Consider the following 86,157-nt stretch of genomic DNA (forward strand, 5'->3'; position numbering starts at 1 on the left):
CTCCTCGAATTCGATCTCCATGGCCGCCTCCTTAAGAAAGATCGCGTAGTCTCCATCCGCGGCCTGAAGCGGAACGTACCTGACCTCCTTCTTGCCCGTGGTCCAGGACTCGACAGGCGAAGAGTCCGGGATCGCATACCCCGGCCCGGTCTTGACAACATGCCCGCCCATGATTTTCTCCTTTTCCTTGACCGTGGGCGGCAGATACAACCCCGAGGGTGTCTTGTCCATGCCCTCGTCAGGGTCGATCAGCACGCGGTCTCCGACGATAATCAGGTTCTTTTTTGTTTTCATAGACAGGCAGTATACAGAGATTGCACATTATTTCAAGAGCAACTCTCTCTGTGGCCAAGAGACTCACGTGCGCGTGGAGAGATGCGGCTGACGCTGACTGTGTTCCCAGGGAGTGTGTCACGGGCCGGATTACCAAGAGGAGGGAGCAGCAAAAAAGGGCCTGGGATATCCAAGCCCCGTGCGACAGCATGTCCTGCGGCTGCCTGAGCTATGCGGCATCCTTCATCATCTCTTTCACATCTTTCTCCGAGATGGTCATGTTGTGTGATTTCTTTGCATGCTGAGTTGCGATCTGGACGATCTCCTTTTCGTCGTGGCTCTGGATCATGAAGCCACATTTTGGATCACATTCAACCTTCTTCAGCTTCGTTTCCATGCAGGTCACCTCCTTTCCCGAAAGATCGAACTTTAACTACCCATCTAGCTAGTATGAACTAAACGGTCAACGGTCAGACGTATTGCACGTCTATCACTCCTCAAGAAGGGAGTTGACCTTTCTTGACCAAAATAAAGATCGCGGTAATGTCTACCCTCTATAGAATTATAAATAGCAGATGGGAAAGAGATAGTAAATAAGCCAAAGGTGGTATTTTGCAGTAAGTGTACGCCCTCGCAGAGAGAAACAACAGGAGGAGGATGGCCAGGCCGAACTTCATGAAGTCAAGGCCGCATGCTGCCAGACGGTCATTGTACCCTGATGGGGACGCTCAACCCGTAGCTCGTTCACGTCCCGGCATCATGGTCACCCTTTCACCCGATGACAGATCAAGCACTGTTCCTTGGGAGGGTGGGAAGGCTTGAGCGGCGCCGCCTTCCCCGGCGCATGACATTCCGTACAAGCGGCATCCGTCGTGACGACCCTGTGCAGCACGTCGGCCGGAATGCCCGGAGCCTTTCTGCCCGAAGAGAGGAAAAAAAGCAGAAGCAGGAGGACTGCGGCGAATGCAATGAATCCCATTGTGCTTTTCATTAGGAAGATCCGGACCAACTCTTTTTCTGCCAGCAGCCTGCAGCGGAAAGATCGGCGGCCAGGGCTCCTGAGCGAATCAAATCCACGTTACCTTCGGCTCCTTCTTGGCCGGCCGTTTGGGCGCTTCTCCCTTCCGGTAGCCGAGCAGGATGGGGCCGAAGATTGTCTCGTCGTCCTTCAGGTCGAGCAGCTTCCGCGCCTCGGCGTCTTCTGTGACCATCGAGCCGAAGCCGACCCAGCAGCTGCCCAGTCCGAGCGCGTGTGCGGCAAGCATCATGTTCTCGCAGGCGAGCGGGCAGGAATGGGCGGCATACCTGCCGATGCCGATGACGAACACGACCGCAGGCGCCGAATAATAGACCGGGTCGGGCAGCTCGGCATAGCGTTTCTTCATCATCTCGTACCGCTCGGGGTCGACCTCTTTCACTCCCTCGGTGATCTTTTTTGCCTGGGGCAGGGCCGCGTTGAGCAGCTTCCGCTTCGCGTCCCCGTCCTCGATCACGACGAACCTCCATGGCTGGCTGTTCATGGCCGACGGCGCCTCGTTTCCGGCCGCGAGAACGGCGTCCAGGGTTTTCCGGGGCACGGGTTTGGCCTCGTAGGACCTGATGGAACGGCGCTGGTTGATGGCTTCGATTACCGTGTTCATGGCATTCTCCTTTTCATGAAGCAGTCCATACGATAATGATGATTTTTTAGAGATTACCCCGCAACCGCTCCGCTTGCAGGATCCGTTTGACCGCGAGTTCGTAGGCCGCCTTGCGCATCCGGCATTTGATCTCCTTGCACAGGGCATGAACGTCATTGAAGGCCGTCGTCATGCACTGCTCCAGCCCGCGGAGCACCTTGACTTCGGGCCAGGCATCGTTGCTCAGGTTCTGGCTCCATTCGAAGGAGCTGACGACCACGCCTCCCGCATTGGCAAGGATGTCGGGGATGACCATGATCTCGCGGCTGAACAGGATTTCGTCGGCCTGGGCAGTGAGCGGAGCATTCGCGAGCTCGAGGACGATCTGCGCCTGCACGTCGTGGGCGCCGTCCGCGTCCAGCTGGTTGGAGAGCGCCGCGGGCACCAGGACATCGCATTCAACGCTGAGCAGGTCCGCGTTCGTGATTTGCTTTGCCTCCGGATAGCGGGAGACGCTGCCGGTGCTTTCCCGGTGCCTCGCCACGGCGGGGATGTCGAGACCGCTGAAATTCAGGATCCCGCCATTCACATCGCTCACGGCGATCACCTTATAACCCCTCTCATGGAACAGGCGGGCAGCGTGCTCGCCCACGTTGCCGAAGCCCTGGATGGCAACGCGAAGCCCCCGGGCCGCTCCGCCCCGCGCCTTCAACGCCTGTTCCAGCACATGGATCCCGCCGAGCGCGGTCGAATATCTGCGGACCGCGATCCCGCCCAGTTCCGGCGGCTTGCCCGTGACCACGGCCGGCACGTGCTCGCGCTTGATCCGTTCGTACTCATCGAGGATCCATGCCATGATCTGCTCGTCCGTGTACACGTCCGGCGCGGGGATGTCCTTGAACGGGCCGATGTAGTCCGCGATGGCCCTGATATACCCGCGCGTCACGTTTTCGAGATCGAGCCGCGAAAGCTCCAGTGGGTTGACGGCGACGCCGCCCTTGGCGCCGCCGAAGGGGATGTTCACGACCGCGCACTTGAGCGCCATGAGCAGGGCGAGCTCGCGGGCGTGCTCCTCGTCCAGCTCGGGATGGAACCGGATGCCGCCCTTCGCCGGACCACGCGCGTCATTGTACTGCACCCGGTAGCCCGTGTACATCCGTGTCTTGCCCGAGGTCAGCTTGACAGGAAAGCCGACCGTGAAGGAGCGGCGCGGCGTGGACAGGAGGTCGAGCTCGTCCCGGGACAATCCCAGCTCGGCGTAGATCGCCTGCAACTCGGTCATGGCCAGGCTGCGAAGGTCTTTCTCGTCGAGGTGGAGCCGTTCATGGTCGCGGTTCATGGACACCTAATGTAGGACGGTCAGGAGCAGGCATGTATCGCTTCCCCCGGACTGCGAACCCTTGATTTTACTCCGGCGCGAGGCCGGTCTTTTTCGCCGCAGTTGCAACGGCATCAGCCACGGCATGGACCACGTTCCGGTCGAAGATGCTCGGGACGATGTAGTCCTCATGCAGTTCCCGGTCCTCGATCATGTGGGCGATCGCGCGGGCGGCCGCCAGTTTGACCTCTTCGTTGACGCCCGTGGCGCGGACGTTCAGGAGCCCCCGGAACACGCCGGGGAAGCAGAGCATATTGTTGATCTGGTTCGGATAGTCCGAGCGGCCCGTCGCCATGACCCGCACCAGCGGCAGCGCCTCCTCGGGCGCGATCTCCGAGTTCGGGTTCGCAAGCGCGAAGACCACAGGGTCTTTCGCCATCTTCCGGACGTCGTCCGGGGTGATCACGTTCGGCCCTGACACGCCAACGAACACGTCAGCACTCCTCATCGCGTCGGAGATGCTCCCCTTGACCCTGCGCGGGTTGGTCAATCTCGCAAGGTTCCGCTTGTTCGCATTTTCGCTCCCTTTCAGGCCGGCCGCGAGAATCCCCTGTCGGTCACAGACGATGATATCCTTAACGCCCGAAGACAGAAGCATCCGGGTAATGGCGGAACCCGCCGCGCCTGCACCGACCACGACAACCCTGAATTTCTTCAAATCCCGTTTGAGCAGCCGGGAGACGTTCATCAGCGCGGCGAGGACAACAACGGCCGTTCCATGCTGGTCATCATGGAACACCGGGATATCGAGCTGACTGCGGAGCCGCGACTCCACCTCGAAACAGCGCGGAGCCGAAATGTCCTCCAAGTTGACGCCCCCGAACCCCGGAGCGATTGCTTTCACGGCTGCCACGATCTCATCTACTTTTTTTGTTGCCAGCACGATAGGAATGGCATCGATGCCCGCGAACTCCTTGAAGATCATCGCCTTGCCTTCCATCACCGGCAGAGCTGCCTCGGGCCCGATGTCCCCCAGGCCGAGCACGGCAGTACCGTCGGATACCACGGCCACCGCATTCCCCTTGATGGTGTAGCGGTAGGCGTGCTGCTTGTTCTGGTGAATGTCCATGCAGACCCGCGCCACGCCGGGCGTGTACACCTTGGACAGGTCGGCGCTGTCGCGCACAGGAAGCTTCGCCCGAATCTCGATCTTCCCGCCTTCATGGGCCGTGAAGGTCCGGTCCATCACCCGGAGCACCTTTACGCCCGATACCGTCCGAATCGCGCGGACAATGGCCTTTTCATGGTCTTCATCGCGCGCGTTCGCCGTGATGTCCCTGATGATCTTGCCCTTTTCGACGCGCACGATGTCCACCGCCCCCATGTCCCCGCCCGCGCTGCTGATCGCCGTGGCGATCTTGGCGAACATGCCGATCCGGTTCTCGATCTCTGCCCGGATCGTGATGCTGTAGCTCGGGCTGGGATTGCACACGTATCTCTTCACGGTATCCATGATGATCTCCTTATCCTCATTTATGATTATAGGGTCAATTTACGCTTTGGTCAATGGGCGACCGGGAAAAAGCCGCCTTCTTCCGTTGACAACCGCAGCTTGAGATGATTTCCGCTTAAAAAAATACGATGCAAAACCGGGGGAGAGTGTGTATAATTAGGACTAATCTTTTGTCATCCGAAGGCAGACAGGACGAAACCGCTATCGTTCTCTTATGACTGACTTCCGTATCGAAAAGGACTCCCTCGGAGAAGTGAAGGTCCCTGCCGACGCCTTGTACGGCGCACAGACGCAGCGCGCCGCCCTGAACTTTCCCGTGAGCGGCATCCGCTTCCCCCGCGTTTTCATCAGCGCCCTCGGGCTGATCAAGGCGATAGCGTCCGAGGTGAACGCCGGCCTCGGCCTGCTCGACGCGGCCATTGCCCAGGCCATCCATCAGGCCGCCCTCGAGGTGGCCGAGGGCAGATGGGACGGCCAGTTTCTCCTCGACATCTTCCAGACCGGCTCCGGCACCTCGACGAACATGAACGCCAACGAGGTGATCGCGGCCCGCGCGAACCAGCTCCTCGGCACGAAGGACGCTGCGATCCATCCGAACAATCACGTCAACATGGGCCAGTCTTCGAACGATGTGATCCCCGCCGCGATCCACGTCGGCGCGTATATCGAAGTATCCGAACTGCTGCTGCCCGCATTCAGGCACCTGCACGCGACGCTCAAGAAACGCGAATCCGACCTTTCCGACGTCGTGAAAACGGGGCGCACCCACCTGATGGATGCCATGCCCGTGAAGCTCAGCCAGGAGATCAGCGGCTGGGCATACCAGGTGGAGCAGAGCATCGAACGGATCGAGTCCGCGCTTCCGCGCCTCGCAAAGCTCGCCATCGGCGGCACGGCGGTCGGCACGGGAATCAACGCCCCGGGAGAGTTCGGCAGGATCGTCGCAAGCCGGCTCGCGGGCAGGACAAAACTTCCCTTTGTCGAGGCAGACAACCACTTCGCTGCGCAGGCAACCATGGACACCGCGGTCGAGCTCTCGGGGCATTTGAAGGCTTCGGCATCGTCGTTCATGAAGATGGCGAACGACCTCCGCTGGATGAACAGCGGCCCCCTTGCCGGGCTCGGCGAGATCTCCCTGCCGGCGCTCCAGCCGGGCTCGAGCATCATGCCGGGCAAGGTGAACCCTGTGATGTGCGAGATGATGATGATGGTATGCGCCCAGGTCACCGGGAACGACGCGGCGATCACCATCGCCAACCAGCAGGGAAATTTCGAGCTGAACGTCATGCTGCCCGTGATCGCGCTCAATCTCCTCCAGTCCATCACGCTGCTCGGAAATGCCGCCCGCCTCCTTGCGGACAAGGCGATAGCGGGCTTTACCGTGAACAGGGAACGCATCGAGGGCCTGCTGGACCGGAACCCCATCCTGGTCACGGCCCTGAACCCCGTCATCGGCTACGACAAGGCCGCCCAGATCGCCAAGAAGGCCTACGCGGAGTGCCGGCCGCTCAAGGACGTCGCGGCGGAGATGACCGATCTGCCGAAGAATGAACTGGACCGGATCCTCGACCCGCGGAACATGACCAAGGGCGGGGTCTAAAGAACGATGCCCGAGGGGCTGCCCCTGAAAACCGCCCTGACCGGGCATTCGCGCAGGGTTGCCCCTGCAGGAAAACCATGACGCTACTGCCAACAACCACCGTCGGACGAAAACTCGCAATGGCCGCGACCGGCCAGTTCATGGTCTTCTACGTGACCGCGCATGTGCTCGGGAACACCACGATCTTCGCAGGTGGCATCAATGCCTACGCCGACGGCCTCCGCCACGGGCCCTTTATCCTCGTGCTCTGGTCGTCGCGTACCCTGCTGCTCCTGTCCGCCGCCCTTCATATCTATTACGGCATTGTGTTGAAGCTGGAAAACTGGGGTGCGAAGCCGGAAGCCTATGCCGTGACGCACTACCGGAGCGCTTCCGTCGCGGGGAGGACCATGATCTGGAGCGGCATCGTTATCGCGGCATTCCTCCTCTTTCACCTCTTTCACTTCACGCTCCAGGCGATCGTTCCCGGCCTCGCCGCCAAAACGCATCCCGACGCGCTCGGCAGGCCCGATGTGCTCTCCATGGTCGTCGGGAACTTCCATCATGCCGGCATCGCCGCAATCTATGTGATCGGCGTATTCGCACTCGGGCTGCACCTGTATCACGGCATCCAGAGCTCGGTCCAGACCGAGGGGCTGAACAATGAGCGCACGCTTCCCCTCTTCACGAAAGCCGGCATCATCGCGTCAGTTCTCCTGTTCCTGGGATATGCGGCGATCCCGGTTACCATTTTGATAGGACTGTTGAACTGAGATAGCAAAATTTACCGCGAGGACGCAAAGGAAGACCACATCTTCTCGAATTAAAAAATCCCGCGCTCTTCGTTTATGCCCGCGCCTTGGCAACAGGGTAAGCCTGAGCGGCTCCAGCTTTTGAATTGGTGAGATCTCATGATCCTTGACGGAAAAATACCTGCAGGACCGTTCCCTGAGAAATGGGACAACCGCCGGGCCGAGCTGAAGCTGGTCAACCCGGCGAACAAGCGCAAGTACCGCGTGATCGTTGTCGGCACCGGCCTTGCCGGCGCGTCGGCGGCCGCGTCCCTGGGTGAACTCGGCTACAACGTGGACATCTTCTGCGTCCAGGACTCCCCGCGCCGGGCCCACAGCATAGCGGCCCAGGGCGGCATCAACGCGGCCAAGAACTATCCCAACGACGGCGACAGCGTTGAGCGCCTGTTCTACGACACGATCAAGGGCGGGGACTTCCGGTCGCGCGAGGCGAACGTGTACCGGCTCGCCCAGCTTTCCGTGAACATCATCGACCAGTGCGTGGCCCAGGGCGTGCCCTTTGCGCGCGACTATGCCGGCTACCTTGCGACCCGCTCCTTCGGCGGCGCCCAGGTCTCGCGGACCTTCTACGCGCGCGGCCAGACAGGCCAGCAGCTCCTGCTCGGCGCCTACGGCGCGCTCTCGCGCCAGGTGAGGGCGGGTTCGGTCACGCTCCATCCCCGCTCGGAAATGCTCGACCTCGTGGTCGTGAACGGCGAGGCCAAGGGCATCACGGTGCGCGATCTGGTGACCGGAAGGATCGAGTCCTTTGCCGCCGATGCGGTCTGCCTGTGCTCCGGCGGCTATTCGAATGTCTACTTTCTGACGACGAATTCGGTCATGTCGAGCGTCAATGCCACGTACCGGGCGTACAAGCGCGGCGCGTTTTTCGCGAACCCCTGCTACACCCAGATCCATCCCACCTGCATTCCCGTGACCGGCGACCACCAGGCCAAGCTCACGCTCATGTCCGAGTCGCTCCGGAACGACGGCAGGGTCTGGGTGCCGAAGAAAACGGGAGACGACCGTCCGCCGGCCAGCATCCCTGAAGCCGAACGGGATTACTATCTTGAGCGCAAATACCCGTCCTTCGGGAATCTTGCTGCGCGCGATGTCACGTCCCGCGCCGCCAAGGAGGTATGCGACGAAGGAAGAGGGGTCGGTCCCGGCGGCAGGGGCGTGTACCTCGATTTCAGCGACGCCATCAACCGGCTGGGGGAGGATGTCATCCGGGAGCGCTACGGCAACCTCTTCGAGATGTACGAACGCATCACGGCGGAGAACGCCTACGAACAACCGATGAGGATCTATCCGGCCCTGCACTACGCCATGGGCGGTCTCTGGGTGGACTATAACCTGGAGAGCAACCTGCGCGGACTCTTCGTTCTCGGCGAGGCCAACTTCTCGGACCACGGCGCGAACCGCCTCGGCGCCAGCGCCCTCATGCAGGGCCTGGCCGACGGGTACTTCATCATCCCTTACACCATTGCAAATTATCTGGCCGGCGTGAAGCCAGCTGCGGTCACGACGGACGATCCGGCATTCAGCCGGTCGCGCGACGAGGTCCTGGCGTTTACGAAAAAACTCCTCTCCATCAACGGCAGGAAGACCGCCCATGAGTTCCACCGCGAGCTTGGCCGGATCATGTGGAACAACGTCGGCATGGCGCGGAGCGAAGCGAGCCTGAAGGAGGCCTTGCGGGCGATCCCGGCCTTGAGGGCCGAGTTCTGGGAGAACATCAAGGTCCCGGGGAGCGGCTCGGACCTGAACCAGGAGCTCGAAAAAGCCGGCCGCGTCGCCGATTTCCTGGAGTTCGCCGAGCTCCTGGCCCTCGACGCCCTGGAACGCGACGAATCCTGCGGCGCCCACTTCCGTATCGAGCACCAGACACCCGACGGCGAGGCAACGCGGGACGACGATCATTTCAGTTTTGTTTCCGCCTGGGAGTACACGGGTCCCGGCAGACGGCCGGAGCTGCACAAGGAACCACTCGTGTTCGAGCACGCGCACATGGCGGTGAGAAGCTATAAGTAGGATCGATTTGCTCGGAACAGACATGATGCAGCCGGGGAGTGGAGCCCCCACCGGCAGGAGCCGGTGGCTCCCTTTATGAACACGACCTCCCGCGGACTACGACGCATTACCCCCGGCAGGAGCCGGGGGATTGCAAGTCGCGGGATTCACGCAGAATCGGTCATCTCTTCTCCGCGTTGATCCGTGTCTGATTTTTCATGGTGGGGATGCTATGAATCTCACTCTATACGTCTGGCGGCAGAAGAAACGCGGCGACCAAGGGCGCCTCGTCGAGTACCGGGCTCAGGACATCTCGCAGGACATGTCCTTCCTCGAAATGCTCGACGTCGTGAACGAAGAGCTGGTAAAGACAGGCGAGGACCCCATTGCCTTCGACAGCGACTGCCGGGAGGGTATCTGCGGCATGTGCGGCCAGGCCGTGAACGGCGTCCCGCACGGCCCGCGGAAGAAGACGACCCTCTGCCAGCTCCATATGCGCCACTTCAAGGACGGCGATACGATCTACATCGAGCCGTTCCGCGCCCGCGCTTTCCCGGTCATCAAGGACCTGATCGTGGACCGCGGCGCCTTTGAGCGGATCATCCAGGCGGGCGGCTACGTCTCGGTCAATACGGGCGGCGTACCCGACGGCAACGCGGTCTTGATCGCGAAGCACGATGCGGACACGGCGATGGACGCCGCCGAGTGCATCGGCTGCGGCGCCTGCGTGGCGGCCTGCCCGAACGGGTCCGCCATGCTCTTCACCGCCGCCAAGGTTTCGCACCTGGCCGCGCTTCCTCAGGGACGGGTCGAAGCAGGCCAGCGCGTCTGCGTCATGACCGCGGAGATGCTCAAACAGGGATTCGGCAACTGCGGCAACCATTATGAATGCGAGGCCGTCTGCCCCAAGGGGATCCAGGTGAAATTCATCGCGAAGCTGGAGCGGGAGTTCATCAAGTCACAGATGCCGTAAAGGGACCACACATTCAACGTTCGTTGCAGAGCGTTGTGAGAGAATTTGGATAGGCCAGATGAACGTGCTTTGGCGTTTGGATTCTTAACGATTGAGGGTTCTCAAGCGCGTGTCGCGGGCTGTTGTGATACAATATCAGTGCTCGTCCTGAAGATTCCAACGAACTAGTTCTGAAAAGGGAGGATACCATGAAACGACTGCTTATCTGGATTCTGACTGTGATCGTTGCCGTTCCGGCCGCTGCCATCGGCGCACCACTGAAACTCGGGTTCATCAATTCCATCACCGGCCCCGAGGCCCCCATCGGCGAGAACCTCACGAACGGCGTCACCCTGGCGATCGAGGACCTGAAGAAGAAGGGCATCGACGTCGACCTTGTCAAGGAAGACGACACGGGAAAGCCTGACAAGTCCCTCGCTGCATTCGAGAAGCTTGCCACGCGGGATAACGTCGTCGGCATCGTCGGTCCCTATACGTCGGCCACGGCCAACGCGGACGCCAAGCTGGCGGAGCGCTACAAGGTCCCCCTCATCGTACCCGCGGCCTCGAAGGAGGAGATCACGCGGCAGGGCCTGAAATGGACATTCCGCGTCTCGGGCACCACCAGCGATTACGCCGGCGTTCTGATCGATCTCGCCACGACGCTCGGCAAGCCGAAAACCATCGCCATCCTGAACGAGAACACCGACTTCGGCGTTTCAGGCGCGAAGAGCGCCAAAGCTATCGCCGAGCAGAAGGGCATCAAGGTGGTCTTCGAGGAGGCCTATTCCAAGGGCTCGCCGGATTACCGCTCCACGCTCGCCAAGGTCAAGGCAACGAACCCCGACCTCGTGTTCATGGTCTCCTATGTGGCCGATGCCATTCTGCTGATGCGTCAATCGCGCGAGATCGGGCTCACTCCCATGGCCTTCCTCGGCGCGGGCGCGGGGTTCTCGGTGGCTCAGTTCGCTCAGGAGAAGGAGATCAGTAACGGCGTCTTCTCCTCGACGCAATGGACGGAGGACGCGCCGTGGGGAAATTCCAAGGCATGGTTTAAGCGCTACGAGAAGCAGTTCGGCAAACCGCCCACCTACCATGCGGCCTGCGCCTACGAGTCCATGATGATCATGGGACAGGCTGCGGCGGCCGCAGGCGGCGACCGGGAAAAGACCCGGGAAGCGCTCGACACGGGAAAGTGGAACGGCATCCTCGGCGAGGTGCGCTTCCAGGATTACGAAGGCTACCAGAACCAGCGCAAGGCCGTTATGCTGGTCGAGCAGGTGCAGAACGGACAGCACGAGACCGTGTGGCCGCTCAAGGAAGCGGTCAAGAAACCCATCTGGCCCTTCCCGGGCTGGAAGAAGTAGCGCTGCATGCGCAGGGGCGGGTTTCACACCCGCCCCTTTTTTATAGATACCTGCGAACGAAATGCCTCGCGATCATGCAGTAAAAAAGTTCCCTTGACACAGATAAGATCCGAAGAGTCCCCTGCGGATCACGATCTATCATCTCTCTTTATCGGCTCTCATCAGTGTCAAGGTACTTTTCGGGTGAATTTCATTTCCGCCCTGTCCCAAGCATCGGGGCTTGTCCGGGTTAGGATATCCATGGCGGTCTTTTTCCAATCTCTGATCAGCGGCATCCTGATCGGCGGCGTCTACGCGCTGATCGGCATCGGACTGACGATCATTTTCGGCGTGATGCGGGTCATCAACTTCGCCCACGGCGACCTCCTCATGCTCGGCATGTACGTCACCTATTTTCTGTTCACGCTGTTCCACATCGATCCCTTTGTCTCCATCGTAATAACCGCCCCGCTGATGTTCCTGTACGGCGCCCTGCTGCAGAAGGTCTTCATCAACCGCGCCCTCAACGCCCTGCCCCAGAACCAGATCCTGCTGACCATCGGCATGGGGCTAGTCATGAGCAACTCGGTCATGCTGGCCTTCACGTCGGACTACAAGATCCTGTCGACCTCCTATTCATCCGGCAGCGTCACCATCGCCGGGATCTCCCTCTCGGAGCCGCTCATGGTATCCTTTGGCATCACCGTTGCCATTACCGCGGCCCTGTACTGGTTCCTGTACCGGACCGACAGCGGCCAGGCGATCCGGGCGACGGCCCAGGACCGCGAAGCGGCGCAATTGATGGGGATCAATGTCAAGCGCATGTCCATCATCGCCTTCGGGATCGGGACTGCCCTGGCGGCCACGGCCGGGGCGCTGATCTCGCCCACCTACTACATCTTCCCGCAGGTGGGAAGCGTCTTCACGCTGAAGGCCTTCGTGATCACCGTGCTCGGCGGCATGGGCAGCATCGTCGGCGCGACCCTCGGCGGCGTGCTCATCGGCGTGGCCGAGTCCGTGGGCGGCGTTTATTTGGGATCGGGCTGGAAGGATGTCATCGTGTTCATCCTGTTTCTGCTGGTGCTCCTGTTCAAGCCCTCGGGCCTCCTGGGAACCTCGAAGGATTGATCGCATCAGGGAAGTGGAAAACGTTACCGCGACATGCGCGAGGGGGCAACGAAGACGGGCGTTCATGATAAATCCCGCGCCGCGCGTTTCTTCGTGATCTTCGTGGTTCAGCAATACTATTCGGCCATCTTAACATGAAGAGATTTTTGAACAACATACGGGGCATCAGCACTCTTCCGCTCGTGCTTGGCATCGCCGCGATCGCGGCGCTCTTCCTGGTACCGAAGTTCGTGACGAGCACCTACGCGCTCCATATCATGATCCTGATCTTCATCAGCGTCATCACGGGGCTGGGCTGGAACATTCTGGGCGGATACACCGGCCAGTACTCCGTGGGCCACGCGGCCTACTTCGGCGTGGGGGCCTACACCACCATGGCCCTGCTGCAGTACCGTCACATCGCGCCGTGGTACGGCGCCTGGGCGGGCGTTGCCGTCGCCGTGGCAACCGGCCTTATCATCGGCTCGATCTGCTTCCGTCTGCGCGGCCCCTATTTCGTCTTGGCCTCTATCGCCGTTGCCGAGATCTTCCGGGTCTCGGCCCTGAACCTGAAGGACCTGACGAACGGCGCGGAAGGCATCCTGATCACCGAGATCCCGCCGCTCAACGTCGGCGGTACGGTCGTCACCGATTTCCTGTCCAAGGTTCCCTTCTACTACACCGGGCTCGTCATTGTCCTCATGGCCATCCTCGTGACCTTCCTGGTGCAGAACTCGAAGCTGGGATACTACTTCCAGGCGATCCGCGAGGATCAGGACGCGGCCCACTCGCTCGGCATCAGCCTGACCTTGTACAAGAACGCGGCCCTGGCCCTTTCCGCGGTATTCACCTCGCTGGCCGGCAGCCTGTACGGGCTGTACGTCGGGTTCATCGATCCCGGCACGGTCCTGGCCCTCGACCTGTCGGTCCAGATCGTGATGATCTGCATCATCGGCGGCATAGGGACCGTGTTCGGGCCGGTGATCGGCGCCGTGGTGCTCGTGCCGTTCTCCGAAGCCCTGCGCAGCAACGCCATCGCCCAGGCGCTGATCGACTCCGGCCTGGTCAGGGAGGATTCCGCGTTCGGCTCTTTCCTGAAGGAGCAGCTGTCGCACGCCCACGTCCTGATCTACGGCATCCTTCTGGTCGTCGTGATCCTGTTCATGCCCGACGGAATTCTCGGCTTTCTCAGAAAGTTCGCTGCACGGAAACGAAGCGAGGCGTCGTGCAAATGAAGGGAGACACCGTGACGGTCATCCTCGAAATCAATCGCGTCAGCAAGTTCTTCGGCGGCCTGGCCGCGAATGCCAACGTCTCCTTCTCGGTGGACCAGGGCATGATACTGGGTCTGATCGGCCCGAACGGCGCGGGCAAGACTACGCTGTTCAACTGCATCACGGGTTATTATCCTCCATCCCGGGGGGAGATCGTCTTCGACGGCAGGCGCATGAACGGCTTGCACCCGGATGCCGTGTGCAAGCTCGGCATGGCGCGCACCTGGCAGAAGGTGCGGCCGCTCGCCAAGATGACCGTCGTGGACAACGTCATGGTCGGCGCCCTGTGCCGCACCAATTCCCTCACGAAGGCCCGCGCGATGGCCATGGAGCAGGTCAGGACCGTCGGGCTCGACCACCGGGCCGGCGACCTCGCGGGCTGCCTGCCCATCGGCGAGCGCAAGAAACTGGAAGTGGCCCGTGTCCTTTCCACCCGGCCCAAGCTGCTGCTGCTGGACGAGGTCATGGGCGGGCTCAACCCGGCCGAAAGCGAGGAGATCATCGGACTGATCCTCAACATCAAAAAGCTCGGCATCACCCAAATCGTCATCGAACACAATATGCGGGCGATCATGCGCATCTCCGACCGGATCGTGGTCCTGAACTCGGGCGAGAAGCTCGTCGAGGGAAATCCCCAGGAGGTCGTTTCGAACGACGCCGTGATCCAGGCCTATCTCGGAGCCGGCAATGCTTAAAGTGGAGAACCTGAGCTTCAGCTACGGCGACCTCCCGGTCCTGTGGGACGTGAGCCTCGAGGTGCACGAAGGGGAGATCGTCACGGTCGTGGGGACGAACGGTTCGGGCAAATCCACGCTCCTCAAGAACATCTCGCGCCTGGTGCCGCGCGGCGCTGGCCGCATCACCTTCGAGGGAGTCGACCTGGCCGGGCTGGAGGCCCACGAGGTGGTCGAACTCGGGATCGTCCAGGTGCCTGAAGGCAGGAGGATCTTCCCGCAGATGTCGGTCATCGAGAATCTCAGGATGGGCTCCTACGGCGGCAGGGCGCGAAAAAAGCGCAGCGAGAACATAAGCAGGGCGTTCGCGCTGTTCCCGCGGCTGAAGGAGCGGGAAAAGCAGCTGGGCGGGACCATGTCCGGCGGCGAGCAGCAGATGCTGGCCATCGCGCGGGGACTCATGGGCGATCCGACGCTGCTCTTGCTCGACGAACCGTCGCTCGGACTCTCCCCTCTCTTGGTGAAGTCGATTTTCGAGATCATCGACCGGATCCGGGAGCAGGGCGTGACGGTCATGCTGGTGGAGCAGAATGTGTTTCAGTCGCTCAAGATCGCGGGACGCGGCTACGTGCTCGAAACGGGCAGGGTGGTGCTCGAGGACCGGGGCGAGGTCCTGCTGGACAACGAGCACGTGAGAAAAGCCTATCTGGGAATGTGACGGACGCCGTGATCGAAGTTCGCACGTCGAAATCCCGAGCAAACCCGCATGAACGCTTTTTTACATTCCATTTCGAGCGCGGTTTGGATTTTGAGATTTTGAATTTGCCATTTCCGCCGGAGGTGACCCATGTTCGTATCAGACTGGATGACCGAGAAGGTCATCATCCTTGACCACGACGATTACCTTTCCGATGCGATCTCGATGATGAAGGAGCATAAGATCAGGCACCTGCCGGTCATGAAGAACAACAGGCTCAAGGGGCTCCTGTCCGACCGGGACATCAAGGAATTCAGCCCTTCCAAGGCCACGGCCCTCGACATTTACGAGCTCCACTACCTGCTGGCAAAAACGAAGGTCCGGGACATCATGAAGACGAAGGTGACCACGACGGGCCCCGACGCTCCCGTGGAGGAGGCCGCCATGATCATGCTGGACCGGAACATCGGCTGCCTGCCCGTGCTGGAAGAGGAGCGGCTTGTCGGCATCATCACCGACAAGGACATCTTCCGGGCCCTCGTGGACATCACCGGCGTGCGCCACGGCGGCCACCGCGTATGCGTCATGATCGGGGACCGGGCGGGCACGATCAAGGACGTGGCGGATGTCATCAGGAAACACGGCTTCCGGCTCCAGGGAATCCTCACCTCCTACGAGGGGGTAAAGGAAGGCTACCGGCGGGTGGTGATCAGGGCCAAGGGCAAGGGAGATTTCAAGAAGCTCGAGGCGGAACTCGAGGAACGCTACCGGCCCTGCGATATCAGGTAGGGATGACGATCGTCACGACGGAGCACGCGCCGGTTCCTGCCTTCTCGGGCGGAGAGGCCGGATTGCCGGCTTCCGGCCTCTTCCCGTTCGCGTGTCGCCGGCGCACGGGGAAGAAGGCCGATCGGGTTTTCATGCCCTGTTCTTTCTCTTTTCTTTCCGGGCTGTCGGCGGCGTCTGCGCCAGGCCGCTGACCCCCTCTGCACGGGCCGACTTCTTCTCCCGCATGGCCCAGAGTCGTTCCCTGAGCTCATCATAAGGCAGAGAGTTCAGCACGTCTTTCTTCCCGACCCATCCTCTTCTCGCAGTCGCCACGCCGTAGACCATGTTGTCGAACTGGCTCGCGATGTGCGCGTCCGTGCTGATCACCAACGGCACGCCGTACCCTGTCGCCATCCTGGCATGCAGATCGTTCAGATCGAGCCTGAGCGGATAGGCATTGATCTCCATGGCAACGCCGTACTTCGCGGCCTCCCGGAGCACCGCCTCCATGTCCACGGCATAAGCGTCGCGCTCTCCGATCAGCCTGCCGGTCGGATGGGCGATCACGCTCACCTGCGGGTTCCTGATCGCTGAAAGGATCCGCTTCGTGATCTGGTCCTGCGTCTGGCCGAGCCCGGAATGGACCGAGGCCACGACGATGTCCAGCCGTTCCAGCACGTCATCGGGAAGGTCAAGCCTGCCGTCGGAGCGGATGTCGATCTCGGTGCCCTTCAGGATTTTGAATCCGGAAAGACGCCTGTTCGCGTCATCGATCAGACTGATCTCGTCGGTGAGCCTCTTTTCATCGAGGCCGTGAGCAACGCCGAGACCCTTTGTGTGGTCCGTGACGGCGATGTACTCGTATCCCTTTTTCCTGGCGGCCTCGGTGACGGTGTCGAGGTCGTGGCTCCCGTCGGACCAGTTCGTATGCACGTGAAGATCGCCCCTGATATCCGCAAGCGCCACTAGGTCAGGAAGACGGCCGGCGAGCGCCGCCTCGATCTCGCCCGTGTCCTCCCGGAGTTCCGGCGTCATCATGAGCAGACCGAGCGCCTTGTAGATATCCTCTTCTTTTTTCCCGCCCACCCTCGTCTCGCCCGGCTCCCTGAACACGCCATACTCGTTGATCTTGAGGCCTTTGCGCACGGCCATCTCTCGGAGCCTGATATTATGCTGCCTGCCGCCCGTGAAATACTGGAGCGCGGCGCCGAACGAATCCTCGCCGACCACCCGGAGGTCCACCTGGATGCCGTCATCGGTGATGACCGATGATTTCGTCTCGCCCTGGGCCAGCACGCGGCTGACGTGCGGAAGCTTCACGAATGCGTCCATCACGGCCTCGGGTCTCTTCGACGTGGTAAGGATGTCGATGTCCTTCACCGTCTCTTTCCATCGCCTGATGCTCCCGGCAATCTCGATCCGGTCAACGGGCGAGCCCTCCTTCATGCGTGCGACAATGTCCCGGGCAAGCGGCAGCGCGCGGCCCAGCGGCGTGCGTTCCGTGCCCCGCCTGATCAGGTCGATCCCCTTCAGAATGTTCTCTACCGTCTTCTTCTGGATGCCCGGCAGGCCCGCCAGCCTGCCCTGGTCGATCGCCGCTGCGAGTTCTTCGACGCTCGTGACCTTGAGCCTGTCGAACAGCATCTTCGCCTTCTTCGGTCCGAGCCCGGGCACGCTCAAGAGCTGCAGCACGCCCCCGGGGATCTCTTGTTTCAGTTCCTCATGCTTTGCGATCTTCCCCGTGTCCAGATACTCATGGATCTTGCCGGCGAGGTCCTTGCCTATGCCAGGAATGGATTCCAGCTCCTCCCGGGACAGGGCGGCGACGTCCCGTGACAGTCCGTCCATGTTCTGCGCGGCCCTCCGGTAGGCGCGGATGCGGAACACATTCTCGCCCTTCAGCTCGAGGAGTTCGGCGATCTCGGTGAATATATTCGCGATCTGCTGGTTTTTCATGGCTGCCTTCTTGTTAGCCGCTGATGATCCGGTAAAACTCATCTCCTGACTCTATTGTATCACCGTAAAAGAGCCGGAGAAGTATTCCCCGGCCTCTTCGCAGGCTCGCGAACGCCCCCCAATGTCGGGCGGGAGTTCGAGGCCGGGCGTGCTACTCTTTGCGTCCGCAAGGACGTGACGGAGCGGTACATTATTCGCCGGGGAGCGTCTATCTGGCAAGGGGAGGGAGTCTTGTACTGGAAGGGGCATTCGCTATCGGGCAGGCAGGCTGCAGGTCCCGTGGACCATTCAGGCCTTTACCTGATCACCGGCGTATGAAAAGGTACGATCTGGACCTCTTTTTCCTTGATGAGCAGGAACAAATGATCTTTATTCGCCAGCTTGTTCAGGACCACGTTCCACGGTGCTCTCACCGCCAGTGTGGTTTTCTGATTCAGGGCTGGATCATATTTGATCGTGTAGCCGTCCTGGGCGGCGGCATCGGCGATGCGCTTCAGCACATCACGCATTGCCCTCCTTTTTACATTGATCGCAACAACGCTCCCCTTCAGGGCCCGGTACGGCTCAGGAACATATCCAGAGCCGGGGTCCGCCCCCTTCTCCAAAAGCAGTTTTACGATCTCCCCGTTGCCGGCCAGAGAGGCTTCGGTCAAGGCCGTCGATCCCTGCGCGGCCTTTGCGTTGATGTCCGCTCCCCTGGCGATGAGCGCTGTAACGCTGTCAACATGGCCCTCATGGGCGGCGCACATGAGCGGGGTCTGACCGTCGGCGGTCGCGGTCTTCACGTCAGCCCCCTGGTCTATGAGGAACGTGATGAAATCCGTGTATCCGCTGCAGGCGGCCACCCGCAAGGCTGTCTCCCCCCTGAGATCGGCATCATTCACGTCCGCCCCTTTTTCCCTGAGCTCCATCGCGGCCTCAAGGCGGTCATGAGCAGCGGCAAACTGCAGGGGGAAACGGCCCGCAGCGTTCCGCCCCTTCACATCGGCTCCTTTTTGCAGGAGATATTGCATGATCCGCAAATGCTCTTCCTGAAAATCGGGGGCGTCCAGCACAGCCTGCAGTGCAGAGGCCGCGCCCTCCTGACCCTGGACGATATGGTTGACATCCGCGCCGGACTCCACGAGTGACTGGACGAATTCTTCATGGCCGTTGTACGCAGCCGTCATCAGGGGCGTCATTCCGCTCGCATCCGGCTGATCGAGCAGGGCAGGGGTCAGCCTGACGAGTTGGTGGAGGTGTTCCGCATGTCCCTGTTCGGCGGCAATGATGAGCCCTGTCTGCCCCTTATCGTTCGTCGCGTCGCCCGCGATACCGGCCTTGATGAACAGTTCCAGCGCCTCCCCGTCATTCTTCGACACCGCATCCAGGAACGCCCGCCCGGTAAGGGGAATGCCCCTGTGCTGCAGCTTTTTCGTGAAATACCACTTCGCGAGGGATTCCTTTTTCACCGCGGCAAAGGCAAGGAGGGCGATAAGGACGATCGCGAGCCCCGCGAACACGACGTTCTTCAGGTCTACTTTCCTGAAAAACCCGGATGGCGCCCGAAGTTCCGCATCTTCAACAGATGCGGTCAATACACCTGTTTCGGACGGGGATGAGCCCTCCGACAGATCCGGTGATGCCGGCAACAGTTCATCGGCGGCCTCCGGTATCCTGCGCGCTCCCGGGGCCATGATCGGCTCCCCGGTCCTCCTCTTCTGGCGCAGCAGGTGGATATCCAGCTCAGGCAGGGGCCCGACCTTTTCGAGATACTTCCGGAGCATCGTCATCCGCAGATAGTAGCCGGCGACAACCAGAAGGCCTGCTATCGCTCCAACGACGACTGACCTCACCATGCCGAGAAAAAAACCGGCGACAAGTCCGGCGCCGCCCAGAGCTGCAAGGGGCAGCCACCACAGAGGCGTGTAGGAGGTTAACGTATCGAGTCGCCCCTTCAGCCGAAAGGGTTTTCCCTCGGCCGTGTGCAGGAATGCCGTCCACTCCTTGGCGTCGGTCTGCAACTGTCCCTGGTGTTTCTTGATCTCGCGTACGATGTCACCGTGCTTCCGCTCCTCGGCCAGCATGAGCGCGGTCTTGCCGGAGCGGTCCTTTGCTTCGCTGTCGATGCCTGATTCCAGCAGGAGCTCGACGATCCCGGTGCCCGGCTGGTCATGAGCCGCCTTGTGCAGTGCGTTCCATCCGTCATCATTCTTCTCGTTGATGTTCACGCCGGCCTCGATGATGACCCGGGCGATCTCTTCCTGGCCTTTCGAAGCGGCGACCATCAGCGGCGTGACGCCGGAGCGCGCCAGGTTCACATTGAGGCCCTCTTCAATCAGCTTTTGGACGGCCCCGGCATCGCCCTTCTCGATCGCTTCAATGAGGGCGGGCCACTTCTTCGCCAGCGGAGAAGAGTAATCGGGCGTGACGTTCTTCTTCGGCTTCGGCTGCGCCACTTCCTTCTTGACCTGTTTCTGGTATCCCTTGTTCGAACCAGCTGTTTTTTCTTCCATGGGTCCAGCTCCGGATTGCGCGCTGAAATTGGATGGCTACCCGCCGAGGAACGGCGGCCACTGGCTTCATACGTAAGTCAACCGAAGTTTAACAGAAGAAAGGCTTCTGCGCAAATCGAAATAGCAGTTGCTCAAGGCAGCCGAAAGGGCATGCTGGAGAGGGCGAAAAAAACAAGGCCGCGAGGTGATCCCGGCCATGTTTGTTGATCTTGCGGACTATCCCGGAACTCGGTTGCCGGGATCTCCCTTCTTGCATGCGGGGCATGCCGGATGGAATGGTATGAAATCGCGCTTTGCGGCGGGATCACTTTCCCGCCTTTTTCAGCGCATCCAGGAGCGTTCTTGAATGCTCATTGCTTACGGTCCGTTCCAGGATGATCTGGATCGGTCGCAGTTCTTTTCCGTAGTAGGCTCTGTTCAGGTCATCCCGGACCATGATACCCGAGCCCTCCAGGTCCAGCCCTGCGTACAGGCCCCGCGCCTTGGCAAAGGAGATGAAGTCCGCCGTCAGCACTTTTTTCGCGCCCAGGCCGCGCGGCCCTGCGGCAACAGACGTTTCCGCTCCGAACTTGAAGGAAGAAGCATAGAGCGAATCGATCGCCTTCCTGCTCATGGCGAACATGATCACCTCGGCATCCTCAGCGCCGATCTGGAGACCGAAGCTGACCGACCCGATCGAGTAAAACACAGGCTGGCTCCATTCTCCGGTCCGCTCGTCCCGGACGACCAGCACACCGTTCCCGCCCGAGCCTGCCCAGAAGAATCCCGCCTTGATGATCTTCGGGAAGATCAGCAGCGCCTTTGCCTTGCTCAGGTTTTCATGGAACCAGGTGAATTCCCTGTCCGTCATGAAACTGCCGAACGTGGCGGCTGAGCTTTGAACAAGGTCCTGTGACTCGTCTTTGAGCTGCCCGGTGTCCTTCCGCGCACGTTACTGGTCATCGCCCGTCTATGTTCCCGTCATACTGCCCTGTCTCCTGCCGCTTCACCCCCATTGCTCCCTGCTGCAAAACCAATGATCTCCCGCCACCAGACAAGATCAACAGCATCCAGCCAGTCGTTATGTCCGGCTCCTTTGATCGTCCACATCCGTTTGCGTCCCGGCAGCGCGTCATAGAGTGCTCTCGCATGGTGTATCGGGATCACCCTGTCGTTCTCGGCTCCGACAACCGCGATGCGCCCCTGGTAGGCCTTAAGGTTCCCGACGCTGTCATAGGCGTCACTCACGATGAGCCGGACGGGAAGCCAGGGGAATTTTTCCTGAGCAACGGACAGGAGTGTGTCCCAGGGCGTGATGAGCAGGATGCCGTCGATGAGAGAAGGCTTATTCCCGGCGACCGCAGCCGCGACACCGCAACCTAGGGATTCGCCCAGCAGGTAGACAGGTTTCCCGTAGCGTTCATAGGCCAGGCGCACCGTCTCAAGCGCGTCACTCACAAATGACGCTTCGCCCGGTTTTCCCGCACGCGCTCCGTATCCCGGATATTCAGCGAGGACCACCCGGTACCCGAGTACGGAAAGGGGATTCACGTAGTACGCCCTGTCGGCCGCGTTCCCGGCATTGCCATGAAAGACGACGATCGTACCCTTGACAGCCGCGATCGGGGCTGTTCCGATGAAGCCCCGATAGCCGCTCCCGCCGGACGGCCAGAACTGGATGCGGTCGGCAGCGAGCGCCGCCGGGGAAGGCATATGGGAGCTGGGATGATAGAGCATGGTTCTTTGGGCGTTGCAGCCGCAGAGCAGCAGGACGGCCAGGAGCGGCAGGATTTTTTTCATGATCGACCTTCTCATGCGTGAGCACCGCCGGGAGAGCCGCGCACCGGAGAGCCCCTCCCCCTGGGAGACGGAGCGCGCCAGGCATCTTCTTCTATCGCTGCCGTTCCCGACCCGGCTAGGCCGTCTTCCAAAGGATCTCGAAATTGCAGATAATGACGTCCGGCTGTCCATCCTTCTCTCTCACGACCTGCCCCCGCGAGTCGAGGGCGAGCAGGAGGTCGTTCTCCTTCAGGAGCGACCCGTCATAGCCGACCGCCCGCAGCCGCTCCTTGACCTTTTCGAGATTGCCGGCGCTTTCCGCTTCTGTGATGATGTTCCTGCGGACGGCGCGCTGCAGGTCGATCGGCGTGAGCAGCGACGTCTCCTCGTGCTCTGACACCCATTCGTCGGGGCCGTTGTAATAGCCGCGGATCGTGATGTAGTTGTGCTGCGCATCCAAGGCGGGATTGCCATCGCTGTCGACGATCTCCGCATGGGACCGGTACTTCCGCGGATCGCTCGACAGTTCGACCTTGAGGCTTCCCGTCATGTAGACCGCGCGCACATAGACCGCATGGACCCCCAGCGCGTTCAGAGCCTGCGAGAGGGCGAACTCCTCGAAGGGGCTGTTGATCCCGAAGCGCCTGATCTTCTCTACCTCCTCCCTGCTGTATTTGGCATCTGCCGGGAACTCGCCCACGCGGGAGGTCTTCCAGACGAGGTGGATGTTGTCCTTCGTGACCGTGTAGAAGACCTCGTTCGTGTCGGACAGGCTGAGGGACGGCGTCTTGCGCCAGCGCTCGGGGAGGAAGTAGTCGAAGAGCCTCGCGTTCCTCCCCACGACCCACATGCGGCCGCCGGTGCTTTCCGCGTGGCCGGCGATGTAGGGAACGCCGAAGATCTCGGTGCGCGAGAGGTGCTGCGGGAGGGGCGTCGGCTTGAGCCGGTCGCGGACGTCATCCAGGTAGGAGTGGCGCCGCGACGCCTTGACCCGGTCCTCGTGTTCGGGCGTGCGGAACAGCAGCTCGTAGTCGATCACGGAATAGTTCCCGCCGTTCAGCAGCCGGTAAAGGGCGTCCACCTGCTGCTGTGCCGCGTCGGGGCCCCTGTGCCTGCCTGCCTCTTCGATGCGCTCGCAGTCGTCCTCATGGATAATGACGTGCTCCGGCTTCATGTCGGCCATGTGGTAGCCTTTTTTGCTCAGGTCGTCGAAGGCCTTCTTCTGCATAGCCTGCAGGTGGTGCACGATGTCGGGGAGCTCGAGCTTGATGTGTTCGAAGATCTCGATGAGGTTCTTGCCGCGGATCCATTCGTACACGAGCTTGTACTGTTTCAGAATGTCGAGATCGACGCCGGGATGGCGCGCGCGGATGCGGTTGATCTTCGCCCGGGACCGTCCGCTCTGCCAGAGCTGCATCCGCTGGGGCGGCACGTAGATGGCCAGGGGCCGCTGCGCCCTGATCCACTCGAGCCGCTGGCCGACCTGCTTGTCCGCCATCTCCATGACCAGGGCGAACTCCTCCCAGGGGCTGTTGAATTCTGCGCTCACAAAGTCCTCAAGCGTGTGCGTGTTGATCGGGACGTCCTCGCCCACGCGGCAGTTCTTGACCACGAGGTCGAGACTCGTCCCCGCCACGGGACGCGTCGGGACGCGGTACACCGAGCTGGTGCCCAGGAGCCTGACGCGGTTCTGCGTGAACCAGTCTTCTTCGTACCAGTTCTGGATGTCGAGGTGCTCCTGGTGGGGTTCGGCGTACCGGGTGAGGTAGAGGTCGCCGCCGTCCTCGGTCTTCATATGGAGGTACACCACGCCCAGTACGTTCACGAGCGCTTTCTGCCGGGCGGGTGTTTCGGTGCGCAGAGATGATGCAATCCGTTCCGATGAAGGATCCATAGATACCTTCCGACGTGCTGACCCGAAGAGAAGAAATAGCTGCTGCTAACAATTTAGCACAGGTGGACGCGGGGACAAACCCCTGTAAAAAATTCGTGGCCCTGCCCCTTCGGTCCCGTGAAAATCGGTGACTCGGCGCCCTCCGGTCAACAGGCGCCCGGGTGATCATGCCGGACTAACGAAGCCGTTTCCTCATCTCCTCGAGCTGCTTCTTGAGCCGATCCGGCAGCCGGTTCCCGAACACCGCAAAGTGCTGCTCGATGTCCGGGATCTCGGCCTTCCATGCTGAGAGGTCCACGTCCATCAGGGCCTTCATGCTTCCCGCAGGGATCGAGAGACCGCTGAGATCGAGGTCTCCCTCCTTCGGCATGAGACCGATCGGCGTTTCCCTGGCCCCTGCCGTGCCGTCCACGCGCTCGCACATCCACTTGAGCACGCGGCTGTTGTCGCTGAACCCAGGCCAGAGGAACTTGCCCTCGCCGCTCTTGCGGAACCAGTTGACATAGAAGATCCGCGGGGCCTTGGACCCCAACCGGTCGCCCATGCTGAGCCAGTGATGGAAATAGTCACCCATGTGATAGCCGCAGAAGGGCTTCATGGCAAAGGGATCGCGCCGCAGGTTGCCGACCGCACCGATGTTCGCCGAAGTCGTCTCCGAGGCGGCCGTGGCGCCCAGGAACACGCCGTGGTCCCAGGACACGGCCTCGTACACGAGAGGAACCACGCTGCTCCTCCTGCCGCCGAAGATGAAGATGTCGATGGGCACGCCCTCGGGGTCTTCCCAGTCCGGGCAGATGACCGGGCACTGCCGCGCCGGCGCGGTGAAGCGGGCGTTCGGGTGCGCCGCGTCCTCCGTGCTCGCGGGCGTCCAGTCGCGTCCCTTCCAGTCGATCGTATGGAAAGGCGAACTCTCGGTCATGCCTTCCCACCAAACGTCGCCGTCGTCCGTGAGCGCGCAGTTCGTGAAGATGACGTCCCGCTTGAGCGTGTCCATGGCCATGGGGTTCGTGTCGTAGGAGGTGCCGGGAGCCACGCCGAAGAAGCCGCTCTCGGGATTGATGGCATGGAGCCTCCCGTCGCCGCGGATCTTCATCCAGGCGATATCGTCGCCGATGCACTCGCATTTCCAGCCCTTGAGCGAAGGCTGCATCATGGCCAGGTTCGTCTTGCCGCAGGCCGAGGGGAACGCCGCCGCGATGTGATAGCGCCTGCCCGCGGGGCTGGTGAGCCTCAGGATCAGCATGTGCTCGGCCATCCAGCCTTCCTTCCTCGCGATGTTCGAGGCGATCCGGAGGGCGAGGCACTTCTTCCCGAGCAGGGCATTGCCGCCGTAGCCCGAGCCGTAGGACCAGATCAGATTCTCCTCGGGAAAATGGCTGATGTACTTCTGTTCGATGGGCGCGCAGGGCCACAGGGAGTCCTTCTGTCCCTTCTCGAGCGGCGCGCCGATGGAGTGGAGGCAGGGGATGAACTCGCCCTGTTCGCCGAGGACCTCGAGCACCTTCGCGCCGACCCTGGTCATGATGTGCATGTTGCAGACCACGTAGGGGCTGTCCGTGATCTCCACGCCGATCTTGGAGATGGGCGAACCGACGGGCCCCATGGAGAACGGAATGACGTACAGGGTTCGGCCCCTCATGCAGCCGCGGTACAGGCCGAGCATGGTCTTCTTGAGGTCGTCGCTCCTGACCCAGTTATTCGTCGGGCCTGCCTCGTCCTGCGAGCGCGTGCTGATATAGGTGCGGTCTTCGACGCGTGCGACATCGCTGGGGTCGGTGCGGAAGAGATGGCTGTTCGGCCTCTTCGGGAGCGGGATCGCCATGCCTCGCTCCTGCATGAGCGTCATCATCCGGTCGTACTCCGCCTTCGACCCGTCGCACCAGTAGAGCGCGTCGGGCTTGCACAGGTCCGCCACCTCGTTCACCCAGGCGTTCAATTTTGCATTCTTCGTTCCACTCTTCATCTCGATCTCCTTCGTGATGCCCGCTGATGGCGAACCGTGAACCGCCTGATGCCCGCAATGGGTCCGCTGGTTGATGATGCCCCCGCATCCCGTCCCCGACGGTGCGATCATTATGCCCGATTCAACGGCAAAAGTAAACTCCGACGGCGGGCGTCGGCCCGTCGCCCATCCCCTGCCGTCCGATAAAAAAAGCCCCGTGCCGGGCACGGGGCTTCTGAAAGTGCTCTGTGCTTCTGTCCGGCATCACTTCTGGATACTGGTCTTCTCCATGATCACGGTGTACTTGTATCCGGCACCGAAGTCCTTGTCCTTAGCAACCGTTCCCTTCGCCGTGACCACGACCCCCACTTCAGGCCGGTCATCGGATGTGGCAACGAGATCGTTGGTTCCCTTGGACGCGTCGCCGGTGCCGTCCTGCAGATGGATCCAGTTTTTCCCCATGATGTTCGCCGAGACCTTCACCACCTTGGCCCTGACCACCACGGTCTTCTGGTCCAGCTTCGCCTTCTGTGCGAAGATCTCTGCCACCGTGTACGCGTTTGCGCCCTCGGCTTTTTCGACCTTGATCTTCTCCGTTGTCTTGACGACGGCTGCCTTGCTTCCGCCGTGGTTCGTGTCGACCGTTTTACCCTGGTCGCCGGCCGATGCTTCGTTCGCAATGCCGCCCGAAAAAATGATGGAGTCGAAGGACCTTCCGAGCGATTTGCTCGTAAAACCCTTCATCTCCTGTCCGGGCTGGAACGTCACATTCTCGCCGACCTTCACCTGCGTCTCCGGTACGGCGACCCAGGTCTTTTTCCCGCTCTTCTGGACGCAGACATAGGTGTATCCGCCCGCGTTCATGGTCTCAACAACCTTGCCGGAAAGCGCACCTTCACCGGACCGCTCCGACGGGGACGGCATCGCTGTGCCGGGGGAGGGCGCCGCTGCGTCCACGGGCTTGGCCGGTGCGGCGGCGGATGCCAGGGTAACAATGATTGCGAAAGCAACAGCAGGAATGGTTCTCATGATCAACTCCCTTGTACCGGGACCCGTTCGGGCCGCGGGGATTATGTCAAAATGATGCAGCGAACGAAGTGTACTGCTTTTCAGGCAAATATGCAAGAGCCATTTGGCAGGGGGCGGGCAGGGGAGAAAAAACAGAAGGCAGACCGGGGTCTGCCTTCTGGACAATTCGATTGATGCGGAGCCTGCTCCGGCTATTTTTGGCCGTGCTGTTCGGCGACCTGTATCCTGATCATGGCCCGGAGCAGGTCGACGCGGGCCTTCTCGTAGTCCTTCTGCTCAAGCTTCTCGCTCAGGGCCTTTTCGGCCCGTTCCTTCGCGATCCGCTCCTCGGCGAGATCGATATCAGAGGCGCGGTCGGCGCCCTCGGCCAGGATCACGACGCGGTCCGCTCCGACCTCCGCGTATCCCCAATCGACGGCCAGATGATGCCAGTTCGCGCCCTCCCGGTAGGAAAGCATGCCGATCTTGAGCGTGGTCAGGAAGGGCGTGTGGCCCGGCAGAACCCCGAACTCGCCCTCGCTGCCCGGCGCTATGACTTCATCGACACGCTCCGACCTGACTACCTGGCGGCTCGGCGCAACGATCTCGAGGAGCATCTTTCCTTTTTCAGCGACCATTTTCTTTTTCCCGTCCTCGGTACTCAATGAGCAAACCCTGCTGGGGAGCTCCTTCCGGAGCGCTTACCGCTTATATCCGAGCTTCTCGGCTTTCTCGAAAACTTCCTCGATGGGGCCGACCATGTAGAAGGCCTGCTCGGGGATGTCATCCATCTTGCCGTCCACCACTTCCTTGAAGCCCTTGATCGTCTCCTTCAGTGGCACATACTTGCCCGGCGTGCCGGTGAAGGCCTCGGCAACCTGGAAGGGCTGTGACAGGAAGCGCTGGATCTTTCTGGCGCGGGACACGGCGAGCTTGTCCTCGTCGGAAAGTTCATCCATACCCAGGATCGCGATGATGTCCTGGAGCTCTTTGTACCGCTGGAGCACGAGCTGCACCCTTTGCGCAACGGCGTAATGCTCTTCACCGACCACATGGGGGTCCATGATGCGGGACGTCGAATCGAGCGGGTCCACGGCGGGGTAGATGCCGAGCTCTGCGATCTGACGGGAAAGCACCGTTGTGGCGTCCAGGTGCGCGAACGCCGTTGCCGGCGCCGGGTCGGTCAAATCGTCGGCAGGAACGTAGATGGCCTGCACCGAGGTGATGGACCCTTTTTTCGTGGAGGTGATGCGCTCCTGGAGTGCGCCCATTTCAGTACCGAGGGTCGGCTGATAACCCACGGCCGACGGCATGCGGCCGAGGAGCGCCGACACTTCGGAACCCGCCTGGGTGAACCGGAATATGTTGTCAACGAACAGGAGCACGTCCTGTCCCATGGTATCGCGGAAATACTCGGCGACGGTCAGGGCCGAGAGACCGACGCGGAGCCTCGCTCCCGGCGGCTCGTTCATCTGGCCGTAGACCAGAGCCGTTCTGTTGATAACGCCCGACTCCTTCATTTCGGCCCAAAGATCGTTTCCCTCACGGGTACGCTCGCCCACGCCTGCGAACACGGAGTAGCCGCCATGCTGCTTGGCCACGTTGTTGATGAGTTCCATGATCAAAACGGTCTTGCCCACGCCCGCGCCGCCGAAGAGTCCTGTTTTGCCGCCTTTGGTGTACGGAGCGAGAAGGTCAACAACCTTGATGCCCGTTTCGAAAAGCACCTTCGAGGGGTCCAGTTCCTCGAGCATCGGTGCGGACCGGTGGATGGGCAGTGTGTCCTTGGTGGTGATCGGCCCCAGTTCATCCACGGGCTCTCCGATCACGTTCATGATGCGGCCCAGCACTTCCTTGCCCACAGGCATGGAAATGGCCTTGCCGGTGTCGTTGACCTTCATGCCGCGCATGAGACCGTCGGTGGACGACATGGCCACCGTACGTACCCGGTTCTCGCCGAGGTGCAGCGCAACCTCGAGCGTGAGATGGGTCTCGGGCGTCCCGAGGTCCTTGTCCGCGGCCTGGTCTATCCTGAGCGCGTTCATGAGTTGGGGAAGGCTTCCGACGGGGAACTCGCAGTCCACCACCGCGCCCATGACCTGTACGATTTTTCCAGTGCTCATTTCATAACCCCCTGTTGAGAAACAATTACGAATGAATAATTCGCAATGAATGATTGACTTATTTCAACGCTTCCGCGCCGCCCACGATCTCCGAGATCTCCTTGGTGATCGCCGCCTGCCGCTGCTTGTTGAACTTGAGCGTCAGCCGTTCGATCATATCCTTGGCGTTCCGCGTGGCCGAGTCCATGGCCGTCATGCGGGCGCCCATCTCGCTCGCCTGGCTTTCGAGCATGGCACGGTACACCTGCACCTCGATGTGCTTGGGCAGGATCGAACTCAGGATCGCCTCCGGGTTCGGCTCGTACAGATAATCGACTGCAGCCATGAAGGGGTCCGATTCCGCGGGCGGCTCGACGGGCAGGAGCTTCTCGAGCGTCACCTTCTGCTGGATCACGCTCTTGAACTCGTTGTAGAGGAGATAGACTTCATCGGTATCCGCGGCGGAGAACCGCTCGACGATGTTCCTGCCCACGTCGGCGGCCTTGTCATAATCGATCGTGCCGAGGTCTGACCACACCTTCCCGAGCGTGTACGCCGAACGTTTGCGGAAAAAGTCTCTTCCCTTCCTCCCCACGACATTGATCGACACTTCCTTGCCCTCGGCCTTGAACTGTTTGGTCGCCTCGACGGCTTTACGCAGGATATTGGTGTTGTATGCCCCGCACAACCCGCGGTCCGAAGTGAGCACCACGAGTTTGACCTTTTTCGGTTCCCGCTTGGCCAGGAGCGGATGCTGCGCCCGCTCGACGCGTCCGGCCAAGTTGGCGATCACGGCGAGCATCTTGCGGGAGTACGGCCTGGCCGCGATCACCCGGTCCTGGGCGCGTCGCAACTTCGCCGCAGCCACCATCTTCATGGCCTTGGTGATCTGCTGCGTCTTTTTGACGCTCGTGATCTTTCTTTTGATGTCTCGTAAGCTGGGCATTGATACCCCTCAATCGCAAAATGCAAACGGAAAAATGTGGATTGCACCCTGCGCTGCTTCTATGCCGTAAACGTCTTCTTGAACTCTTCGATGGCGCTCTTGATGCGCGTCTTGAGGTCGTCATCGATCTGTTTTTTGCTCTTGATGTCGGAAAGCAGCGCCTGGTGCTTGCTTACCGCAAACCTCAGGAGTTCAGCCTCGAACTTTTTCACGGCATTCACCGGCACTTCATCCACATAACCGTTGGTCCCCGCGAAGATCACGAGGATCTGCTGCTCGACCGGAAGTGGCGAGTACTGGTCCTGCTTCAGGAGTTCGACCATGCGCTGACCGCGGTTCAACTGGGCGAGCGTGGCCTTGTCGAGGTCGCTTCCGAACTGGGCAAATGCCGCGAGTTCGCGGTACTGCGCGAGGTCAAGGCGGAGCGTGCCGGCCACCTGCTTCATGGCCTTGATCTGGGCGCTGCCGCCCACGCGCGACACGGAAATACCGACGTTGATGGCCGGCCGCACGCCCGAGTAGAACAGGTCGGATTCGAGGAATATCTGTCCGTCGGTGATGGATATCACGTTCGTCGGGATGTAAGCGGACACGTCGCCCGCCTGGGTCTCGATGATCGGGAGCGCGGTGAGCGATCCGCCGCCCAGTTTGTCGGACAATTTCGCCGCGCGCTCAAGCAAGCGGGAATGGAGATAGAACACATCGCCGGGGTACGCCTCGCGTCCCGGGGGCCTGCGGAGGAGCAGCGAAAGCTGGCGATAGGCCGTTGCCTGCTTCGACAAGTCGTCATACACGATCAGGGCGTGGCCGCCTTTGTCGCGGAAGTATTCGCCGATGGTGGCGCCCGTGTAGGGAGCGATGAACTGGAGAGGCGCGGGGTCGGACGCCGTGGCCGACACGATGATGGTGTAGTCCATGGCGCCGTGTTCAGAGAGGGTTTTCACGACCTGCGCGACCGTGGAGCGCTTCTGCCCGATGGCCACGTAGATGCAGATGACGTTCTGGCCCTTCTGGTTGATGATGGTGTCGATGGCAACGGCGGTCTTCCCGGTCTGGCGGTCGCCGATGATGAGCTCGCGCTGGCCGCGGCCGATCGGGATCATGGCGTCCACGGCCTTGAGCCCCGTCTGGAGCGACTCGCGTACCGACTGGCGCTTGACGATGCCCGGCGCGATGACTTCGATATGGCGAAACTCCTTGGAAACGATGGGGCCCTTGCCGTCGATGGGCTGACCGATGCCGTCCACCACGCGGCCCACGATGGCGTCGCCCACGGGGACCTCGGCGATCCTCTTCGTGCGCTTCACGATGTCGCCTTCGCGGATCCGGGAATCGTCGCCCATGAGCACCGCGCCCACGTTCTCCTCCTCGAGGTTGAGCGCCATGCCCATGACGCCGCCCGGGAATTCCAGGAGCTCGCCTGACATGACGTTATCGAGGCCGAAGACCTTGGCGATACCGTCACCGACGGTGATCACGGTCCCGACCTCGGCGACCTCGACGCTCTTCTCGAAGCTGGAGATCTTCTTTTTGATGATCTCGCTGATTTCCTGTGCTTTGATCTGCATCGGTTAACTCCTTTGATCGGATAACAAACAGCATATGGGCAGGAACAGCCCTCGTCAGTGTTCTGACAGGCTGTTTTCTGTCTTGATTTACTTCGCCAGCTGCTCGCGCATCTTGTTCAATTGGTTGCTGATGGTGCCGTCGTAGATCATGCTCCCGATCCGGGCCTTTGCCCCGCCGATCAGAGATCCGTCGACCCTGGCCTGGATGTCCACCTGCTTGCCGGTCATGGCCTCGAGCTTCTTCTTGATGTCCGCCAGCTCCGCCGGGCTGACGGCGGCCGCCGTGGTCAGCTCCACGCTGGCCCGGTTCTGACGGTCGGAGAGCAGCGCCAGGAACGCGTCGTGCACGTCCTTGACGTACCGGATGCGGCCGGTCTCTGCCAGGTGCTCCACGAACCGCTGGGTCGTCTGCTGCATACCCAGCTTCCCGGCGAGTTCCCTGATGACCGCCTTCTTGTCCTCGGGCGTGAAGACCGGACTTGAAAAGAGCTTCTGGATCGAAGGCGCGGATTCCACCGCCGCGATGAACGAGCTTAGATCATCCCTGGTCTTGTCGACGGATTTTTTCTCCTCGCTCAGTTCCACCAGGGCCTTGGCATACCGCTTCGCGATGGTCCTGATCATCCCCTGCCTCCCACCTTGGTGATATACTCCTTCACGATGCGCTCATGGTCCTGGGGACCGATCTTTTCCTTGATGCTCTTTTCCGAGAGGTCGACGGCCAGCATCGACGCCTCGGCCTGCAACGCGGTCTTCGCCTTCTGGACTTCCAGGTCGACGCCCTGCTTCACCTGGGCATCGATGTCGGAAACCATTTTCCTGCCCTCGTCGATCAGCGCCTGTTTGTCCTTCTCGGCGCGGGACCTGGCATCCTCGAGCAGCCGGCTCGTCTCTGCCTCAAGGTCCTTGACCTTTCGCTCCATCTCGGCCAGCGCCGCCGTTGAGCGCTCGCGGGCCTCCTTGGATTCCTGGATGGCCTTGGCGATCTCGAGGGAGCGGTTCTTGAAGAAGTCCCGGACCGGCTTCCGCATGAAATAGACGACCACGCCAGCGATGATGCCAAAATTGACCAGACGAGGAAGCCAGTCGCCAAGAAAGGTGATCTGTTCATGGCCGCCTTCAGCGGCCTCTTCGGCGAACGCAAACGCCGCGGTCAGGGTTATTGTCAGGCAGAAAAGAAGCTGTTTGAGTTTGTTGGGTATCATCATGGTTTAGCGATCCAGTTTGACCTCTGGTGTCGGTCCTCCGGACTATACCGCCCTTCCGAGCAGCTTGGAGGTAATTTCCTGCGACAGTCGCTCTGCTTCCCTCTTGAGCTCGCCCCGGGCGCTCTCGGCCGCCGCCGCGACATCGGCGCGCGCCTTGTCCAGCATCTCACCGGCCTTCGTGCGCTCGGCGGCGATCATATCACGCTGGGCGTCGAGCCCCTGCTGGTAGATGGCGTTGAAGGTAGCTGCCGCCTTCTGCTTGGCTTCGGCGAGGGAGGCGTTGTACTGTTCGAGGAGGTTCTGCATGCGGTCCTGCGCCGACTTGGCTTCGCCGAGCGCGGAACTGATACCCTGCTCGCGGTCCAGCATGACTTGCCGGATCGGCCTGAACAGTATGTAGTTGAGCACGATGAGCAGGACGATGAAGTTGGCGAGCTGGTACAGGACCGAGACGTTGATATCAATCATGGTGAAGCGCCTCTCCTCCGCTGCAGAGAAACATCTGGTGGCACGATAAATCCAAAAAAAACTATCATAATGAAAAACCCTTGTCAATAATTTTAGCTATAAATAATATAAATGGAGGGAATGATTTTGATTATAGAATGAAAAGGGGATGCATTGCCGCGGAAGAGAGGCGCAAAACAGCGCCTGCGCGGGAGAATTCCTACCGGCGCATGAAGGGAAAAGGGCGGCCGCTACCGCCGGGAATGTTTCTGCATCAGATAGGCGTGCATGGCCTTTGCCGCCCTTCGTCCGGCGCCCATCGCGGAGATGACCGTGGCCGATCCGGTCACGATGTCGCCTCCGGCGTAGACACCCTCCCTGCTGGTCCGGCCGGTCTCCTCATCGGCCACGATGTACTTTCTTTTCGTGACCGAGAGGTCCCTGGTGCTTTGGGCGATGAGCGGGTTCGCGCCGGTCCCGACGGCGATGATCACGACATCCACGGGGATGCGGAACTCGGAACCGGGAACCGGCTTCGGGGTCCGCCTCCCGGACTCATCGAGCTCGCAGAGGTCCATCCGGACGCACTCGATGGCCGTCACGTCGCCCTGCTCGCCGATGATCCGGACCGGGTTCGTGCAGAGCTCGAAGCGGATGCCTTCCTCCTGGGCGTGGTGCACTTCCTCCTGCCGGGCGGGAAGTTCGGCCAGCGAGCGGCGGTAGATCATCACGACCTCTCTCGCGCCCAGGCGAAGGGCGGTACGCGCGGCATCCATGGCCACGTTCCCGCCTCCCGCGACAGCCACGCGGTCGCCCCGCCGGACCGGGGTGTCGTATTCCGGAAAGCGGTAGGCGCGCATGAGGTTGATCCGGGTGAGAAACTCGTTGGCCGAGTAGACGCCGTTCAGGTTCTCGCCTTCGATCCCCATGAACCGGGGCAGGCCTGCGCCCGTGCCGATATAACAGGCATCGAACTCCTGCAGCAGTTCGTCGATGCTGATCAGCTTGCCGATCACGGCATTGGTCTGGATCGTCACCCCCACGCGTTTCAGGGAGTCGATCTCGCGGGCAACGATCTTCTTGGGAAGGCGGAACTCGGGAATGCCGTAGACGAGAACGCCTCCCGCCTCATGGAACGCCTCGAAAATAGTGACCGCATGGCCGAGCCGGGCGAGGTCATAGGCGCACGCAAGGCCCGACGGGCCGCTCCCGACAATAGCGACCTTCCTGCCCGTGGGAGGAACCGGGGCAAGAGGCTTCGAGCCGTTGTTCCGCATTTCGCGGTCCGCCACGAACCGCTCGAGCCTGCCGATGCCCACGGGGTCCATTTTCTTTGCCAACGTGCAGTTCTTTTCGCACTGGCTCTCCTGCGGACAGACCCGTCCGCAGACCGCCGGCAGCAGGTTGGACTCCCGGATGATGGCGCTGGCTCCGTCCAGATCACCCTCTCTCACGGCCTTGATGAACCGCGGGATCGGAACATGGACGGGACAGCCGGCCACGCACTTCGGGTCCCGGCACTGAATGCACCGCTCCGCCTCCTGCAGCGCCAGCTCGTCCGTGTAACCCAGGCAGACCTCCTCAAAGTTCGTCTTCCTGACCAAAGGGTCCTGCTCGGGAATGGGGGTTTTCCGCGGGGAGATCTTCTTGGGTTTTTTGACTTCAGAATTCATAACGGCAGTTAAACCTTCCTCCATGAAGAAAATAAGGGCCGCCGTTGCTAAGCAACAAGCGGCTCGGGAACGGTCTCTGGTCCTTCCTTCGCCCGAACCCGGCGCTTACGAGTGGCGACGCGAGGCGGGTGTGATCTTGGCACATTTGGTGGTTAACGGACCCTTATTCGCACAGTGCGCCCGCGTGGCGCTGGCGCCACGATTCAAAGGACTCCTTCTGCTCGGCCGTGTACTTCTTCAGCCGGTTCATCAGGCTGTCCCAGTCCACGAGGTGCCCGTCGAACTCCGGACCGTCCGTGCAGGCGAAGAGCGTCTCATTGCCCACGGTCACCCGGCAGCCGCCGCACATGCCGGTCCCGTCGACCATGATCGGATTCAGGCTGACCACGGTCTTGACGCCGAAGGGCCTCGTCGTTTCCGCGACGCTTTTCATCATGATCGCCGGGCCCACGGCCACCACCAGACCCGTGTCCCGCTTCTCCAGTTCCTGCTTCAGGGCCATGGTCACCAGCCCCTTGAGCCCCCTGCTTCCGTCATCGGTCGTCACGATCACGCGGTCGTTCACCCGCGACATCTCCTGCTCGTAGATCAGCAGATCGGCCGACCGGGCGCCCATAATGCAGACGACCTCGTTGCCGGCGGCTTTGAAGGCACGCGCGATGGGATAGAGGGGGGCAGTTCCGAAACCGCCTCCCACGAGTATGACCTTGCCGAACCGTTCGATATGCGTGGGATTGCCGAGCGGCCCGCAGAGATCGAGCACATCGTCTCCGGCCTGGAGCTTCGACATCTCGGCCGTGGTCTTTCCGACCGCCATCACGATCAGGCTGATCGTCCCTTCGTGCGGATCGATGTCGGCAAGTGAAAGCGGGATGCGCTCACCGCTCTCGTGGAGCCTGATGATCACGAACTGGCCCGGCTGCGCCTTCTTCGAAATGAGCGGAGCGGCGATCTTGTAGTAGAACACGTCAGGAGTGCGGAGCAGTTTTTTTTCGATTATCTTAGCCAAGATCGTGTCATTCCTTTGAAAGGAGTTAAAGGAGCCGGATCAGAAGCAGACATGCAAGCCCGGACGTAAACAGCGTCAAGGACTAGCCATTGAAACAAGGCGGACTTCCGCTAACTTCGCGTGACACCTTACCACTTTTTTAAAATCAATGGAATAAAAAAATCTCTAGAGTTATGAAGGCAAGTAACTGTGCACAAGGCGGGTATCCGGGGGACGCTTGCCAAGGTGACGCTGCGGACGGCCCGTCTCCCGCACCATGATAACATATGGTTTGATTCCTCATGGGATCAGACGGTCGTGGTCTCCGGGTCCCCTCAGATCATGCCGCCCGCCTGATCGCAGCCGATCGGCCGTGAGAAGAGATAGCCCTGGCCGAACCCGCAGTGAAGAGCCTTGACCTGTGCCACCTGGTCTTCTGTCTCCAGCCCTTCCGCGATAACGCCGATATGCATGTCCCGGGCAAGGAGCATGATCATTTTGACGATCTGCTGGTTCTCCCCGTTTGCGCCCATTCCCTGGATGAAGGAGCGGTCGATCTTGAGCCCGTCGATCGGCAGGCGATGGAGGTAGCTGAGCGGCGAATAGCCGGTCCCGAAGTCATCGATGTACAGCTGGACCCCCAGCGACTTCAGCTGGGCAAGGATGGCGATCGTCTCTTCGGGAGTTTCTATGATGACGTTTTCCGTGATCTCGTGTCGGGCGTCCTCGCCGACACGGGCATACGGCCCGCGAGCCTGAAGCTCGAATCCCACCAGGTCCGGCTGGACCATCTGCTTGTTCGACAGGTTGATGCTGACGAACAGGCGATGGCCTCGCGGGAACCGGGCCTGCCACTCCTGCATCTGCCGGCACGACTCCCGGAGCACCAGGCGGTCGATGGACACGATCATCCCCGTCTCTTCGGCCATGGGGATGAAATCGCCGGGAGCAATCAGGCCGCGCTCCGGGTGCTGCCAGCGGACCAGTGCCTCGAACCCGGCGAGACTGTTCGTCACGAGCGAGAGGATGGGCTGATAGAACACCACGAATTCCCCGCGCTCCACCGCCCTCCGGAGATCGGTCTCCAGATACAGCCGCTTGAGTGCATGCGCATGCATGCCCGGCTCGAATACCACATAGCTGGTGAACCGCGCCTCTCCAATGACCTTGTCGGGAATCAGGACCTTCATTTCTTTATCGGATAAACAGCCTGAAAACCCTGATTGTCTTCGGGAAAAAGCATGGCCTACGTTCACCGAAGAGTGCGGGCGACGGTGCTGTGATCCGAGAGGAACGACAAAAAAATTGCGCAATATTGCACAGGCGGGCGACCTGTCCATACCCCAAAAATACCTTGGCGGCATAGGCTTGAAACGTGACCCGCTGTCATACAAAGGCCTTTACTCCCGCTCGATGTGGTGGTAATATGTCGTTTTCTCACCGCTATGGACAAGATCATCCTTAAAGGCTGCCGCCAGCACAACCTCAAGAACATCGACCTCGAGATCCCGAGGGACCGGCTCGTCGTGATCACCGGCCTGTCCGGCTCCGGGAAATCGTCGCTCGCCTTCGACACGATCTATGCGGAAGGCCAGCGGAGGTATGTGGAAAGCCTGTCCGCCTACGCCCGCCAGTTCCTGGGCCAGATGGACAAGCCGGACGTGGATTCCATCGACGGACTCTCTCCGGCCATCGCCATCGAACAGAAGACGACGAGCAAGAACCCCCGGTCCACCGTCGGGACCGTGACCGAGGTGTACGACTATCTCCGCCTGCTCTTCGCCCGGATCGGCCGTCCCTACTGCTACAAGTGCGGCAGGGAGATCGCTGCCCAGACCGTGCAGCAGATCACCGACGCGGTCATGGCGCTCCCCAGGGACACGCGCATCCAGGTGCTTGCGCCTATTGTGCGCGGCAGGAAAGGCGAGTACAAGAAGGAGCTCATGGCCGCCGCGGCATCGGGCTATGTACGCGCCCGCGTGGACGGCGCGCTCAGGGACCTGAACGAACCGGTTCCGATGGACAAGAAGAAGAAGCACGACATCGAGATCATCATCGACCGCCTCGTTGTGAAGCCCGGCATTGAAAGGCGGCTGGCCGAGTCCATTGAGACCGCGCTCCGCCAGGCCGAGGGTATCGTGCTCGTCAACCTCGTGGACGAGAAAAGGGACCTGCTCTACAGCGAAAAGCTTGCCTGCATCGTGGACGGCATCAGCTATCCCGAGTTGACGCCCCAGATCTTCTCCTTCAACAGCCCCCAGGGCGCCTGCCCCACCTGCGACGGGCTCGGGGGCCTGCTCGAATTCGACCCCGGCCTCATCGTTCCCAACCCCAACCTCTCGCTCCGCGAAGGCGCGATCAAGCCCTGGGCCAAGCGAACGTCGTTCCAGTATTTCCAGATGCTCGACTCGGTCGCCCGCAACTGCGGCTTCGATGTGAATACACCCTTCAAGGAGCTGAAGCAGGCGCAGCAGAAGATGCTGCTCCATGGCACAACGGAGAACGGGGCAAAAACGCCGGGCCGGGGCGGCAAAGAGGCCACATGCAAACCCTTTGAGGGCATCCTTGCGAACCTCAGGAGCCGCTACGACGAGACCGACTCCTTCGCGACCCAGTGGGAGCTCGAGCAGTACATGAGCTACCAGACCTGCCCCGACTGCACGGGCAGCCGCCTGCGCAGGGAATCGCTCGCCATCAAGGTGGCGGACCTGAACATCCATGACGTCACGCGCATGAGCATCAAGCAGGCGCTGGCGTTCTTTTCCGACCTGTCGCTCAACCCCCGGGAGACCGTCATCGCGCAGCGGATCCTGAAGGAGATCCGGGAGCGGCTCGGGTTCATGGTGCACGTGGGACTCGACTACCTCACCCTGGACCGGGGGTCGGCCACGCTCTCCGGAGGCGAGGGACAGCGCATCCGGCTCGCGACCCAGATCGGTTCTTCCCTCGTGGGCGTGCTCTATATCCTGGACGAGCCCTCCATCGGCCTGCACCAGCGGGACAACCGCAGGCTCCTGGACACGCTCTTCCGGCTGCGCGACCTGGGAAACACGGTACTCGTGGTAGAGCACGACGAGGAGACCATCCGGTCGGCCGACCACGTGATCGACATGGGGCCGGGTGCGGGCGTGCACGGCGGCGAGATCGTCGCAAAGGGCACGCCCGAGGAGATCCAGCAGGTGCCCCAGTCGCTCACCGGCCAATACCTCTCGGGCCAGGCCTTCATCACCGTGCCGAAAGCGCGGAGGCGCTCCGAGCGGGCCGTCACCGTCGTGAACGCGAGCGAGAACAACCTGAAGAACATCACGGTGCCGTTTCCACTCGGCCTGTTCACCTGCGTCACCGGCGTGTCCGGGTCCGGAAAGAGCACGCTCGTCGTCGACATCCTCTACCGTGCCCTCGCCCAGCGGCTCTACCGCTCCACGGAGCGGGCGGGCGCACACAAGGACATCCGGGGGCTGGAGCACATCGACAAGGTGATCGACATCGACCAGTCGCCCATCGGCAGGACGCCCCGCTCGAACCCAGCCACCTACACGGGCGTCTTCGGCCCGGTCCGCGACCTCTTCGCGCAGCTCCCGGAGTCGCGCATGCGCGGCTACAAGCCGGGCCGGTACAGCTTCAACGTGAAGGGCGGCCGGTGCGAGGCCTGCGAAGGCGACGGCCTGATCAAGATCGAGATGCATTTCCTGCCCGATGTATACGTGACCTGCGACGTGTGCCACGGCAGCCGCTACAACCGCGAGACCTTGGACGTCCGGTACAAGGGGAAGAACATTGCCGATGTGCTGGCCATGACCGTGGAGCAGGCCCATGATTTCTTCCAGAACGTTCCGGCCGTCAAATCCAAGCTCCAGACGCTCCTCGACGTGGGACTCGGGTACATCACCCTGGGCCAGTCGGCGACCACGCTCTCGGGCGGCGAGTCCCAGCGCGTCAAGCTCTCGAAGGAGCTTTCGCGGCGCGCCACCGGCCGGACGCTCTACATCCTGGACGAACCCACGACGGGCCTGCACTTCGCGGACACCCAGAAGCTGCTCGACATGCTGAACCAGCTCGTGGATACGGGCAACACGGTTGTCGTGATCGAACACAACCTGGATGTGATCAAGACCGCGGACTGGATCATAGACCTCGGCCCCGAAGGGGGCGACCGGGGCGGCACGATCGTGGCCCAGGCGACGCCCGAGGACGTTGCGAAGGTGAAGGAATCCTACACGGGGCAGTTTCTGAAAAGAATATTGAAGAACTGAGCTCGGCAATCGAGCGGTTATTTTCCCCTTTTCATTTTTTAAGCTTCCCTATACAATGAGCCCTGACCAACATTCCCGGTCTGCTTTTTCCTTTTTCAGTTTTATTTCAAACCCGGAGGTCTTATGACCCGCCTATATTCTCTCCTGTTCATCACCGCTCTTCTGTTCACGGCATCAGCTTGCGGGAGCACCAAACCCCCGACGGCCCCCGCGACCCAAGGCAACAAGGTCATCGCCTCCCTCCAGGACCTGAGCAGCATGTACGGAAAGAAGAACCTTTCCGGGTTCATGCGGCTGATCTCCGACGGCTACAAGGACCGGAAGGAGTTCAGCGCAGCTCTTGAGGCGGTCTTCGCGAAATACGACACCGCGCAGTTCACGGTCCAGTACTCCCGCATGTACATCACGGTCGAGGACAAGGGAATGACCAGGGCCACCTTCAACTGGGACGGCAGTTGGGAGACAAAAGGGGGCGCCGTCCTGAAGAACAGCGGCAGGGCCACCTTCGCGTTCGATCCGAAGGACGCGCGCCTCGTCTCGTTCGACGGCAAGAACCCATTCCTGCCGCAGCCCGCGGAAGCGCCGGGAAAGAAGTAGCCAGCCCTCATTTCGAAGCAGATGACCCTGAAGGAGGGAAGCGCGAATCTTCTGGCGTCGCGCCGGCTCATTGTAGGGTGTTCTTGCTAGGAATTGAGAAATCCGGATTACGGATATGAGCGGAATGAACTATACCGAAGAACACATCCAGACCGACTTCCTCATCATCGGCGGCGGCGTTGCCGGCCTGCGGGCCGCTGTCGAGCTGGCAAGCAACGGCGAGGTGCTGGTCGTGACCAAGGATGCGCCGTCGGAGAGCAGCAGCGAGTACGCCCAGGGCGGCGTGGCCGTGGCTCTTTCCGACGAGGACGAGATCTCGATCCACCTCGACGACACGATCAGGGCCGGCGACGGCCTGTGCCTGCGCAAGGCCGTGGGGACCCTCGTCGAAGAGGGCCCGACGCGCATCCGGGAACTCATCCTCTGGGGCGCCGAGTTCGACAAGGAGGGATCGAAGCTCGCCTTCACCCAGGAAGCCGCCCATACCAAGAGGCGGATCCTCCACGCCCAGGGCGACTCTACGGGCCGGGAGATCATGCGCGTGCTGACCGACAAGGTCCGCTCCTCCCGGACCGTCTCCAAGATCGATTTTGCTTTCACGCGCGACCTCATCATCCGGGAGGGGCGTTGCGTGGGCGCCGTCGTCTGCCAGCAGGCGCTCAAAAAGGTCCTGATCATTTCGGCCCGCGCCGTCCTGCTCGCAACGGGGGGGGCAGGCCAGCTCTACAAGCGCACGACGAACCCGGCGGTCTCGACCGGCGACGGCATGGCCATGGCCTTCCGGGCGGGCGCCGAACTGGTGGACATGGAATTCGTGCAGTTCCATCCCACCGCGCTCTTCCGCGAGGGCGCGCCGCAGTTCCTGCTGTCCGAAGCCATGCGCGGAGAGGGCGGCATGCTCAAAAACATCAACGGCGTGCGGTTCATGGACGACTACTCGCCCTCGCGCGAGCTCGCGCCTCGCGACGTGGTCACCCGCGCCATCCACGCGGAAATGGCGGCGACCGGAGCCGACCATGTCTTCCTGGACATGACCCACCTGAACGCCGGCTATGTCATGCAGCGGTTCCCGCGCATCTACCGGACGTGCAAGGGCCTCGGCATCGACATCACCGCAGAGCCGATCCCGGTATCGCCCGCCGCTCATTACATCATGGGCGGCGTCAGGACGGACCTCTGGGGAGCGACGAGCGTACCGGGCCTCTTTGCGGCCGGCGAGACCGCATGTACCGGTGTGCACGGCGCAAACCGACTCGCGAGCAATTCTCTGCTGGAGGGGCTGGTGTATGGCGAGCGGGCGGGCCTCGCGGCGTCGCGCTATGCCAGGAGGCACGTCAACCGGCCTGCGCGCCTGTCGCGGAACCTGCCGATGCGGAAGGACCATGGCCCTGAAAAGGCCGCGGGAGTTTCCGAGATACGGGTGTCGCTCAAGAGACTGATGTGGGAGAAGGTCGGGATCGTGCGCAACAAGCAGGACCTGACCGGGGCGCTCAGACAGCTCCGGGAGTGGGACCGGCTCATGAAAGGACACGGTCCGGACCGCAGCCTTTTCGAACTCAGGAACATGCTCACGTCATCCATGCTCATCACCCGCTCGGCATTATTAAGGGAGGGCAGTGTGGGCGCTCATTTCAGGAGCGATTTCCCGGGGAAGGGGAAGAACTGGAGAAAAAGGACCATAATTACGAAATGACGATGCGTGATCCGGTTCAGCGATCGATGTTCCGGACAGGGACGGATCACAGCGGCTCCGCTGCCGGCAATAACGAAAAAGCCCTTCTGATTTCAGAAGGGCTTTTTCTTCGCCTCACCACCATCCGGGTGGAGGCGGCCACGGCCCCCAGTAGGGATTATACCCGTACGGGCCATAATCATAATAGGAATACGGATAGGGATAGGCGTAATAGAGCGGCTCCTCTTCCCAGAGATAGACCTGCCTGATCTCGAAAAGGGGATAAACATAATCCATCTCGTCGATCTTACCCTCCCTTGTCTCCCGGAACTCACCGGCAAGAGTGACCTCCCTCCCCGCCTTGTACACAACAGGATCGAGCATGCCCTTCTGCTTCGCGTAGACCGCCAGATACCTTCCCTGCATCTCTTCTCCCGTCTTCGGGTACCCGAACGAGTCCACGGGCACGTACAATACCTCAAGCTCCGAGCCCTGCGCGGTCAAGCGGTCATTCACGATGATGCCGCCGAGAATGAACACCTTACCGCGGTATGCATCCGGCGTTTCCCGAAGCCGGGCCAGCGAGACATCCCGCTCCCCCTGCCTCATCAGATCACGGCTCAGAACCGGAGCGCAGGAGGAAAGAAGCGCAACGGCGGCTCCCATTGCCGCCAGGATCAATACCTTTTTCATTACTCTCTCCCTGCAGCCCTCAACCCTGAAGACACCTGAGACGGAAATCCCGATACGGAGCAGTGCATTTCAGCCACCCCTTCCTGCTCCGGACGGCCAGGGCTTGTTCAGCCGATGCGCTATCCGGCGATTGCCCTGCTCCGAGAAGACTGAGACCGGCTCTTCGGGAGGGACCAGTCATCCATCCAGCTACGGCCGCCGATTTTATTACATACAAGAACCGACAGGGAAACACCTCCCTGCTCTGTTTCGCGGTCTTTTCCCGATTCCATATTAAATTCCGCACGCGGCAATGTCAAGGCAGCCTAAAGGCGCAGGGATCAGTTCCTGGTTCCACCGCCCGCATACACAGAGACTTCCGGGATATTTGTTCGGCCGTCTCCACTCGATCCACCGTTTCAATCTCATTGCATCGCATCATGCTCCATGTTATACTGTCGAACGAATCGCAAGGGAGACTGACATGCCGCAAGCCAACCCGAAGATCAAGTTGTTCACGCTCAGCACCTGTTCCCACTGCAACCGCACCAAGCGGTTCTTCCGGGATAAGGGCATCGATGTAGAGTTCATTGATGTGGACCTCCTGAGCAGCGCTGAACGGGAGCGGATCATGGACGAGGTGCGGAAGCTGAACCCCGACTGCAGCTTCCCCACGATCTGCATCGGCGATGCGGTTGTCGTGGGATTCAACGAGGAAAAGCTGAAAAAAGCCCTCGACCTGGAATGAGATGACTCCGGAAGCACTCTACGAGATACTGTCAAAATACGCGGAATCCCAGGGCATCCGCCTGAACAGGGACAGGCCCTTCGTGATGGACATCATGCAGGGCCTGCTGACGAACGAGGCGAGATATGGGTACCGGTCTTGCCCGTGCCGGCTGGCCTGGGGGGTCAGGGAGAAGGATGCCGACGTCATCTGCCCCTGCGTCTACCGCGATCCCGATGTCGAGGAGTTCGGCAGCTGCTTTTGCGGTCTCTACGTATCGATTGCCTGGAACGAGGGAGCGATCGAACAGAAACAGGTGCCGGAGCGGAGGCCGAAGGCAAAGCGGAGGATGTCTTAACCGCGAATGAACTGCACGGGTGCACCCGGTTCTCAACTGAAGACCCGGGAAACCCGATACGATACACAGAGGCGAGGGAATGAAAAAGAAAGACAAAAACAAGAAAAAGGCAGACATGCCCGAGTTCGTTTTCAAGGAGTTCACGCCTGAAGAGGGCAGGATCTACGAGGAGGCGGTGAGCAAGTTCCGCGAAGCCATCACCGCCGGAAAGACCCTGCGCCAGGCCTATGAAACCTATTCTGTTGCCGATAGAGAACTGGAGAGACTGATCCAGGCCGATTTCCTGAAGATCCTGATCGCCGAGCGCCACTTCGCGCAGGGCCGCCCCCTCGAGGAGATCGCCGCGGCTCTCTCGGTTCCCCTGGACCTCGTCAAGGACACCCATAAGCGCATGCTGCAGGAGGTGGGCGTCTCTGCCGCGAACCAGTTCGGCCGGCAGTTCGGGCCTGTGACGGGGGCGAGCGACTGAGGGCACTTACCGCAGAAATACAGGCTGTTTCTCTCCTGACCAAACACATCTCGCACCGGCAGTTCCGCGGCCTTCATCGCAGCCTCTTCATCATGCACGTCATGGCGCCTCACAAACATTTGGATCCTGGTTCGCCGCTGCGCCCTCTGCGCTCATCAATCCGCCTTTCAGAGGTTTTTTCATGAACTTGCTCATCGGTCTTCTCGCGGGCCTTTTCGGCGGCATTACCGGCGGTGGCGGCGGGATCGTCTCGATCCCGCTCATGGTCGCCTTCCTCAAACTGGATCAGCACGCTGCCCATGGCATCAGCCTCGTCGCCCTCGTCTTCACCGGACTGGTCGGCGCGATCACCTATGCCATCCATGGCACGCTGGATGTGACCGCATCGATCCTCATGGCTCTGACCGCCGTGGCCGCGGCGCGTGCCGGCGCCCATTTTGCCCATTCCCTGCCCGAATGGAAGCTCAAGCGGTCCTTTGGAGGCTACCTGATCCTCGTCGCAGGCCTGATGCTTTCGAAGCCTTTCCTTCCCGCGCTGCATACGCCGGCCGCGGTCAGGATCGCGGTCCTGCTGCTCACCGGCGCTCTGGCGGGATTCACGTCGGGGATGATGGGTGTTGGTGGCGGAGCGATCATGATTCCCGCCATGGTCCTGCTCGCCGGCTTCGATCAGCATTACGCGCAGGGCAGTTCCCTCCTCGTCATGGTGCCCACCGGCATGACCGGCGCGTACACGCATTGGAAGCTCGGCAATATGCGGACCGAGGTACTCCCCGGCCTCATCGGAGGCATCCTGATCGGGACGTTTCTCGGCGGCACCGTCGCACATTTCCTTTCTGATGCGGCGCTGCGGTTCATCTTTGCGGCCCTGCTTATCGTGACAGGCGTGCGGTATCTGAAGACCCGTCGCCCGGCCTTGCGTGAAGCCGCTTCCCGCTGACCAATCGCCGGGCAGGTGGGTTTCGCAGCCGGGGAGGCCTATGACGCGGTCGTAAACTCCGGAACGGGGCATACCGACATTCCCCTCTTTTCTTCTTTATCTCGGAAACAAATTCGACTATACTTTTTTTGAGGCCAGCGGCGGAGGTTCCCTGCCGGACATTGCGGCGATATGCCGAACTTGACCGGCTGGTCACCCAGGTATCGTCCGGCACTCGTTACGCTTCTCATCATCTTCCAGGTTGATATTCCGAAATGAACAGAAAACAGACAGAACAGGGAGTGCCCAGCCGGCTCTTCGGCTTTTTAGCGCGGGTCCTGCGCGACTTCAGGCGCAACCAGGGACTGCTGCTGTCCGGAGCAGTTGCCTACTATACCCTGCTATCGATCGTTCCCCTGTCTATTCTCGCCCTCATCGGGCTGTCTCACTTCATAGAAGAGGAGCAGCTGTTCCACACCCTGTCGACGTATCTCGAGATGGTCATCCCCGGCTATGCGGCGACGCTGACCGACCAGGTGCGGGTCTTTCTCGAGCATCGCAACGTGGTCGGCGTCATTGGATTGCTGGTCATGCTGTTTTTCAGCTCCATAGCCTTTACCGTGCTCGAAAATGCCATGTCGGTGATCTTTGTTCACCGGGTGATAATAAGGCGCCGTCACTTTCTCATCTCCGCCATTATCCCGTACGTGTATATTCTCGTCCTGGGCCTTGGCATCCTGATCGTGTCATTCATCACGGGAGCGATAGAGACGGTCGAAAAACGGCATATATTCCTGTTCGGATGGGGCTTGAGCCTGGAAGGCATTTCCGGTGTTGCGCTGTATACCCTGGGCATTGTCGGCGAGGTGTTTCTGCTTACGTCCATCTACCTGGTCATGCCGGTCGAGCGCATCACGTTTCGTCGGGCATTGACCGGAGGGATAGCCGCGTCGATCCTCTGGGAGATCACGCGTCGCGTGCTGGTCTGGTATTACTCGGTCATCTCCATGGTGAATCTGATCTACGGGTCCCTGGCCACGGCCGTCGTGGCGCTTCTGAGCACCGAGGCTGTTGCCCTTATCCTTTTACTCGGCGCCCAGGTCATTGCGGAGCTTGAGCGCAAGACCACCGATATCAGCCGGCAGGATGAGACCGGCTTTAAAACATGATCGATATGCGTGATCGCGGAAGATCAAACGCTGCCTTCAGGAGTCCGGCCATTCTATGGAAAAACCTTCGTACGCGGATGCAGCGCACGTAGTCACGTGCGGTTTGCCGCCGCTTTCCTTCCCCGTCTTTGCATACCGTCTGAGAGAACTTTTGCTCGCCTGCCGCGCTGTCTCAGAGAGCGTATACGCAAACCCTCTGCATCTTTGACCTTGCTGCTTCAAAATGCCTCCATTTATATAATCCTTAAGGCTCCTTGACAGCAGGAATCACGGGCTCTACACTTGAAACAAGTTAGGAATCATTCTGACCCGGAAACGCCTCACAACACCGAACGTAATCACAATCTTGACAGCGGGTTGCAGGGAGTTCTGATCGAAACAGATCCCGCGATAGGCGGGACTTCTGAGCTCACTTTTTGTGTTTTATTCGAGCACGCGGAAGAAGGGCCTTTTGCGCATTGCATCACCCCCGAACTTCATTTGACTTGAAGACATCCAAGGATCAATAAGGAAGACATCATGAAAAAGGTCATCCTGCTCACCACCTTCGGCGGCCCCGAAGCAAAGGCCGAAGTCGCCGAGCCGCCCATGGGCTTCAACGGGAAGGCCGGCCGCATGAAATATGCCCATCCCAATGACGACTATGTACAGGCCGGCGACCTCTACCGCAAGGTCATGACGGACATTGACCGGGATCACGTGAGCGGCAACATCGTGGATTTACCTGCACGGCGCGCAGAAGCGCATCCAACTGCGCCAGGCTGCCGTATTCTACAAGATTCTACAAGACCGGATCCCGATTATGGACGACGGGTTGCTGAAGGACTGAAGTTGGACGCGAAAGAGGTCGAACGCCTGGCGAAGATGTCCCAGGAAGAGAGGGCAATGGCAACCAGATGATCCCCCGCCGTGAAGCCCGCCGCGGAAACGAGCGTTGGGCTTCACCGGCCTGTTTTTCTTACATTACCTGCAGCACGGCTCCCGGGGCGATTGTACTCCAGCGGAACGCCGGTACATCGGAGACGCATTCCATGAATCGAAGGTCCGGCGAAGATCGACGAAAATTCAATGACCCGCAATTCAAAGGTCCCGAACGCAGGAGCGGGAAAGACAGGAGATCCGTGCGGGACCGAAGAAAATCGGGGCAATCATCCTGATAGATTGACAGCCGCATTCCCCCGGCTGTCGGTGCAGCAATAAAAGGCCTTCCGGAGATCCCGGAAGGCCTTGCTCGTTCATATCATTGAGGCATTACCACAGCGGCAGCATAGCGATGTCAGCCGTATCGTTCCCCGTGCGGAGATCGACGATCGTGGGGATCCCTATCGACCGGTACGTGCCGGTCGGAGCGCTTGATAACCAGCCAACCGCATCAATGCCATAGAATGCACCAGGAAGCGGCGTTCCGGTAGAGCCTCCAGCAAGATTCGACAGCGTGTAAGCACTGGAACCTGTTCCTGTCATCTGGCTATCAACGCGGATGGCGTCAACGATCATGCCTCCATTCACGGCAAAGAGCAGGCCGCGGTCCATCTTAGCGTTCATCTTGCCCGGATTACTCATGACAATCGAGCCCGTGACGCTGTTGCCCTTATAGGGAGAAACGACCGTGAGCGGTGTCGGGAATGAAACGGTCGTGGTTGCCGCGCTCACGAGTGTTGACGTGCTGCGGCTATATAATATGGCTCCGGCCACGGCGGTAAAATTCCCCGCGCCCTCAACGGGATCGGTCGTCGTCAGTGCGGATACCAGGCCACTGCTGATGTATGTACCTACATGAACAGGGTCGGCGGATAGTGCAAAGGTCTGTTTGAAACCGCCATACAATGGATTGAAATGCCTGAACCGGATCTCATAAGGATACTCGCCCGCGTTGGGAAGGGTCTGGTAAAATTGCACCCACGCGCCCGTCGGGGATGCGATGGCACCTGCTACCGTGTAGTCCGGGTTGGTAGCCGTCATCATCGTGATCAATCCGAGATCGGTCGCAGTAGACGGCGTTGTGCCCCTCGTAACAGGCACGCCCTTGATGATCACGGTCTGGTGGCCAAGGCCTCGTACGACGATATCGTACGTCTTCGTCGCTGCTGAGATCGGATACAGGACGAAGTTGCCGGAGGCATCAGGCATGGTCCATCTCTGAATCGCGTGATACGTGGAGGTGCCATCAGTGACCAGTTTCTCGGCCTTGATCACAAAGTCAGGCGTGGTGAGCGATCCGGAAGATGAGATCTGCCCCTTTATCGCTCCCGCCTTATCAAGGTCGAAGTAGGCGAGGCGGGGCTTCAGAACATAATCCAACCCCTCATGGAATTCGACGATGTCCTCACCCGCGTCAAAGTCGATGGCAAGCCTGAGGGTGCCCCCGAAAGTAATATTGAACGCGCCGATAAGCGAGATCCCGTGGTCGAAATCCGGGACGAACAGAGGATAGGTATTCCCTCCGACGACAACGTAATTATGATACGTGCCCGCCGGCAGCGTTGAATCGTATGTCGGCTCAAGGAAAATCCTGATCTGCCGGTAAGTCCCTATCGGCAGTTGGATGTTGCTCCAGAGCGCCTGCATGTTGCCGTTCGCGAGGCTGAGCAGGTCAATCGTCACCGGGGTGGTAAGCGGATACCTGAGCCAGTCGCCCGCACGGGGATCGGCGACATCGCTCGCATGGAACCAGATATCCTTCACCGTTATGTAGACATGGTCAAAATCTCCTGGGGCGTCCGTAACGCTGACGGTTGCGGCGCCCGTGGGCATAACGACAGCACCGCCTCCACCTCCACCGCCGCATGCCTGCAATACAAGAACGAAGAGCGTTATTAGAATTAAAGAATAATATTCTCGAGATTTCATCATACCCTCCTGAAAGACTGGTTTCTCGGCGGGGACTGAAAAAATCCCGCCCGGCCCTGAAGAAGCCCTGGTAATATTCACCTCACGTTTGAAACATCTTGCACGGAATCACCTCCTCGCCCGTTGAGAAAAACAATGTTTGGTAGTAAGACACGGTATGGCATACGAAGTTTAATAAGCATATGATTATCCCTCGAGCGGCTCTAGAAAATTGAGACATCGTTGAATTAACAGCGCAATTGGATGCTGGTAAGCACCGACTACGCTCTCCGCCAATAAAAAAGGGACGGCGAGCCTGCCGTCCCTTCGTGAATGTTGTGTCCGTTCAGGCTATTTTCCTCTTTCGCCGGCCTCAATGCCTTTTCGCGTCTGCTCAATGGCTTTATGGACCAGTTCAAGTGCCTTCTCGCGATGCCCGCCTTTGTTGTGTTCAGCCACTTCCAGCTCCACCTTCGCTTTCTTCAATGCTTCCAGGGCAGCGATCATGTGCGGCTGATGAATCGCAGCCCAGCTGCCTGCCGTGCCGCCAATAAGAAATCCGACGATCAAAGCAATTACGATTTTTTTTGCCATACGCCCTCCTTTTCCTGGAAAATTTACCCTCCATTATATCACATGCTATAAGGTTGAACGTTGGGAACCGCCTCCATCCTCTTCACAGAGAATCCCTGCCTGAACACCACTTCATTGCTTCTTCCCGTGACAGCTGGTCTTCGCTCATTGCCGCAATAAAGCTGGCTTTCCGTTCATGCGGCTTATTCACTATTGTTTCATTATCGGTGTAATGCCCAAACGCAATCTGGTTATTTCACCAAAATACCGGATAAGGAAAATCACGACAGCATTCCAACTGACTGATTTCCTGCGGCATTCATTATGGTATTTGAGTTGCATTTAAGTGCATTCAAGTGAACGCAATAGCGCTCAAACTCGTCATGGGGCGAGTGATTAATAAATACTCAATTTTAGTCAACCTGAGGAAAGGTGAATGATGCAAATGAACAATAGACACAGGATCAAGTATGCAGTGCTGATTACCACCCTGATGGCCCTCTGTTTTCTCGCGGCAAACGCTCTTGCCGTGCCGATCGGGGTCAAACTCACGTTCGATGGAAAAGGCGCTGGAGCTGTTGTTTTTGATGGAACCCTTCATGCCAGTAAGGGCCTCACCTGTGCCGACTGCCATGACCGGCAGGGCCTCATCCCTGCGATGTTCGAAATGAAGAGGAATACGAGTTTCATCTCCATGAGAAAAATAGAAATGGGCATGTCCTGCGGCAATTGCCATCACGTTTCCATGTCCGATCCATCGAGCTGTTCGTACTGCCATCGCAAGAGATGAGACTCTGTAAGCGGTGCGGCGCATCTTGCAGCGTACTCATATTCTGTTTTCATTCACCTGCGGGGGGGGGGCGAACCATGTTAAGCAGAGTAAAACTTGGAATCAGACGGCCTTACGACAGCGAGTCGCGCAATTTTCAGATGCCGGCCATATCCGGACCAATGCCGCGTTTGTGGATGGTCCTGCTGGTCATTACTCTTCCTTTGTTCGTCATGGGTGTCGATTTTTTTGAGAAAATGGAAAGATCGGGACCAATGGGCGCAGTCATTGCGGACACCCTTTTGCCGGCGTCCAGCATCGGCTATCTGATGTTAATCTATATTCTGAAAAAGCGAAAAATATAGACCACAAGCTTGCAGGCGGGCAATGCATTTCGTCCGCACGCATCTACTGCTCTTTCGTTCCACCTTGCATACAATTCTTCCTTGGTCAGATGGGGCTCTATCCCAAAGAGCTTCAGGAGCGTAAATTCCGTGCGCTGCCTTCCTTCCTGAGCGGTCGGTTCCCATCTCTGATACAAGGCTTTCTCCATTGAGCATCGCCTGATGTTCCTTCCTTCTCCTCTTCTTTGCCTGTGCCTGAACAGTGCTATATTTGTTCATAAAAAAATCCCCGGTTTTAATAATGCGAAATATTTCAAAAAATATCATTGTTTCTTAGCCTCGAAGGTGGATAATGAAGGTTGGGCGCTTACAAGCCTATGCACATCCTCAGACTTTATTATTAGTGCGGGCCTGGCGTGCAATTCTTATAAAGGAGTGAACATGAAATTACTGCTCGTCTATCCCAAGTACCCCACTACCTTCTGGAGTTTTAAATACGCATTGAAGTTCATCTCCAAGAAGGCGAGCCTGCCGCCGCTCGGGTTGTTGACCGTGGCCGCCATGCTGCCTGCCGAATGGGAGCAGCGTCTTGTCGATCTGAACGTGAAGCATCTGACCGATGCCGATCTCCGCTGGGCCGATTACGTGCTGGTGAGCGCCATGTCCATCCAGAAAGAGTCTGCCCTGTCGGTCATTGCCCGGTGCAAAGCGCTCGGTGTCAGAGTGATCGCCGGCGGACCGTTGTTCACGGCCAACCCCGAAGACTTCGACGGCGTGGACCATCTGGTGCTGAACGAGGCTGAGATCACGCTCCCGCTCTTCCTCGAGGACCTCGGGAATGACAAGGCGAAGCGTATCTACACCTCTCCCCAATGGGCAAATCTCGCTGCCACGCCCGCGCCCCGGGTCGACCTGCTGAACATGCGCAAGTACGCCTCCATGAACATCCAGTATTCCCGGGGCTGTCCCTTTGACTGCGACTTCTGCAACATCACCGTGCTCTACGGCCGCGTGCCGCGAACGAAGAGCGCGGACCAGGTCATCGCCGAGCTCAATGCGCTCTATGCCCGTGGCTGGCGGAGAGGCGTGTTCATCGTGGACGACAATTTCATCGGTAACAAGGGCAAGCTCAAGAAGGAGGTGCTCCCGGCCCTCATCGGATGGATGGAGGAGCGCAAACACCCCTTCACGCTGTATACCGAGGTTTCGATCAACCTTGCAGACGACGAGGAGCTGATGAGGCTCATGGTCAAGGCGGGGTTCGACCAGGTGTTCGTGGGCATCGAGTCACCGAACGACGAAAGCCTCGCGGAATGCAGCAAGCTCCAGAACCGGAACCGCGACCTTATCGCAAGCGTCCGGAAGATCCAGAAGGCCGGCCTCGAGGTCCAGGCCGGGTTTATCGTGGGGTTCGACAAGGACCCAGCGTCGATCTTCGAGCGCCTGATCGGTTTCATCCAGGAAAGCGGGATCGTGACCGCCATGGTGGGGCTCCTGAACGCGCCGCACGGCACCAAGCTCTACAGCCGCATGAAACAGGAAGGACGCCTTACGAGGGCAGCGACCGGCGACAATACGGACTTCTCCATCAACTTCGTCCCGAAGATGAGCAGCGAGGCCCTGCTGAACGGCTACCGCTCGATCCTCAACACGATCTACTCGCCGAAGCACTACTACGCGAGGGTGAAGAAGTTCCTCAAGGAGTATCGCCCCGCAACAAAGGCGCGGAGCTTCCGACCCCAGTTCAGCTACATCATGGCCGGGTTCAAGTCCGTGGTGCGCCTCGGCATTATCGGACGGGAGCGGTACTACTACTGGAAACTGTTCTTCTGGTCCCTGTTCAGAAAACCGAGGCTCTTCCCGCTCGCCATCACCCTGTCTATCTACGGGTTCCATTTCCGCAAGGTATTCGCGAGTCATGAGAAGACGCTGAGGGCGGCCGCGCTGAGGTAAAGAAAACTTCGCCGTGTCATGCCTGCGCCGGCACTCCCCCGCAGGCAGTTTAAACTTTTGCCGAATAAGTTCCGGCGAGCCCGGGAATCGAGGTGATGACGGAAAGACTGATAGAGGAATACTGATTTTTCTGGAGTATGATTTCAGGGAAGAGGAGTGAGAATCTCCCGCTGCCCCGCAGCCGTGAAGGGAACGAAAGCCCAACGATAAGCCACTGTCATGAGTAACATCATGGTGGGAAGGCGGGTGAGTAGGATCGAGCCCGAAGCCGGAAGACCTCAGGAACGACTATTCTCGCGGGAGGAATGACAACCATGAACTACAAGTTTTTCACGCACCAGGACTGCAGTTTTTATCCCTGCCACAACCTTCAGGAATGGAAATCCTGCCTCTTCTGCTGGTGTCCGCTGTATCTGCTCGATTGCGAAGGAGACTTCACCTACCGGAACGGCGTCAAGGACTGCTCGGACTGCGTCATTCCCCACACGGAGGAAGGATACGATTACGTCCTCGGAGTGGTGACCAGCAAGGTCTATGGCCGGTAAAACGTAAAGCAGGCAAGGCGTTTGGTAGAAGACCGATTGTCTGCGAGAAAATCGTCCTTCCCTTGTTTCACCTTACCTCACCTCATTACCAAAAAGCGCACAAACAGAAAAACGGCTCAGTAACGGGCGTCTTCTAAGATCTATACGGTGTCTTCCGCGATCGGGGCGAAGAGCGGACGCTAGCGGACAAAGTAGACGAGGGAGACGATAAGGCCGACAGCGATCACGATGCGCCGCAGCGCGGTGGGTTTGATCCTGCCGGCCATGCGCCCGCCCAGGGCGCCGCCCGCCAGGGCGCCGATGGCCATGATCAGCGCCGCGATCCACAGGACCTGGCCGGAAAAAAGAAAGAAGATCGCCGCGGCGATGTTGATGCTGAACGAGATGGCCTGTTTCAGCGCATTCAGCCGGGTGAGCGAATCATCCAAGACGAGCCCGATCACGGCCAGGACCATGACGCTCACGCCTGCTCCGAAATACCCCCCGTAGACGGCGGCGGGGGCCACGGGCAGTATCGCCATTGCTTCGTGCACGTGCCTGTGTCCTGTTCCGCTCATGCGGCCCGTCACCCAGGCGCGTATCCGGTCCTGGAACGCCAGCAGGACAACAGCGAGCAGGATGAGGTAAGGTATCAGGAGGCGGAACGTCTTGTCGCTCGTGTGCAGCAGCAGGACCCCGCCCGCGATCCCGCCCAGGACGCCCGAGGGAAGGAGATACCAGAGCCGCTTTCCCTGCCCCCTCAGGTCCTTCATCTGCGCGAAGGTCGCTCCGAGATACCCGGGGCAGAGAGCGACGGTGTTCGTCACGTTCGCGGCCACGGGAGGCACGCCGACGGCGGTCAGCATCGGGAACGTGATGAGCGTTCCTCCGCCGGCAAGGGCGTTCACGAGGCCGCCGGCAACGGCGGCCAGTCCTATGAGGAGAAGATCGAATCCCTGCATGAGGGGCCGGTTCCTTCGAGAGCGCTTCGGCCGAGGAGCGGCCGGGTAGATGGCCCGGCGCCGCTGCCGGTTCTCTCGCACTTGCTTGTAAGGAAGTGGACGTGATACGGGCCGGGACAGAAAGGGGAGCGCCCCTCAGAGGAACAGCCCTTCCACGATCGAGGCGTTCACCTGGTGGATCCATTTCATGATGCGGTGCCGGATGTCGTCCTTGAGGTCGTCGAAGCCGAGTCCCACGGCGTACTGACGGTCCTGCTTCCGGGCATGGAGCACCGTAGCGCGCACGGTGATGGTGCCCACCTCGATCAGGTTCAGCGTGACGCTCAGTTTCGACCCGATGCCGATCGGAGTCGGAACGTCCATCAGGCAGCCCGCCGGGCTGATGTTCTTCAGCACTGCCTTGTTCGTTTCATCGGCAAACCCTTCCAGCCAGTAGGTCACGGGGATGTCCACTGTCTTCCTCATGTACCTCCGGGCTCCGCCGGCGACGAGGATCGGTTCCGCGATCCAGACGGGCTGGTTCTTCCCCTTGAGCGTGGCGGGCTCCAGTTCCTTCCAGCTTGCCTGATTGCCGATCGCCTCGGCCACCGCCTTGCTCATCAGCACCTGACCCGGCTTCGCGATGCCGCAGAGGCGGGCCGCGATGTTGATGTTGTCGCCGATGACCGTATAATCCATGTGGTCTTCCGCGCCCATGTTCCCCATGACCACGTCGCCGCTGTTCAGGCCGATGCCGATGCTCACGGTGGTCTCGCCGGCCGCGGCCCGGGCCTCGTTCAGCGAGGCGCAGCAGCGCTGCATCTCGAGGGCGGCGCGGACCGCGTTGATCTCCATGCCCGGACCGTCGAAAATGGCCATAACCTCGTCGCCCACGAACTTGTCGACGATCCCGCCCCACTGGTGCACGACGGCGGTCTGCAGGTTCAGATAAATGTTCATCAGGCTGACCACGTCCTCGGGGCTCATTTTTTCCGAAAGCGACGTGAAGCCTCGGGCGTCGGAGAACAGGGCTGTCACGTACTTCCGCTCCCCGCCCAGTTTCAGCTGCGTCACGTCCCGGTGCTCCTTGATGTTCAGGACCGTAGACTGGGAGAGATACTTCTCCATCAGAAGCTTCTCCCGGAGGCTCAGGATCATCTGGTTGAATACGCCGGTCACCTTGCCGATCTCGTCGCCCGATTGGACCGCAACCAGCTTCCGCAGGTCTCCCCGGGCAACGACCTGGATGCCTTCGGCCAGCGAATCCAGCGGCTTCGTCATGACCCGCGCGAGCGCGAAGGAGCCGAACAGTCCGGCGAGAATGAAGCCCAGCGCGGTCCAGAGGTACGTCCTCTTCTGCGCGGTGATGGCCTCGTTGAGCGCCTTCTGCGACAGGCCGACGCGGGCGATGCCGATCCTCAGGTTCTTGGTTTTCAGGATGATGGGGGCCGCAGCATCAAGGACCGACTCATTGTTGACATGCGTTTCCTGGAAAAGCACGATGTCGGACCTGAGGGCGGCCAGGTCGCCGGGCGCTCCGAGCATGATCCCCTTCTTGGAGTAGTCGCTGTGGGCGAAGACCCTGCCGTCATCGTCCGCGACCATGGCGTAGACCACGTCGTCCCGCTTCAGGATGTCCTCGATCGTGGAGGCGACAGGCAGCTCCTGCTTGGTCAGGAGCCCCTCCTTGCCCACGCTGGCAAGCTGATACGCAAGCGTGGCGGCGCGCCGCTTCATCTCCGTCCGCAGGATCGCGTTCTGGCGGGTAAAGGTCACGACGCCGAGCGTGACGACCGCAAGCGACAGGATGATGATGAGCGTACCCGCGATCTTGTAACGCACGCTGATGGATGACAGGAACCGGATCAACCGCGCCGTGAGGGACGGCGTGTCAGCCGCACTTCTGCCGGCCTGCTGCGAAGGAGAGGCCGGGATCTTTTTCACGGCTGGCTGTTTGGCGGAAGCCTGGCCCTGCGCCTCGGACGAGCCGTTGCCGCCGCTGTCGGGCGTTGGCGTCATTTCTTCTCGATCTCCTTCAGGGTCTTCAGGATCTGGTCGATCTTCCTGATATTCTCCTGCGCCTTCATACCCAGGCTGCTGTTCGGGTTGATCTCCACGACCTGCTCGAAGGCATCCCGGGCCTCATCGTAGTTCTCCTTGGAATAGTTCTGAAGCCCCAGATCGTAATACCGCTGCTGTGCCTTCGGGTCCGCCGCGGGCCGGGCAGCGGGCTTTTGATGGGACGATGGCGGGGGCTGCGACCGGGCTGGTGCGTGTGTCTTCTTTACCGCGCAGCCGGGAAGGAGAATGGCCAACATTGCCAAGAGAAGGATCGTGCGAAGCAGCATTGATTTTCTTCTTTTCATACGTGAACAATGCGAAGTGTACCGCTGATTCGGTATCCCGATATCTGCTCCCTACCGTGGAACTGCAGGCCTCGCGCGGGATGATCGGACCTCATGGGGAACGGGTGCGGCCGTTTGTCGAAGCAAGCTTATCACACGGCAATTGCCGTTGTCAACTTCATTGCCCTTGCCCGCGGTCGGCGACAGGTTTGATCCCGCGGGCCTCGGAAGGGGCCGGAACGTTCAATCGCCGCTGCCGTCAATGACGGCGCGGATCTTCCGCAGCAGCTCGTTCACCGGCACGGGCTTCATGATGAAGTTGAATCCCGGTTCGATCAGGCCCTTCTGGTGCATGATGTCCGCCGTATAGCCGCTCAGGAACAGCGCCTTGATGCCGGGCTGGAAGATACTGATCTTGGTGTAGACCTCCCTGCCGTTCTTCTTGGGCATAAGCACATCGAGCAGCAGCAGTTTGACCCGGTCCTTGTTGTCCATGAACTTCCTGACCGCGTCCTCCCCGTCGACTGCCTCGATGACCTGGTAGCCGAACTCCCGCAGCATGTGGCTCGTCAGCTCCCGGACACTCTGATCATCCTCGGCGATCAGGATCGTCTCGGTCCCTCCCAGGATGGGCGGCAGGTCCACGGGCTGCTCCTCCCGCACCTCCGCGTCGGCCAGCGGCAGGCATATCTTGAACGTCGTACCTTTGCCCGCCTCGCTCGAAACAGCGATCATACCGCTGTGCTGCCTGATAATGCCGTAACTCATGGCAAGACCGAGGCCCGTCCCCTTCCCCAGTTCCTTGGTCGTGAAAAAGGGGTCAAAAATGCGCTCACGGGTCTTGTCATCCATGCCAACGCCCGAATCGGTCACGGTAATGAGGGCGTACCTGCCCGGCTTCCCGCACTCGTGCGCCTTCGCGGTTTCCTCATCGAGAACGAGCCGCTCCGTCTCGATGAACAGACTGCCTCCGCCGGGCATGGCGTCCCGTGCGTTCGTGGCGAGGTTCATGAGCACCTGTTCGAGCTGTCCGGAGTCGGCCATCACGGTGACGTCCTCGTCGCTCAGCATGGTCTTCAGATCGATGTCCTCGCCGATGAGACGCCTCAGGAGCAGTTCCACCTTCAGGATGATCTCGTTCACGCTCACGGGCCGGGTGTTCAGGACCTGCTTCCTGCTGTACGCGAGCAGACCCTGGGTCAGCGTTGACGCCCGGTTCGCCGCGGACATGATCTGCTCGGCGCTGTGCCTCAGCGGATCTCCCGCGTCCATTTTCATCTGGAGGATGCTGCCGTACCCGATGATGGCCGTAAGGATGTTGTTGAAGTCGTGCGCAATGCCGCCCGCCAGCGTGCCGATGGATTCCATCTTCTGCGAATGCCGGAGCTGCTCTTCGAGCCGCTTGCGCTCGGAGATATCGATCCCCACACCCACGATGTACTGCCTGCCGTTCAGGACCATCCGGTATCCCGTCAGGAAGAAATGCAGCACCATGCCGCTCTTTGTCACGAGCCGCGCTTCGAGGGCGGCCCTGCCCGTCGTGAACACCTCCTGCATGGCCTTCGCAACGGCGTCACGGTCCTGCCCGAAGAGTTCGAGCACGTTCTTGTTCGTCAGCTCTTCGACGGAATAGCCAGTCATTTCCTTTTCATGATTGTTCCAGCGGATCAGCCTTCCCTGCTCGTCGCAGACGTAGAAGACGCCCGGCAGGCTGTCGATGACCGCGTCGGAGAACCTCTTTTCCTGCAGCAGGAGATCGTCCGCTTTCCTGCGTTCCGTGATATCGATCCCGGTCGCGATGACATACTCCACGGACCCGTCCTGCGCGAGCAGCGCAGTATTGGACCACGCGACGAGCTTGCGCGTGCCGTCCCTTGCGACCCACTCATTCTCGTACCGGCTCGGGAACATGCCCGCGACCAGTTTCTGAAAGTCACCCTTCACCCCCTCTGCCTGTTCGGGAGGGACGAGCAGGTCCCAGGCAATTTTCCCCACTGCCTCTGCCGCAGGGTACCCGCTGATCTCCTCGCAGGCGCGATTGAAACGGACGATCGTTCCCGTGCGGTCCAGAACGAGCACGAGGGACGCCACCGTGTCAAGCACGGCATTCGTGAAATCCCGCTCCTTCTGCAGGACCGCTTCGGCCCTTTTCCGCTCCGTCACGTCGCGGGTTATTCCGAGGAGGGCGATGACCTCGTCCTTGTCGTTCCGGAGCGGAACCGCGTGGGTCTCCAGCCACAGCCTGCGACCCTGGATGCCGACCATCTCGAAGGCAAGGGTGCCGGACCCGCCCTGGAAAACGCGCTCCGTCAGCTTGATGAAAGCATCGCGGTGATCGGAGGTTATCAGGGGGCATATGGACCGGCCCTTGACCGTATCGAGAGACTCGGCCTGGATCATGTCGAGGCCGGCGCGGTTCATCATGATGAGCGTGCCGTCGGGGTTCAGAAGCTTGACGCACTCGGGCTCGCTGTCGATGATGGTCTGGAAGAGCTTCCGGCTGTCGCGCAGCTCCTGCTCCGCCTGTTCGCGGCCGGAAATATCATGAACCAGGGAAAGAATGCCGCTCATGCCGCCCGAGGCGTCCCGAAGGGTGGTATTGTACCACTCGGAGAGGAATTTCCTTCCTTCCCGGTTGATACCGGGACAGACCGCGGGCAGGGATTCTCCGCCGCGTCCCGCTGCCGCGCGCAGGCACTCGATATGCGAAGGGTCCGCGCTGAACATCAGCTCCCCGGCGTGCTTGCCCCGGGCTTCTCCGCAGGTCCAGCCGAAGATCCTTTCGGCCGCGCTGTTCCATTCGCGCACGCGATACTCGGCGTCCCAGAGTATGTATCCCAAGGGCATGCGGTCGATGCAAAGGTTCAGCAGCTGTTGCGCATCGAGGCACGGCGACTCGGTCCGTGCGGAATTGTGAAGACGATGGCTCATCGGAATATCCCTGCCATTTCAGCAGTTGACCTCGTGCCCGTACATCAGAGAGGTGCTTCGCACCCCGATGCTTCAATGATAGCAAAAAAGCAATTTTCTGTGCAACATAATTTTCCCTGTTTTTTTGCCGGAGAGGGCCGGGATGGCGCGGATTGACGAAAGAGCGGTGTCACAGCGTTCCGGGGTGATATCAAAGCGAGAATATTTCAGAAACCTCGTACCGGTCTGCCGTGTAGAGGGTCACGCCGCCGGAAAGCACGCTTCGGTGCGTCCTGAGCGCCACATCGGGATGGTTGTTCTGCTCGGAGAGATGGGAGAGGCAGGCCCACTTCAGCCTCTTTGCTTCTGAGGCGCGGCGCAGGAGCTCCGCTGCCTCGAGGTTCGAGAGATGGCCCCCGGGACCCTTGATCCTCTGCTTCAGATACGCGGGGTAGGGCCCCGCTGCCAGCATGTCGGGATCATAGTTGCTCTCGAGAAAGACGGCGTCAAGAGAGGCGACCACGGAAATGAGGTCTCTGAACACATGTCCCAGGTCGGTCATGATGCCGAGCCGTTTTCCCTCCGCCTCGACGATGAACGCGCAGCCGTCAGCGCCGTCGTGCGGGGTAGGAACCGACTGCACCAGCACGTCGCCAAACCTGATCTTGTCGCTCGAACGGAAATGCCGCACGTCCTTCAGGCTCCCGAGCGTGCACCGCGACGACGCCGCGGCGAGCGTGGCCGGCGTCACGTAAATGGGAAGGCCAAACTTGCGGTGGAAGACGCCGGCATGGCGGATGTGGTCTCCGTGGTCATGGGAAATGATCACCGCGTCGACGGCGCGGATGTCGCGTCCGTGCACGGCAAGACGGTCGGCGGCCTGCACGCCGCTGATTCCGGCGTCGAAGAGAAGGCGCGCCTCCCGCGTTTCGACATAAATGCAGTTGCCGCTGCTCCCCGACTGTAGCGAAATGGCGATCATGACCGGCTTCACTGTAACAGTGATTCGACTTCTTGTCAACCAGGATAAGGTGAATCGGTCAGACAGCATGGCATCCGGGGCTCGAAGCCTCTGTTATCACCTTTGCAACCCCCGTGGTTTCATGCCTGCCTAGGAACTTTTCGCGGAATTGTGACCCGGCGGATGTGATCGGCCTGCTGAATATTCAAGGGTCATGGATCATGATGCAGCGAGCTGCAAGAAGAATTTCTTTTTCTGAAGGGATATAAAATTTGGGGCATCACATCATATAAATTCAGCATAGATATTGTCCGATATTGACTTGACACCGTCCGATTCCGGACAGAATAGTTGCTGAGTATTTTGCAATCTGCTGTAAATGCACCCATTTTTTTATGGCATTTTATTTGCTCATCATCGTACATGCATTGAGCAGGAAAGGTGGGGTGAAGCCATGAGTGTTTTGATCGAGAGGAAAGTGCCATCCATTACCAACAAGGCCAAGCTGAACTGCTGGGAGTATAAAAAATGCGGACGCCAGCCCGGCGGTCACAAGGCAAGCGAACTGGGCATCTGCCCTGCCACGATCGATCATGGGCTTGATGGCACCCACGGGGGAAAGAACGCGGGACGTGCCTGCTGGGTGGTCGCCGGATCGCTGTGCGGTGGAAAAATCCAGGGTACCTACGCGAGAAAACTGCTGAACTGCTGGCGCTGTGAGTTCATGATCGCGGTGAAGCTGGAGGAGGATGACATGCCGTTCGGTTTTTCCCATACCCGTCTCGGCATGGTGCGGTCTCTCGAGAAGCAGAGAGCGGAAGGTTCGGAGCCGAAGGAGCAGCCCGTACCCGGGGAGATGCCGGGTCTCCGCCATCCGCACCGGGAGGGCGGACCGGCATGATTTTCTCTTGAGGGCGCGCCTGCCGTTGTTTATAATGAACCCATGCAGGCACCTTCAGCCCTCACGAATGTCAGCATTGTGCTGGTGGATACCAAGACCGCGGAGAACATCGGCTCCGTTGCACGATGCATGATGAACATGGGCCTTTCCCGACTGGTGCTCGTGAGGCCGCCCCGCGACCGGGACGGCGCCCGGAAGCTCGCAGCGGGAGCCGGGCAGATACTGGACGCGGCAGCGGAATACTCCTGCCTGCGCGATGCAGTTTCCGGTCTGAACCTGGTAATCGGAGTATCGCGCCACCGGGGCAAACTGCGCCGGAATGTGCACACGCCCCGCGAAGCAGCCGCCGATGTCCTTCCCCTGCTTTCCGCGAATACCGTTGCACTGGTCTTCGGGAACGAAGTGAACGGACTGGACCGTGAGGACCTGGCGAACTGCCACGAATTCATCGCGATTCCGTCGTCGGACGCGTTTCCCTCCCTGAATCTGTCCCACGCCGTCATGGTGGTGGCCTATGAGTTTCTTGTGGCGGCCCAAGGTCCGGTCACCCCGGACAGCGCCGAAGTGGCGGTGCAGGACGAACTCGAGCAGTTCTATGCCCATCTGGAGGCGACCCTCCGGGAGATCGGGTTTCTCGATGGACGGCATCCGGACCGGATCATGTTCGCGATGAGGCAGCTGTTCGGACGAACGCGTCTCGACTCGAGGGAGGTCAGCATGCTCCGCGGCATACTCAGGAATGTTGGCCGTACGAGCAACGGAAGCGGTTGAAATGGACAAGCCTCAAGCCATGATTATCATATGATCTTCATCCAGCATCTCCGATTGACAGCTTTTTTCCGGATCGGTAAAATACTTTAGTTCTATTAAAATAAGCATCCACGCAGAGGTTGAAAAGGATCAAAGCCAGATATATGCAATCATAATCTTACGAACAGGGGGAGTATTGAGAGATGGCCAAGCTGAACGAAGCGGGACACATGGTTCTTGAGAGTGCCGGGAAAATGAACTGCTGGGAACACAAAAAGTGCGGACGCCAGCCGGGCGGCAGTAAATCGGCCGAGCTGGGCATCTGTCCGGTCACGATCTATGCCGAGCTCGACGGCGCCCACGGCGGCAAGAATGCCGGCAGGGCGTGCTGGGCCATTGCGGGGTCGCTCTGCGGCGGCAAGGTCCAGGGGACCTATGCGCAAAAGCTGCACAACTGCTGGCGGTGCGATTTCATGAACAGGGTGAAGCAGGAGGAAGAGCCGAACCCGCATGGTTTCTCGGCGACCCGGCTGGGGATGGACAAAGTGATTGAGAAGCAGAATGCGAAGTCGGCCGTGGCACCTGCCGCCGGCCAGGAGCAAAAGCGTCATTGATCAGGCCGCAGGGCGGGCCTTTCGCTTTGCGTGAACCAGTGGTTATTTTTCGAACGGAACAGAGAACCACAGCATCAGCAGACGGAATCCTGCGGGCTGTGGTTTTCTTTCTAAGCCCTAATCCGCCTGCCTTCTTAAAAACGTGGGCTTGTCCAGGTCCTCGCTGTCGATGCCGAGAGCCTCGTTCTTGAACTCGAAGGCCTCCTGCTGCCGCCGCCTGGGCTTCTCGACGACCTTCATGTACTCCTTCAGGTTGACCGGCCGCTTCACCCGCTCGCGGATGCCCTCCTCGTCGAATCCGGTGGCGATCACCGTCACCATCACCTCTTCGCTCATAACGGGATTGATCACCGCACCGAAGATGATGTTCGCTCCCGGGTCCACCTCTTCCTTGATGATCGCCGAGGCTTCGTTCAGTTCGTAGATGCCCATGTCGTTGCCGCCGGTGATGTTCAGCAGCACGGCGCGGGCGCCCTTGATGGAGCCGTCCTCGAGCAGCGGGCTCGCGATCGCTTTCTGGGCCGCCTCCATCGCCCTGTTCTCGCCGCGCGCGACGCCGGTCCCCATGACCGCCCTCCCGCGGTTCGCCATCACCGTCTTCACGTCGGCGAAGTCGACGTTCACGTAGCCCGGGATCATGACCACGTCGGAGATCCCCTTGACCGCCTGGCCCAGCACGTCATCGGCCAGCCGGAAGGATTCGAGCAGCGTCGTCCGCTTCTCGGCCAGGTTGAGCAGCCGCTCGTTCGGGATCACGATGAGCGCGTCCACGTTCTTCTTGAGCTCGGCAATGCCTTCATCGGCCTTCTGCATCCGGGCCACGCCTTCGAAGGTGAACGGCCTGGTCACGACGGCCACCGCGAGCGCGCCGACCTCGCGGGCGAGCCCCGCGATCACCGGCGCCGCGCCCGTGCCCGTGCCGCCGCCCATGCCCGCCGTGATGAAGACCATGTCCGAGCCGGCGAGGGCCGCCTTGATCTTCTCGGCGTCCTCCAGCGCGGCCGACCGGCCGATCTCGGGATTGGCGCCCGCCCCGCGTCCGTTCGTGATCTTCGAGCCGATCTGCAGCTTCGTGGTTGCCTGCACGCGGTCCAGGGCCTGCATGTCCGTGTTCGTCACGATGAACTGCACACCCAGGATGTCGGATTTGACCATGGTGCTGACGGCGTTGCTCCCGCCCCCTCCGACGCCGATGACCTTGATCACCGCCGGCAATCTTTCCTCCTCGAATTGGAACATCCCGCTTGCCCTCCTCTCCTCCCGCGCGTCCGGGCAAGGTCCCTGCCGCTCTCCCCCGCCCTCGCCCGCGACAAAATCCATGATGTCCTGGAAACCTAATTCGAGCTTATCGTCCATGACCCCTCCGGGTGATTCATAAAAGCATTGGAAATTGAAGATTGTTAATTCTCGATATTCAGTTTGAACGCACGCCTTACCTTTGATATTTGCAATTTGCCCTTTGCATTATTCAATGCGGCTTCAACCGCTAAATGTACTCTCCCAGCCACTTCCAGATCCGGTTCAGCGCGCCCCCGCCCTTGAACTTGCGCGGGGCCTCACGCTGGTTATCCGCACCGTAGAGCACGAGCCCGACGCCCGTCGCGTAGATCGGGCTGTTCACGACATCCATGAGGCCGCCGATGTCCCGCGGTGTGCCGCGCCGGATCGGCAGCCCGAGGAAGCGCTCCGCCGCCTCCTGCATACCCTCCATGAGTGCGACGCCGCCGGTGATCACGATGCCCGATGCGAACATGTCCTCGAACCCGGTCTTCTTGAGCCGCTGCTGGACCATGCCGAAGAGCTCCTCCACGCGGGGCTCGATGATCTCCGACAGTATCTGGCGCGACAGCAGCCGGGGGGGCCGCCCGCCCACGCTCGGCACGTCCAGGGTCTCCTCGTGCTTGACGAGCGATGACAGCGCGCACCCGTACTTGATCTTGATCTTCTCGGCCTCGGACGCCGGGGTCCGGAGGCCGATCGCGATGTCGTTCGTCAGGTGGTTTCCGCCGATGGGCAGGACCTCGGTGTGCCAGAGGCTTCCCTCAAGGAAGAGCGCCACGTCCGTCGTCCCGCCCCCGATGTCCACCACGACCACGCCCAGGTTCTGCTCTTCCTCGGTCAGGACGGCTCTGCTCGACGCGAGCGGCTGCAGCGCCAGGTCGCTCACATGGAGCCCGGCCCGCGAGCAGCTCTTCACGATGTTCTGGATCGAGGTCAGCGCCCCGGTGATGATATGCACCTTGGCCTCGAGCCGGACGCCGAACATGCCGAGGGGGTCCTTGATGCCATCCTGGTCGTCGATGATGAACTCCTGCGGGAGCACGTGGAGGACCTGCTGGTCCATGGGGATGTTCACCGCGCGGGCGGCGTCGATCACCCGCGCAATGTCCGTGGCCCCCACTTCCTTGTTCTTGATGGCCACGACCCCGCGGGAATTGATGCCCTTGATATGGCTTCCGGAGATGCCCACGTACACCGAATTGATCTCGACTCCGGCCATCAGCTCCGCTTCCTGCACCGCCTTTTTGATGGATTCGACGGTGCTGTCGATGTTCACGACCACGCCCTTCTTCAGGCCGAGAGACGGGCTGATGCCGATGCCGATGATGTCCACCTGGCCGCCATCCTTGACCTCGCCCACGATGGCGCAGACCTTGGTCGTGCCCAGGTCCAGGCCGACGATCACATTGTCAAGTTTTTTCACCACGGCGTCCTCCGTTTTGCACAGGCTCCCCCTGCCGGCATCCGCATGAGCAGTCGGGATCGATCGTCCCGTCACGATCGAAAGCGTCTCGGGCTTCGCTGTTGATCAGTGGCGCTGATCGGCAGGCAGCCGCTTGTTGCCGGGATTTTTTTTCGCGCCCATCACTCCCGGGCCCCGGGCCGTTTTCACCGCCATCACTGCGGCCTGGCTCTCGGCGCGGAGGTCCACATAGGCGATGTCCAGATTGCGCTGTTTCACGTCCGCCATCACCTCGGCGAGCCGGCGCAGCTTCTCTGCGTACCTGCCGCTTCCGATCTTGAACTCATGGCCGGCGTACACGACGCTCAGTGATTCCGGCGATGCCGCCCTGATCGTGACGTCGGCGGGCTTCCACCCTCCCCGGGATTCGATCTCGGCCAGGAGTGTCAGCGCCTCACTCAGGCGGTCCGTCATGACGGACTCCCCGGGACGCGTTCTCAGGTCCCTGATCACCACGGTGGGCAGCTGCCGTTCGGCTGCCGACTCCTGCACAGCCCGGTCGATCACGAATTCCTCGTGATCGACAAGATAGCGGCCCATATCGGTCTCGAGCACCGCTGCAGGAACGCGCTCGACGACTTCCATCGTAATCCTGTTCGGCAGGCGCCGGTGGATCCTTACGTCCCTGATCCAGGGATTGGCGCGGGCCCGCCGCGCAGCTGCCTCGAGGTCGACACGGAAGATGTTCTGGCCCGTAAAGGGTCCCACGATGCTCTTGAGCTCGGCATCCTTGATCTCATGCACCCCCCTGACGTCGACGCCCGATATCTGGAACCAATCGGCATGGGTAATCATGCCGTAGGCCTGCCAGGAAAGCCAGACCGCCGCCGCGGCCAGAAGGAGGACCAGGACCGGGAGAACGCTGCCCAGAAGCCTTGACAGGGAGGCGCCCCCCTTCCTCCTTCCGCGGCCGGCCTCGACGCGCTTGACGCTCCCCCGGCCTGCTCTGCTTCGGTGTTTTGCGGGAACCTTTACGTTCTTATAGTCGCGCACAATCCATCCGCCGGCAGTATCTCGCGCCCTTGCCGATCATCACTTCTCCGCCACCGCCATCCGCAGGATCTCCTCGACGAGGTCCGGGAAGGATATCCCGACGCCCCTCGCGATATCCGGCAGCAGGCTCGTTGCGGTCATGCCCGGCAGGGTGTTCACTTCCAGGATGTACGGATCTCCGGCATCGTCGATGATGAAGTCCACGCGGCTGTAGCCGCGGCAGCCGATGGCACGGTGCGCGGCCAGGCCCGCCCGGAGCGTCCGCTGATACACGGCCTCGGGGAGCCGAGCCGGGAAGAAGTGGTCCGACATCCCTTCCTTGTATTTGGCCTCGTAATCATAGAAGATGTTCTTCGGTACGATCTCGATGGCGCCGAGGGCCCGTTCGCCGAGGACGCCCACCTGCACCTCTTTGCCCTTCATGAACTTCTCGATCAGGATCTCTCCGCCGTAACGGAAGGCGAGCTCGATCGCGTTGCCGGCCTCCTCCTTCGTGAAGACAAGGCTTACGCCCACGCTCGATCCCTCGGCATGCGGCTTGACCACGGCAGGCAGACCGATGCGCGCGAATGCCTCTCCGGCCTTTCCGGCATCGGCCCGGCTCAGCACTTCGTAGGGGCCGACGAGCAGGCCCTGCGACCGGAAAACCTGCTTCGAGACGGTCTTGTCCATGCCGATGGCGCTCGCGAGAATGCCCGAGCCCGTGTAGGGGATGCCCATCACTTCGAGCATGCCCTGGATGGCCCCATCCTCGCCGAACTTCCCGTGGAGCGCGATGAAGGCCGCCTCGACGCCCTTCGCGCGGAGCGACGCGGCCACGTCCCTGCCCACGTCGATGGCGACCGGGCCATACCCCTTTTCCTGCAAAGCCTTCAGGATGGCGGCGCCGCTCGCGAGCGACACCTCGCGCTCGGATGAGAGGCCGCCCATGAGGACGCCGATCTTTTTGTTCGTAACGAGAGCCATAGAATCTATTCCCTCTGCCGTGCATGGTCACGAATCTTCACGAATGAAACAGATTTTTCTTCACCTTCATTCGCGTTCATTCGCGGCGGCTGCTGTTTCAGTCTTCCCCGATGATCTTGATCTCCGGCTCGAGCCGGACGCCGTGCGTGTCCAGGACGGCCTGCTTCATGATCTCCATGAGCCCGAGCACGTCCTTCGCCGTCGCCTTGCCCGTGTTTATGATGAAGTTGGCATGCTTCTCGGAGACCTGCGCACCGCCGACGCTTCGACTTTTCAGGTGCGCCGACTCGATCAGCCTGCCCGCAGCTTCCTCCTGGGGGTTCTTGAAGATGGAGCCGGCGCTCGGCGCCCCCCAGGGCTGGTGCTGCTTCCTCTTGTCCTGCAGCTCCTTGACGTGCGCCCTGATCTTCTCCTTGTCCCCCCGGCGCAGAACCACCCGGGCCGCGACGACGACGTGGCCCTCGGGAACGTTCGCGGTCCGGTAGCCGAACCCCATCTCATCCCGCCCCCGCTCGACCAGCTCGCCGGTGGGCGCGATCAGCGTCACCGCCTCGATGATGTCTCCGATCTCTCCCTCCGCGGTGCCGGCATTCATACAGACCGCCCCGCCGACCGTCCCCGGAATGCCGGTCGCAAACTCGAGCCCGGTGAGCCCCTGTTCCAGGGCAAAGGCGTGCAGCTTCGGAAGGGCGGCGCCCGCCTCGGCGGAGACAACCACGAACGTCCCGCCCACGGACCGGTACTCCCGCTCCATCCTGATCGCGTCCATGCGCTGGAGGCTGATCACCACGCCGCGGAACCCGCCGTCGCGCACGAGGAGGTTGGTGCCTCCCCCCAGGATGAAATAGGGCTGGCCCGCCTTCCTGACCTCGCGCAGCAGGACCCGCAGGTCCTCGGCGTCCGCGGGATAGGCGAGGAGGTCCGCAGGACCACCGATGGTGAAGGACGTATGCCGGCTCAGTGGTTCATTCCGTTTCTGCTCACCCTTAATGGCTATCGTTTCCATATCTCATTTTCTCCAGGACCTGCTCCCCGATCTTCCAGACATCGCCTGCGCCGAGCGTGATCAGGAGATCACCCTTCCTGAGCACGCCGAGCAGGTGGTTCACAACGGTGTCCCTGTCGGGGAGGAACGTTACATCCTTATGGCCATACCGCTTGATGCCTTCGTAGAGCGCGTGACCGGAGACGCCGGGAATCGGCTTCTCTCCGGCCGCGTAAATCTCCATGACGATCAGCGTGTCAGCCTGGTTGAAGGCGGTGAAGAAATCCTCCATCAGGTGCTGCGTCCGGCTGTACCGGTGCGGCTGGAACACGACCACGACGCGCCTCTCGAGGCCCGCGGCGGCGGCCGCCAGCGTCGCCTTCACCTCTGTCGGGTGATGGCCGTAGTCGTCCACGACGATGACGCCGTTCACCTCGCCCTTGACGGTGAAACGGCGCTGCACACCGCTGAACTCCCTGAGCGCCTTCCGGATGACCTCGATGTCGATTTCCAGCTGCCGGCCGACCGCGACTGCAGCGAGGCTGTTGCTGATGTTGTGGAGGCCGGGCACGGAGAGCTCGAACCAGCCCAGGTCCTGGTCGCGATGCACGACCTTGAAGCGGGCCCCGAGGGGCTTGAGGGACACTTCCTTTGCCTGGTAGTCGGCCTGCGAGCTCATGCCGTAGGTCTCGAAGCGCTTCTGCACATGCGGGATGAGCGCCTGGATGTGGGGCTGGTCCAGGCACAGGATCGAGACGCCGTAGAACGGGACCTTGTTGATGAAGGTGAGAAAGGCGTCCTTGATCTCGTCGATGTCCTTGTAAAAGTCGAGGTGCTCCGCGTCGATCGTGGTCACGACGGCGATCGTCGGCGAGAGCTTGAGGAAGCTCCCGTCGCTCTCGTCGGCCTCCGCCACGAGGAACTCGCCCTGGCCCAGCTTCGCGTTCGTGCCGATGCTGTTCAGTTTGCCGCCGATCACGACCGTCGGGTCGATGCCGCCCGCCGCGAGCACCGTCGCCACCATCGAGGTCGTCGTGGTCTTGCCGTGGGCGCCCGCGATCGCCACGCCGTACTTCAGCCGCATGAGCTCGGCCAGCATCTCCGCCCGGGGTATGACGGGGATCTGCTGCTCCCGGGCTGCGATCACCTCGACGTTGTCGTCTTTCACGGCCGACGAGATGACCACCACGTGCGGCGCCGTGACGTTCTCAGCCCGGTGGCCGATCGCGATCTCGCCGCCCAGCTTTCTGAGACGCTCCGTTGTGTCCGACTCCCGCATGTCCGAGCCCGACACCCGGTACCCGAGGTTCAGCAGCACCTCGGCGATGCCGCTCATGCCGATGCCGCCGATGCCGACAAAATGAATGTGTTTAATCTTTTTGAACATAGTCCTTGCAGATCCCTGCGATCTCCTCTGCGGCCGTATTTGCCAGGGGAGCCGCTCCCGCCGGCCTTGCCCCGGCATATTTTGCGATAAGACCCGCCAGCAGCTCAGGCGTCAGGTCCTTCTGAATGATCACCTCGGCCGAGCCGCGCGCCGCCAGCGTCCTCGCGTTGTGCTCCTGGTGGTTGTCCGCGGCAAAGGGAAAGGGAACGAGGATCGCCCGTTTCCCGCAGACCGCCAGTTCGGCCACGGTCGTGGCTCCCGAGCGCGACACCACCAGGTCCGCCGCGGCGTATGCCCCCGCCATGTCATGGATATAGGGAAGCACAACGGCCCTGACCCCCGCGGTCCGGTATCCTGCGCCCACCTCTGCGGCGTCCCTCTCCCCGGTCTGGTGCAGGACCTGGAGGCCGGGGACGTCCTTCAGCAGCGCGGCAGCAGACCGCATGGCCGCGTTGATCGCGTGCGCGCCGCCGCTCCCGCCCATGACGAAGAGCGTGAAGCGGTCCTGGTCGAGCCCGAAGTGCCTGAGCGCCGACTCGTGGTTTCCCCGCTCGATCCCCTTTCGGACGAGCGGACCGGTCTCATAGGTCTTCCGCTTCGCGAAGAAGCGCTGTGCGTCCGCTCCCGGAAAGCAAAGGATCACCTTGTCGGCAATCCTGCCGATCATCCTGTTCGCCATGCCGGCGTACGAATTCGGCTCGACCACGAGCACCGTGATGCCCGTCGCCCAGGCCGCGAGCGCCATGGGCCCGGAGGAATACCCGCCCACGCCGATGACGATGTCGGGCCTCACCTCATGGATCAGACGCGCGCACTGGACCAGGCTCCGGGGCAGCGTCACGATCGTCTTCAGGATTGCGAGAAACTTCATGCCCTTGAGCTTGCCCACGCTGATGAATCGTATTGGTAGCCCCTCCCGGGGCAGCACCTTCGCCTCGATCCCCTGTTCGGTACCCACGAACAGCACATTGCTGCCCCGCACCTTCAAGAGCTCCCGGGCAATGGCGATGCCCGGATACAGGTGCCCCCCCGTGCCTCCGCCTGCGATGATTACCTTCATGGCTCTCTGCGTCCTTTTCCTGACCCCTCACTCTGAAGCCTCACGTCTCACGCCGTATAACCCGCGACTCGTTATGCCGCCTCCCTCGATACGTTCAGCAGCACGCCGACGGCCGCCATGGTGATCACGAGCGACGATCCCCCGTAGCTCACGAGGGGAAGAGCGATGCCCTTGGTGGGGAGCAGGCCGGTCACGACGGCCATATTGATCATGCCCTGCAGGCAGATCAGGAGCGTGATCCCCAGCGCGAGCAGTCTCGTGAACACGTCGCGCGCTGCGATGGCGATGCGTACCCCGCGCCACAGGATGACCAGGAACAGCACCAGAACGACCAGCGCGCCGATCAATCCGAGCTCTTCGCCAATCACGGCATAGATGAAGTCCGAATGCCGTTCCGGAAGGAACAGCAGCTTCTGCCTCCCCTCGCCCAGCCCCCGGCCGAACACGCCTCCGCTCCCGAAGGCCAGGAAGGACTGGATGATCTGGTGCCCGGACCCCTGGGGATCGGACCAGGGGTCGAGGAACGCCGTGATCCTGCGCAGCCGGTAGGCCTTGTGCGCGACGGCAAAAAAGACAAGGGGCAGGGCCGCGGCGGCCGTGCCGCCCAGGTGCAGGACGTTCGCCCCGCCCGCGAACAGCAGGATGCAGGCGACCCCCGCGAGGGTCATCGCGGCCCCGAAGTCGGGCTGCCGGATCGCCAGAAGCAGGAAGGCGCCGACCACGACATAGGCCGGGACCAGCCCGTTCGTGAAGTCGCGGATCCGCTCCCCCTTCTTCGCGATGAAGTAGCTCAGGTACACGACCAGCGCGAACTTGGCGAGCTCCGACGGCTGGAACGACAGCATGCCGAACCGCAACCAGCGGCGGGATCCGTTGATCTCCCTGCCGACGCCGGGAACGAGCGTCGCCGCGAGCAGCGCCAGGGACACGAAGAGGAGCGCGAGCACCACGCGCTGGTCCGCGAACAACCGGTGGTCCAGCCGCATCGTCACGGCCATGGCCGCAAGGCCGGCGATAGCCCAGAGGAGCTGGCGTTTCATGAAGAAGGCGGCATCGTCATAGGTCGTGAGCGCCACGATGCTGCTCGAGCTGTAGACCATCACCACGCTCACGATCAGGAGCGACAGGATGGCGAGGAGCAGCGTGCGGTCGTACTGTCCTTTATGGCTTGTTGCGGTCATCATTTCGTATGCTCTCTCGCGCGGAACGCGGAGTGCGCCGGCGCCGGTCCCAGTGCCCCCTCGTGCTCCGAGCAACACGCCCGCGCTACAGCGTGTGCACCGCCTCCTTGAACTGCCTCCCGCGGTCCTCGAAATCCTTGAACATATCGAAGCTCGCGCACGCCGGGGAAAGCAGCACCACGTCGCCATGCGACGCCCGCGAGGAGGCGAGCGCGACCGCATCCTGGAGCGTCTCCGCGAAGACCGTCTCGGTCGCGGTGCCGAGGGCCCTGGCCATGGCGTCGGCAGCCTTGCCGATCAGGATCAGCAGCTTCACTCTTTGCCGGAACAGATCATGGAGCGGGCTGAAATCGCTGCCCTTGTCCAGACCCCCGGCGATAAGGATCACGGGCCGGGTGAACCCCTCGACGGACTTGACCACCGCCCCGACGTTCGTGCCTTTGGAGTCGTTGATGTAGGTGACGCCGTTCTTTTCGCGCACGAACTCCAGGCGATGTTCGAGGCCGGGGAATTCCCGGAGAACGGCCGCGACGGAGGCATCGTCGGCGCCCGCCAGCAGGGACATTGCCGCCGCGGCAAGAGCGTTCTCGAGGTTGTGCACGCCCTTGATTCTGATCTCGTCAGCCCGCAGGATTCGCCGGCCGTTGAACGTCAGCCATCCGTCGAGCACGCAGGCCCCCGGGTTGAACCGGAGCCGGCGCGAGAAGGGTATGACCGTGGCCGCGCTCCGCCTGGCCATGGCCTTGACGATGTCATCGTCGAAGTTCAGAACGAGGAAGTCCCCCTTCCGCTGGTTCCGGAAGATCCGGGCCTTTGCCTCCGCATATTCCCCGATGCTGCGGTAGCGGTCGAGGTGGTCCTGGGTGACGTTCAGGACCGAGGCGACCTTCGGCCGGAAGGTCTCGATGTCCTCGAGCTGGAAGCTCGACAGCTCCGCCACGATCCAGTCCCGCCCCCTGAGCGCCGCCGGATCCCCGGTCAGGGCGTTGCCGATGTTCCCGGCCACGAGCACCTTCTTCCCGGCGCGCTCGAGCATGAGGCCCGTAAGCGTCGTGACCGTTGACTTGCCGTTCGTTCCCGTGATCCCTACATAGGGCGCGTCGGACAGGAGCCAGGCAAGCTCGAGTTCGCTGATCACCTTCACGCCGCGCCGCCGCGCCGCCAGCACCTGAGGGATCTTGGGAACGCCGGGTGAGAGCACGACAAGATCGGCCTCCCGGAAGATCCGGTCCGGATGTCCGCCTGCTTCCACAGAGATGGCCCTTGTGCCGAGCGCTTTCACCTGGGCGACAAGCTGATCGAGCGGCTTTTTGTCCGTCACCGTGACGCGGGCACCCAGCGCGTGGAGCGCCCGCGCCGCGGCAATGCCGCTCCTGGCCATGCCCACGACCGTCACCCGCTTGTTCTTGAAATCCGGTTTCACCCCGCCTCCACATCAAAATCTTTTCACCACAGAGATCACAGAGGAGATTCAAAAGAATTTAGGAATAAACAACGTTGTGTTATTTTTTTTATCTTCCCTTTTCTAGCTTCTCACTTTTCTCTGTGACCTCTGTGGTTAAAAATCTTCTTTCTCACCTCAGCTTCAGCGATCCCAGCGATACCAGCGCCAGGATGACCCCCACGATCCAGAACCGCGCGATCACCTTGGACTCGGGCCAGCCGATCTGCTCGAAGTGGTGGTGGATCGGCGCCATCCTGAAGACCCGCTTGCCCGTGAGCTTGAACGATGCGACCTGGAGCGCGACGGACAGCGTCTCGGCCACGAAAATGCCGCCGACAACGACCAGGATCAGCTCATGCTTGGTAACGACCGCGAGGGTGCCCAGGGCGCCGCCGAGCGACAGCGATCCGACGTCTCCCATGAAGACCTCGGCCGGGTGGGCGTTGTACCAGAGGAACCCGAGGCTCGCGCCGAGCAGCGCGCCGCAGAAGATCACGAGCTCTCCGCTGCCCGGGATGTAGAGGATCCTCAGATACTCGGCCGTGATCCGGTTTCCCCCGACGTACACGATCACGGCATTCGCCGTGGCCGCGATGCCGACGAGTCCGATGGCCAGCCCGTCCAGGCCGTCCGTCAGGTTGACCGCGTTCGAGGAGCCCACGATGACGATGGCGACGAAGGGAATGTAGAACCAGCCGAGATCGAGCAGAAAGCTCTTCATGAACGGCACGGACAGCAGGGTCGCGTTCCGGTCGCCGGAAAACTTGAACAGGAACAGGGCGACGGCCAGCGAGGCCGCGATCTGCAGCCCGAACTTCTGCGTTGCCGAGAGCCCCTTGGACCGTTTCTTCACCACCTTGAGGTAGTCGTCCCAGAAACCGATCCCGCCGAAGGCTGCCGTGGCAAAGAGCACGACCCAGACGTACTTGTTCGACAGGTCGGACCAGAGCAGGGCTGACGACACCAGCGCCATGATGATCAGGATCCCGCCCATGGTCGGCGTGCCCTGCTTCGAGAGGTGTGTCTTCGGCCCGTCGTCGCGCACGTGCTGTCCGACCTTGAGCCTCCGGAGCCAGGCGATCACCGGCTTGCCGAAGAGAAAGCTCACCAGGAGGGCCGTGAGCACCGCGCCCGCGGCCCTGAAGGTGATGTACTTGAACACGTTGAAGCCGCTTACCAGCTTACTCAGCGGATACAGCAGGTGGTACAGCATCAGAATTCCTCCAGGATCTTTTCCATCTTCATGCCGCGCGATCCCTTGACCAGCACGGCGTCGCCATTCCGCGAATGCGCCCGAAGCAGCTCCGCGGCCTCCCGGTGCGATGCGGCAGCGAACAGACTGCCCTTCGGCATCCCTTCCGCGGCTGCACCCTCGAGGATATGGCGTGCGAGCGTTCCGAACGCGATGACCGCGTACACACCGAGCCGCGCGGCGATCCTGCCCGCCTCGCGGTGTTCCCCGGGGCCGGCATCGCCCAGCTCCAGCATGTCGCCCAGGACCGCGACGGACCTCGCGCCGGGCCTGAGCGTGACCAGCGTCTCGAGCGCCGCCCGGACCGACCCGGGGTTGGCATTGTAGCAGTCGGCCAGCACGGTCCTCCCGTGCAGGACCTTGATCTCGGACCGCATGGCGACCGGGGCGAACTCCTCGAGCCCGTCCCGGACGGCTTCGAGGGGCAGTCCCAATGCCGTTGCCGCGGCGGCGGCCGCGAGGGCGTTGGAGATATTGTGCCTTCCGACCGACCGGAGCCGGACCTTCGCCTGCTCGCCCCCGCTGGTCAGGGTGAAGTCGGTCGAGTCCTTTTCCTGACGGATGCCGGACGCCGTGACGTCGGCCTTCCGGTCGACCCCGTAGGTGATGACCTTCCCGCTCCACCTGCTCCTGAGCAGATCGAAATAGCGGTCGTCGGCATTCAGCACGGCGGTCCCCCCGGGCTTCAGGTTCGCGAGAAGCTCCGCCTTTGCCTCGGCAACCGTGTCCGTTGAGCCCAGGAACTCCAGGTGGGCCGGCCCGATGTTCGTGATGACGCCTACATCGGGATTCACGAGCCGGCCGAGCAGATCGATCTCGCCGAGCGCGCTCATGCCCATCTCGATGACTGCGGCCCGGTGCCCGCTATCGAGTGTGAGCAGCGTGAGCGGCACGCCGATGTGGTTGTTGAGATTCCCCTCGTTCTTGAGAACCGGACCCCTGCGCCTGAGGATGCTGGCAAGCATTTCCTTGGTCGTGGTCTTGCCGTTGCTGCCCGTGATGCCGGCAAAGGGGACCGCAAATTTTTTCCGGTGCGTCAGAGCCATCTCCTGGAGGGAGAGCAGCGTGTCCTCTACGGCGAGGATGTTCTTGATGCCGCCCAGGCTTTCATAGCGCAACTCCAGCGCGGACCTGTCCACGAGCGCGCCCCAGGCCCCCTTCTTGATAGCATCGCGAACAAAATCGTGGCCGTCGAACCGGTCTCCCTTGAGGGCTACGAAGAGTTCACCTTCCTTGATGTTCCTGGAGTCTATGGACACGCCCTTGATCTCCATCCGCTCCATCCTCTCGAGAAGTTCGTCCAGCTGCTTTTTTTCAGGATCGTTCATATCAAACCACGGAACAGAGAGGTCAAAACACAGAAGGCGGACTAAACTCGTTCATCAAGCGCCACCAGTCCATGCTCTGTCATCTGCCCCCTGTCTTCTGCCTCTTCCGTATCTCTTCCCGTGCTACCTCGCGGTCGTCGAAATGGTGCTTCGTCGTGCCGACGACCTGATAATCCTCGTGCCCCTTGCCGGCGAGCACGACCACGTCGCCCGGCCGCGCCGCCCGGATCGCCGCGGCTATGGCTTCATGCCGGTCCGGAACGACAGCGTAGGGTTTGCCGCCCGCTGCCGCGGCGGCCGCATCCGGCGTCGCCGGCCCGGACCCGTCGGTCATCCCGTTCTCGATCTCCGCGATGATGTCGAGGGGCTCCTCGGTCCGGGGGTTGTCCGACGTGACGATCACGATGTCGCTGCCCCGGAGCGCCGCGGCGCCCATCTTCGGCCGTTTGGTCCGGTCCCGGTCCCCGCCGCAGCCGAAGACCGTGATCACCCTGTTTTCCGCTATTTCCCGCACGGCCTCGAGCAGCCGCACCAGCGCGTCCTCGGTATGCGCATAATCAACGACCACTCCGAAGGGCTGGCCCAGGTCGACCTTCTCCATGCGGCCGGGCACGGCCTTCATCGCCCGGATGCCCTGCGCGATCGCGTCCCTGCCCAAGCCAAGCGCCGTCCCGATCCCCACCGCGGTAAGGATATTGTAGATATTGTGCCTTCCCACGAGCGGCGATTCGATCGCCACGGCACCCGCAGGCGTCGACACCGTGAAGGCCAGTCCCGCAATGCCGTGCCGGATCTCCCCGGCCGGATGTACCGCCGCGCTCCCGGTCATGCCCGTGCTCACGACGGGTGCCCGCGTCGCGCCGATGACCTCATCGGCCCGCGGGTCGTCCCGGTTCACCACGGCGTGACCGCCGGCGGACAGGCCCGTGAAGAGCCCGAGCTTCGCCTGGAAGTAAGCGTCCATTGACCCATGAAAATCCAGGTGGTCCTGGGTCAGGTTCGTGAACGCCGCGGCCCTGAACGTGCAGCCCCGGGTCCTGCCGAGCGCAAGCGCGTGCGACGAAACCTCCATGACGCAGTAAGTGGCGTGCAGCGCAACCATTTCGGACAAAAGCCGCTGGAGATCGAGCGATTCCGGCGTGGTGTTCGGCGCGGGATACACGCGGTCTCCCACGCGGTAATCGATGGTCCCGATCAGCCCGCAGGAATGGCCCGCGGCCTCGATGATCGACTTCACGAGATAGGTCGTTGTCGTCTTGCCGTTCGTGCCGGTGACGCCGACCAGCGCGAGCCGGCCCGACGGATGTTTGTAAAAGGCATCGGCAACGAGCGCGAGCGCCGCGCGGGAGTCTTCCACGATGATCTGCGGGACCCCGGCTTCTGAGGCGGCCTGGTCGCGGGACTCCGCAATGACCGCGACCGCACCCTGCGCGAGAGCCGGGGGAATAAACCGGTGGCCGTCCGAGTGATATCCTCGCACGGCCACGAACAGGGAACCCGGCCTTACCTTCCGGGAGTCATAGACAATGTCTGACACCTCCCTGTCCCGCTGTTCCGGAGACAGGGTCGACTGGCTCTTGAGGCTGCTGAACAATGCACCGAGCTTCATCGGGTAACCAGGAGCATCCTCCCTCCCACATCATCGGGCGCCGCCTGCAGATAGGCGAGGCTCTGCTCCGCAACGGCTTTGAACACCGGGGCCGCAACACTGCCCCCGTAGATGACACCCTCGGGGCTGTCGACCATCACGAGGATCACCAGCCGCGGCGAGACCGCCGGGACGAACCCCACGAAGGAGCTGACATAGTTCTTCTTCGAATATGCATGGGTCCTCTGGTCGATCTTCTGCGCCGTGCCGGTCTTTCCCGCAGCCGTGTAGCCCGCCGGCTTTGCCTTGTCGCCGGTGCCAGATTCCACGACCCGCTGCAGCATCATGGCGACCTTCGCGCAAGTCTCCGGGCTGATGGCCCGTCCCACAACCTGGGGCCCGAACTTCCTGCCCTCGTGCCCTTCACCGTCGACGATCTCGGAAACGACATAGGGCTTCATGAGGGTCCCGCCGTTGGCGAGGGCGCAGTACGCGGCGGCGACCTGGATCGGCGTCACGCCGATCCCCTGCCCGATCGCGATCTCCGCGAGAGACACGCCGGACCACAGCCGCGGGTCCCTGACGAGGCCCGGGATCTCGCCCGGAATGTCGACGCCCGTCTTTCGTCCGAACCCGAAGGCGGCAATGTACCGCGAAAACCGCTCCTTGCCCACGCGCTGGGCGATCTTGATGGTGCCCACATTGCTCGAATGGGCGATCACGTCGGTGAAGGTGAGCACGCCGTTCTCATGGGCGTCCTTGATCACGCGGTCCGCGACCTGGATGCTGCCGGCGCTGCAGTCGAACCGCTCGAGCGGATGGGCCACTTTTTCTTCGAGCGCCGCGGCGGCCAGGAAGGGCTTGAAAATGGACCCGGGCTCGAAGACGTCGGTCACGCAGCGGTTCCGCCATTCCTCCGGGCGGTAATGCTGAGGCTCGTTGGGATTGAACGGCGGCCGGCTCGGCCCGGAGGTGCGCACGGCGAGCGCAAGCACTTCACCGGTCTTCGGGTCCATCACGATGCAGAAGCCGCCCCTTGCACGGGCACTGCCCAGCATGCCGTCCAGCTCCTTCTCGGCAATATGCTGGATCACCTCGTCGATGGTCAGGATGATATCATGGCCGGCCTTGGGCAGCTGGTACCCCAGGCCCGGGCCGCCGGGAAAGACCGTCCTGCCCACGGCGTCCTTTTCTGCGAGCACCCATCCGTACGCGCCGTGCAGATACTTGTCATAGGCCCGCTCGATCCCCTCGAGCCCTTCGTTGTCCACCCCGGTGAAGCCGAGCACGGGCCCGGCGAGCGTTTTCTTGGGATAGAACCGGCGGGGCTCGGCCTGCAGGCCGATCTGCTTCGAGTCGAGCTCTTTCACCCTGCGGGCGCGGTCCGGCTCCACCTTCCGGCTGAGCCAGACGAAGTGCCGGTCCCCCTCCAACTTGCGCTCCAGCACGCGGGGGTTCTCCTGCAGGATGAGGGAGAGCCGCCGCGCGACCTCCCGCGGGTTCCCGATCATCGACGGTACGCCGTAGACGGAATCCACGTCCAGGCTCACCGCAAGTTCCCGGCCCATGCGGTCATAGATGGTCCCCCGCTTCGGCTCGAGCTTGACGAGGCGCTCCTGCTGCCGCTCCGCCCGCGTCGACAGTGCGGCCCGCTCAAAGACCTGGAGATACACGAGCCGCATGGCCACGAGAGAATAGCCCAGGGCCATCACCAGCAGTACTGCGAGTATTCTCCCCCGTCGATCCATGTCAACCCCGCCCTATTCTCCGGGCGCCGCCTTTCTCCTCACCATGACCACATTTTCCTTGGGCGGCCTGACCATGCCCATGTGCCTGGTCGCGATCTCCTCGATGCGCGCCGGCGACGACAGACTCGACGCCTCGATCCGGAGCGACCGGTTCGCGCGTTCCAGCTCTTTTTTTTCGTGCTCCAGCGCTTCGATCCGGTACCCCAGCCGGACGATGCTCACCTTGCCGGCAACGTACAGGATCAGCGAAGCAATGATCAGCAGGACGACCAGGACCCTCCTCAGGCTGCCCTGCCTGCTTCGTGCGAACATGAAGGACCCAATGTCACCGGCCCGTGAAGTCATGATGTTTTCCCCAATAGGAGCCCCCGCCCCTCACCCATGCGCCGGTCGTCACAGCTTCTCCGCTGCCCGGAGCTTCGCGCTGCGCGACGCGGGGTTTTTTGCCACTTCATCCGGACCCGCCGTGAGGGGGCGTTTCGTAAGCACCCGGAGGGTCGGCTGTTTCCCGCAGCTGCAAACCGGCATCTTCGGCGGACAAATGCACCCCTTTGCCGCCGCGGCAAAGGTCTGCTTCACGATCCGGTCCTCCAGTGAGTGGAAGGAGATGACCGCGATCCTGCCGCCCGGCGCCAGGAGCGGGATCATCCCGTCAAGCCCTTCCTGGAGGGCACCCGTTTCATCGTTCACTGCGATCCGCAGCGCCTGGAAGGTGAGCGTGGCAGGATGGATCCTGCGGGGAGGGTAGGGGGGGAACACGCTCGAAACGATCCGCGCGAGCTGCCCCGTGGTGGCGACCGGCTCCCGGACCCTCGCCCGGTCAATGGCGCTTGCTATGGCGCCTGCCCTGCTCTCTTCTCCGTACTCGCGGAGGATCTTCGCAAGCCCGGTACGGGAAAGTGTGTTCACCAGATCGGCCGCTGTCTGCGGCCTGCTCAGGTCCATGCGCATGTCCAGCGGCCCGTCGATCATGAAACTGAAGCCCCGGCCGGGCGACCGGAGATGGAACCAGGAGACCCCGAGGTCGAGCAGGATGCCGTCCACGGACACGCGCCCCAGCTCGGAAAGCACGGCCGGCAGGTCCCGGTAATTGGCCTGCCTGAGGATCGCCCGGCTGCCGAAGGGTGCGAGGGCCGTTCTGCAGCGGTCGACCGCTTCCGCGTCCTGGTCGAGCCCTATCAGGACCCCGTCCGGCGCGGACCGCCGCAGGATCTCCGAAGCATGTCCGCCGGCGCCGAGCGTCCCGTCCACGTAGACCCCGCCGCGCCGCGGCGCCAGCAGGTCAACGGCCTCGCGGAGAAGGACGGGGATGTGCTCTACGTTCAGAGCTGCAGGTTCGGTGTTCGGCGTGTTCGTTCCATCGTCTTCTGCTGCTTCACTGCTCATTCCTCACTCCGAACACCCCGCTCCTCGCTCCTCGCTGATCCATCACAGCCCCAGCGGCAGGTTGGTGGCGGGTTTTGCGACGCCGAAGCTCTTCGCCGCCTGCTGGGCAGAATCGAAGACCTGGAACTCTTCGAGTACGCCCGTGGTCCGGAAGATATTCTTGAGATACTCGGACATGCCCGCGAGCCGGATGTCGCCGCCGAAGGACTGGAGCCGCTTCTTCTCCTCGACAAGTGCCGGTAGGACCGTGAAGTGAACATGCTCCGCTGACTCGAAGTTCAGGATCAGCCCGTACATCTCGCCCTTGATCAGCTGGCCGATGACCCTGCCGATCTCGGCCATTTTAGCCGCGTCGATCTCGCCTTCCAAGTTCATCTGATATACTTTGAGCTTCGTATCCATATCAAAGGCCCAGTGTGGCGAGCGCCTCGCCGATCTTGTCGCCGTTTTGAGAATGTCGCGCCTCCCACGCCTTCGCGTCCCAGATCTCGATCTTGTTCATGATCCCGACAAGCAGCACGTTCTTGCTGATCCCCGCCTGGTCGCGGTGCGACGGCGGGATGAGAATCCGGCCCTGCTTGTCGAGCTCGCACTCGGTCGCCGTGGAGAAGAAGAACCGCATGAAGTCCTTCACCTCCTGCTTCATCATCGGCAGGGTCTTGATCTTTTCTTCCAGCTTCTCCCATTCCTCGAGCGGATAGACCGTGAGGCACTTGTCAAAGTCCATGGCCAGCACGAGCTTGCCCTCGTAGCGGTCCGCAATGATATCGCGGAATTTCGACGGAACGCTCACCCGGCCCTTGGAATCGACAGAATGTTCGAAGCTGCCCCTGAACATGATTCTCCCCAAGTAATACCACTGTTTCCCACTTTATACCACTTAATGGCCAAAGTATATAATCTGGGCTTTTCAATGTCAAGAAAATTATTAATATTTTCAGCTCTTAGGCAGTGGGGTAGTCCGGAGAAGAAGTCGGGGTTTTATAATGACAGAAGCGCATGAAATCAGTATTATTAAGTACCCAGGCACGAGATACCGGATGACGCCGCAGAAAACACAGCGCCAGCAGCGTTCGTCTGTTCCCTCTTGTATGCTCACTATCTTCTGTATGCCTGATCTTTTTTCTGACTTCTGAATGACAACGGACTATTTCATAGCCGCGGACGATGAGCACATCAGGCGGGAGAAGGCCAAAGCGCGCGGGCTCCGGCAATCGCAGTGGTGGAAGCGAAGGCGTTCGAGCGGGGTCTGCTACTACTGCGGCCGCGTGTTCAAGCCCGCGGACCTCACGATGGACCACCTGGTCCCGGTCGCACGCGGGGGCAGGTCAGTGCAGGGGAACGTGGTGCCGGCGTGCAAGGAGTGCAACAGCAAAAAAAAATATCTCCTCCCCATGGAATGGGAGGAGTATCTTGCATCGCTGAAATCGTCGCCGCATTCTGATGCGGATGAGCATGATTAGGTCTCTCGAGGTCTGCCCCTCTGCTGCTCCCTACGCCGCCCGCTCCCATCCCACGCGCACGAGTTTGTTGTCATGAGACCAGTTGTAGGACAATTCTCCGTGGAAGGACTTGTTGATCGCCCTGCCAAGCCGCTGAGCGAGTTTTTCATTGGTAGTGAATATGACCAGCGATCCCGACCCGTTCTCCCGTACGGACATGACGCGCTCCAGCGGGTTGAAGCCCCGTGCACGCTCCTCCTCGTTCCTGATGAGGTTCAACAGTTCCTGCTTATGCCCGGCGACGTATTCGCCTTTCAGGGTCACGATGCCTCCCGGAAAATCATCGCGGATCTTGAGGCAGGCGGGGCAGACGATTTCAACACCGTTCTTCTTCGTCGTCTCGTACAGCGCCTCGTCAGCGTACCACCGCTTGTTCTGGTAGACGGCATGGCACGTACCGCACACCGACGCGCTCTGGCTCGCGCCCCGCGGCAGGTACGTATCCGATGTGGCTATCTTCTTCTTGTACTGGAGCTGGTATGGTCTGCTCATTGTCCTCATAACGGGCCTCCTTGCCTATTCCTTCATTTAGATAAGGCCGTTCACGCCGCCTTCAGCTTCCTTCGAATGTCCGGGAACTGACTCTTGAATTCGGGCATGGCACGGGACAGGTATATCTTGATCGCTTTGAGCTCTTCGAGAACATCCTGCATTTCCACGTCGAGCATGACTTCGTGCCGCTTCAGGCTTTCGGCGAGCTCCAGCAGGGCGGTCTCCTGGATCTTCAGCCGCTCCGTCAGATCGCTTTCGATTTTCCGTGCCATGAGGGCCTCCTCTCGTTACCGGTTCAGTTTTATTCCAAGCTTTTGCTCCACGGACTCGAGCTTTGCTTCCATGCGCTTCTCTTTGCCTTTTCGGTCGTCGATCTTGATCGAGGTCAGCACGCGCTCAGAGCCTCTCATCACCATGTCATGGCATTTCCTGATCACGCCCATCACCGCGTCCCAGTCCCCTTCAACCACGGTGCCCATGGGGTTCGCCTTGTAGCTTACGCCGCTTTCAGCCACGATCTTCATGACCTCTGCGACGAAAGGACTAACACTTGCGCCTGTTCCCAAGGGAACGATGCTGAACTCTGCGAGCACGCTCATAGAATCGCCGCCTCCATTGATCGAAATCGATTCGCTCTCCTTTCATCTTAAGTATAGCCCCTGCCCCTCAAGGTGTAAAGGCAGCCCCCAAGCCTGTTTTCCCGTTGAAAATAAAAATGCCCTGTGCAATAATTCCGGAACTGATGATCGTTCTGCAACATAAGCCTTACAGGTGGAGACACCACCGGCAGGGCCGGGGGGACTGCAAGTCGCGGGATTCATGCAACGTCCTTTTCGTACTCGCTCGGTCGGTGTATATGAAAAGGGCCGCATACTATATCTATCCGAGGAGGACATACCATGAAAAAGAGTTTGATCTCAATCTTCATCATTCTTTCCCTCTCGGCGCTGCCGTTCCTGGCTGTTGCCGCGGAACGGACGAACAACCCTGGATCAGCAGATACAAAACAGAAAGAACAGTCGCAAAAAAGCATGGAGGAGCGGTTCCGCAAGATCGGCAAGGACCTTGACGATCTGGAGGAGAAAAGCCAGTCCCTCGCGGAAAAGACAAAGAAGGACATGGACCGCCATATCAAGGAAGCGGAGCAGAAACGGAAGGCGGCAGGCCGAAAGCTCGAGGAGCTGAAGACGGAAGGAATGGAAAAGGAGAAAAAGCTCAAAAAGGACCTGAATGCGGCATTAGATGATTTCGAAGAGGCATTTGAAAAAGCGAAAGCGCACTTCAAGGAATAGGATCTCTCATGTCACGTATCGGAAACCTGCTGATTGATCTACCGGAAGACCGCTCGCGTGAGATCTTCGAGACGGTGCTTGAGGCGAAAGGTTTCAAACTCGAGCGGATCGTTTCCACTGGCCAGGCGACCCGGCCCGGCCAGTGGTATGACCAGGAACAGGACGAATGGGTCGTGCTCCTGTCAGGGGAAGCGAAGCTGAGCTTTGAGAACGGCGACGCGGTCGCGCTCCGTCCCGGCGACCACCTGCTCATACCCCGCCATAAGCGGCACCGGGTGGAATGGACCGCGAAGGGAGTGCGGACGGTCTGGCTCGCGCTGCATTTCGATTAAGCTATATATAACCACGGATGAACACGGTGGAGGGCCGGGTCCTCCGAATGGTCTCTTGACAGTCAGCTGCTCCGGCGGTGGGATGGCCTCTTTCTCACTAGCCGTCATTCCAGTCTTGAACACGGAATCCAGCGACTTTTGACAAGACCCTGGATTCCTGCTTACGCAGGAATGACGAATAATCGTCTTTCCCTGTTCATCCGTGGTTAGATACTGTTCTTAATCTAAGTTTTATCCCGTTCGTCCGTGGTTACTCCCCGCCTCAGGTTTTTCCAAATTCCTTGACATTTTCGCCCTCAATTGTTATGTTACCGAGCCCCGATTTAATGGGACGCAATTGCATGGACTACTCCGACGAAATAAAGAAGCGAAGGACCTTCGCCATCATCAGCCACCCCGACGCGGGCAAGACCACGCTGACCGAGAAGTTTCTGCTCTTCGGCGGCGCGATCCAGGTTGCCGGCGCGGTCAAGTCGAACAAGATCCGGAAGAGCACCGCGTCGGACTTCATGGACATCGAGCGGCAGCGCGGCATCTCCGTGGCCACGTCGGTCATGGGCTTCGACTACAACGGCCTCAAGATCAACCTGCTCGACACGCCGGGCCACAAGGACTTTGCCGAGGACACGTACCGGACGCTGACCGCCGTGGATAGCGTCATCCTCGTGGTGGACTGCGTCAAGGGCGTGGAGGAGCAGACCGAGAAGCTGATGCAGGTCTGCCGCATGCGGAACACTCCGGTCATCATCTTCGTGAACAAGCTCGACCGCGAGGGCAAGAACCCCTTCGAGCTCCTGGCCGAGCTCGAAAGCAAGCTCTCCATCCGGGTCCAGCCGCTCTCCTGGCCGATCAGCATGGGCACCTCCTTCAAGGGCGTGTACAACCTCTACAACCACAGCCTCCACCTTTTCCGTCCCGGCGGCGTGACCGTGGCCGAGGACGTGCTCGAGATCAAGGGAATCGCCGACCCCGTGCTCGACCAGCAGCTCGGCGACTATGCCGCGCACCTCCGGGAGGACGTGGAGCTGATCGAGGGCACCCACAACCCCTTTGATGTGAGCGAGTATCTGCGAGGCGAGCTTGCGCCGGTCTTCTTCGGCAGCGCGATCAACAACTTCGGCGTAAAGGAACTACTGGATACCTTCACCGAGATCGCGCCCACGCCCGGGAGCCGCCCGACGGACGTCCGCATGGTCGGGCCCGAAGAGAAGGACTTCACCGGCTTCGTGTTCAAGATCCACGCGAACCTCGACCCGCGCCACCGCGACCGCATCGCCTTCATCCGCGTCTGCTCCGGAAAGTTCGAGCGGAACAAGATG

General features: G+C 61.0%; 81 protein-coding genes and 1 riboswitch. Of the genes, 30 read left to right on the top strand and 51 right to left on the bottom strand.

Translation table 11 applies throughout. The features are described from left to right. From VL197_16490 to VL197_16510, 5 genes are all read right to left on the bottom strand, one after another. On the bottom strand, positions 1-294 hold a 294-nt coding region (locus VL197_16490), incomplete at its 3' end, for a co-chaperone GroES family protein (protein HUJ19586.1). A 208-nt stretch (positions 295-502) separates the two neighbouring features. After that, a complete protein-coding gene (locus VL197_16495; protein ID HUJ19587.1) occupies positions 503-670 on the bottom strand; it encodes a DUF1059 domain-containing protein in 168 nt (55 codons plus the stop codon). A gap of 670 nt (positions 671-1,340) precedes the next feature. Further along, positions 1,341-1,913, bottom strand: coding sequence for a nitroreductase family protein (locus tag VL197_16500; GenBank protein HUJ19588.1), 573 nt, complete (start codon positions 1,911-1,913; stop codon positions 1,341-1,343). Between the two features lie 46 nt (positions 1,914-1,959). Continuing rightward, positions 1,960-3,231, bottom strand: a complete 1,272-nt coding sequence (locus tag VL197_16505) for a Glu/Leu/Phe/Val dehydrogenase (GenBank protein HUJ19589.1) — start codon at positions 3,229-3,231, stop codon at positions 1,960-1,962. Positions 3,232-3,298: 67 nt separating this feature from the next. Continuing rightward, a complete protein-coding gene (locus VL197_16510) occupies positions 3,299-4,723 on the bottom strand; it encodes an NAD-dependent malic enzyme (protein HUJ19590.1) in 1,425 nt (474 codons plus the stop codon). Between the two features lie 214 nt (positions 4,724-4,937). On the opposite strand from VL197_16510, the gene VL197_16515 reads away from it, so the two are divergent. From VL197_16515 to VL197_16560, 10 genes are all read left to right on the top strand, one after another. Next, positions 4,938-6,323, top strand: coding sequence for a class II fumarate hydratase (locus tag VL197_16515; GenBank protein HUJ19591.1), 1,386 nt, complete (start codon positions 4,938-4,940; stop codon positions 6,321-6,323). A gap of 77 nt (positions 6,324-6,400) precedes the next feature. Beyond that, positions 6,401-7,075, top strand: a complete 675-nt coding sequence (locus VL197_16520; protein ID HUJ19592.1) for a succinate dehydrogenase cytochrome b subunit — start codon at positions 6,401-6,403, stop codon at positions 7,073-7,075. A 138-nt stretch (positions 7,076-7,213) separates the two neighbouring features. After that, the gene (locus VL197_16525; GenBank protein HUJ19593.1) at positions 7,214-9,127 is read left to right on the top strand and encodes a fumarate reductase/succinate dehydrogenase flavoprotein subunit; all 1,914 of its coding nucleotides are present in this window, start codon (positions 7,214-7,216) and stop codon (positions 9,125-9,127) included. A 211-nt stretch (positions 9,128-9,338) separates the two neighbouring features. Next, positions 9,339-10,079: a succinate dehydrogenase/fumarate reductase iron-sulfur subunit gene (locus VL197_16530; GenBank protein ID HUJ19594.1), complete on the top strand. Its 741-nt coding sequence runs from the start codon at positions 9,339-9,341 to the stop codon at positions 10,077-10,079. 188 nt (positions 10,080-10,267) lie between these two features. After that, entirely contained in the window at positions 10,268-11,425 is a 1,158-nt protein-coding gene (locus VL197_16535) for an ABC transporter substrate-binding protein (GenBank protein ID HUJ19595.1), read from the top strand. 240 nt (positions 11,426-11,665) lie between these two features. Continuing rightward, positions 11,666-12,532, top strand: a complete 867-nt coding sequence (locus tag VL197_16540) for a branched-chain amino acid ABC transporter permease (GenBank protein HUJ19596.1) — start codon at positions 11,666-11,668, stop codon at positions 12,530-12,532. Positions 12,533-12,678: 146 nt separating this feature from the next. After that, on the top strand, positions 12,679-13,746 hold the full coding sequence (locus VL197_16545; GenBank protein HUJ19597.1) for a branched-chain amino acid ABC transporter permease: 1,068 nt from the start codon (positions 12,679-12,681) through the stop codon (positions 13,744-13,746). Further along, on the top strand, positions 13,743-14,480 hold the full coding sequence (locus VL197_16550; GenBank protein ID HUJ19598.1) for an ABC transporter ATP-binding protein: 738 nt from the start codon (positions 13,743-13,745) through the stop codon (positions 14,478-14,480). The genes VL197_16545 and VL197_16550 overlap by 4 nt, the downstream gene beginning before the upstream one ends. Next, positions 14,473-15,177: an ABC transporter ATP-binding protein gene (locus VL197_16555; protein HUJ19599.1), complete on the top strand. Its 705-nt coding sequence runs from the start codon at positions 14,473-14,475 to the stop codon at positions 15,175-15,177. Before VL197_16550 ends, VL197_16555 begins: the two co-directional genes overlap by 8 nt. 129 nt (positions 15,178-15,306) lie before the next feature. Continuing rightward, positions 15,307-15,945, top strand: a complete 639-nt coding sequence (locus VL197_16560) for a CBS and ACT domain-containing protein (protein ID HUJ19600.1) — start codon at positions 15,307-15,309, stop codon at positions 15,943-15,945. On the opposite strand, the gene VL197_16565 is transcribed toward VL197_16560, so the two are convergent. From VL197_16565 to VL197_16650, 18 genes are all read right to left on the bottom strand, one after another. Next, positions 15,938-16,078 (bottom strand): hypothetical protein, encoded by a 141-nt coding sequence (locus VL197_16565; protein ID HUJ19601.1) that lies wholly within the window; start codon positions 16,076-16,078, stop codon positions 15,938-15,940. The two genes, VL197_16560 and VL197_16565, sit on opposite strands and share 8 nt — an antisense overlap. Continuing rightward, positions 16,075-17,880, bottom strand: coding sequence for a DNA polymerase/3'-5' exonuclease PolX (polX, locus tag VL197_16570; protein ID HUJ19602.1), 1,806 nt, complete (start codon positions 17,878-17,880; stop codon positions 16,075-16,077). Before polX ends, VL197_16565 begins: the two co-directional genes overlap by 4 nt. A gap of 296 nt (positions 17,881-18,176) precedes the next feature. After that, entirely contained in the window at positions 18,177-20,375 is a 2,199-nt protein-coding gene (locus VL197_16575; GenBank protein HUJ19603.1) for an ankyrin repeat domain-containing protein, read from the bottom strand. Positions 20,376-20,679: 304 nt separating this feature from the next. Then, positions 20,680-21,225: a lipid-binding SYLF domain-containing protein gene (locus VL197_16580; GenBank protein ID HUJ19604.1), complete on the bottom strand. Its 546-nt coding sequence runs from the start codon at positions 21,223-21,225 to the stop codon at positions 20,680-20,682. A 110-nt stretch (positions 21,226-21,335) separates the two neighbouring features. After that, positions 21,336-22,154 carry an alpha/beta fold hydrolase gene (locus tag VL197_16585; GenBank protein ID HUJ19605.1) on the bottom strand — a complete coding sequence of 273 codons (819 nt, stop codon included), beginning with the start codon at positions 22,152-22,154 and terminating at the stop codon, positions 21,336-21,338. A 115-nt stretch (positions 22,155-22,269) separates the two neighbouring features. After that, positions 22,270-24,027 carry a hypothetical protein gene (locus tag VL197_16590; GenBank protein HUJ19606.1) on the bottom strand — a complete coding sequence of 586 codons (1,758 nt, stop codon included), beginning with the start codon at positions 24,025-24,027 and terminating at the stop codon, positions 22,270-22,272. A 175-nt stretch (positions 24,028-24,202) separates the two neighbouring features. Continuing rightward, positions 24,203-25,990, bottom strand: a complete 1,788-nt coding sequence (locus tag VL197_16595; GenBank protein HUJ19607.1) for a phosphoenolpyruvate carboxykinase (GTP) — start codon at positions 25,988-25,990, stop codon at positions 24,203-24,205. 243 nt (positions 25,991-26,233) lie between these two features. Further along, positions 26,234-26,998 (bottom strand): DNA-binding protein, encoded by a 765-nt coding sequence (locus tag VL197_16600; GenBank protein ID HUJ19608.1) that lies wholly within the window; start codon positions 26,996-26,998, stop codon positions 26,234-26,236. A gap of 191 nt (positions 26,999-27,189) precedes the next feature. Then, complete coding sequence (locus VL197_16605; GenBank protein HUJ19609.1) at positions 27,190-27,615, bottom strand: F0F1 ATP synthase subunit epsilon; 426 nt, start codon at positions 27,613-27,615, stop codon at positions 27,190-27,192. A gap of 63 nt (positions 27,616-27,678) precedes the next feature. After that, positions 27,679-29,100 (bottom strand): F0F1 ATP synthase subunit beta, encoded by a 1,422-nt coding sequence (atpD, locus tag VL197_16610; GenBank protein ID HUJ19610.1) that lies wholly within the window; start codon positions 29,098-29,100, stop codon positions 27,679-27,681. 58 nt (positions 29,101-29,158) lie between these two features. Continuing rightward, complete coding sequence (gene atpG, locus VL197_16615; GenBank protein HUJ19611.1) at positions 29,159-30,025, bottom strand: ATP synthase F1 subunit gamma; 867 nt, start codon at positions 30,023-30,025, stop codon at positions 29,159-29,161. A 59-nt stretch (positions 30,026-30,084) separates the two neighbouring features. After that, positions 30,085-31,593 (bottom strand): F0F1 ATP synthase subunit alpha, encoded by a 1,509-nt coding sequence (gene atpA / locus VL197_16620; protein ID HUJ19612.1) that lies wholly within the window; start codon positions 31,591-31,593, stop codon positions 30,085-30,087. Between the two features lie 87 nt (positions 31,594-31,680). Further along, positions 31,681-32,217: an ATP synthase F1 subunit delta gene (gene atpH, locus VL197_16625; protein ID HUJ19613.1), complete on the bottom strand. Its 537-nt coding sequence runs from the start codon at positions 32,215-32,217 to the stop codon at positions 31,681-31,683. Beyond that, positions 32,214-32,801, bottom strand: a complete 588-nt coding sequence (locus VL197_16630; protein ID HUJ19614.1) for an ATP synthase F0 subunit B — start codon at positions 32,799-32,801, stop codon at positions 32,214-32,216. The genes atpH and VL197_16630 overlap by 4 nt, the downstream gene beginning before the upstream one ends. 42 nt (positions 32,802-32,843) lie before the next feature. Further along, a complete protein-coding gene (locus VL197_16635) occupies positions 32,844-33,269 on the bottom strand; it encodes an ATP synthase F0 subunit B (protein ID HUJ19615.1) in 426 nt (141 codons plus the stop codon). 230 nt (positions 33,270-33,499) lie between these two features. Next, entirely contained in the window at positions 33,500-34,921 is a 1,422-nt protein-coding gene (gene gltA / locus VL197_16640; GenBank protein HUJ19616.1) for an NADPH-dependent glutamate synthase, read from the bottom strand. 163 nt (positions 34,922-35,084) lie between these two features. Continuing rightward, positions 35,085-35,930 carry a sulfide/dihydroorotate dehydrogenase-like FAD/NAD-binding protein gene (locus tag VL197_16645; GenBank protein HUJ19617.1) on the bottom strand — a complete coding sequence of 282 codons (846 nt, stop codon included), beginning with the start codon at positions 35,928-35,930 and terminating at the stop codon, positions 35,085-35,087. A gap of 314 nt (positions 35,931-36,244) precedes the next feature. Next, positions 36,245-37,099 carry an EAL domain-containing protein gene (locus tag VL197_16650; protein ID HUJ19618.1) on the bottom strand — a complete coding sequence of 285 codons (855 nt, stop codon included), beginning with the start codon at positions 37,097-37,099 and terminating at the stop codon, positions 36,245-36,247. Between the two features lie 255 nt (positions 37,100-37,354). Here VL197_16650 and uvrA point away from each other — a divergent pair, with 255 nt between their 5' ends. From uvrA to nadB, 3 genes are all read left to right on the top strand, one after another. Next, positions 37,355-40,162, top strand: coding sequence for an excinuclease ABC subunit UvrA (gene uvrA / locus VL197_16655; GenBank protein HUJ19619.1), 2,808 nt, complete (start codon positions 37,355-37,357; stop codon positions 40,160-40,162). Between the two features lie 123 nt (positions 40,163-40,285). After that, entirely contained in the window at positions 40,286-40,759 is a 474-nt protein-coding gene (locus VL197_16660) for a hypothetical protein (protein HUJ19620.1), read from the top strand. A gap of 124 nt (positions 40,760-40,883) precedes the next feature. Continuing rightward, positions 40,884-42,452 carry an L-aspartate oxidase gene (gene nadB / locus VL197_16665; protein ID HUJ19621.1) on the top strand — a complete coding sequence of 523 codons (1,569 nt, stop codon included), beginning with the start codon at positions 40,884-40,886 and terminating at the stop codon, positions 42,450-42,452. Positions 42,453-42,566: 114 nt separating this feature from the next. Here nadB and VL197_16670 read toward each other — a convergent pair whose 3' ends face one another. After that, positions 42,567-43,124 carry a Slp family lipoprotein gene (locus tag VL197_16670; GenBank protein HUJ19622.1) on the bottom strand — a complete coding sequence of 186 codons (558 nt, stop codon included), beginning with the start codon at positions 43,122-43,124 and terminating at the stop codon, positions 42,567-42,569. Between the two features lie 463 nt (positions 43,125-43,587). Between VL197_16670 and VL197_16675 the strand changes: the two genes are divergently transcribed. From VL197_16675 to VL197_16700, 6 genes are all read left to right on the top strand, one after another. After that, the gene (locus VL197_16675) at positions 43,588-43,851 is read left to right on the top strand and encodes a glutaredoxin family protein (GenBank protein ID HUJ19623.1); all 264 of its coding nucleotides are present in this window, start codon (positions 43,588-43,590) and stop codon (positions 43,849-43,851) included. A gap of 1 nt (position 43,852) precedes the next feature. After that, a complete protein-coding gene (locus VL197_16680; GenBank protein HUJ19624.1) occupies positions 43,853-44,188 on the top strand; it encodes a ferredoxin-thioredoxin reductase catalytic domain-containing protein in 336 nt (111 codons plus the stop codon). Between the two features lie 79 nt (positions 44,189-44,267). Continuing rightward, complete coding sequence (locus VL197_16685; GenBank protein HUJ19625.1) at positions 44,268-44,657, top strand: hypothetical protein; 390 nt, start codon at positions 44,268-44,270, stop codon at positions 44,655-44,657. A 181-nt stretch (positions 44,658-44,838) separates the two neighbouring features. Then, a complete protein-coding gene (locus tag VL197_16690) occupies positions 44,839-45,597 on the top strand; it encodes a sulfite exporter TauE/SafE family protein (protein HUJ19626.1) in 759 nt (252 codons plus the stop codon). Positions 45,598-45,851: 254 nt separating this feature from the next. After that, the gene (locus VL197_16695; protein HUJ19627.1) at positions 45,852-46,745 is read left to right on the top strand and encodes a YihY/virulence factor BrkB family protein; all 894 of its coding nucleotides are present in this window, start codon (positions 45,852-45,854) and stop codon (positions 46,743-46,745) included. Between the two features lie 519 nt (positions 46,746-47,264). Beyond that, positions 47,265-47,645 (top strand): hypothetical protein, encoded by a 381-nt coding sequence (locus VL197_16700; GenBank protein HUJ19628.1) that lies wholly within the window; start codon positions 47,265-47,267, stop codon positions 47,643-47,645. Between the two features lie 351 nt (positions 47,646-47,996). Here the strand turns inward: VL197_16700 and VL197_16705 are convergent, their stop codons facing one another. Together VL197_16705 and VL197_16710 are read right to left on the bottom strand one after the other, a co-directional pair. Next, a complete protein-coding gene (locus VL197_16705; protein ID HUJ19629.1) occupies positions 47,997-49,499 on the bottom strand; it encodes a DUF4382 domain-containing protein in 1,503 nt (500 codons plus the stop codon). Between the two features lie 426 nt (positions 49,500-49,925). Next, positions 49,926-50,168, bottom strand: coding sequence for a hypothetical protein (locus VL197_16710; GenBank protein HUJ19630.1), 243 nt, complete (start codon positions 50,166-50,168; stop codon positions 49,926-49,928). 472 nt (positions 50,169-50,640) lie between these two features. On the opposite strand from VL197_16710, the gene VL197_16715 reads away from it, so the two are divergent. The 4 genes from VL197_16715 to VL197_16730 all read left to right on the top strand — a co-directional run bounded on the left by VL197_16715 (position 50,641) and on the right by VL197_16730 (position 53,758). Further along, positions 50,641-50,937, top strand: a complete 297-nt coding sequence (locus VL197_16715) for a c(7)-type cytochrome triheme domain-containing protein (protein ID HUJ19631.1) — start codon at positions 50,641-50,643, stop codon at positions 50,935-50,937. A 77-nt stretch (positions 50,938-51,014) separates the two neighbouring features. Next, a complete protein-coding gene (locus tag VL197_16720) occupies positions 51,015-51,281 on the top strand; it encodes a hypothetical protein (protein HUJ19632.1) in 267 nt (88 codons plus the stop codon). Between the two features lie 420 nt (positions 51,282-51,701). After that, positions 51,702-53,213 carry a DUF4070 domain-containing protein gene (locus VL197_16725; GenBank protein ID HUJ19633.1) on the top strand — a complete coding sequence of 504 codons (1,512 nt, stop codon included), beginning with the start codon at positions 51,702-51,704 and terminating at the stop codon, positions 53,211-53,213. Between the two features lie 104 nt (positions 53,214-53,317). Further along, positions 53,318-53,512, top strand: a riboswitch (cobalamin riboswitch). A gap of 15 nt (positions 53,513-53,527) precedes the next feature. Further along, complete coding sequence (locus tag VL197_16730) at positions 53,528-53,758, top strand: cysteine-rich small domain-containing protein (protein HUJ19634.1); 231 nt, start codon at positions 53,528-53,530, stop codon at positions 53,756-53,758. Positions 53,759-53,937: 179 nt separating this feature from the next. On the opposite strand, the gene VL197_16735 is transcribed toward VL197_16730, so the two are convergent. From VL197_16735 to VL197_16755, 5 genes are all read right to left on the bottom strand, one after another. Next, the gene (locus VL197_16735; protein ID HUJ19635.1) at positions 53,938-54,699 is read right to left on the bottom strand and encodes a sulfite exporter TauE/SafE family protein; all 762 of its coding nucleotides are present in this window, start codon (positions 54,697-54,699) and stop codon (positions 53,938-53,940) included. Between the two features lie 135 nt (positions 54,700-54,834). Beyond that, positions 54,835-56,697, bottom strand: a complete 1,863-nt coding sequence (locus tag VL197_16740) for an adenylate/guanylate cyclase domain-containing protein (protein HUJ19636.1) — start codon at positions 56,695-56,697, stop codon at positions 54,835-54,837. Then, on the bottom strand, positions 56,694-57,026 hold the full coding sequence (locus VL197_16745; GenBank protein ID HUJ19637.1) for a tetratricopeptide repeat protein: 333 nt from the start codon (positions 57,024-57,026) through the stop codon (positions 56,694-56,696). Before VL197_16745 ends, VL197_16740 begins: the two co-directional genes overlap by 4 nt. 240 nt (positions 57,027-57,266) lie before the next feature. Continuing rightward, on the bottom strand, positions 57,267-59,954 hold the full coding sequence (locus VL197_16750; protein ID HUJ19638.1) for a PAS domain S-box protein: 2,688 nt from the start codon (positions 59,952-59,954) through the stop codon (positions 57,267-57,269). A gap of 190 nt (positions 59,955-60,144) precedes the next feature. Next, on the bottom strand, positions 60,145-60,915 hold the full coding sequence (locus tag VL197_16755; GenBank protein ID HUJ19639.1) for an MBL fold metallo-hydrolase: 771 nt from the start codon (positions 60,913-60,915) through the stop codon (positions 60,145-60,147). A 433-nt stretch (positions 60,916-61,348) separates the two neighbouring features. On the opposite strand from VL197_16755, the gene VL197_16760 reads away from it, so the two are divergent. The 3 genes from VL197_16760 (at position 61,349) to VL197_16770 (ending at position 63,159) form a co-directional block, all read left to right on the top strand. Beyond that, positions 61,349-61,795: a hypothetical protein gene (locus VL197_16760; protein ID HUJ19640.1), complete on the top strand. Its 447-nt coding sequence runs from the start codon at positions 61,349-61,351 to the stop codon at positions 61,793-61,795. Positions 61,796-61,837: 42 nt separating this feature from the next. Continuing rightward, positions 61,838-62,566, top strand: coding sequence for an RNA methyltransferase (locus VL197_16765; GenBank protein HUJ19641.1), 729 nt, complete (start codon positions 61,838-61,840; stop codon positions 62,564-62,566). 182 nt (positions 62,567-62,748) lie between these two features. Further along, positions 62,749-63,159, top strand: a complete 411-nt coding sequence (locus VL197_16770; GenBank protein ID HUJ19642.1) for a hypothetical protein — start codon at positions 62,749-62,751, stop codon at positions 63,157-63,159. A 117-nt stretch (positions 63,160-63,276) separates the two neighbouring features. Here the strand turns inward: VL197_16770 and ftsZ are convergent, their stop codons facing one another. The 17 genes from ftsZ to mraZ form a co-directional block, all read right to left on the bottom strand. Continuing rightward, the gene (gene ftsZ / locus VL197_16775; GenBank protein HUJ19643.1) at positions 63,277-64,398 is read right to left on the bottom strand and encodes a cell division protein FtsZ; all 1,122 of its coding nucleotides are present in this window, start codon (positions 64,396-64,398) and stop codon (positions 63,277-63,279) included. Positions 64,399-64,645: 247 nt separating this feature from the next. After that, positions 64,646-65,866 (bottom strand): cell division protein FtsA, encoded by a 1,221-nt coding sequence (gene ftsA / locus VL197_16780; protein ID HUJ19644.1) that lies wholly within the window; start codon positions 65,864-65,866, stop codon positions 64,646-64,648. 102 nt (positions 65,867-65,968) lie between these two features. Continuing rightward, positions 65,969-66,895, bottom strand: coding sequence for an FtsQ-type POTRA domain-containing protein (locus tag VL197_16785; protein ID HUJ19645.1), 927 nt, complete (start codon positions 66,893-66,895; stop codon positions 65,969-65,971). A 39-nt stretch (positions 66,896-66,934) separates the two neighbouring features. Continuing rightward, positions 66,935-67,861, bottom strand: coding sequence for a D-alanine--D-alanine ligase (locus VL197_16790; protein HUJ19646.1), 927 nt, complete (start codon positions 67,859-67,861; stop codon positions 66,935-66,937). A 97-nt stretch (positions 67,862-67,958) separates the two neighbouring features. After that, the gene (gene murB, locus VL197_16795) at positions 67,959-68,867 is read right to left on the bottom strand and encodes a UDP-N-acetylmuramate dehydrogenase (protein ID HUJ19647.1); all 909 of its coding nucleotides are present in this window, start codon (positions 68,865-68,867) and stop codon (positions 67,959-67,961) included. After that, a complete protein-coding gene (murC, locus tag VL197_16800; protein HUJ19648.1) occupies positions 68,848-70,233 on the bottom strand; it encodes a UDP-N-acetylmuramate--L-alanine ligase in 1,386 nt (461 codons plus the stop codon). The genes murB and murC overlap by 20 nt, the downstream gene beginning before the upstream one ends. Next, complete coding sequence (gene murG / locus VL197_16805) at positions 70,217-71,293, bottom strand: undecaprenyldiphospho-muramoylpentapeptide beta-N-acetylglucosaminyltransferase (protein HUJ19649.1); 1,077 nt, start codon at positions 71,291-71,293, stop codon at positions 70,217-70,219. Before murG ends, murC begins: the two co-directional genes overlap by 17 nt. 71 nt (positions 71,294-71,364) lie before the next feature. Then, positions 71,365-72,477, bottom strand: coding sequence for a putative lipid II flippase FtsW (gene ftsW, locus VL197_16810; protein ID HUJ19650.1), 1,113 nt, complete (start codon positions 72,475-72,477; stop codon positions 71,365-71,367). A gap of 82 nt (positions 72,478-72,559) precedes the next feature. Beyond that, a complete protein-coding gene (gene murD, locus VL197_16815) occupies positions 72,560-73,897 on the bottom strand; it encodes a UDP-N-acetylmuramoyl-L-alanine--D-glutamate ligase (GenBank protein ID HUJ19651.1) in 1,338 nt (445 codons plus the stop codon). 151 nt (positions 73,898-74,048) lie between these two features. Continuing rightward, on the bottom strand, positions 74,049-75,131 hold the full coding sequence (mraY, locus tag VL197_16820) for a phospho-N-acetylmuramoyl-pentapeptide-transferase (GenBank protein HUJ19652.1): 1,083 nt from the start codon (positions 75,129-75,131) through the stop codon (positions 74,049-74,051). After that, a complete protein-coding gene (gene murF / locus VL197_16825) occupies positions 75,131-76,498 on the bottom strand; it encodes a UDP-N-acetylmuramoyl-tripeptide--D-alanyl-D-alanine ligase (GenBank protein ID HUJ19653.1) in 1,368 nt (455 codons plus the stop codon). Before murF ends, mraY begins: the two co-directional genes overlap by 1 nt. Positions 76,499-76,577: 79 nt before the next feature. Then, complete coding sequence (locus VL197_16830) at positions 76,578-78,107, bottom strand: UDP-N-acetylmuramoyl-L-alanyl-D-glutamate--2,6-diaminopimelate ligase (GenBank protein ID HUJ19654.1); 1,530 nt, start codon at positions 78,105-78,107, stop codon at positions 76,578-76,580. Continuing rightward, complete coding sequence (locus tag VL197_16835; GenBank protein HUJ19655.1) at positions 78,104-79,834, bottom strand: penicillin-binding protein 2; 1,731 nt, start codon at positions 79,832-79,834, stop codon at positions 78,104-78,106. Before VL197_16835 ends, VL197_16830 begins: the two co-directional genes overlap by 4 nt. A gap of 12 nt (positions 79,835-79,846) precedes the next feature. Then, a complete protein-coding gene (gene ftsL / locus VL197_16840; GenBank protein HUJ19656.1) occupies positions 79,847-80,146 on the bottom strand; it encodes a cell division protein FtsL in 300 nt (99 codons plus the stop codon). 81 nt (positions 80,147-80,227) lie between these two features. Then, the gene (gene rsmH, locus VL197_16845; GenBank protein ID HUJ19657.1) at positions 80,228-81,160 is read right to left on the bottom strand and encodes a 16S rRNA (cytosine(1402)-N(4))-methyltransferase RsmH; all 933 of its coding nucleotides are present in this window, start codon (positions 81,158-81,160) and stop codon (positions 80,228-80,230) included. 102 nt (positions 81,161-81,262) lie between these two features. After that, entirely contained in the window at positions 81,263-81,622 is a 360-nt protein-coding gene (locus VL197_16850; GenBank protein HUJ19658.1) for an STAS domain-containing protein, read from the bottom strand. Position 81,623: 1 nt separating this feature from the next. Next, complete coding sequence (gene mraZ, locus VL197_16855) at positions 81,624-82,058, bottom strand: division/cell wall cluster transcriptional repressor MraZ (GenBank protein ID HUJ19659.1); 435 nt, start codon at positions 82,056-82,058, stop codon at positions 81,624-81,626. Positions 82,059-82,356: 298 nt separating this feature from the next. On the opposite strand from mraZ, the gene VL197_16860 reads away from it, so the two are divergent. Beyond that, the gene (locus VL197_16860) at positions 82,357-82,683 is read left to right on the top strand and encodes an HNH endonuclease (GenBank protein ID HUJ19660.1); all 327 of its coding nucleotides are present in this window, start codon (positions 82,357-82,359) and stop codon (positions 82,681-82,683) included. Positions 82,684-82,713: 30 nt separating this feature from the next. Here VL197_16860 and VL197_16865 read toward each other — a convergent pair whose 3' ends face one another. The 3 genes from VL197_16865 to VL197_16875 are packed head-to-tail and all read right to left on the bottom strand — an operon-like array spanning position 82,714 to position 83,813. Next, positions 82,714-83,223: a BCAM0308 family protein gene (locus VL197_16865; GenBank protein HUJ19661.1), complete on the bottom strand. Its 510-nt coding sequence runs from the start codon at positions 83,221-83,223 to the stop codon at positions 82,714-82,716. 41 nt (positions 83,224-83,264) lie between these two features. Continuing rightward, entirely contained in the window at positions 83,265-83,486 is a 222-nt protein-coding gene (locus VL197_16870) for a hypothetical protein (protein ID HUJ19662.1), read from the bottom strand. Between the two features lie 15 nt (positions 83,487-83,501). Further along, complete coding sequence (locus VL197_16875) at positions 83,502-83,813, bottom strand: MTH1187 family thiamine-binding protein (GenBank protein HUJ19663.1); 312 nt, start codon at positions 83,811-83,813, stop codon at positions 83,502-83,504. A 300-nt stretch (positions 83,814-84,113) separates the two neighbouring features. Between VL197_16875 and VL197_16880 the strand changes: the two genes are divergently transcribed. The 3 genes from VL197_16880 to VL197_16890 all read left to right on the top strand — a co-directional run. After that, entirely contained in the window at positions 84,114-84,506 is a 393-nt protein-coding gene (locus VL197_16880) for a hypothetical protein (GenBank protein ID HUJ19664.1), read from the top strand. Positions 84,507-84,514: 8 nt separating this feature from the next. Beyond that, positions 84,515-84,838, top strand: coding sequence for a cupin domain-containing protein (locus VL197_16885; GenBank protein ID HUJ19665.1), 324 nt, complete (start codon positions 84,515-84,517; stop codon positions 84,836-84,838). A 341-nt stretch (positions 84,839-85,179) separates the two neighbouring features. Further along, positions 85,180-86,157: peptide chain release factor 3 (locus VL197_16890; GenBank protein ID HUJ19666.1), on the top strand; the 978-nt coding region annotated here is incomplete at its 3' end.

The sequence above is a fragment of the Nitrospirota bacterium genome (assembly GCA_035516965.1).
Classification (GTDB): domain Bacteria; phylum Nitrospirota; class UBA9217; order UBA9217; family UBA9217; genus MHEA01.

What these genes read in the sequence shown, in the direction of transcription:
- VL197_16765 (HUJ19641.1), top strand. Translation starts at nt 61,838, where the DNA reads ATGCAGGCACCTTCAGCCCTCACGAATGTCAGCATTGTGCTGGTGGAT.
- murC (HUJ19648.1), bottom strand. Translation starts at nt 70,233, where the DNA reads ATGTTCAAAAAGATTAAACACATTCATTTTGTCGGCATCGGCGGCATC.
- VL197_16710 (HUJ19630.1), bottom strand. Translation starts at nt 50,168, where the DNA reads ATGGCAAAAAAAATCGTAATTGCTTTGATCGTCGGATTTCTTATTGGC.
- atpA (HUJ19612.1), bottom strand. Translation starts at nt 31,593, where the DNA reads ATGCAGATCAAAGCACAGGAAATCAGCGAGATCATCAAAAAGAAGATC.
- VL197_16670 (HUJ19622.1), bottom strand. Translation starts at nt 43,124, where the DNA reads ATGAAAAAGGTATTGATCCTGGCGGCAATGGGAGCCGCCGTTGCGCTT.
- VL197_16660 (HUJ19620.1), top strand. Translation starts at nt 40,286, where the DNA reads ATGACCCGCCTATATTCTCTCCTGTTCATCACCGCTCTTCTGTTCACG.
- VL197_16750 (HUJ19638.1), bottom strand. Translation starts at nt 59,954, where the DNA reads ATGAGCCATCGTCTTCACAATTCCGCACGGACCGAGTCGCCGTGCCTC.
- ftsZ (HUJ19643.1), bottom strand. Translation starts at nt 64,398, where the DNA reads ATGTTCCAATTCGAGGAGGAAAGATTGCCGGCGGTGATCAAGGTCATC.
- VL197_16540 (HUJ19596.1), top strand. Translation starts at nt 11,666, where the DNA reads ATGGCGGTCTTTTTCCAATCTCTGATCAGCGGCATCCTGATCGGCGGC.
- VL197_16830 (HUJ19654.1), bottom strand. Translation starts at nt 78,107, where the DNA reads ATGAAGCTCGGTGCATTGTTCAGCAGCCTCAAGAGCCAGTCGACCCTG.
- VL197_16870 (HUJ19662.1), bottom strand. Translation starts at nt 83,486, where the DNA reads ATGGCACGGAAAATCGAAAGCGATCTGACGGAGCGGCTGAAGATCCAG.
- VL197_16850 (HUJ19658.1), bottom strand. Translation starts at nt 81,622, where the DNA reads ATGGATACGAAGCTCAAAGTATATCAGATGAACTTGGAAGGCGAGATC.
- murB (HUJ19647.1), bottom strand. Translation starts at nt 68,867, where the DNA reads ATGGAAACGATAGCCATTAAGGGTGAGCAGAAACGGAATGAACCACTG.
- uvrA (HUJ19619.1), top strand. Translation starts at nt 37,355, where the DNA reads ATGGACAAGATCATCCTTAAAGGCTGCCGCCAGCACAACCTCAAGAAC.
- VL197_16595 (HUJ19607.1), bottom strand. Translation starts at nt 25,990, where the DNA reads ATGAAGAGTGGAACGAAGAATGCAAAATTGAACGCCTGGGTGAACGAG.
- VL197_16515 (HUJ19591.1), top strand. Translation starts at nt 4,938, where the DNA reads ATGACTGACTTCCGTATCGAAAAGGACTCCCTCGGAGAAGTGAAGGTC.
- VL197_16555 (HUJ19599.1), top strand. Translation starts at nt 14,473, where the DNA reads ATGCTTAAAGTGGAGAACCTGAGCTTCAGCTACGGCGACCTCCCGGTC.
- VL197_16495 (HUJ19587.1), bottom strand. Translation starts at nt 670, where the DNA reads ATGGAAACGAAGCTGAAGAAGGTTGAATGTGATCCAAAATGTGGCTTC.
- atpG (HUJ19611.1), bottom strand. Translation starts at nt 30,025, where the DNA reads ATGCCCAGCTTACGAGACATCAAAAGAAAGATCACGAGCGTCAAAAAG.
- VL197_16730 (HUJ19634.1), top strand. Translation starts at nt 53,528, where the DNA reads ATGAACTACAAGTTTTTCACGCACCAGGACTGCAGTTTTTATCCCTGC.
- VL197_16605 (HUJ19609.1), bottom strand. Translation starts at nt 27,615, where the DNA reads ATGGTCGCTGAAAAAGGAAAGATGCTCCTCGAGATCGTTGCGCCGAGC.
- VL197_16740 (HUJ19636.1), bottom strand. Translation starts at nt 56,697, where the DNA reads ATGACGCCAACGCCCGACAGCGGCGGCAACGGCTCGTCCGAGGCGCAG.
- VL197_16835 (HUJ19655.1), bottom strand. Translation starts at nt 79,834, where the DNA reads ATGGATCGACGGGGGAGAATACTCGCAGTACTGCTGGTGATGGCCCTG.
- VL197_16880 (HUJ19664.1), top strand. Translation starts at nt 84,114, where the DNA reads ATGAAAAAGAGTTTGATCTCAATCTTCATCATTCTTTCCCTCTCGGCG.
- gltA (HUJ19616.1), bottom strand. Translation starts at nt 34,921, where the DNA reads ATGAATTCTGAAGTCAAAAAACCCAAGAAGATCTCCCCGCGGAAAACC.
- VL197_16680 (HUJ19624.1), top strand. Translation starts at nt 43,853, where the DNA reads ATGACTCCGGAAGCACTCTACGAGATACTGTCAAAATACGCGGAATCC.
- VL197_16510 (HUJ19590.1), bottom strand. Translation starts at nt 4,723, where the DNA reads ATGGATACCGTGAAGAGATACGTGTGCAATCCCAGCCCGAGCTACAGC.
- VL197_16675 (HUJ19623.1), top strand. Translation starts at nt 43,588, where the DNA reads ATGCCGCAAGCCAACCCGAAGATCAAGTTGTTCACGCTCAGCACCTGT.
- VL197_16520 (HUJ19592.1), top strand. Translation starts at nt 6,401, where the DNA reads ATGACGCTACTGCCAACAACCACCGTCGGACGAAAACTCGCAATGGCC.
- ftsL (HUJ19656.1), bottom strand. Translation starts at nt 80,146, where the DNA reads ATGTTCGCACGAAGCAGGCAGGGCAGCCTGAGGAGGGTCCTGGTCGTC.
- VL197_16560 (HUJ19600.1), top strand. Translation starts at nt 15,307, where the DNA reads ATGTTCGTATCAGACTGGATGACCGAGAAGGTCATCATCCTTGACCAC.
- atpD (HUJ19610.1), bottom strand. Translation starts at nt 29,100, where the DNA reads ATGAGCACTGGAAAAATCGTACAGGTCATGGGCGCGGTGGTGGACTGC.
- VL197_16770 (HUJ19642.1), top strand. Translation starts at nt 62,749, where the DNA reads ATGGCCAAGCTGAACGAAGCGGGACACATGGTTCTTGAGAGTGCCGGG.
- VL197_16720 (HUJ19632.1), top strand. Translation starts at nt 51,015, where the DNA reads ATGTTAAGCAGAGTAAAACTTGGAATCAGACGGCCTTACGACAGCGAG.
- VL197_16875 (HUJ19663.1), bottom strand. Translation starts at nt 83,813, where the DNA reads ATGAGCGTGCTCGCAGAGTTCAGCATCGTTCCCTTGGGAACAGGCGCA.
- VL197_16685 (HUJ19625.1), top strand. Translation starts at nt 44,268, where the DNA reads ATGAAAAAGAAAGACAAAAACAAGAAAAAGGCAGACATGCCCGAGTTC.
- VL197_16715 (HUJ19631.1), top strand. Translation starts at nt 50,641, where the DNA reads ATGGCCCTCTGTTTTCTCGCGGCAAACGCTCTTGCCGTGCCGATCGGG.
- VL197_16735 (HUJ19635.1), bottom strand. Translation starts at nt 54,699, where the DNA reads ATGCAGGGATTCGATCTTCTCCTCATAGGACTGGCCGCCGTTGCCGGC.
- VL197_16885 (HUJ19665.1), top strand. Translation starts at nt 84,515, where the DNA reads ATGTCACGTATCGGAAACCTGCTGATTGATCTACCGGAAGACCGCTCG.
- VL197_16630 (HUJ19614.1), bottom strand. Translation starts at nt 32,801, where the DNA reads ATGATGATACCCAACAAACTCAAACAGCTTCTTTTCTGCCTGACAATA.
- VL197_16635 (HUJ19615.1), bottom strand. Translation starts at nt 33,269, where the DNA reads ATGATTGATATCAACGTCTCGGTCCTGTACCAGCTCGCCAACTTCATC.
- VL197_16745 (HUJ19637.1), bottom strand. Translation starts at nt 57,026, where the DNA reads ATGCTGCTTCGCACGATCCTTCTCTTGGCAATGTTGGCCATTCTCCTT.
- VL197_16690 (HUJ19626.1), top strand. Translation starts at nt 44,839, where the DNA reads ATGAACTTGCTCATCGGTCTTCTCGCGGGCCTTTTCGGCGGCATTACC.
- VL197_16580 (HUJ19604.1), bottom strand. Translation starts at nt 21,225, where the DNA reads ATGACGGACAGGGAATTCACCTGGTTCCATGAAAACCTGAGCAAGGCA.
- mraZ (HUJ19659.1), bottom strand. Translation starts at nt 82,058, where the DNA reads ATGTTCAGGGGCAGCTTCGAACATTCTGTCGATTCCAAGGGCCGGGTG.
- VL197_16760 (HUJ19640.1), top strand. Translation starts at nt 61,349, where the DNA reads ATGAGTGTTTTGATCGAGAGGAAAGTGCCATCCATTACCAACAAGGCC.
- polX (HUJ19602.1), bottom strand. Translation starts at nt 17,880, where the DNA reads ATGAAAAACCAGCAGATCGCGAATATATTCACCGAGATCGCCGAACTC.
- VL197_16525 (HUJ19593.1), top strand. Translation starts at nt 7,214, where the DNA reads ATGATCCTTGACGGAAAAATACCTGCAGGACCGTTCCCTGAGAAATGG.
- VL197_16860 (HUJ19660.1), top strand. Translation starts at nt 82,357, where the DNA reads ATGACAACGGACTATTTCATAGCCGCGGACGATGAGCACATCAGGCGG.
- VL197_16755 (HUJ19639.1), bottom strand. Translation starts at nt 60,915, where the DNA reads ATGATCGCCATTTCGCTACAGTCGGGGAGCAGCGGCAACTGCATTTAT.
- VL197_16500 (HUJ19588.1), bottom strand. Translation starts at nt 1,913, where the DNA reads ATGAACACGGTAATCGAAGCCATCAACCAGCGCCGTTCCATCAGGTCC.
- VL197_16865 (HUJ19661.1), bottom strand. Translation starts at nt 83,223, where the DNA reads ATGAGGACAATGAGCAGACCATACCAGCTCCAGTACAAGAAGAAGATA.
- atpH (HUJ19613.1), bottom strand. Translation starts at nt 32,217, where the DNA reads ATGATCAGGACCATCGCGAAGCGGTATGCCAAGGCCCTGGTGGAACTG.
- VL197_16530 (HUJ19594.1), top strand. Translation starts at nt 9,339, where the DNA reads ATGAATCTCACTCTATACGTCTGGCGGCAGAAGAAACGCGGCGACCAA.
- VL197_16550 (HUJ19598.1), top strand. Translation starts at nt 13,743, where the DNA reads ATGAAGGGAGACACCGTGACGGTCATCCTCGAAATCAATCGCGTCAGC.
- VL197_16725 (HUJ19633.1), top strand. Translation starts at nt 51,702, where the DNA reads ATGAAATTACTGCTCGTCTATCCCAAGTACCCCACTACCTTCTGGAGT.
- VL197_16705 (HUJ19629.1), bottom strand. Translation starts at nt 49,499, where the DNA reads ATGCCCACGGGCGCCGCAACCGTCAGCGTTACGGACGCCCCAGGAGAT.
- VL197_16535 (HUJ19595.1), top strand. Translation starts at nt 10,268, where the DNA reads ATGAAACGACTGCTTATCTGGATTCTGACTGTGATCGTTGCCGTTCCG.
- VL197_16590 (HUJ19606.1), bottom strand. Translation starts at nt 24,027, where the DNA reads ATGGATCCTTCATCGGAACGGATTGCATCATCTCTGCGCACCGAAACA.
- murG (HUJ19649.1), bottom strand. Translation starts at nt 71,293, where the DNA reads ATGAAGGTAATCATCGCAGGCGGAGGCACGGGGGGGCACCTGTATCCG.
- VL197_16575 (HUJ19603.1), bottom strand. Translation starts at nt 20,375, where the DNA reads ATGGAAGAAAAAACAGCTGGTTCGAACAAGGGATACCAGAAACAGGTC.
- VL197_16565 (HUJ19601.1), bottom strand. Translation starts at nt 16,078, where the DNA reads ATGAAAACCCGATCGGCCTTCTTCCCCGTGCGCCGGCGACACGCGAAC.
- VL197_16505 (HUJ19589.1), bottom strand. Translation starts at nt 3,231, where the DNA reads ATGAACCGCGACCATGAACGGCTCCACCTCGACGAGAAAGACCTTCGC.
- mraY (HUJ19652.1), bottom strand. Translation starts at nt 75,131, where the DNA reads ATGCTGTACCACCTGCTGTATCCGCTGAGTAAGCTGGTAAGCGGCTTC.
- VL197_16585 (HUJ19605.1), bottom strand. Translation starts at nt 22,154, where the DNA reads ATGAAAAAAATCCTGCCGCTCCTGGCCGTCCTGCTGCTCTGCGGCTGC.
- VL197_16790 (HUJ19646.1), bottom strand. Translation starts at nt 67,861, where the DNA reads ATGGCTCTCGTTACGAACAAAAAGATCGGCGTCCTCATGGGCGGCCTC.
- VL197_16695 (HUJ19627.1), top strand. Translation starts at nt 45,852, where the DNA reads ATGAACAGAAAACAGACAGAACAGGGAGTGCCCAGCCGGCTCTTCGGC.
- VL197_16650 (HUJ19618.1), bottom strand. Translation starts at nt 37,099, where the DNA reads ATGAAGGTCCTGATTCCCGACAAGGTCATTGGAGAGGCGCGGTTCACC.
- nadB (HUJ19621.1), top strand. Translation starts at nt 40,884, where the DNA reads ATGAACTATACCGAAGAACACATCCAGACCGACTTCCTCATCATCGGC.
- murF (HUJ19653.1), bottom strand. Translation starts at nt 76,498, where the DNA reads ATGAACGATCCTGAAAAAAAGCAGCTGGACGAACTTCTCGAGAGGATG.
- VL197_16600 (HUJ19608.1), bottom strand. Translation starts at nt 26,998, where the DNA reads ATGAGAACCATTCCTGCTGTTGCTTTCGCAATCATTGTTACCCTGGCA.
- ftsW (HUJ19650.1), bottom strand. Translation starts at nt 72,477, where the DNA reads ATGATGACCGCAACAAGCCATAAAGGACAGTACGACCGCACGCTGCTC.
- VL197_16700 (HUJ19628.1), top strand. Translation starts at nt 47,265, where the DNA reads ATGAAAAAGGTCATCCTGCTCACCACCTTCGGCGGCCCCGAAGCAAAG.